Raw genomic sequence first — 95,155 nt, forward strand, 5'->3', positions numbered from 1 at the left:
TGGACGCCTCGCTCAGCGCCGAACAGGTTTGTGATGACCTGGTGGAGCTGGGCTTCATCGGCCGCCCGCTGCGCGGAAACACGATCCAGATCAGCCCGCCGTTCATCATCACCGATGCCGAACTGCACTCACTGATCGACGCCATCGGCCAGGCCGTCACCGGACGGAGCGGCAAATGAGCGAAACCACGGAACTGGCCGCCACCGGCACCGAACGCAGCGCCCAGGCCCTGGTCCCGGCCGACGCCGGGCGGGTGGCCCTGGCCGATGCGGTCATCGAATCCCTGGAACTGGGTGCCGCGGGCATCACGGTGCACGACCCGGCCACCGCCGAGCCGATCGCCGCGGTCCCCGACCGCAGCGTGGATGAGGCGCTGGAGGCGGTGGCCCGCGCCGATGCCGCCGGCGCCGAATGGGCGGCGCGCAGCGCCCGCCAGCGCGCCGAGGTGCTGCACGCCTGGCATGCGCTGCTGGTGGAGAACACCGAGCAGATCGCGCACCTGATCAGCCGGGAGATGGGCAAGACCCTCACCGAGGCCCGCGGGGAGGTGAAGTACGGGGCCGACTTCGTGCGCTGGTATGCCGAGGAGGCGGTCCGCCCGGCCGGCGGCTACCGCCCGACCCCCGATGGCGGGGCGGACCTGCTCACCCGCAGGGCGCCGGTGGGCCTGGCGGTGCTGATCACCCCGTGGAACTTCCCGCTGGCGATGGCCACCCGCAAGATCGCCCCGGCGCTGGCCGCAGGCTGCCCGGTGGTCGTCAAACCCGCTACCGCGACGCCGCTGACCACCTACTATGCGGTGCAGCTGGCGCGGCGCGCCGGGGTGCCCGAGGGGCTGATCGAGGTGATCACCACCGCCGACTCCGCCGCCTTCAGCCAGGCGGTGCTCGCCGATCCGCGGGTGCGCAAGGTCTCCTTCACCGGCTCCACCCCGGTGGGACGCACCCTGCTGGAGCTCGCGGCACGCAACGTGCTGCGCAGCTCCATGGAGCTGGGCGGCAACGCGCCGCTGCTGGTCTTTGACGACGCGGACCTGGAGCGGGCGATCGAGGGGACGCTGGCCGCGAAGCTGCGCAACGGCGGGCAGTCCTGCATTGGGGCCAACCGCATCTACGTGCAGTCCGGGATCGCCGAGGAGTTCACCGCCGAACTCACCCGCCGCTTTGATGAGGTCACCGTCGGTGCGGGACTGGGCGCCGCAGTGCAGCTGGGGGCCATGATCGATGAGCGCGCGGTGCGGCAGATGCATGAGTTCACCCGCGACGCGGTGCAGCGCGGGGCGCAGCTGCGCACCGGCGGCCACGGCTATGGGGGGCCCGGCTCCTTCTTCGCGCCCACCGTGCTGGACGCCGTGGACCGGGACAGCGCGGTGGCGCGTCAGGAGATCTTCGGCCCGATTGCCGCGATCCAGCGTTTTGAGACCGAACAGCAGGCCCTCGCCCTGGCCAATGACACCGAGTACGGACTGGCCGGATACGTGTTCAGCCAGGATCTGGACCGGGCGCTGAATGTCGCGGACCGGCTGCAGACCGGGATCGTGGGCATCAACCAGGGGGTGCCCTCCAACGCCGCGGCCCCCTTCGGCGGGGTGAAGCATTCGGGCCTGGGCCGCGAGGGCGGGGCCGAGGGGTTGGAGGAGTACCAATCCGTGCGCTTCTACAACATCGCCCGGCGCGACACCTAAACCCCGGCCCACGACGGCGCCGGTTTCGGCCAACCCCTGGCCGGAACCGGCGCCGCGTCGCGTCCGCACGAACCCCGGTTCCCGCGGCTGGGCGAAACTCCCAGTCAGCGTGCCGAACGCCACGTCCGATCCGCAAGAAAGCGCAGTAGGATGATAAATAAATTCGGATCCCGGATAACTACCCGGCGCCGGTTTTCCGGCCTCGGGCTACAACGGTGTGGGCAGGAGGCGGGCGTTTGGGCGAAGAACGGCACAGCAGTGGTACGACAAGCGCGGCCGTGCGCACCGAAGTCCATCCGGCGTTCCACCGTTTCCAGCAGATCCACGGCTCAGGCCCCCGGCTGCTGTTCATCACCGCGGCGCCGGGCACCGGGCGCAGGCTGTTCGCCAGGTCCTGGCTGGATGGTGCGCCCGGAGAGATCCACGACCTGTCCGACGGAAGCCCGGAAACCAGTTCCGGGATCTTTGACCAACTGCAGCAGCTGACCGAACGGCTGGACGCCGACCCCCAGCTGCGTCTGGCGGTGCTCCTGCCGGTGGGGCGCTCCACCTGGCTGCTGGCCGCCCGCTACCACTGCAGCGTGGCCCGGCACCGGGACCTGCTGCTCAGCGCGGCCGAGCTGGCCCAGGCACTGGATTGCGAGGCGCATCTGGCCGAGGCGATCCGCGACCAAACCGGCGGCTGGCTGGGTGCCTGCCGGGCGCTCGCGGGCCAGCCGGAATCCCGGGCGGCGGCCTACCAGCTGATCAACGCCGCCCTGCTGCGCTGGCTGCGCCACCACCCGTACGCTGTCGGTCTGCGTCAGTCCGCGTTCCTTCCCGAAATCGAGGAATCGGTGCTGGAGGTCTTTTTCACCAATATTGCCCAGGGTGAAGTCGGCCTGGAGGACCTGGTGGACAGCGGGCTGGTGCAGGGCGAGGGCCAGGGCGGCTGGATGATGCCCTCCCTGATTCGCCGGGCCCTGATGGAGCAGCAGCGGCTGATGTCCCCCGCCGCGGCAACGAGCCTGGAGCGGGCCGGGCTGGAGGCGGTGGCGGTGGCCCAGTCCGTGCAGAAGGCCGCCGAAACCGCCCTGCGCAACCGGCGCTGGGGCGCCCTGTCCGCCCTGTTGATGGACCGCTGGGTGGATTTGTTCGTCAGCAACCCCGCAGCGCTGCGCTCCATGCTGTCCAAGATGCCCGGGGTGCTCACCGACCAGGCCCACTACCTGTGGGTGGGGGCGCGGATCGTGGCGGCGGTGGGCACCGATCGGATGGTGCTGCCCTTCCCCACCGTGGCTCCGGACCCCGAACGCGACCAGAGCGCCCAGCGCCTGCAGATGCAAACCGCCCGACTCTACCAGCGGCCCACCGCCAGGGCGTTGTCCGTTGGCACGCTGCAGATCACCTACCTGCGTCTGGGCGGCATGTACCAGCATTCGGCCGAGGCGGCACTGCGGCTGCGCAGCGCGATCCGGGCCGCCTTCAACGCCCGGCGCACCAGCCGCAAACTCATTTCCATCAGCGAACTGCATGCCGGCATTTCCCTGCAGCTCCAGGGCCTGGACGTGGAGGCCAAGTGGGCCTACCAGGCCGCGTTGAACGCCGGCCTGGAATCCGGCAAGGCCTTCCACATCTGTGACGCCAGCGGACGGCTGGCCCTGCTGTGTGCGATGCAGGGCGATTTCGCGGCCGCCGGGCACTGGGCGTCCTTGCACGCGGAGCAGCTGCAGCAGGTGGGTTGGGGCAAACCGATGGTGGCCCGCGGTGTCATCCTGGCTCGGGCCTGGCAGGCCATGCTGGAAGTGGATCTTCCGGAGCTTCGGTCCCAGTTGCGCCAGCTGCCCGATGAGCCGGACAGCGACGAGTTTTGGGCGGTGCACGCGCTGCTGCTAAGTTTCCACCTGGTCTTCACCCAGCAAACTGGCGGCGCAGCAAGCCTGCTGGAGCGGTTGAACGCCGAACGGGTCCACGCCCGCGCCCTGCTGAGCCGGGAACTGTTGGCGGTGGCGTCCCAGCTGGTTGCCCTGGCCCGCTCCTCCGGCTGCGGCGCCGGTTCGCCCCGCGCGAAGGCGGCCGCCGAGTTCCGGGCGCTGGGCTGCCTGCGTGCCAACCGGCCCGATGAGGCGCTGGCACTTTTGGAGCTGGCGGCGGACAAGCCTCCGTCCCAGCAGTGGCCTCAGCTGGCCGGCCTGCTGGAACTGGCGGCCCGCAACCCGGAAGAACCGGGTGCCGAGGACCTGGAACGGGTCAGGCAGCTGAGCGCCGAGGGTGCTGCGCTGCTGCCGTTGGCGCTGCTGGCCACCGCCCCGGGGTGGGGCGCAATCCCCCGGCTGTTGTCCCTGGATGAGCCCCAAGCACGCCGGCTGGAGCTCATTGGCGGCACCCTGCCCGCGCTCCAGCCCCGACCGGTGCTGACCGAACGCGAACTGGAGCTGCTGCAGCTGCTGCGCACGGGTTTGTCCCGGCGGCAGATGGCCGAGGCGACGTTCCGTTCCCCCAACACCATCAAGTCCCAGTTGCGCGGCCTGTACAAAAAGCTGGGGGCCACCGACGCCGCCACGGCCTTGGAACGGGCGCGCAAGGCCGGGCTGTAGCCGGGATCACGGGGCGTCCCCTCGCCGACAAGTTATCCACAGAACTGTGGACAATGTGGGATTTTTTGACTCCGGGCGTTGTTAAACCCACGGCGATCGATGCCCGTGATCCCGGGCTTCCTGGGGCCGTCTGGTTCGCTGATTTCCGCGGGATCTCGCGCTTTTGCGCCAAGCGCACCAAAGTTCTGCACATCTCATCCCGGCGTTGTGCACAGAGTTATACCCATTTTCCACAGGACCTGTGGATAATGACATGTTTTTCACAGGGCGAACCGTCTGCCGCTAGGATTCCCTTGGCGTCGCCACGCCTTTCCCGCCTTCGGACCCGATCGGAGACCCCATGTCAACGCTGGCCGAGCTCACCCCGCTGCAACGCCAATCGGTGTGGCGAACCCTGCGCTCCCCACGCCTGCTGAAGACCGAGCTGCTGGCCGGGCTGGTGGTCTCCCTGGCGCTGATTCCGGAGGTAATCGCCTTCTCGATCATTGCCGGGGTGGATCCGCGCATCGGCATCTTTGCCTCCTTCACCATGTCCGTGGTCATTGCGTTCACCGGTGGACGCCCGGCCATGATTTCGGCGGCCGCCGGAGCCGTCGCCCTGGTGGTCGCACCGCTGGTGCGCAGCCATGGGGTGGAGTACCTGTTTGCCACGGTGATCCTGGCCGGGGTGATCCAGGTGCTGTTGGCCGTGGCAGGGGTGGCGAAACTGATGCGCTTCATTCCCCGTCAGGTGATGGTCGGCTTCGTCAACGCGCTGGCCATCCTGATCTTCCTCTCCCAGATGCCGGAACTGCAGGCCGTGCCGTGGGCCGTCTACCCGCTGGTGGCCTTGGGACTGGCGGTGGTCTACTTCTTGCCCAAGCTCACCTCCGCCATCCCGGCCCCGCTGGTGGCAATCGTGCTGCTGACCGCGATCACCGTCCTCGCCAGGATCACCGTGCCCACGGTGGGCGACAAGGGCGAGCTGCCCGAGTCGCTGCCGTTCTTCCTCATCCCGGACGTGCCGCTGAACCTGCAGACGCTCAAGATCATCTTCCCCTACGCACTGGCGGTGGCGTTTGTGGGGCTGCTTGAATCCCTGCTGACCGCAAAGCTGGTGGATGACATCACCGACACCCCCTCGAACAAGACCCGCGAATCCTGGGGGCAGGGCACCGCGAACATCGTGACCGGGTTCTTCGGCGGGATCTGCGGCTGCGCGATGATCGGGCAGACCATGATCGGGGTGAAGGCCTCCGGGGGCCGCACCCGGATCTCGACCATGTTCGCCGGGGTGTTCATGCTGCTGCTCACCGTCGTGTTCGGGGACGTGGTGGCCCAGATCCCGATGGCGGCACTGGTGGCGGTGATGATCTTCGTGTCCCTGACCACGTTCAACTGGCACAGCATCCGTCCGGCCACGCTCAAGGCCATGCCCAAGAGCGAGACCGCGGTGATGCTGGTGACCGTGGCGTTCACGGTGGCGACCAACAACCTGGCCATTGGCGTGGGGCTGGGAGTGCTCACCGCGATGGTGCTTTTCGCCAACCGGGTCGCCCACTTCGTCACCGTCAAGCGCAGCGTCACCGGGGACACCGAGGGACAGGTGGCGATCTACACGGTGGACGGCGAGCTGTTCTTCGCCTCCTCCAATGACCTGTACACCCAGTTCAACTACGCCCAAGATCCCGGACGCATCATCATCGACATGTCAGGATCCCACCTGTGGGACGCCTCGACCATCGCGGCCCTGGACTCGGTGACGGACAAGTATGAAAGCTACGGAAAGCAGGTTCAGGTGCACGGCCTCAACGAGGCCAGCCGGGCCATGCGCGAGCGGCTGCGCGGCAAGCTGCGGGACTAGGACCTCGGCCCGCAGCCGCGCACGGCGAGCCTACAGGTCCAAGGTGTCGGCCGCGTCCTGGCGCAGCTGGTTTTTGCGGATCTTGCCGGTAACGGTGGTGGGGAACTCCTCCAGCACCATCAGGTGCTCGGGCACCTTGTAGTGGGCGAGCTTGCCGCGGGCGAACTCGCGTACGGCACCCAGGTCCAGCGGGGCGCGGCCGGCCTTCATCCGCACGCAGGCGCACACCACCTCCCCGTATTTTTCATCGGGCACCCCAATCACCGAGACGTCCTCGATGTCCGGGTGGCGGAAGTAGAAGTCCTCGATTTCCCGGGGGTAGATGTTCTCCCCGCCGCGAATGATCATGTCCTTGATACGCCCAACGATGGTGCAGTAGCCGTCCTCGCGCATCACCGCCAGGTCCCCGGTGTGCATCCAGCCGTCCTCGTCGATGGCCTCGTGGGTCTTTTCCTCATCGTTCCAGTACCCGAGCATGACCGAGTAGCCGCGGGTGCAGTACTCCCCGGGCTCACCGCGCTGCACGGTCTGCCCGGTGGCCGGGTCGATGATCTTGATTTCCAGGTGCGGGTGCACGCGGCCGATGGTGGCGGTGCGCCGCTCCACATCGTCATCGTCGCGCGTTTGGCAGGAGACCGGGCTGGTTTCGGTCATCCCATAGGCGATGGAGATTCCCTCCATGTGCATGTCCTGGATGCTGCGGCGCATGACCTCCACCGGGCAGACCGAACCGGCCATGATCCCGGTGCGCAGGGTGCCCAGGTCGTAGTCGCCAAAGCTGGGGTGGTTCTGCATGGCGATGAACATGGTGGGCACCCCGTAGACTCCGGTGCACCGCTCCTGCGCGATGGCGCGCAGGGTGGCTTCGGGTTCGAAGCTGGGGGCGGGGATGACCATGGTGGTGCCATGCGTGGTGCACCCCAGGTTGCCCATCACCATTCCGAAGCAGTGGTAGAAGGGAACCGGGATGCACAGCCGGTCCTCGGGGCCGAGGCGGATCATCTCGGTGACGAAGTACCCGTTGTTCAGGATGTTGCGGTGGCTGAGGGTCGCGCCCTTGGGGTAGCCGGTGGTGCCCGAGGTGTACTGGATGTTGATCGGCTCCTCCGGGGTGGTGCCGGCCAGATGGCGGTCCACCTCGGCCTGCGGTATCTGTCCGCCCGCCTCCAGCAGTTGCGCCCAGTCATCGGTATCCAGGTAGATCACCCGCTCCAGGTCGGGCGTGTCCACCATGGACCGCTCGATCATCTCCCGGTAGTTGCTGCTCTTGAACTCGGAGACCGCCACGAGCATGCGCATCCCGCTGTGGTTCACCGCGTAGGCGTACTCGTGGGTGCGGTAAGCGGGATTCACGTTGACCAGGATGACCCCGAGCTTGGCGGTGGCGTACTGCACCAGTGTCCATTCGGCGCAATTCGGCGCCCAGATGCCCAGGCGGTCCCCCTTGTTGATGCCGGCGGCCAGCAGTCCGCGGGCCAGCAGGTTCACATCCCGGTCCAGTTCCGACCAGGTCCAGCGCCGGCCCGAAGCCACCTCCACCAGCGCCTCGCGCTGGGAGTAGCGGGCCACGGTGTCCTGCAGTGATCCTCCGATGGTGTCCTGCAGCAGCGCTGGCTCGGTCTCGCCCTTCGCATAGGATTTCATGCCCCGACTCCCCCGACTCGAAGCTCCTGCACCATGGCGGCGGAATTCGCTGTTTGCGGCGTGCGCGCCCGGGCCTGCTGGTTCATGCTTTCTCCATGCTTCTCAGATGGCGTGATGACTGGGTTCCGCGCCGAGAGCACCGGGATTCGGATTATCCAGGACGTGTCGCGGGTCACAATCCTTACAATAGCCGCACACCCGGTTCAAGCCAACTAACCGAGATTCCCCGCCGGGTCGGGCATCAGCCGGGACGCTTGGCCTCGTACATGGACCGGTCCGCCCGCAGCACGAGGGTTCCCAGATTGTCCTCCGGCCCGGCCTGCGCCACCCCGAAGGACCATGCCGCCCGGGAGGTCTCCTGCATCCGACGCATCAGCCCCTGCGCCTGTGGTGCGGTGGTGTCCGGGAAGAGCAGCACGAATTCATCGCCGCCAAGCCGGAAGATCAGATCCGTTCTGCGCGCCGCATCCTGCCAGTGCCGGACCAGCTCCTGCAGGATCCTGTCCCCCGCCCCGTGGCCCTGGGTGTCATTGATGGTCTTGAATCCATCCAGGTCGACCACCGCCACGCTCAAGGGCCCTCCGCGCTTGCGCGAACGCAGCATCGCCTGCTCCCCGTAAACGCTCAGTGCCCGCCGATTCAGTGCCCCGGTGAGCTCATCAACCTCGGTCTGCTCGCGGAACCGGTCCCGCACAAACGAGCCCACGCCGGTGCCCAGAACGGTGAAGAACATCAGGGCAGCGATGTTCAAGATCCCCTGGCTGTGTTCAGTGCCAGCAGCCGGGCCGATGAGCACACCGTAGGGAATGGTGAACAGCAGCGCCGGGTAGATCGTGCACCGCGCCAGCCAGGGCGGGAAAATCCACGAAAGGTAGAGCGCCAGCAGCGGGAACTGCTGCAGGCGGAAGACCACCTGTTCGTGGTTTCGGGTGAACGCCACAAAGTAGATGAACGCGGCGACCTCGGCCAGCGCACCCACGTACATGATCCAGGACGCCAGCTTGTCCCCGGCGCGGTAGATCGCGCCCAGGATGGCGGCGCAGCCCAGGCAATACAGGATGTTGAAACCCTGCAGCACCGGGCTGCGCACCAGAAGGAAAAGCGCAATGAGATAAAAGACCAGCATGAACAGGGCCACCAGCGCGGTGACCATGACGTGCATCTGGGTCAAAGTGCGAAACGGCGCGGGCACAACGTTCTGCCACCACGCCATGGGGGTGTGCTCCCGCCGGTCAGCCGGCATGCGCCCCGCCCCGGGGGCAGAAACTGGGAAAACGCCGCAGAGCGACCCACGTCGTGGTTTCGCCTTCTGGGGCACTGTAAAATCTGCTTCGGGCCCCGGCCCCGCGCCCTGCAGCCACCGTCATCACTTCCCGCCGACCAACCCTTCGCCTATCGTCATTCCGCGCTCAAAGGTATCCCTTGAAATTCGTTTTCCAACCGCTCATCGACGTCGGCTCCTCTTCCCTGCTGGGTTTCGAAGCCCTGACCCGCTTCGCCGACGGGCTTGGCCCCGCACAGCACTTCCAGGCCGCCCGGGATGAGGGTCGGCTGGTCGAGTTGGAGCTGCGCGCCATCCAGGGCATCCTGGAGGCCAGCGCCCTGCTGCCCACCGGCGTGCTGGTGACCCTGAACGCCTCGGGGTCGACGATCGAATCCTTCGCCGGCTCCAGTCTACGGCTCGACCCCCGGCTGGTGTGGGGTCTGGAACTCAATGAGCAAAGCGATCCGGCAGTATGCGCCCGGGCCCGGCAGCTGGCCGACGCCATGGGCTGCCTACTGCTCATTGATGACGCTGGGGTCGCCCACGCCACCCGTGAGCGGATTGTGCAGCTGCACCCGGACATCGTGAAGCTGGACCGCACCATGATCACCGGCTATGAGCAGGACCCGCGGATCCGAACGCTGGTTGATTCGCTGTTGCAGGCTGCCAATTCGATCGGTGCCAAGACGCTGGCCGAGGGCGTGGAAACCATCGGGCAGCTGCAGCTGGTGGAGCGACTGGGGTTCGACTATGCCCAGGGGTTCCACTTCAGCCCCGGGCGGCCGGGCGAGGAGATCGGGGCGATGCTGCAGGATCTGGACCGGCGCCTCGGGATTGGTATTCCGGCCCCCTGACCGGCGTTCGCACTCTTGGAGCGCGAGAACCGGATCACCGACAGTATCCTTAGCAGTCCCAGCACCGGGTAGATCGCCGCGAGGCTGCCCACGAACGCGGCCGGCCCCGAACGCCAGCGCGAATGCAAGGTGCTTTCGGGCAGCAACAGTCCCCGCGTCCCGGGGACGGCGAGCGCGGCAATAGTACTGCATTCCCATTACTGCCCGGCCGGCGCTCCACGTGCTTGCCGGTGGCCACGTTCTTCTGGGAGGCCCAATCCACCAGCACGACACCCGGGGGCCAGCAAACGGATCATCGGTAGTGCGGCCAGGGGAAAAATTTGACAAATCCCCACCGCCAAAAACGGTGACAACCGGGGGTTGAGTCCGTATTGTTTTCAGTACGCTTTTTCGCGCCGCCCCAGTAGCCGAAGGTCGGAAATGTCCGAGCCATCCCCACCCACCAGTACCCCACCACCGGATCCCCAGGTGCTCCGGAAACCGGAACGCGCGATGCGTTCCTTTGGGCACATCCTGGTGAACACGGCGGTGGCGAACCTGACGACCAGCTACCTGTGGTTTGCGCTGGTGTTCTGGATCTACCTGGAAACCCGCAATGTCATGGCCACCGGGTTCATTGGCGGCGCATTCATGCTGCTGATTGCCGTGTTCTCCATGGTCTTTGGCACGATCGTTGACAACCACCGCAAGAAGACGGTGTTCGTCTTCTCCGCCGTCTTCACGGCGGTGGCGTTCTGCCTGGCCGGCCTGCTCTACCTGTGGCTTCCCACCGAGCGGATCCTGTACATCGGCGGATGGGAGTTCTGGCTCTTTTGCGGGGTGATCCTGCTCGGTTCCATTGTCGAGCAGATGCGCTCCATCGCATTGTCCACCACGGTTACGCTGCTGGTCCCGGTCGAACGCCACGCGAACGCCAACGGTCTGGTCGGTACCGTGCAGGGCATCGCCTTCATCATCACCAGCGTCTTTTCCGGGCTGTCCATCGGGCTGCTGGGGATGGGCTGGACGCTCTCGCTGTCGATTGCGCTGGTGGCGGTGAGCATGTTGCACCTGGTGCTGATCCCCATCCCGGAACAGGCCCCCGAGCGGGAGCCGGGACGGAACCGGACGATTGACCTGAAGATGGGGTTCACCACCGTGCTGGCGATCCCCGGACTGTTGTCGCTGATCATCTTCTCGATGTTCAACAACTTCGTCGGCGGGGTCTACATGGCGCTGATGGACCCCTACGGACTGACCATCATGTCCGTTGAAATGTGGGGCATCGTGTTCGGGCTGGCCTCCACCGGCTTCATCATTGGCGGGCTGCTGGTGGCGAAGTTCGGGCTGGGCCGAAACCCGATTCGCACGCTGCTGCTGGCCGTGGCCATGATGGGGCTGCTGGGTGCCGTGTTCACGATCCGGGAATGGACGTGGCTCTACGTGCTGGGGATTTGGCTGTACATGATGCTGATCCCGGCCGCGGAAGCCTCCGAGCAAACGGTAATCCAGAAAGTGGTCCCATTCCGCCGGCAGGGCCGGGTGTTCGGCTTCGCCCAGATGCTCGAGGCGGCAGCGGCCCCCATCACGGCTTTCCTGATTGCCCCGCTGGCCGAATACCTGATCATCCCGTTCATGAAATCGGAGCAGGGTGAATCGGCCCTGGGCTGGCTGCTGGGGGCGGGGCAGGCCCGCGGCATCGCCCTGGTGTTCCTGGTGGCCGGGTTGGTGATGGTGCTCGTCGCCTTGCTGGCCTTGGGTAGCGGCCAGTACCGGAAGCTGTCCAGGATCTTTGCCGCCCAGAAGCAGAATGAGCCGGAGACCAACCAAGCGGTGGCCGACTAGTGTCCCGGGCTGTTGCCAGGGCGACGCGGGCGACGAAGATCGAGGCAAGGGCACCCAGAAAATACTTCCCTCCGACTCGAATATCGCACAGTTCCTCGCCGGACTTACCCCAATGTAACTCAGGCACGATGGCCCTTCTGTATGCGATTTTCCGACATGTCCCCAGCGAGACACAGACGAAGTGGCTGCGGGCGGTACAACGCCGGCTCCCCGGTCAGCCCGCGCACCCAGAGCATCTAGCCGGAGACCAGGTTCGCCCTAATGTAGGTCCTTAATTCGATCGATACGGACTGAAGGACTTTACACGCGCGGCTGCTTTGCAGCCCTCATTGGGCGGACACACCGTGGGCGCTGACAGCGCCCACGTGAAGTACCTGCAGGTCATTGACTTAGAACTGTTGCGTGCGCTGAGCGCCCCGGTCGCTGCCCACCAACACGAGTGGCAGCTGGCTTTATCACCGGCCGGGGCACTCCACTAGACCGCTAGGGCCAGTTTATTGACGATAACCCTCGGGAGGTTATTGCCAATTTGAGTTTTTCTATTGGGCCCTCACGAACCTCTCTGCTCCTGCAACTGCCGAGGAACCCAGATCGCTTTTGGCCAGCATTTGGCCGGTGTCCACTGCCTCTAGCCATTCGTCCGTAGTGGCTACCGCGGCAAAATTCGAATTCAGCACGGTCATGAGGGTTTCGTGCACCAGCTGGGCATCCGCAATGCCAGCGGTATTGGCTAGATGGATCGCTCCACTGGCGTCGGAGAGGATTTCCACATTGATGCCCAGCGGCTCTGCCGCAGCAGCCGTTGCGAAGTCGCAGTTATTGGTCATGTATCCCACCAGGGTCACAGTGTCCGCGCCGTTCTCGCGCAACCACTGTTCAATATCAGTATCAGCGAAGACACTGGCATATTTCTTTTCCACCTGCTTCCAGTCTGGCTGGACGCGGGAGGCGATCTCGGCACGCAATTCGGCTCCAGCTGATCCCCGCGCAAAAACAGGGCTCTCCTCTGGCAGGACGTGTCGGACCATTGCGATCGGCAACCCAGCGAGCTGCGCCTTTTCGGCCACACGAATTATATTGCCCAGGGATTCATCCCGGTCCGGATACTGAATCTCAAGTGGACCGCCGAAGTATTCGTTCTGGATGTCGATCAGGATTACAGCACGGCGTGTGGTGCTCATTCTTTTTCCCTTCTGCGAGGCGACTCGTTGTCCTTAAATGCTTTCAGCAACTACAGTTCGAAGTGAGTGTCATTCACGCATACCTTCGATGGAAATGAGACAAGATGCGTATAGCGGTCCACGCTTTCGACGGCATCAGCATGTTTCATCTGGCTGCTCCTCTCCTGGTCTTTTCGGAGGTCAGCCGATTGGGACTTGCCGAGGACTGGTCTACACAAATCTTTACCGAGGCAGCCGGGGAGGTACGTTCGGCCGAAGGATACTTAATCGGTGGACTGGCTGGCTTGGAGATTCTCAACAGTATTGACCTCCTCGTGCTGGCGTCCTGGAAGCCGGACCTGCCCGAGCCTTCAGAGGAACTCACGCGGGCAATTGGCCAGGTCCACAACGGGGGTAAGCGAGTTGCGGGGCTTTGTCTGGGAGCCTTCCCCGTAGCACGCAGCGGGATTCTCGATGGACGCACCGCGGTAACCCATTGGGAGGCAGTGAACGAGGCCGCTGCACGGCATACGGAGGTTAGCTTCGGAGCCTCGGCCCTCTACATCGACCACGGAGATGTCCTGACTTCTGCAGGAACAGCCTCATCCTTGGACGCCTGCCTTCACATTGTGCGCCGTGAACTTGGAGCGACGGCGGCCGCTACCGTGGCACGACACATCGTGGTTGCGCCGCACAGGGAAGGCGACCAAACTCAGTACATTCAGCGCCCAGTATTGGAACCTGCAACTGACAGTCCTCTTGGCCCCGTCATTGAATGGGCCCTGGCCAACCTTGACAAGAAACTAGGTGTGGAGGAGCTAGCTGCTCGAGCACATATGAGCAGTCGCAATTTCACTCGACGTTTCAAGCAGGCTACAGGAACGACTCCTGCCCGCTGGGTGCTTTCTCGTCGGCTCGACGAGGCCCGCATGTTGTTGGAAACCACGCGATGGAGCGTCGCACGGATCGCCGATACGTGCGGATTTGGTAGCGCCGTCACGCTGCGACAGAACTTTATTTCTGCATTTGCGACAACGCCCACTTCTTACCGACGTCGTTTCTCCAATATCTCCTGAGGTGCATGATCTAACCGGGTTACGGGAAGACCGACTGGCCAAGCTTTCGTCGCCCGGAAACAGAATCAGGATCGGCGCCGGCAAAGAACTGGCCGTGGCGAGTTACTAACTTGCATCGAGCGTGGAAGGATCTCCCAACGCATAACCTTTTCGGGGTTGCTCGGCGGATGGCCATGCCTGTGGTCTTCGGGCAATGCCCGCTTGGAAGAACGTGACAATTTTGCCGCTGCCGCAAAACCGGTCACGGTCGGCAGCAGAATTGCCTAATGTTGAGGGGCAACCGGGTAACAGCCCGGCTCTGGCAAGCAGGTTCAGTGGAGGAAAAGATGACGCAGCATTCCGGGGAAGAACTCGTTGGCAAGGACTTTTGGGAAAGCCACTATGGACGATCCGAGCGGATCTGGTCCGGCAACGTGAACTCCACCCTGGCCGCCGCGCTGAAGGACCTGGCGCCGGGCAGCGCGTTGGACCTGGGCTGCGGTGAGGGCGGGGACGCGCTCTGGCTGGCAGCGCGGGGCTGGCAGGTCACCGGAGTTGATATCTCCGAAACCGCCGTCGCCCGCGCGCGTGAGGCAGCCGCCGAACACGGGATGTCCGAATCCACCGAATTCATCGCCGTGGATCTGGCCGAATGGGATGATCAGCGGGAGTTTGACCTGGTAACCCTCAGTTTCTTCCAAGCACCCTTTGACTTCCAGCGCGCTGAAATCCAGCGCAGGGCCACCGAACGCGTCGCCGTTGGCGGACGCATCGTGGTGCTCTCCCACGGCAGCCACCCCTCCTGGGCCGGACCTGGCGCCGAGGGGCAGGGGCATGCCCATCACCCGGCCATGCCCACGGTCGATGACGAGCTGCGCGCGCTGGGCATGCCAACCGCTGGCTGGGAGGTGCTGCGTGCTGAGCTGGTGCAGCGCGAGGTCACGGGACCCGAAGGGCAGCACGCCACCATTGATGACGTGCTGGTGGTGGCCCGCCGGAGCTAGCCGCCATGCCCTCCTTGCCGGCCCAGGAAACCGGCTGGTGCCTAACGCAGCCGGGAGAGGCGCTGGTTGACCTCGTCCTTGTCGAAGTGCGCGACATCCAGCGCCTCGCCCTCGCCCAGGCCCAGCCACTGGCGGTACTCGTCATGCTCCGGATGCTTCCGGTCCTCGACGGCCGCCTGGATGTTCTCCCAACCCCATACCCCGCCGGAGTCCTCGGCCGGGGCCATCCGCCGCCCACCGGTGCAGCGCGGCACGGTGCCGCGGTCATCAGCCAGAACCTTTTCCAGTTCGATGACGTGTTCCCAGTTGTCCCCGAAATCGTAGATGTAGTCCAGCTTGTCCTTCGGCTCGCTCAGCAGTCCGCCGACCGTCACCGTGGTCTCGTCGATGTCCTCGTCCATGCCCCCGGGTTTGGGCGCATAGGACGCACCATTGCGGCCCCCGTGGGAGAAGCTGTGCAGGTGGCTGTCATCCCATGCGAAACTGCGCTGGATGATCGCATGCAGCTCGTCCAACCGGGTTTCGGGCCGCACCAGTACACGGCGCCAGATCGGCGGCTTGGCAGAGCGCAGGGTGACTTTCAGCTGCAGCACGGTGCCGTCGGCAGGCTGCTGCGGCTGATCTGTGTCAGGCTTGCGGGCCCCGGGCAGGGCAATGACCTCGGCCAGCTCGGTGCCGGGTGTCTCGTTCCCGGCCGTTTCCGCGCCCGTGCCAGGTATGACCTCCAGTTCGGTGACGTTCTCCTGCTCTCCACCGTCCTGTCGGCCTGCGGGCACCGGGCTGGCCTCGGGCGAGTCGTCAAAGGGATCCTCCTCCACGCTGGAGTCAATGAAGCTTTCAACCATCAGCGACAGGCTCACCGTGCTGTGGTAGCCCTCGTCCTTGGCGATCAGACCCAGCCATGCCAGTTCCTCCAGCATCCCCACGGCCAGGTCCCGTTGCTCCTGGCGGACCGTCGGGTCCGTGTCCTGCCCAACCGGCAGTGCTGCACCGTCCAGTCCCTCAAAGATCCACCCCGTGCACAGTTCCCACGCGCCGGTCATCTCCGAATTCGCCGCGGGTGCCAGTTCCAGCAGATCTTCCACGTAGGCCTGGACAAAGTTGAACACCGCGGCGAAGCCGGCTTCCGAGTCAATCTCCTGCGCGAAATCCTCGGCGGCTTCCCCGGCAAGCACATCATGCCGGCGCAGGTCGCACACGCCCGAAACCAGAAGTGAGCGGTAGATCCGCAGAAGCTGGGCCGGGACGTCAAAAGCCCGGGAATCGGGCATCAGGTCCGCCATCTGCCGCTGCGCCTCCGCGAACGCCTCGGCGGTCAGCTCCCCGTTCTCCTGAACCGGCTGACCAGTCCCCAGCCAGCTGGAGAGGCGACGGCCAATGGCCAGCAGGGGCGCCTGACGCAATTCGCCGGTGATGACCGAGCGCATGTGCTCGAACAGGCCCTCGTCCTCCATGTCCGCGAAGCGTGAATCGTCCTCACCTTCAGCGAACTCGAGCAGCCGCTGAAGCTGCTGTTCGGTACCGGCCCAGCGCCCGGTCTCGTCCAGGAAGAGCGCGTAGTCCTGCCAGGAACGCAACAGCATCTGCCCCTGCTGCATCGTAAGATCGCCCTGGACCTGGTCCTCGGCGAAGGCGACGATCGCCGCCAGCACCTCGATCAGCTGCTCAACCCGCAGCTCGGTGGCCGACAGTGCCCCGGTCACCTCGGCGTAGACGCCCAGGGAGTATCTGACGAGTTCGAAGCTGGGCAACGCCAGTTCACCCATCTCCGGATCGTCGTAGGCGCTTTCAAACCAGGCGACGTAATCGGCGGCAAGGCTATCAACCTGACGCTCCATAATGGCGCTATTCGCCGGCTTGCCCCGGTGTTCCTGACGCGCCGGGTGGCCCTGCTTGCGGACTTTCTTCTTCTTTTTCTGTCCCACCGCGCGCTTCCCCTGCTTCCGCTTCGAAATTGTCTTGTATTCAGGCTACTTCCTACCCACCTTTGGACCCGGAAGGCCGTGCCACTATTGCCTGCCCCTGCTGCGATTGAGGGCTCGTGCCCCGCCCTACCCTTTACTGGGAATTACCTGAGAGTCCTCGCGTTCGGATGCGCGTGCAAGCTAGAGTCCGACATACGCATTGCTGTTGCCACTGGGTTTGCCTGATTTGCGTCGCATCACTCGCATCCGGGTCCGCCCAGCCAGACACGGCCAACCGCAGCGCGACTACCGGGGAAATCAATGCCGGTATTTGTCGTGCCCTTTTGGAGGTTGAAGCATGGCGGAGCGATTCGTGAAATCGCACATTGCAGAACGCGTGGCTGAATTTATCGGAGCGCGCGAAACCCGCGCATACCTGGAGTCCCACGGCTGGGTCCAGGGCATGCCCATCATCATGGCCAAGCCCCATGAGCCGCTGGACGACGTGATGGGTCTGGTTGCCATCCAGCAGGGCCCTGCACTGGTTGCCACCGTGGATCCCAGCACCGAGGAGCTTCGCTTCCTCTACGTCTCAACACCTTCGGCCGCGTTGAAGGACGTGCCGCCGTGCCGCCCGGAAACCGATGTCTGCAAGCTCTTCGAGGCCGCGGCCAAAAGCGAAAGCATCACCTTCCGCAGCCGCTACACCCCGCACAGCGCGGTGGCGCACCTGGTTCCGGTCTTTGATGCCGCCGCAGCAGGGGCCATCCCCGCCAGCGAGGGGGAAAGCTCACTCAAGCCCTGACGCATTGTGCGCCGTCCCCCAGCACGACGGGGAACGCTGCCGCGGCGGACCACACAAAGCGGGTCTGCCGCGGCAGCGGTGAGAAGTTGAACGGTGCTGCCGGTCGGGCCAGCCGAGAAAAATTGAAGAACGGCAGCAAAAAACCGCGGGGCGATCATACGGCTCCGCGGCTAGAAGTGCAGGGTTTCCCGGTAGGAAGGAACTTAGTGGGAATGATAACCCCAGATCCATCTGGACGGTGTTACCACTCCACCGGATCACCGCACACCTACCGGGGGGTGAATGCACGAGACCCTTATCCGGTCGCCTTGGACGACCAGACATTATGACTGTAGCACCCGGCGGACCACCCAGACGGCGTTGCGCCGCACGAGGGCGCATGACCTTTCACACCTTGACTCAGCGGCCTTTTCCTGTCCATTTTTCAGCCGCGCCAGCGAACCGCCTGCAGGTGTTGAACCTCGCAGCAGGTCAAACACGCGTCGCGTTAAAAGGAGAACCGGAACCACACCCGGTCACGATGTTCCCGCCCGGCCTGTCCCTGCGAAACATCACTGGAACAAAGAGGTTGGACAAGCTGGGAGGTACGACGTGAACCAGGGCGCGGCTCCGGCCCGGTCTAGGAGTACTGCAGGCAGCGCCTACAGCATGATCTGGCGGTTCTGGTCCTTGTAGAGCAGGTAGCGGAAGTTCGACGGTCCGCCGGCGTAGCAGGCCTGCGGGCAGAAGGCGCGCAGTGCCATGTAGTCCCCGGCCTCGACCTCCACCCAGTCGTCGTTCAGGCGGTAGACGGCCTTGCCCTCCAGGACGTACAGGCCGTGCTCCATCACGTGGGTTTCGGCGAACGGGATCGAGGCGCCCGGTTCGAAGGTCACGATGTTCACCCCGAAGTCGAAGGCCACGTCGTTCGGGTCCAGCATCCGGGTGGTGCGCCACTTGCCGTCGGTGTCGGGCATGGCGCCGGCCTCGATGTCCTGCTCGTTGCCGACCACCGGGCCCGGGGCGGCCACCCCGGCCAGCGGCTCGTAGCGCTTGCGGATCCAGTGGAAGGTGGCGACCTCGGCGGCGTTGTTCTTCGCCGACCACTGAGCACCGGCCGGCAGGTAGGCGAAGCCGCCCTCGGCCAGCACGTGGTTCTCGCCCTCGATGCTCAGGCTCAGTTCCCCGGCCACCACGAACACAAACCCGGAAACCTCGGCCTGCGGCTCGGGCTTCTCGGCGCCGCCGCCCGGACCGACCTCAACGATCGACTGGGCGAAGGTGGTCGGCCCACCGGCCACCGGACGGTTCAGCACCCAGGCGCGGGTGTTGGTCCACTCGGGGAAGACGCTGGTGACGATGTCGCGCAGCACCCCGCGCGGGATCACGGTGTACGCCTCGGTGACCACGGCGCGGTCAGTGAGCAGATCGGTCTGCGGCGGGTGGCCGCCGTAGGTCGTGTAGTAGGGGGTCTTCGCGCCGGCTTGGGCTGTCATGGTCTTCTCCTCAGGCATGGGAACGGTTCAGGGCTAGGGCTTCAAGTTCGGCAACGGAAATCTGGGCCAGTGCAGCCACTTCCTCTTCCTCCACCGCACCGCAGGCCAGGCCGCGGTGGATGTAGCGGGCCAGCGCACGGGCGGTCGCCGGCTCATCCATGATTGCCGATTCGATCTTGTGGACGTAGTTGCGCAGCCGGGTGGCTGCCGCTTCAAGGTTCTCCCGGAAGAAGGAGAAGGTTGCCAGGTAGCGGGTGACCAGCTGGTTCTCGTGCAGGTCCCAGCCCTGGTAGATGCCGCGTTCCAGGTGGCGGCGCACCAGGCGGGCGTGCAGCGCCCAGGCGGCGGCCACGTTCTCTGGGTCCCCGGCGGGCAGGATGTTGGTCGAGCCGTCGGAGAGCTCCACCCCGGTGCCGGCCACCACAACCTGCAGCACGTCCTTGGCGAAGTCCGCCACCGGGTGCTCCATGGACTGGTAGGCGGCGGCCACCCCGAGCGAGGCCGAGTAGTCATAGGTGCCGTAGTGCAGCGAGGAGACCCGCCCCTTGCCGGCGTGGATCAGCTGGGCCACCGGGTGGGTGCCGTCCGCGGCGATGATCACCTGCGGGGTCTCCACCTGCACCTCGAAGCGCAGCGAACCGGCCTCCAGGCGGTGGGCGGCCTCCAGCTTCTCGGCCAGGAACACCATGGCCTCGACCTGGGCCACGGTGGTGACCTTCGGCAGGGTCAGGCGCAGCCCCTGCGGCAGCGGGCCGTGGCTGGCCAGCTGGGAGATGAACACATCCAGGGTGCGCACCGCCCGGGCCCGGGTCTCGGCCTCAAAGCACTTGAAGCGGATCCCGATGAACGCCGGTGCGGTGCCGGCGGCCACCGCACCGGCCACCGCGTCGGCGGCGGCCGCTGCGGCCGCGTCCTCCTCGGCGTCGGTGCGATGGCCGAAGCCGTCCTCAAAATCCAGACGCAGGTCTTCGATCGGCTCCCCGCGCAGCTTCGCGGCCACCAGGGCACCGAGCTTCTGCCCCTCGCGCAGCCCCAGGTTCCCGGCCAGCTCGGCCAGGCCCTCGGCACCGCCGACGGCGGCCAGGGCGTTCGCGCCCCAGCGGGCCGGCAGTTCGGCGGTGTAGCGGTCGGCCGGGACGTACACGGTGTGCACCGGCTGGCGGGCGCCGGTGTCCCCGGCATAGCTGGTGGCCAGCAGCTGGTCGGTGGCGGCCAGCTGGCCCTCCACGGCGGCGAGGGTCGCCTGATCGAAGACTGTGTTCATTACTTGCTCACGTATTCCTTTTCCAGTAGTTCGTAGGCCGGCAGGGTCAGGAAGTCAACGAAGTCCTCGTCCCGGCCGCTGACCAGCTTGCCGATCAGCTCCGCTGCCGGCTGGTAGTAGGCGGCGAAACGCTCTTCGTCGTTCACTTCACCACGCAGCCGCTCAACTTCCTCGGCCAGCAGGGTGGAGACCATCTCGGCGGTAATGGTGTTGCCGGTGTCCTCGGCGACCACCTCGTTGCGGATCTGCTGCCAGATCTGCGAACGGGAGATCTCCGCGGTGGCCGCGTCCTCCATCAGGTTGTGGATCGCCACCGCGCCGTTGCCCGAGAGCCACACGGCGGTGTAGGCCACGGCCACGTACAGGTTGGCGCGCACGCCCGCCTCGGTGACCTTGCCCGGGGCGCTGGCCACGTCCAGCAGCTGCTCGGCGGTGACTTCCACCTCCGGACGCTGTTTGTCGATCTGGTTCGGCTTCTCGCCCAGCACCGAGTCGAACACCTCGCGGCAGATCGGCACCAGGTCCGGGTGGGCGACCCAGGAGCCGTCGAAGCCGTCGGTGGCCTCACGGGTCTTGTCGTCGCGCACCTTGGCGAAGGCGGCCTCGGTGACCTCCGGTTCGCGGCGGTTCGGGATGAAGGCGGCCATGCCGCCCATGGCGAAGGCCCCGCGCTTGTGGCAGGTCTTGACCAGCAGCTCGGTGTAGGCGCGCATCATCGGGGCGGTCATCGCCACGTCCGCGCGGTCGGGCATGATGAAGTCGGCGCCGGCCTCGCGGAAGGTCTTGATGATGGAGAACAGGTAGTCCCAGCGTCCGGCGTTCAGGCCCGAGACGTGGTCGCGCAGCTCATAGAGGAACTCGTCCATCTGGAAGGCGGCCGGGATGGTCTCGATCAGCATGGTCGCTCGCACGGTGCCGTGCTCGATGCCCAGCTCCTGCTGCGCGAAGGTGAAGATCTCATTCCACAGGCGCACCTCCAGGTAGTGCTCCATCTTCGGCAGGTAGTAGAACGGACCCTGCCCGGATTCGGCCAGCACCTTGGCGTTGTGGAAGAAGTGCAGCCCGAAGTCGACCAGCGCGCCCACGGCCGGCTTGCCGTTGACCTGCACGTTGTTCTCATTCAGGTGCCAGCCGCGGGGGCGGACCACCACGACGGCCAGCGGCGCGTCGGTGCGCAGCGAGTAGGTCTTGCCGTCCGGCTGGGAGAAGCTGAGCTCACCGCGGGCGGCGGCGCTCAGGTTCGCGATCGCGTCGATGACATTGTCCCAGCTGGGGGTGGAGGCGTCCTCCAGGTCGGCCAGCCACACCTTGGCGCCGGAGTTCAGCGCGTTGATGGCCATCTTCGCCGGAGAGGCCGGGCCGGTGATTTCCACGCGGCGGTCGCGCAGCGCCTCGGGGGCCTCGGCGACCTTCCAGTCGCCGTTGCGCACGTGCTCGGTTTCCGGGTCGAAGTCGATGCGCTTGGCGGCCGAGTACTCGGCGCGGCGCTCGTCACGGGCGGCGACCAGCTCGTCGCGGGTGCCGGCGAAACGCTCGTGCAGCTTCTCGATGAAGGCCAGCGCCTCATCGGACAGGATGTCCTGGGCCGCGGGCACGTTCGGGATGCGTGAAATGGAGATGGTCATGGTGCTCCTCATACCTCTGTGTTCTTTGTGATTGCTCTCAATGTCAGTTCGCTGCCCGAGCCACGGCGGCGGCCACCTCGGAGGCCACCTGCGGGTCGAACACCGACGGGATGATGAACCCCGGATTGAGTTCCGCTTCGCCCACCCGTGCCGCAATCGCGTCTGCGGCGGCCAGCAGCATGGCGTCGGTGATGTCCGAGACGCCTGCGTCCAGCAGCCCGCGGAAGAAGCCCGGGAAGGCCAAGACGTTGTTGATCTGGTTGGGGAAGTCGCTGCGACCGGTGGCAACCACGGCGGCATGCTTCCCGGCAACCAGCGGATCCACCTCGGGATCCGGGTTTGCCATGGCGAAGACGATTGCGTCCTTGTTCATGGCCGCAATGTCGTCCTCGTCCAGGACGTTCGGGGCCGAGACGCCGATGAACACATCGGATCCGGCGACGGCTTCCTTCAGGGAGCCGGTGAAATTCTCTGGGTTGGTGTTCGCCGCCAACCAGCTGCGGTGCTCGTCCGTGTAGTCCTCGTTGCGGCTGATCGCACCGTTGCGCCCGCAGGCGATGATGTTGGTGGCGCCGCGTGCGGCCAGCAGCTGGATGATCGCGTTGCCCGCGGCTCCCACCCCGGAGACCACGATGCGCACCTCGGAGAGGGACTTGCCGACCACCAGCAGGGCATTTTGCAGGGCCGCGAGGGTCACGATGGCGGTGCCGTGCTGGTCGTCATGGAACACCGGGATGTCCAGCTCCTCGCGCAGGCGCGCCTCGATCTCGAAGCAGCGCGGCGCGGCGATGTCCTCCAGGTTCACACCTCCGTAGACCGGGGCCAGGGCCTTGACGATCTTGACGATCTCGTCGCTGTCCTGCGTATCCAGGCAGACCGGCCAGGCGTCCACGTCGGCGAACTGTTTGAACAGGGCGGCCTTGCCCTCCATGACCGGCAGCGCGGCGGCCGGGCCGATGTTGCCCAGGCCCAGGACGGCCGAACCATCGGTGACCACGGCGATGGTGTTGCGCTTGACCGTCAGGTTGCGGGCGTCGGCCGGATTTTCGGCGATGGCCTTGCAGACGCGGGCCACCCCCGGGGTGTAGGCACGGGAGAGGTCATCGCGGTTGCGCAGGGCCACCTTCGGCACCACTTCGAGCTTGCCGCCCAGGTGCATCAGGAAGGTGCGGTCCGAGACGTTGCGGACGTTGACCCCGTCCAGTTCGTCCAGGGCGTCACGCACGCGCTGGCCGTGTTCGACGTCGGCGGTGTTGCAGCTGACGTCCACCACCATGTACGCGTGATGCGATTCGGTGACGTCCAACGCTGTGATGTCTCCGCCAGCCCGTCCTACCGCCGCAGCCAGTTCGCTGGTGGCGGTGATTGATGCGGGGGTCTGGACCCGCAGGGTGAGGGAATACCCCGGGCTTGGTGCTGCCATGATCACTCCTCGTGATGAAAAAGTTTCCGTATAGTGGATATTAGTATCTGTAAAATGAAAACACAACCCATTTTTGTGGACTGCGACACAAGTTTCAAGCAGATGACTTTTCGGATCGTGGAATTTTCGGCCCAATGTCCGGTATTCTCTTAGTTAACAACCCATGAAAAACAGCCTCCCCAGGGAGTCCTCACCCTTTGGACGCTGTGGCGAGACTGCGTAGAGCAGTCAGGCAAGGAGCGAATTATGACCGAGGTCAAGGCCCGGGCCACCGGCGGAGTGCAATCGGTCGAGCGTGCCTTTGAGCTGCTGGAAGTCATCGCCCGGGCAGGCGGGGAGGCAGCGCTGAGCGAACTGGCCGCCGATACCCCGTTGCCGCTGCCCACCATCCACCGACTGCTGCGCACCCTGGTCGGCGTGGGCTACGTCCGCCAGCTGCCCAACCGCCGATACTCCCTGGGCCCACGGTTGATCCGACTGGGCGAGGTCGCCAACCGCCAGCTCGGCGCCCTGGCCACCCCGCGGCTGAAGGAACTGGTCGATCACCTGGGCGAGAGCGCGAACATCGCGGTGCTCGACGGTGACATGGTCACCTACATCGCCCAGGTGCAGTCCACGCACTCGATGCGCATGATCACCGAAGTGGGCCGCCGCGCCATGCTGCACCACTCGGGGGTGGGCAAGGCGATCCTCTCGGTGCTGGATGATGAACGCATCCAGCGACTGGTCGCCCAGGCCGGCATGCCGGCCAAGACGCCGAAGACCATCACCACCCTGGGCAAGCTGTTCACCGAAATCGAGGCCGTGCGCGAACGCGGCTACGCGGTGGACGAGGAAGAGCAGGAATTGGGCGTGCGCTGTTTTGCGGTGCCGGTCCCCGGGGCCCCGACCCCGATGGCGATCTCCGTCTCCGGGCCGGTCTCCCGGGTGGACGCGGACTTCGCCAAAAAGGCGGTCCCGGAGCTGCAGGCCGCAGCGGCCGAACTCGGGCGCCAGCTGGTGGCCGTCACCGAATAGCCGCGCGGTTCTCGCAGGCGGGCTCCAGGCGTGGGAGGGAACCGATACCGGTCCCTCCCACGCCTCTGCCATGCCCGGCCCCGCCAGCCCCGCGGCCGAAGGACAGACCGCGGGGCATCCCGGCGTCGCCTGCCGGGGAGGGGATTTCCCCCGGGCCACTGGCGTAGAGTCAAAGCAAGGGGCGCACAGCCGCCAACACCGCACCCAGGAGGGCCTACGCATGAAGATCGCCATGGCGCAGGTGCTAAGCACCGCCAACCCACAGCAGAACCTGCAGATCATCCGGGAGACCGCTTCCCGCGCCGCCCAGGAAGGGGCGCGCATCGTGGTGTTCCCCGAGGCCATGCACATCGCCATGGGCAATGACCTGCTCGAAGCGGCCGAACCGCTGGATGGCCCCTGGGCCAACGGTGTGCGGCAGATCGCCGAGGAGCTGGGGGTGCTCATTCTGGCGGGCATGTTCACCCCGGGCGTCGGGAACCGGGTGCGCAACACGTTGCTGATCACCGGTGCGGGGGTCGACACCGCCTACGACAAGCTGCACCTCTTTGACGCGTTCGGCTTCCTGGAGTCGGATTCGGTGACCCCCGGGGAGCAGCCAGTGCAGTTCGAGCTGGACGGCCTGACCTTCGGCGTCGCCACCTGCTATGACCTGCGTTTCCCCCGGCTGTTCACCCACCACGCCCAGCAGGGAGCCGTGGCCACCCTGGTCTCGGCGTCCTGGGGTGCAGGACCGGGGAAGGCCGAACAATGGTCCACGCTGGCCCGCGCCCGCGCCCTGGACACCACGACCTTCATCCTCGCCGTGGACCAGGCGGATCCGCAGAGCGCCGGAATCGCGGTCAGCGGCGCCGCGCCGCGCGGGGTGGGACGCTCGGTGGCCGTTGACCCCCTGGGCCGGGTGCTGGCCGAGGCCGCAGAGGCCATCGAACTGCTCCTGGTGGAGGTGGACCCGGCGCTCATCGACCAGGCCCGGACGGCGTTGCCGGTGCTGGAGAACGCGCGGCAGATCTAGCCTTCCACCCCCAGCGCGCGGCGGTTGCCGGTGGGGAGGGCCCGTTGGCGGGCGAACTTCACAGTGGGCGGACTGGACAGCCCTAGTAGAATTAAGGCTGGAGGTGTTCATGACTCGTCGACCTACTCGCGTGCGCGGCGAACTCGAGCGCGAACTGATGCAGATCCTGTGGGACAGCACTGAACCGTTGGGGATCCGCGAAATTCAGGATGTCTTCACCGGGCATATCCCGGCCTACACCACGTTGATGACTTCCCTGGACCGGCTGGAAAAGAAGGGCCAGGTCATCCGCATCGAGGAAGGCCCGCGCAAGATCCGCTTCCGGCCCACCCATTCCGGCGGGGAGCACACCAGCCTGGCCATGACCGCCGCACTCAATGCCTCGTCGGACAGTGAGGCGGCCCTGCTGCGCTTCGCCGGCAACCTTTCCGATGAGCACCTTGACCTGCTGCGCCAGGCCATCGGCCCCAAGAGCGCGAAGCAGAAGACCCGGTAACCACCATGTTGGTTGCACTCTGCTTCGGCGTCACGGCCATCGCCCTGCTGCTGTTGGCCCCGGTCGCCCTGACCACCGGCCAATGGCAGGTACGCCGGCCCAAATTGGCGTTGGCCGGCTGGTTCGGCTCATTCTTCATCGGCGCGCTGTGCGCCGGCGCCATGGTGGTCAGCCTCGTGGTCGCCGCCGTCACCACAACCGCCTCGACCAGCCTGACCAAGGCCGTGGCGACCGCGGTATTCTCCTGGCTCGCCTTGGCCGTAGCCGGTGCGATCATTGCCCTGGTCTTCGCGTTCACCGAACCGTTGAACGCCTCCCAGCGTGCCACCCTGCGAAAGATGGCGCCCACTGCGGTGTCCCGCGAGAAGCGGGATGAGTTCACCTTCGTGCGCTTCGAGGTCGCCGAACCGGTCGCGTGCGCCGTGCCCGGGCGGCTGCCCCAGATCCTGGTGTCCACCGGGCTTGAGGACCTGCTCAGCGCCCCGCAGCTGCAGGCGGTGCTGGCCCATGAATACGCCCACCTGCGTCACCGCCACGGTTGGGTGGTGCGCATCGCCGAGCTGAACGCCCTGTGCCTGCCGCGCTTCTTCTCCGCCGGACACCGTCTCAAGCAGGCGACCTTGCTGCTGGTGGAATTGGCCGCCGACGACACCGCGGCCAAGCAGGCCGGGGCCGTCAATCTGGCCAACGCCCTCTGGCACATGTCCCAGGAGACCGGGGATGCGGGAATGCTCTTGCGGGCTCAACGGCTGACACTGCGGCGCTGGCCCCTGGCAGCACGCTGCCAGGTGCCCGACGCGATCCGGATTTAGGCCGAGGCGGCCGCCGGGGACTCCAGCTCGGTGGCGCGCTCTTGCTCCTGCAACCAGTTGAGAACCTGGGCCCACACCTGCTCCCCCACTCCGCGGCGCATCAGCCCGTGGTGGCCAATCTTCTTTAGCCCCAGCTCGCTGGGCTTTACCGTGCGGCGCTCAACCTGCGCATTGCCCAGGTGAGCAGTGAGCCGGTCCATCTGTTTGGGCGAGGCCCACAAATCATCGCTGGCCCCCACCGCCAGCACCGGAATCCTGACCCGATCGGAGCGGGCTTCGGCTTCCATGCTCGGGTCGTCAAAGAAGTATTCGCGCTTCTGCGTCCACCTGGACCACTCAAACAGCGCGGCGGCCGGAATATCCTCACCCAGCGTCAGTTTCTTGCCCGGCATGTATCCCAGCAGCCTGGTCAGCAGCGGCCCAAAGACGGTCAGGACCAGGCGCACCCGCAAACGCTCCTGCCATGGGCTGATGGTGCGTATGGCGGCAATATGGCTGGAGACCACGACCGCTGCGCTGAGTTTCTCGGTGCCGTAGTCCAGTACCAGCGCGTGTCCCCCCACGCTGTGCCCGATGGCGTAGTGCGGCAGGTTGGGATAGCGGCCAGCCGCCCAGTCCGCGACGGCCGCCACGTCCTGCTGGATCCAATCCCGCATGCGGATTTGCGGGTGGGCCTTGGCCTCACCCGATAACCCGGTCCCGCGGAAGTCATAGGTGATGGTCAGCAGGCCCGCTGCGGCCGCATATTCGGCAAAGGCCCGGTAGAAGCCCTGCGGCGTCGCGGTCGCCGAGTGAACGAGCATCACGCCCACGGGTTGCTGGCTGGGCTTGTAAATGGTCGCGGCCACCCCGTCACGAACGGTTACGGGTATCCGCACATGCTCACGAATGACTGCTTGTGTGTCCATGATCACCATGGTAGCCATAAGTTACTAGCTAGTAAACAAGTTGCCCCAGACGCCCCCCGGATGCCTGCTGTCCGCCACAGCGGTTCTACCCCTCGCGGGAGACCGGCGAAGGACTTGGCACACCGGACGCTTCCCCACCCTCGCCAGGGATCAGGTCCTCCTGGGAGAACTGGGTCCGGTACAGCTCGGCATAGCGGCCGGCGCGCCGCAGGAGCTCGCCATGCGTTCCACGCTCAACGATGCGGCCACCTTCCACGACCAGGATCTGATCGGCGGAGCGGATGGTGGAGAGCCGGTGGGCAATGACCAGGGCGGTGCGGTTCTCCAGCGCCTCACCGAGCGCCGCCTGCACGGCGGCCTCGTTAGCGGAGTCCAGTGCGGCGGTCGCCTCGTCGAGAATGACCACCTGCGGCGCCGCCAACAGCAGGCGCGCAATGGTCATCCGCTGGCGCTCCCCTCCCGAAAGCCGGTAGCCGCGTTCGCCGACCACGGTTTCCAGCCCATCCGGCAATGCCTGGATCGTGGGCTTCAGGCGGGCCCGCTCCAGCGCCTCCCAGATCTCCTCCTCCGTGGCGTCGGGCTTGGCCAAACGCAGGTTGGCGCCGATGGTCTCGTGGAACAGGTGTCCATCCTGGGTCACCATCGACACAGTGGCACGCAGCGATTCAAGCGTCACCTTCCGCACGTCCACTCCGGCAAGTTCGACACTGCCGCTATCCACGTCGTAGAGCCTCGCCAGCAGGGAGGCGATGGTAGATTTCCCGGCGCCGGAGGAGCCAACCAGCGCCACCGTGGAACCGGCAGGAATTTCAAAGTCGATGTCATGCAGCACCGTCTGCCCACCGCGCGTATCCAGCACCGCGACGTCCTCCAGTGACGCCAATGAGACCTTCTCGGCGCTGGGGTAGGCGAAGGAGACGTGGGAGAACTTCACCGGAACCGGACCGGGGTCCAGGACCCGCGCGTCGGGGGCGTCGGTGATCAGCGGCTTGAGGTCCAGCACCTCAAAGACTCTGTCGAAGCTGACCAAGGCACTGGTGATTTCCACCCGCGCGTTGGCCAGGGCGGTGAGGGGAGTGTAGAGGCGGGTCAGCAACATTCCCAAAACCACCACGTCACCAGGGGCCAACGCCCCACGCACCGCGTACATGCCTCCCAAGCCATATACCAGGGCCAGCGCGAGCGCAGCCACCAGGGTCAGCATCGCAACGAAGAAGAACTGTCGCATCGCGGTCTTCACCCCGATGTCCCGCACCCGGCCGGCGCGCAGCGCAAAGTGTGCTGATTCATCGGCCGGGCGACCGAACAGCTTGATCAGCGTGGCACCCGGCGCGGAGAAGCGTTCGGTCATCTGGTTGCCCATGGCGGCGTTCAGTTCGGCGGATTCCTTGCGCAACACGGCCACGGATTTTCCATAGCGGCGGGCCGGCAGCAGGAAGACCGGCAGCAGCACCAGGGCCACCAGGGTGACCTGCCAGGAGGTGGAGAGCATCACGCCGGCAGTGAGCACCAGCGCCACGCTATTGGACACCAGACCGGACAAGGTCCCGGCGAAGGCAGCCTGCGCGCCGATGACGTCATTGTTCAGGCGGCTGACCAGCGCGCCGGTTCGGGTCCGGGCGAAGAACGCGACCGGCATCTTTTGCACGTGGTCGAAGACCGCGGTGCGCAGGTCATAGATGATTCCCTCACCCAGCCGGGAGGAGAACCAGCGCACCACCACGGAGACCACGGCGTCGAGGACCGCCACCACCGCGATGATCAGGGCAATGGTCAGAATTGTCCTGATGCTGCTCTGGGCGACGATCTCATCGACAATGCGTCCGGCCAGGACAGGGGTAATGACCGCCAGCACCGCCGAGAGCACCGAGAAGAGCACGAATACCAGCAGCCGGCTCTTGTAGCGGGCCGCGAAGGCCAGGACCCGCCGTGGGGTGGTGGGCGCGTAGGCCTTGCCCTTGTCCCCTGACATTCGCCACAGCGAATGCCAGGCAGCGTTTTCCATGCTCATTATCTGTTGCGCTCCAGCTCAGGGTCTTGCCGGGACTCTCCGTCTGCTCATGGCGGGATGTCCCCAGGAAATTCTTGGCCCGCCGGTGCGGGCCTGTCGATGGCATAACGCCTTTGCGGGCCGAACACTTCCCGAACGCCCCACAATCGGCTTCGAGCTTACTCGTTAACGGACCGAAGCCCCGGCCACATTGCTGTGGTCGGGGCTTCGGTCAAGGCCCGGGTATCGGGCTAGTGCCTTGGATGGGGGCCACTGTCCGCGTCACCGGCTTCGGAGGATGAGTCCTCCTCGACCGGTGTTTCAGCGTCCGTCGCGTCAGTGGCCTGAACTTTTGGATTGGCTTAGCTGTTGCAGCTCAATCTGTCCCGTCATCACTTGCTCGAACTCTTCGCTGGTGACGACCGGGATCTCCTGCCCGTCCTTGTCGATCAGCTTGCCGTCCTCGAAGCTGTCGCCTTCCAGCAGTCCGCAGATTTCCTCCTGCTTGACCATGCGGGGCGGAGCGGCGGCAAAGACCGAGCCGTCCTTGCCCATCGAGCCGCGCTTGAACTCGTTGAACAGCAGGTTCAGCAGGACGGCCATGATGGCGGCCGAGGAGATGCCCGAGTGGAAGATGGTTTCGAACCAGGTCGGGAAGTTCTCGTAGAAGTCGCCCTTCACGATCGGCAGGCAGCCGAAGGCGATTGAGGCGGCCACGATGACCAGGTTCGCGCTGTCGTACTTGACCTTCGACAGGGTGCGGATGCCCGAGGCGGCCACGGTGCCGAACAGGACGATGCCTGCGCCACCCAGGACCGGCATCGGAATGGCGGCGACCACGCGGCCCAGGATGGGCAGCAGGCCAAGGACCACCAGGATGCCGCCGCCGGCGGCCACCACGAAGCGGCTGGTGATGCCGGTGATGGCCACCAGGCCGACGTTCTGCGCGAAGGCGGACTGGGTGAAGGTGTTGAAGATCGGGGCCACCACGGAGGAGGCCATGTCGGCGCGCAGGCCGTCGGCGATGCGCTTGGAGTCGACCTTGGTCTTGGCGATCTCGCCCACGGCCAGGATGTCGGCGGTGGTTTCGGTCAGGATCACCAGGACCACGATGGTCATGGAGATGATGCCGCCGATTTCAAAGACCGGCCAGCCGAAGGCCAGCGGCTGCGGGAAGGCGAAGAATGCGCCCTCGCCGACATTGGAGAAGTCAGCCATGCCCAGCATCGCCGCGGCAACGGTGCCGATGACGATGGCCAGCAGGATCGAGAGTCGGGACAGTGCCGCGCTGCCGACCTTGGAAAGCAGCAGCACGATCAGCAGGGTGCCGGCGGCCAGGCCAATGTTGGCCAGGGAGCCGTAGTCCTCAGACTTGGCATCTCCGCCCATGGCCCAGTTCGCGGCGACCGGGGTCAGTGAGACACCGATCATCGTGATCACCACGCCGGTGACCACTGGAGGGAAGAACCTGATGATGCGGGCAAAGAATGGGGCGATTAGGAAGCCAATGAGCGATGCGACCAGCACTGCGCCAAACACGGCCTGGATACCACCACCACCATTGACGATGGCGACCATGGTGGCCACCGAGGCGAAGGAGGTGCCCTGCACCAGCGGCAACTGGGCCCCGAAGAACGGGATGCCCACGGTCTGCAGGATGGTGGCCAGGCCGCCAACGAACAGACAGCTGGCAACCAGCACACCGATTTCGGTGCTGCTCAGGCCAGCGGCGCCGCCGATGATCAAGGGTGGGGCGATGATGCCGCCGTACATGGTCAGCACATGCTGCAGACCGTAGGCAAAAGTCTTGCCCAGAGGTAATTTCTCGTCCTCGGGACGCTGCCTTTTGATAGATTCTGAGTGCGCAGCGCTCATGGCTGACCTCCTTGTAGTCAGTCGCTGCCGGGATGTGCCCGTGTTGCACCACGGGCACATCCCAAGCACGGAGTTGGGTTAGATAAACGCCGGGACGTTGGCCCAGATGGCGTGGTTGGCCGGCACACCTTCACGGGTGACGGTAGCTTCGATCAGACCGTACGGGCGGTCAGCAGCGAAGAACACTTCGTTCGGGTTGTCCTGGCCAAACGGCTCCAGGTCAACCAGGAAGTGGTGCTTGTTCGGCAGGGACATCTTGACCTCTGCGATCTCCGGGTGCGCTTCCAGCACGGCCTTGCCCATTTCGAACATGGTCTGCTGCAGTGCGTAGGAGTGGGTGTCGGCGAACGCGGTCAGCAGAAGCTTGCGGACCGAGTTGTACACCGCGTCGTAGTCGATGCCGGCCTTGATGGCCTCGGCATCGTAGCGCCAGCGGGCGCTGACGTCGGTGGCCAGGATGCGATCGCTGGTTTCCTTCAAGGTGGTGTACTTGTCCACCGGGAAGCCGTGGAACTCGCTGCCGGTCGACTTCAGGACGGTCAGGTCCTCGATGCCGGCGACGATGTTCTTCTCACCGTTTTCGCTGATTTCCAGCACGGCGGTGCGGAACTCGGACTTGTTGCGCGAGAAGGCGTGGTCGTGATCGTTGATGCGATCCCAGAAGTACTCTTCAGCTGCCCAGCGGCCGCCGGTGATCCACTCGAACTCACCGGTGAAGTGCTCACCGAGGTTGATCAGGAATTCCTCTACGGAGCGCACGCCATTGCGCGCCAGGCCGTAAACGGTGTTCTTCTGGGTGTCGGTGGGGACAACGCGGCCGTTGTCGCCATCGATGTGCGCGGCGGTGAAATCGCCGTGCAGCTGGCTGGTGACGTTCAGATCCTGGATCTGGTGACGGTCGGTGTCGCGGGTGATCTTCACCAAACGGACTTCGGCCTTGCCGTACTGGTTCTGGCCCAGGACAATCTTGGTGTCGGTGGCTGCCGGTGCGGTTGCTTCGGTAGTCATTGTTCTAACTCCCTCGGTACGTGGAATATGCAAACGGGCTGATAAGAAGAGGTACGTGGTAATGCTCATCGACGTTGTTTACGTAGAAGTCGATGCTTACCGCGGGGAAGAAGCTTTCCGTTCCCTGCTTCCCGAAGTAGGCGCCGGTCTCGAAGGAGACCCGGTAGTGCCCGGCTTCAACCTGTATCGGTCCCAGGTTCTTGATGCGGCCATCCGCATCGGTTGAACCGGATCCGATTTCTTGCCAGCCGGATGCCGTCTTGGCTTCCAGCGTGGCCTTGACACCGGAGGCAGGCCTCCCGGTCCCGGTGTCGAGTACATGGGTGGTGATGTGACTGCGTTCAGTCGAAACATCTGCCATTGATAACTAACTCCTTGGTTAAGGCGTCTTCTGGTGAGGTCGGTGGCGGTCTAGTTCTGGACCGCGTTGGAAAGACGCAGCACTGCGATGGCCCGCAGCTGCTCGGCGACTTCCCGAAGTTCGGTGTCGTCATCGTTACCCAGGCGGCGTTGGCACTCTGCGAGGATCTCCTCGGTGGTGCGTCCGGCGGCGCGGATCAGGAAAACGCGGGAAAAGCGTTCCTCGTAGGCCCGGTTCGCCTCGATGAGGCGGGCGTTGACGTCTTCGTCCAGGTTCAGGGCGGCCTGTTCGTTGCGCGAGAGCTTGGCTTCGGCGCTTTCGCCGGCCGCACGCTCCCCGATACGGGGGTGGTGGGCCAGGGCTGCTTCGATCTCCTGGGCGGTAAAGGGATTGGCACTGCGTTCTGCGGCCTGCGTGAGGTCGCTGACGTCAGTGAAGGGACGTGCAGCAATCAGCTCGTTAACCCAGCGGTCGATGTCAATGCAGGGGCGCAGGACGTCGGCGGCCTCAGAGTTATCCAGCGAATTGAACACTGCAAGTTCCATGGGTGATCAGCTACTTTCAGAAAAAGTCGAACCTCCACGTTCCGGTCGCTGACACCCTTACCACCGGCTGGCAGTGCCGGCTTCGACTCGATGTTTCTGGATCGTGGAATCTTTGTTCCACTACTGTAAGCCACCTCACAGGTGTTCCGTCAAGTGGTTCAGGTCACGAAGTTTAACAAGTATGACTTAATCGGGTTTCTGCTCGCGTTGACTAACAATTTTGGGTTTACCCCTTGTAATGCCCTCGGAAGCCCGGCATACTGTTTTCACACAATAAAACTTAAGTTCCACATCTTGGAATTTACGATCACCCCAAGGAGGGTCGCATGACCGCTATTTCATCGGCAAATACGAATTGTTCCAAGGAAGAGCCAATGGTCCTCGCGGCCACCGAGGCACTGCGCACCGGCTTGTTCCAGCCTGTTCCGTGCGTGGACCCGGACCTCTCCCCTCGGTTGAAGATCACCGAGGTGACCCCCGGATTCTGGGATCGGCTGTTGCGCCGGTAGGAGTGCGGGCCGCGAGGCATCAAGACCACGTAGAGATCATGTCCCTGAGGCGTCGGGCATGGTCTTTACGTCTTTAACGGGTCATTGCGCACATTCCGCCGACCTGCCACGGACCGAAGCTAAATCCAGCTCGATACTAGAAATCGGCGGTACCGGATCCCAGTTTTCTTCATGGCTGCCGTTGAATGGTATCGACCTATTTCAGGAAGAGCTGCGAGAGCACGGGTAGAACAACGACGGAGAGCACGCACGTAATCACAATGGCCAGGGCCGTGGGTTCCCCGTCCCCGGTATCGGCCTGGGCCATGATGTACGCGGTGGCCGAGGTCGGCATCGCCGCCATTAAGATGGCGGTATTGAACCACAAGGGATCCAGCTCCGGGGCCAGCAGCAGGAGCAGTGCGACCGTCAGCAGTGGAAGCGCCACCAGCTTGCCCAAAACCATCAAGGGCATCATCGCCCGTGATCCTGGTTCGCCGGCGCCGGTCGGTACCCCGCGTTGCCGCAACCGCTGCACAGTGCGACGCAGCGACAACCCAATGGTGAACAATGCGCCGGGAGCGGCCGCGGCGGCCAGCAGGTCGACGGTCTCATCCAATGGCCCCGGAACGGGCAACTGCCAGATGGCAACGGCGCCGCCAAGCAACATGGCCCACGTCACCGGGTTGTAAACCAGCGCCCGGCGGATGGTGCGCAGGATCCGCCCGCCGCTGGGCTTGTGCGGGTGGGCCGTACCAGCCGGCAGCATGAGCTGCGCGAGCACGGGGAACCCCACCATGAAGATGACGTTGTGCACCAGCTGGCCCATTCCGGCGGCAAATCCCGCCGACGGGCCAAGCACCCCAAGGATCACCGGTATCCCCAGGTAGGAGACGTTACCGAAGCTGGTGGTCAGCATCCCGGCCATGGCGCGGGGCGCTGAACAACGCACGAGGTATCGGTAGGTCACCCAACACAGGAGCGCGAATCCCAGGGCAGCGCCGGCACTGATGCCCAAAAAGGCTCCCGGAACGCCCTCGCTGACATTCGCGTGGGCCACCACACGATAGAGCAGCGCGGGCAAGGCAACGTAGAAGACAAAGACGTTCAGGGCTGGCTCGACGCTGGCGGGAAACTTCGGTGAGTAGCTCGCGCCATAACCGACGAGCATCACGAAGAACAGCGGCAATACGCCATAGAGTACGTCGAGGAACACGCCTCTCCTTATTTTTCCTTCTGTGGGCTCTTCAAGGGTAGTAGTCCATGGCCGGGGAATAGGAAACGGTGGCCACACGCGCCTTCACGGGGAAGGGGTGTGGCCACCGTTTGCCGGGAGTCCCGCCGGTTGAACCGTTGGGTGGGTGGTTAGGCGTCGCCGCCAGCGTTGCCCGAACGTCCCGCGTTGGGGTTGTTCAGGTCATACTTCTGATGCGCCTTGATCGGGGTATCAGCCGGGATCTCGCCCCGCTCAGCCAACGCCTGCAGGGTCTTGACGACCAGGGAATGCGCGTCGATCTTGAAGAACCGGCGCGCCGCGGCCCGGGTATCACTAAACCCAAACCCGTCCGCTCCCAGGGTGTGGTACTCACCGGGCACGTAGGGGCGCACCTGTTCAAGCACCGCCCGCTGGTAATCACTGGTCGCGATCACCGGGCCGGTCGCCGATTCCAGCTGACCGGTCAGGTACGGGGTCGGACGCGTAGCACCCGGGTCGTCCATGATGACCTGGTCGCAGTGCTGACCTTCCCGGGCCAGCTCGTTCCACGAGGTCACCGACCACACATCGGCGGACACTCCCCATTCGGTGGCCAGGATATCCTGGGCTTCCAACGCCCACGGCACCGCGACCCCCGAGGCCAGCAGCTGGGCGCGCGGCCCGTCAATCGAGGCTTCCTTGAGCAGGTAAATGCCCTTGATGATCCCCTCAACATCCACGTTTTCCGGCTCGGCCGGCTGGATGATCGGCTCGTTGTACACCGTCAGGTAGTACATCACGTTCGGATCCGGGTGTTCCCCGCCATACATGCGCTCCAGGCCTGAACGCATGATGTGCCCGATCTCGTACCCGTAGGCCGGGTCATAGGCCACCACCGCCGGGTTGGTCAACGCCAGCAGCGGGGAATGCCCATCAGCGTGCTGCAGCCCCTCACCGGTCAGCGTGGTGCGCCCAGCGGTCGCGCCGATCACGAACCCGCGGGTCATCTGATCCGCTGCCGCCCAGAACGCGTCCCCGGTGCGCTGGAACCCGAACATCGAGTAGAACACGTAGATCGGGATCAACGCTTCCCCGTGGGTGGCATACGAGGTCCCGGCCGCGGTGAACGAGGCCACCGCCCCGGCCTCGTTGATCCCGGGATGGATCAACTGCCCCGAGGCCGATTCCTTGTACGCCAGCACCAGGTCACGGTCCACCGACAGGTAGTTCTGCCCGGCCGGGTTGTAGATCTTCTTGGTGGGGAAGAACGAGTCCATCCCGAACGTGCGCGACTCATCGGGCACGATCGGCACGATCCGGTGCCCGAAGTCCTTATCCCGCATCAAGTCCTTCAGCAAACGCACGAACGCCATCGTGGTCGCGGCCATCTGCTTGCCCGACCCGCGCTTGGCGATCTCATAGGACTTCTGCCCGGGCAGGCTGATCCGGGTTTCGTTGTGCGGGCGGCGTTCGGGCAAAAACCCGCCCAGCTCAGCCCGCCGGTCCATCAGGTACTGGTGCTCCTCGGAGTCCTGGGAGGGGCGGTAGTACGGGGGCAGGTACGGGTCGGCTTCCAGCTGTTCATCGGTGATCGGGATCCGCAAATGATCACGGAACCCCTTCAGGTCCTCCAAGGTCAGCTTCTTCATCTGGTGGGTCGCGTTACGGGCCTCGAAATGCGGGCCCAAACCATACCCCTTGACCGTCTTGGCCAGCACCACCGTGGGCTTGCCCTTGAACTCGGTCGCGGCCTTATACGCGGCATACACCTTGTGGTAGTCATGCCCGCCACGCTTCAAATTCCAGATCTCATCATCAGAGAGGTGATTGACCAGTTCCTTGGTTTCCGGGCGCTGACCGAAGAAATGCTCACGCACGAACGCGCCGGACTCGGCCTTGTACGTCTGGTAATCCCCATCCGGGGTCTGGTTCATCACCTCCACCAGCGCACCGGTGTCATCGGCATCCAGCAGGGCATCCCACTCACGGCCCCACACCACCTTGATCACGTTCCAGCCCGCCCCGCGGAAGAACGCCTCCAGCTCCTGCATGATCTTCCCGTTACCCCGCACCGGCCCGTCCAGGCGCTGCAGGTTGCAGTTGATCACGAACGTGAGGTTATCCAACCGCTCATTGGCCGCCAGCTGCAAGAACCCCCGCGATTCAGGCTCATCCATCTCACCATCACCCAAAAACGCCCACACATGCTGATCACTGGTGTCCTTGATGCCCCGGTTGTGCAGGTACCGGTTCAACTGGGCCTGGTAAATCGCGTTGGCCGGACCCAACCCCATCGACACGGTCGGGAACTGCCAAAACTCCGGCATCGAACGCGGGTGCGGGTAGGAGGGCAGGGCATGGCCCTGCTTCGACTTCTCCTGCCGGAACCCGTCCATGTCCTGCTCCGAAAGGCGCCCTTCCAAAAACGCGCGCGCGTACATGCCCGGCGAGGCGTGGCCCTGGAAGAAAATCTGGTCCCCACCCCCGGGATGGTCCTGGCCACGGAAGAAGTGGTTGAACCCGACCTCGTACAACGTTGCCGCCCCGGCATAGGTGGAAATATGCCCGCCCACCCCGATATCCGGGTGCTGGCCACGATGCACCATGATCGCCGCGTTCCAGCGCATATACGCCCGGTACCGGCGCTCGATCGCCTCGTCCCCGGGGAACACCGGCTCCTGATCCACCGGGATCGTGTTCACATAATCAGTGGTCGTGACCATCGGCACGCCCACCGACTTCGCCCCGGCCCGCTGCAACAACGACCGGATAATGAACTGGGCCCGCTCGGTGCCCTGCGACTCGACCAGCTGGTCAAAGGAATCCAACCATTCCTGGGTCTCTTCCGGATCCCGGTCGGATAACTGATACGTCAGACCACTACGGATACCGGTGATCTGCTCGTCCGTGGCCCGGGCGCCCTCGGCGGCAGCCGGATTGCCGGAGTGGCGGTTTGCACCCGTGGTCGGCGCGTCTTCAATGATGGTCATGGATACAGTCCTTCATGGGTCGAAGCGTGGTGGCTTAGGGTAAAACAACACGCTTAAACTTCCGCTTTATGGAAACTCTCTATCGCATACTAAGATTAAGTGAGAGCCCTCACAAGTCTTGGGATGAAACATGCGTCATTCATTCCGCCGGGACCTACGGTTAAAGCCGAAGCCAACACACGTATTGCCAACACCCCAGGGAGCCACAGGTGACAACGAATCCGGTATCCGTTTCGGAAGAATCCCGCCACACCATCATCATCACCGGAGCGGGCTCCGGCATCGGCCGGGCCAGCGCCCGCGTGCTGTTGAGCCAGGGGTGGAACGTGGTGCTGGCCGGACGCACCGAGGAAAAGCTGCGCCAGGCGGCCGACGGAAATCCCCGCGCCCTCGCCGTGGCCGCCGATGTTGCCCAGAGCGCGGACGTCGCAGAACTTTTCGAGAAGGCCAGTGCACGCTTTGGTCGCATCCACGCCCTGTTCAACAATGCCGGGACCTTCGGGCCCGCCGTCCACGTCGGGGATTTGAGCGAAGAGGACTGGGACGAAGTGTGCGCCGTCAACCTCACCGGTGCCATCAACTGCGCCCGGCAGGCCTTTAACCACATGAAGGACCACGGTGGCGGACGCATCATCAACAACGGGTCCATCGCCGCCCAGGTTCCCCGCCCCCAGTCGGTGGCCTACGCGGTCACCAAGCACGCGATCACGGGGTTGACGCGGTCCATGGAATTGGACGGGCGCCCCTGGGGCATCACGGCCTCACAGATCGACATCGGCAACGCGGCCAGCGAGATCATGGATCAGCTGGGCACCTCCACCGGCGCCTTGCAGGCGGACGGCACGCGCAAGGTTGAGCCCACCTTCGCGCTGGAGGAAGCGGCCCGCGCCGTCGCATTTATCGCCAATGCGCCGGCGAGCGCGGCCGTTAACCAGCTGACCATTACCGCAGCGGGAATGCCCTACATCGGGCGGGGTTAAGCAAACCCGTCACAGGCCACTGCCGGGCGGGCGGGGAGCGGGCGTAGAGTGGGAACCTGGCTGCGGCCAGAAGCACTGACGCACAGCACGGCAAGGAGCACTTTTTTGACGTCCGACAACGCGGCTGCCACGCCCCTGGAAATCATTGAACCGGAGAACTGCGGCAATGCCCCGCGCGCCCAGGTCATTCGCGACCTGGTGGTCGCCGTGCAAAGCAAGGATGCCGAACACCTGGCGCAGTGGCTGGCCGATGACGTGCAGTGGGAAATTGTGGGCTTCCAGCGCCTGTCCGGTTTGACCGAGGTGCTCAAGTGGGTGACCAACGCCCGGGACAACACGCAGCTGCGGATCAACAGCATCCTTACCCATGGCCGGGAGGGGAGCGTGGACGGGCGGGTGACCAATGTACAGAACATTTCCGTCGCCTTTTGCTACATGATCCGTTTCACCAGCACCGCGAAAACGGCAAAGATCGCACAGGTGCGCAGCTACCTGGTCTCCCGGCCCATCTAGGCCGGCAGCTGCCGGAGGGACCCTTGGCTTAGAAGAACTGGCCCAGCAGGCCGGTCAGCTTGTCGAACGCCGATTCCCAGGCGGCGGTACTGCTGGCCAGCACCTCACGGGGCAGCGGGCCCTGGGTGAGGGTAACGATGGTTTGCCCGGCGAATTCCTTCAAGTCGATCCGGGTGTGAATTACCAGATCCAGCGTCATTTCATGCGGTCCGTCGGCGCTGACCAGGCAGGTGTACTCATCGAATTCGGTGATCGTGGCCTTCAACGGCACTTCCTGGGTGGGGTCCTGGTGCTGGTACATGACCAGTTCGTGGCGTCCGCCGACCTTGGGTTCCAGGACCACGGAGGATTCCTTGATCCCCCATCCGGCCGGACCCCACCATTGGGCGATAATTTCCGGTTCGCAGAACGCGGCCCACACGGCGGTGCGCGGCGCGGCAAAATGGCGGGTCAGTACCAGTTCGGTCATCTCATCCATGCCTTGAAGATTACCGCGTACTTCACCGCCACAGCGAGGTATCCGGTGTGCCGTTGGCCTCAGCGTCCGGAAGGACCCGGGGACTTAGCGCGGCTGCATGCGCGCCGCGGTCTGCACCGTCTGCGCATCCGCCTGGGTGCCGCGTGCTTCGTGGGCCCGCAGCACCTTGACCGCACGCTCCCATTTCACCCGTTCCCGCGGGCTGGAGTGCACCGAGCGTTCCGCGGGGCCGAAAATCGTCAGGCCAGCGTACTTCAGGCGCCACAGGAAGCGGTATCCCAGGCTTAGTCCGGTGGTATCGGTGATGACGGGCAGTGATGACTCGTCCATGATTTCCCCTTTAGCTCTGCGCCCGATGCGGGCCTTACATCTATTGTAGGCAAATAATTGGGGCACCAACTAATTAGTCGGCGTTATCATCAGCACTTTGTGCCGCGCTGATCAACCGGGTCATCAGCCGCTGGATGTCATGCACATCCTGCTCATCCATCTGCAGCCGGCGCATCATCTGCACCGGGACCTGCAGGGCCTGTTCACGCAGCTGCGCCCCCTTTTCGGTCACCTCGATCAGGATGGCCCGCTCATCCTCCGGATTGCGTCGCCGGGTGACCAGCCCGTGGGCCTCCATGCGCTTGATCAGCGGGCTGAGGGTCCCGGGGTCCAGATGCAGCTGGGCGCTCAGCTCCCGCGCCCCGATCGGGCCCTGTTCCCACAGGGCCAGCATCACCAGGTATTGCGGATGGGTGAGCCCCAGGGGTTCAAGCACCGGACGGTAGGAGGAGATGACCGATCGGGAGGCCACTGCCACCGCGAAACACACCTGGTGCTCCAGCTTCAGCAGATCGTCCTGATTCAACTCCGTCTGTCCCACGTTCGGGCCTACTTCCTTTTTGATGATGCCGCGTGCCTAACCCGGCACCGGGGCTATTGCTCGAGCCGCGCCACCGTTTCAATGGTTTCCCCATCGGGCAGCGTGCCCCGGGCATAGTGCGCATCACGCACCTTGCGGGCCCGTTCCCATTTCATCCGCTCGCGGGGACTGGATCCGACCGAACGCTCGGCCGGGCCGAACACGTACAGTGCGCAGTAGCGGATCCACCACCTGAGCCGGTATCCCAGGCTCAGCCCGGTGGTGTCGTGGACAATCGGCAGTGGTCTGTCATCCATGTGGGGCCATCCAGGGTCCTGTGCGGGCCGGGGCGGCCCTATATCCAGTGTAGGCTCACCGCGCGGTTGTGTGGGTGCAGTAACTTGGAAGATGCACCACTCGACCGCGGGCCGCCCCGCCACTTCACCTAAAGGAGATCCGTGAACGTCACGCCCAGCACCATCCCCGGCGCCGTCACTCACTGGATCGCCCACCAGTCCCCGGCCACCTTCTCCTCGGTGATGGCCACCGGGATCATTGGCTACGGGCTGGGTTTGGCCGGGCACCGCACCGTGGGCCAGCTGTTCTCCTGGACCGCGGTGGGCCTGCTGCTGATCCTGCTGGCCGCCCTGGTGGTGCGGCTGATCACCCACGGCCGGGCGATGCTCGCGGATCTGCTCAACCCCTCGGCCGCGTTCGGGTTCTTCACCATCGTGGCCGCCTGCACCGTGGTCTCCCTGGACCTTGGCGCCCTGGGCCTGACCCGCATCTCGCTGGGGATCGCCACCGCCGGCGGGATCCTGTGGGTGGGGCTGTGCTATGTGATCCCGGCGCTGCTGGTGCTCATTGAGCGTCCCGAACCGGGCATCGCGCACGCCAACGGCTCCTGGTTCCTGTGGGTGGTGGCCACCCAGGCGGTGGCCGGCACCTTCGCCTTCCACCCCTACATCTTCCGGCTGGGCAATATTGCGGCGCTGGCGATCTGGCTGCTGGGCTGCATGCTGTACCTGATGATCGCCACCCTGGTGACCATCCGGATGCTGCGCTACCCCAACCATCCCGAGACGCTCTCCCCCACCTACTGGATCTTCATGGGCGCCACCGCGATCACGGTGATGACCGGCTCCCAGCTGCTGTCCCTGGCCAATGCGGGGGTGCTGGAGCCGTGGCTGCACCCGATGATCGCGTTCACCTGCTTTGCGCTGCTCTCGGTGGGGGTCTGGTTCATCCCACTGCTGGTGCTCTTCGGATACTGGCGCCACGTGGTGCGCCGCCACCCGCTGCGCTATGAGACCAGCCTGTGGGCGATCGTCTTCCCGCTGGGCATGCTGGCCAGCTGCTGCCAGTTCCTGGGACGCGAAACCGATTTCCCGGCGCTGCAGCACTTTGGCCAGGGGTTCATCTGGGTGGCGGTGGCCGCCTGGGTGGGCACCACCGCGTTATGGCTAGGCATGCTGGCCCGGAGATCCTAAGCTGGGTGCATGAGCAACCTTGAGCAGGCCCCGGCGGAGATCGGCTGCACGAATGCCGAGCCGACCGAACAGGTCCAGATCCTGGAACCGCGCCCGGTGCCGCTGGGCGGGCCGCGCGCCATGACGGTCTACCGCACACTGCCGCAGAAGCAGCGCAGCCTGATCGGGGCCTGGTGCTTCCTGGACCACTACGGTCCGGACGATGTCTCCAAGAGCCTGGGGATGGCCGTTCCACGTCACCCGCATACCGGCCTGCAAACGGTGTCCTGGTTGTTCACCGGGGCGATCGACCACATGGACTCGGCAGGTTTCAAGGCCACGGTGCGTCCCGGGGAGCTGAACCTGATGACCGCCGGGTACGGGATCACCCATTCGGAATTCTCCACGAAGGACACCACCGTCCTGCACGGCGCCCAGCTGTGGGTGGCGTTGCCGGAGCATGCCCGCAACATGGAACCGACCTTCGAAAGCTACCGCCCCGAACCGCTGACCGGCCCGGGCTGGAGCCTGTCGGTGTTCCTGGGCACGCTGCGCGCCGAGGGGCAGGAATCCACCTCCCCGGTGAGCGTGTACACGCCGCTGACCGGCGCGGAGCTGACCCTTCAGGCGGGGGCCTCACTGTGCATTGAGGTGCCCGAGGGGCACGAGCACGGGGTCATGGTGGACACCGGCGCCCCCATCGTGAACGGCCAGGAACTGGGCCACCGCGACCTGGGCTATCTGGGGCGGGGCACCGGCGAACTGCGCATCCAGGCCGGGCAGGACCCGGTGCGGGTCATCATCATCGGCGGGGAGCCGCTGAACGAGCAGATCCTGATGTGGTGGAACTTCGTGGGCCGCACCCATGAGGAGGTGGTCGCCTTCCGTCAGCAGTACCAGGCGGAGATCGGCGCCGAGCCCGGGGACGCCTCCGAGGACCGCTTCGGCCCCTTCCCCAAGGACACCCCGGCCGCGCTGCCGGCCCCCACCCTGCCCACCGTGCGGCTGCGTCCGCGCGAAAACCCGCCGGTGTAGCGCCACCGGCCAACCGATTTTCCATCATCCGACAACCCAGCGACACAAGGAGCACCATGAGCCAGATCGTCCCGCAGGCACTGCCCGAACGCGACCGCTACGTCCTTGACGATGCGGGCAAGCACATCGGCGCCGCCCACTACCGCGACTACCAGGGTGAGAACGGGGTGGAGCGGATCTTCTTCCACACCGTGGTCGATGAAGAGTACAGCGGCCAGGGCCTGGCCTCGAAGCTGGCGGCCTTCGCCCTGGATGACACGGTCTCGGCCGGGATGAAGATCGTCCCGGTCTGCCCGTACATCAAGAAGTATGTGGGCAAGCACCAGGAGTTCGAGCCGGACGTGGTCCCGCCGCGCCCGCACCACCTGCAGATCCTGCCCAAGGCCTAACCGGGACGGCGGCCTACCCGCCGAGCGCGTGCAGGGTGAAGGCGCTGAGGAACCCGAGGGTGACCAGCAGCCCGGTGTAGTCGTGGTCCACCGCGTACGCCTCGGGGATCATGGTGTCCGCGATCATGGTCAGGATGCCGCCGGCCGCGACCGCGGTCGCGAACGCCAGCACCTCGGCGGGCATCTGTGCCAGCGCGATGGCCCCGATGAAGGCGGCCAGTCCGCTGGCCACCGCGATTGCGCCCCACAGCGCCAGCACGGCGCGGCCCGGGCGGCGGGCCTGCTTCATGTCCGCGGTGCTGGCCAGTCCCTCGGGGATGTTGGAGATGAAGATGGCCGCGAGCATGGTGGGGTTGATTCCCGCTCCGGCCACGACTCCCAGGCCCAGGGCCACCGATTCGGGAATCCCGTCAATCAGCGCCCCGACGGCGATTGCGGTGCCGGAGGAGTCCTGGGTCCGCGGGGTGCTGGCGTGGCGTCGCGCCGTCAGCCAGGCCAGCAGCCGATTGGCGCCGAAGTAGAGCCCCGCGCCGGCGAGCACCCCGGCGACGCTGGCCGCCAGGCCGCCCTGCTGGTAGGCCTCCAACACCAGCTCAAAGCTCAGCGCACTGATCAGCACCCCTGAGCCGAAGGCCATGATCGCACAAACCCAGATCCGCGGAATGCGCAGCCACCAGGCCGCCCCGGCCCCCAACAGCAGGGCCGAACCGGCCACGGTGCCCCACAGCAGGGCTTGAAGGCTCTGGATCATGGCACCCACTATAGCGGTGCCTGGATGCCCGGGCTGAGCGGGATCAGCCCAAAAACACAGCCCTACATTCAAGGCCCTGACATCACCCCGATCGGGTCTGCCGCATCGTGCTGCCCGTGGATGCAGAAATCGGACTCGCTCCTGCCCAGGTGCCAGTGAGGACCAAGACTCTGGACAATCTCTGCTTCGCCGACTCGCCGCCCCGATAACGGCGTGTAGTAGCTCGATTTAAAGACAACCGTGGTGCTTTTGGCGTTGATCTCTGCCGTTACCTGCGTCTTCACCTGCGGGCTGCCGGCCCTCTGGCTGGAGTCGGATGCGCCTTCGGGATTTGTCCTACCGTGGCTCGGGTCAAGCCAGGGGTTGCCCCTACCCTTCGCTTTGCATGTTGCTGAACCGGGAGTAGTGGCCCTGGAAGGCGACGGTAATGGTCTTGGTGGGACCGTTGCGGTGCTTGGCCACAATCACGTCGGCCTCTCCGGGACGATTTTCCTTGTCGTACACGTCCTCGCGGTGCAGCAGGATCACCATGTCCGCATCCTGCTCAATCGAGCCGGATTCACGCAGGTCCGAGACCATCGGCTTCTTGTCCGTACGCTGTTCCGAACCACGGTTCAGCTGCGAGAGCGCGATGAGCGGGACATCGAGCTCCTTGGCTAGCAGCTTCAGGTTACGGGAGAACTCCGAGACTTCCTGCTGGCGTGATTCAACGCGCTTGCCCGAGCTCATCAGCTGCAGGTAGTCCAGCACGATCATCTTCAGCTCGTTGCGCTGCTTCAGGCGGCGGCACTTGGCGCGGATCTCCATCATCGACATGTTCGGGGAGTCGTCGATGAATAGCGGAGCCTCATTCAACCGTCCCATGGTGGTGGCGATCTTGGTCCACTGGGCATCCTCCACCGACCCCTTGCGCAGGTCCTGCAACTGGATCGAGGCCTCCGCGGAGAGCAGACGCATCGCGATTTCATTGCGCCCCATTTCCAGGGAGAAGAACACGGTGGCCATGTTGTTCTTGATTGCCGCCGAACGCGCAAAGTCCAGGGCGAAGGTCGACTTGCCCACGGCCGGACGCGCGGCGATGATGATCATCTGCCCGCCCTGCAGGCCCTGGGTCAACTCATCAAACTCGTAAAAGCCGGTGGGGACACCGGTAATGCCGTCACCGGCGTTGGCCGCATTTTCGATCTCATCGACGGTGCCCTCGATGATCTCGCTGAGCCGGACATAGTCTTCGCTCGAGCGATTCTCCGCAACCTTGTAGACCTCGGCCTGCGCCTCGTTGACGATGGCGTCCACGTCCCCGTCCGGGGAGTAGCCCATCTGCACGATCCGGGTCCCGGCGTCGACCAGGCGGCGCAGCACGGCGCGTTCGCGCACGATCTCGGCGTAGTAACCGGCGTTCGCGGCGGTGGGCACGGACTGGATGAGGTTGTGCAGGTATGCGGCACCGCCCACCCGGACGATTTCGCCCCGCTTGGTCAGCAGGTCCGAAACGGTGACGGCGTCAGCCGGTTCGCCCCGTCCGTAGAGATCAATGATGGCCTCATAGATCGATTCATGGGCCGGACGGTAGAAGTCGTTGCCGCGGACCACCTCAATGACATCGGCGATCGCGTCCTTGGAGAGCATCATGCCGCCCAGAACCGACATTTCCGCGGCGATGTCCTGCGGCGGCGTACGCCCCGCCTCGGAGTCGCGGTTCTCGTAAGCCTGCTCAGCGCTGGCAATAGACATTCAAATCCCCTTCTACCCACCGGGAACTCGGCGACCGGTTCACCGTCCACCTCGTATCGTTCCATCGGACCCCGACAGTTAGGGGGCGCTGGGAAAACTTGTGGATATTTCAGTTCCAGAGCCAACAGTAGGCCTCTTATGTAAGGGCGTAAACTCGCTTATCCACAGGATCTGTGGACAAGCGGCAGCTATCTGTGGAAGGGGTTGTGCAGGAACTGGGGAGAACGCTGTGGATTTCCCCACTTAAACGCAACTAATACCTGATTGACTTGGTGTTTCAGGTTTTCACACGTGTGGATAAAAATTAAGTTTTCCTCCGCGGCATTGTGGGTTTTGGATCTTTTCCACAGCCGGAAAGCCCACAATTCGGGGGCGTGGAGGCGTCAACCACGGTTATCCACCCCCAATCCACAACGCTGTGGAAAGCTTTGTGGATTACTTCAGATCTAAAAACTCGCTACTCATCGCAGGACCACCCATCACGGTCCCTCGGATGCGGGGCTTCGTCCACAGATCCCCGGCCTGCCTCATCTCGGGACTGTGCACTGCGCCTGACACGCAACCCGGTTTGAAGCGGTTAACGTAATGAATCCCACCGCGACGTACGACGCAGTGGGATTCATCGATGCCGCCCTGCCATTAGACCAGGGCCGGCACCTTGAGGGTGTGGAAGGCGGAATCATGGAAGATCGACGGGGTGTGCGCCGAGGCCTGGTGGCCGTGCACCTGCAGCAGGACGACCCAGTGGTCCCCGGCTTCAACCTCGTTGTAGATGGAGGTATCGAGCCAGAGGGTGGATTCCTCGATGAACAACGCCTGCTGCTCGGTGATGTGGGTGTGCAGCCCGGCGAAGCGGTCACCCTTCTTCGAGGCGATCTGGGCGCAGACCCCCTCGTTGCGGCTGCTGAGCACCGAGACCCCGATACGCTGTGCCCGCCGCAGCTTCGGCCAGGTGTTGGAGGTCTTCTGCACGGCGAACATCACCAGCGCCGGATCCAGGGAGACCCCAACGGTAAACGAGGAGGCAACAATTCCGGTCTTGACGCCATCGATTTCGGCGCACAACGCCGCGACGCCCGAGGGGTGCTGGGCGAAGACCTTGCGCAGGGTCAACGGGTCGAGATCCTGATTCAATGACATGATTCGTATCCTTAGCATCAGGCCCACCGTGGTCGGCGACGGTCGAATGCCCATAGCGCCGCAGGGCCAAGCTGCTGCACTGTGGATTCGAAGGTTTTACGCCTCGGTGTGCGGTACTTGTTCCACGCGGTGGCGCGCGGAACCGAATCCTCACCTGGAGCACCCCACTACCGTTTAGAGGGTTGCCGGCCAGCTAGCCAGGGCTTGTCAGCTGACGCTCTTGATTCTGTCTACGACACTATGGCCCGTCGCGGCGTAACGTCAAACATTTCCTGTCTTATACCGCAATCTTCGACATATTGTTTCGCCCGCCCCCTCCTTCCGCTAGGCTCGCCGCCGATAATTTCGCCCGGCGCAGCTCAGCAACGGACACCGCCTCCTACGCTGGTCGCCCCGCGGGCGCCGTTGAGCGCAATGGCACGCAGTTTCTTTGTCTGGGGTTCAGTTTCATGCCACGATGTCTTGCGAGGTGCCCTGCGTCACAGTGCGGGGCCGGATAGTTACCGACCCCGAGGAGCCCCCATGGCATCGTTGCTGGCCAACCACTCAGAATTGACTCCCCTGCGCTTCCTGGAACGCTCCGTGGAGGTCTACCCGGAGAAAACCGCGGTGATTCACGGTTCGCGCAGCTACACCTGGGCCCAGTTCGAGGAGCGCGTCCAGCGGCTGGCCCAGGTGCTGGCCCAACGCATTTCCCCGGGCGACCGGGTCGCGGTGCTGGCCCCGAACACCCCGGAAATGCTGGCCGCCCACTACGCGGTCCCGCTGGCCGGCGGCATCCTCGTTGCCCTGAACACCCGCCTGGCCGCCCACGAGCTGCAGTACATCTTGTCGCACGCCGAGGCCCGGCTGCTGTTGGCGGACACCGAGCTGCTGGGCAACACCGCACGGCTGCGCCAGGAGGTGGCGAGCCTGGAGGCGCTGATCGAGGTCACCGACGACCAGTACACCGGCCCGCGCCCCCAGGTGCCGGTCGACGCGGTGTTGGAGGACCTGCTGCGCCACGCCCCCGCCGGCCGCCTGCCCTATGCGGTCGGCGACGAGCGGGCCCCGATCTGCCTGAACTACACCTCCGGGACCACCGGCAAGCCCAAGGGGGTGCTGTATTCACACCGCGGCACCTATCTGAACGCGCTGGGTGAGGCGTTCCACCAGCAAATGGACGCGCACACCCGCTACCTGTGGACGCTGCCGATGTTCCACTGCAACGGCTGGTGCACGCCCTGGGCGGTAACCGCCGCCGGCGGCACCCACCTGTGCCTGCGGGCGGTGCGCGAGGACGCCGTCTGGGATGCCATCGACCAGCTGGGCACCACCCACCTGTGCGGGGCACCAACCGTGTGCTCGATCATCGCCGACGCGCCCCGGGCTCACCGTGTGGGCCAGCCGCTGCGCATCACCACCGCCGGCGCTCCCCCGTCACCGGCCATCATTGGCAAGCTGCACCGGCTGGGCATCGAGGTGGTGCACGTCTACGGGTTGACCGAGGTCTACGGCCCGTACACGATCTGCGAGTACCAGCAGCACTGGGATGAGCTGGACGCCGAGCAGCGGGCCGCCAAGCTCTCCCGGCAGGGGGTGGGCATGGTGACCGCGGAGTCCGCCCGCGTAGTGGACCTGGACATGAACGACGTGCCGGCCGACGGACAGAGCATGGGCGAAATCGTGCTGCGCGGCAACAACGTAATGATCGGCTACTACAAGGACGAGCCGGCCACCGAACAGGCCTTCGCCGGGGGCTGGTTCCACACCGGGGACCTGGGCGTGATGCACCCGGACGGCTACATCCAGCTGCGCGACCGGGCCAAGGACATCATCATCTCCGGCGGGGAGAACATTTCCACCGTGGAGGTCGAGCAGGTGCTGGCCAGCCACCCGCAGGTGCTGGATGTGGCGGTGGTGGGCATCGCGGATGAGAAGTGGGGCGAACGCCCCATCGCCTACGTCATCCGGGCCAGCGGCTCACAGGTGGATGAGGCGGCCCTGATCGCCCACGCCCGCGAACAGCTGGCCGGGTTCAAGGTGCCGCGCACCATCGTTTTCCCGCAGGATTTGCCGCGCACCTCCACGGGCAAGGTGCAAAAGAACGTGCTGCGCACCCTGCCGCTGCCCTCCGCGGCCACCACGCGCTAAACCCGGCGCGCGGTGGGCTGACGTGCCGGCGCCTGGCTTGCTACGCTGTTGCTCCCCGGGGTTGAGGAGGGCAGCATGCGAGGCCGACACTGCTGGTACCCGCTGGCCGCCCTTTGCCTGCTGCTGGTCGCCTGCAGCGGGCCGGTGCCAATCCCGCCGGCCGCCCCGCAAAGCGACGCCAGCCCCACCGCCAGCGGGCCCACCGGGCCCTCCCCCGCGCACCGCGCGGAGGTCTCGGTCATCACCCGGAACCTGCAGGCCCCGTGGTCGATCTGCCGGGCCATGGACACGACGCTGGTCAGTGAACGGGACACCGCCCGGATCCTGGAGGTCGACACCGCCGGGCGCCAGCGCACAGTGGGTACCGTGCCGGGGGTGCGCTTGGGCGGTGAGGGCGGGCTGCTGGGGCTCGCGTTCGCCGAACCGGACCAGCTCTACGCCTATTCGACCGGAGCCACCGGCAACCGGATCCAGCGTTTCACGCTGCACGGTAAGCCCGGCTCGCTGCGTCTGGGACAGCAGCGGACGGTCATCGATGAGCTGCCCTCCGCCGGGATCCACAATGGCGGGCGGATCGCCTTCGGGCCGGATGGCAAGCTCTACGCGGGGGTCGGGGACGCCGCGCAGCCGGACGCCGCGCAGGACCCCGAGAGCCTGGGCGGCAAGATCCTGCGCCTGGAACCCGATGGCGGCATCCCTGCGGACAACCCGTTCCCCGGTTCGGCCGTCTACAGCCTGGGCCACCGCAACGTGCAGGGCCTTGCCTGGGACGGGCGGGGCCGGATGTACGCCAGCGAGTTCGGGCAGAACACCTTCGATGAGCTGAACGAGATCCGTGCGGGAGGCAACTACGGCTGGCCGCAGGTGGAGGGCCAGGCCGAACGGCGCGACCGGCGGTTCACCGACCCGATCGCGCAATGGCCCACCGGGCAGGCCAGCCCCAGCGGGATCGCGATCGCCGACGGGTGGGTGTACCTGGCCAACCTGCGCGGGCAGCGGTTGCGCCGCGTGGAGCTGGCCAACCCGCAGCACCAGCAGGAGCTGCTCACCGGCCAGGGGCGATTGCGCGCGGTGCTGGAGGTCGGGCCGGGACAGCTGTGGGTGCTGACGAACAACACCGACGGGCGCGGCACCCCACAGCCCGGGGATGACCGGATCATCCAGCTGCGCCTTCAGGCGCCGCCGGGCAGCTAGTGCCGCGGCCCGTCCAGCATCCGGGCGAGCCTGGCGCGCCAGCGGGCTGGCCGGGCCGGCGCCGGGGCCGGACGCATCAGGTAGAGGGCCCACAGGCACAACCCGCCGGCCACCGGGGCGTGCAGCTGCATCCACTCATACCAGCTGGCGGTGCCCGCCAGCACCCACAAATCCACCCAGCCAAGATCCGCCCCGAAGGCGCCCAGCCAGATCGGCAGCACATAGAGGATCCCGCAGCCCACGAACGCGCCCACATACCGCCATCCGGACGGCAGCCGGGGATCCAGGTGCGCCAGCGCCGCGGCCCACGCCACGGCCAGCAGTGCGCCCACCAGGCGCAGGGGGTTGAGCATCAGCTCCCCCAACCCGGTGCCGGCGGAGAATACGGCTTCACCGGTGGCCGACTGCAGCAGCTGGATCAGGTAGCCGGGCAGCGGGGGAAGCACCAGCAACACCGGCGGCAGGCCGGCCAGGATCAACCCGTTTTTTCGGCTCATTCTCCCAGTATGCCCGGCGTGCTAGCGTGCGTCGGCCAGCAGCCCCGAACGCACCGGCTGCATGTCCCCGGTCTCGATGTAGCGCTGGTGCCAGGACAGCGCCTCATCGAGCAGGTGCGGGGTGTGCTTGCCATAGCTGTTCTTCCGGGCCCGGTCGAAGTAGTCCTGCAGCATCGGGCGGTAGTCCGGGTGCGCGCAGTTATCGATGATCACCTGGGCCCGCTGCTTGGGTGAGAGACCGCGCAGGTCCGCCAGGCCCTGTTCGGTAATCAGGATCATGGTGTCGTGCTCGGTGTGGTCCACGTGGCTGGCCATCGGCACGATCCCGGAGATCTTCCCGCCCTTGGCGATGGAGGGGGACATGAACACCGACAGGTAGCCGTTGCGGGCGAAGTCCCCCGAACCGCCGATGCCGTTCATGACGTGGGAGCCGACCACGTTGGTGGAGTTCACGTTGCCGTAGATGTCCGCCTCGATCATCCCGTTCAGTGCGATGCAGCCCAGCCGGCGGATCACCTCGGGGTGGTTGCTCATCTCCTGCGGGCGCAGCAGGATCCGTTCCCGGTAGTAGTCCACGTTCTGGTTGAACTCGGCGATCCCGGCCTCGGAGAGCGAGAAGCTGGTGGCGGAGGCGAATTCCAGGGTGCCGTCCTTGATCAGGCTGAGCATCCCGTCCTGGATCACCTCGGTGTAGGACTGCAGCCCCTTGTAGCCGCCGCGGGACAGGCCGGCCAGCACCGCGTTGGCGATGTTCCCGACGCCGGACTGGATGGGCAGCAGCTTCTCGGTCAGCCGCCCGGCACGGATCTCATGGTCCAGGAAGTCCAGCAGGTGGTCCGCGATCTTCTCGCTGGTTGCATCCACCGGGGCGAAGGGTGAGAGCCGGTCCGGTGCCTTGGTCTCCACCACGGCGATGACCTTGGAGACGTCCACGTCCAGGTAGGGCTGGCCGATGCGGTCCTTGACCGTGGTGATCGGCACGGGCTGGCGGTGCGGGGGCAGGGCGGTGCCGTAGTAGATGTCGTGCATCCCGTCCATGGCTGCGGACTGTTCCTCGTTGACCTCGATGATCACCTTGTCGGCCATCTCCAGCCAGGTCTTGTTGTTGCCGACCGAGGAGGAGGGGATCAGCTGGCCCTCGGCGGTCACCCCCACGACCTCGACGATCGCCAAGTCGATCTTGCCGTAGAAGCCGAACCAGGCGTGCTGGGCGACGTGGGAGAGGTGGATGTCCATGTATTCCATCTCACCGTCATTGATGCGTCGGCGCAGCTCCGGATCCGACATGTAGGGCAGGCGCAGGTTCATGCCGTCGGCCTTGGCCAGCACCCCGTCCAGTTCCGGGGCGGTGGATGCGCCGGTCAGCACGTTGATCTTGAAGGCCTGGCCCGCATCATGGGCCTGCTGCATGTGTTCGGCCAGCGCGCCGGGCACAGCCTTGGGGTATCCGGCACCGGTGAAGCCGCTCATGGCTACGGTCATGCCCGGCTGGACCAGCCGTGCCGCGTCAGCGGCACTCATCAGGCGGTCGGTGAATGCACGGTGGTGAATTCTGTGGTGCACGGGTGATCCTCTCTGCGATCGATACGTACGACGGTGTGGCGTATCCCAGCGAAACACTCTATCGCCGTCGGCGGGGATGATTCCTCTTTTCGTGCGCCATGGAAGGTGAGGGGGCGAACTGCTCGCTGGAAAGTAGTGAATCTGCGGTAAGAGGACAGTGAATGTGCCGCTCGTTACGCGCCATGTTGCCAGGACATGATCCCGGACACGCGCGCACTTGAAGTGGCCCACAGCCGATGTGGACTCCCCTGTGCTGCAAAAATGCCGTGGTGCGCCGTGCCAGCGCATAGGCTAGCTTCCAGCAAGGGGCCGGCTGTTCAGGGCCGGCCAAAGAATGTGAGCCACCACCATTAGGAGCCTTAGATGGATGACACCGCCTCGGACCCACTGCTTTCGCAGATGCGCCGGAACAGCCGATTCACCGAAGCCACCGGCCTGATCATTGACGAGGTCAGCAGTACCTCAGTCACCGGGCACGCGCAACTGGGCGAGGAGCACCATACCCCGTGGGGCGTGGTGCACGGGGGCGTGTACGCCTCGATGGTGGAAACCGCCGGCAGCGTCGGGGCCAGCTACGCGGTGGCCGACCGGCAGCAGTTCGCCGTAGGGGTGCACAATGCCACGGACTTCCTGCGGCCCACCAGTGCCGCCCAGGTGCGGGTCACGGCCCGGGCCCTCTTCCAGGGCCGGACCCAGCAGTTGTGGGAAGTAATCATCACCGACGTCGACAGCGGCAAGGACCTGGCCCGCGGGCAACTGCGCACCCAGAACATTCCGGCGCCACAGGATTCCGGGCAGTAGTCCTTCCACGAGAATCCCTTGTCACAGGTGATTTAAGATTCCCGCCCTGCCGCTTGTCGGGAGGGCGTTAAACGTCAGCGGGTGGCCTGCCTTCCCGAAGGAAAGCAGGCCACCCGCTGTACAGAAGTGGTCGAGAAGACTTACTTCTTGGCCGCAGCGACGACCTGCAGGCGCAGGTTGGCGCTGACGTCGTCGTGCAGACGAACGGTGGCGGTGTAGTTGCCGGTCGACTTGATCGACTCGGTCAGCTGGATGCTGCGCTTGTCCAGCTTGCCCAGGCCAGCAGCCTCAACGGCGTTGGCGACGTCGGCGGTGCGCACGGTGCCGAACAGGCGACCGGTGGCGCCAGCCTTGACGGTCACCTTGACCGGCTGGGACTTCAGCTTGGCAGCCAGTTCCTGCGCGTCCTCGAGGTTCGCGATGGCGCGAGCGGCACGTGCAGCCTTGATCGACTCCACCTGCTTCTCGCCGCCCTTGGTCCACACGATTGCGTGGCCGCGGGGCAGCAGGTAGTTGCGTGCGTAGCCGTTCTTGACCTCGACGATGTCGCCAGCGGTACCAAGACCGGATACTTCATTAGTCAGAATGATCTTTGCCATGGTGGTATCCCTCTTCCTTAACCGCGGCCAGCGCCGGAGTAAGGCAGCAGGGCCACTTCGCGGGCATTCTTGATAGCCTGAGCGATCTTGCGCTGTTCCTGCACGGACACGCCGGTCACACGACGAGCGCGGATCTTGCCGCGGTCGGAGATGAACTTGCGCAGCAGTGCGGTGTCCTTGTAGTCGATGACGGTGATGTCAGCGGCCTTCAAGGGGTTGGACTTTGGTTTGGGCTTACGGATTTCAGCCTTAGCCATCGTGGAGCTCCTTTAGTTTGGGAGCCCGCAGATTCCTCTGCGGGATGGTGAATAAATAGTGGTTAGAAAGGCGGTTCGTCGCTGCCGGGATTGCCCCAGCCGCCATGGTTGCCGCCGCTTGAGCCGCCGGTGCTCCACGGGTCGTTGGATGGTGCATTCCATCCGCCACCCTGCTGCTGTTGCTGCTGCTGCTGTGGGGCACTTTGCTGCGGGGCGTTGGAGAAGCCTCCACCGCCGCCAAAGCCGCCGCCTCCGCCGCCGGAGCGCTGGGTGCGGGTGACCTTGGCCGAAGCGAAGCGCAGCGAGGGGCCGATCTCGTCGACCTCCAGCTCCATGACGGTGCGGCGTTCGCCTTCCTTGGTGTCGTAAGAACGTGAGCGCAGCCGGCCCTGGGCGATGACGCGCATGCCCTTGGTCAGCGACTCGGCAACGTTCTCTGCGGCTTCACGCCACACCGATGCACGAAGGAACAGGGCTTCGCCGTCCTTCCACTCATTGGTCTGGCGGTCGAAGGTGCGCGGAGTCGAAGCGATCGTGAAGTTCGCGACGGCGGATCCGGAGGGCGTGAAACGCAGTTCCGGGTCGGCGGTCAGGTTTCCGATCACGGTAATTACAGTCTCGCCTGCCATGCTCTCTCCTCAGGTTGTTCGAACGTTGTTCTTACGAAGTGGAAATGCTGCTCGCGTAATTAGACGCGGGCTTCTTCCGGACGAGTGACCTTGTGGCGCAGGATCTGCTCGTTAAGCTTCAGCTGACGCTCGAGTTCCGAGGAAGCGGCCGGCTCCGACTTGTAGTTCACTACAATGTAGATGGCTTCGGACTTCTTCTGAATCTCGTAAGCCATCTTGCGACGGCCCCAGATGTCAACGTTGTCGATCGAGCCGCCGGCGGAGCGGATGACCTCGAGGTACTTCTCGATGGTCGGTTCCACGGTACGGTCGTCGACCTCGGGGTCGATGAGGACCATGAGTTCATAAGCACGCATGTGAACCCACCTCCTTTGGGCTAAACGGTCACGGTATTTCCGCAACAGGAGGTTCTTTGCGTTATCCAATGCCTCCCGTGCCCGCTTTTTGGGCACGATGCAGCACAGACTTTCCAATCCTACCCGATTCCCGGCGGCCGGGGATGCGCGGGTGGCCCAGATCATGTTCGATGATCCGCATGGCGCCCTGGTTCGCGTCTAGCGGCCGTCCAGGGCGGCCTCCAGGCGCTGGCCGAACACCGGTGCCAGGGTGCGCATGTAGGTGTCGGAAATATGGTGCTTGTCCCGGTAGACCAGCACGTTGCCGATCACGGCCGGGCACCGTTGTGCAATGCAGAACTGGTCACTGAAGTCCAGGACCTGCACGCGCGGTTCCCTGGCCGCCGCTTCGCGTGTCACGTCCCCCCGTTCGAAGGCCTTGGAGCGCGCAACGGAGCAGCGCGACAGATCCTGCTGATGCTGCTGCACGCAGTCCCGGGCATACTGCTTTGTTCCCGGGCGCGGGGTGTCCACCACGGCAAAGACATCCAGCCCGGCATCCTCCAGCTCGCCCCAGAGTTGCGCGTACCCCTGTGCCGGGTCACCGACGAACTCGGCCCCCGCCCAGTTCGCGGTGACGACGGCGTCGATGTCCGTGCGGGAGGTGAGCAGTTTCGTGGTCTGTTCGGTGGCCTGCCGGCAGCTGATGCTCCCCTGCCGTTCGGCCGTTCGCTCGCCCGCACTGAAGGGGCAGGAGTTCTTCAAGTAGGTGATTACCCTCCAGCCCCGCTGGGCGGCATGAGCGTGCAAGGCCTCATACCAGTGGGCGGCGTGGGAATCACCGACCAGGGCCACGGTGAAGGTGGCCTGCGGGCTGCCGAATTCACATTCGGTGATCGAGGTTGACTGTGGTTCCTGCACGCAGGACCCCAGTTGTGGCTGGTCCTGCTCGGCCGTGGCCGGGATGGGGACGATCTGGTTTTGGCGGGGCAGCAGCGCCGGGGCGCCGGCGGTGACCGAGGCGGCTCCGAAGCCCTGGGGCGGCGCGTTGAGCAGGGCCGTGACTTCGCGCTGTTCGCGGTCGATGGACTGCTGCTGCAGCAGCACCGGGGTCAGCGCCAACAATGCCACCAGCCCCATGGCTACCGCCCCCGCCACTAGGGCGCGGGGCGGCGAACCTGCCAGTGGACGGTAATTCCGGGCCGGGTTTTCCACCAGATACAGGCTGGCGGCCGCCAGCGCCAGACTGATCCCCAGCAGCACCAGTGACTCCACCGGCGAGCGGTTGGCCCCGGTGAACTGTTCGGCAAAGACGATCAGCGGCCAATGCCACAGGTACAGCGAATAGGAAGCCAACCCCACCCACTGCACCCACCGCCAATGGACCACAGGCCGCAGCGATCCGGGGCCGCTGGTGTCCCCGGCCGCAATGATCGCTGCGCAGGCAAGCACCGGCAGCGCCGCGGCAATCCCGGGGAAGACCGTGGCCGCATCATAGTTCCCGGCCGCCCAGAGAATCAGGGCCAGCCCCAGCAGCACGGCGGCGTTGCGCACAGACCAGGCGCTCACCCAGCGTGGAAGGCGCAGCCTGCCAGCGGCGTGGGCGTGCACGGTCAGCGCGAGAAGCCCGCCGGCGGCCAGCTCCCAGATGCGGGTGGTGGTGATGAAGTAGCCAGCCGCGTTGCCGCGGTACCCAGTGAGGACCGAATAGCTCAGGGAAAGCCCGGCCGCGACGCTGAACCCCACCCACAGGACGCGTTCCAGGCGCGTCGGCGTGCCGGCCCCGCGCCCGGTGCGGGCGCTCAGCCAGCAGGCGCCGAGCACCAGCAGCGGCCAGAACAGGTAGAACTGTTCCTCAACGCCCAGCGACCAAAAATGCTGCAGCGGCCCCGGCGCCTGGTCGGCGGCCAGGTAGTCGACCGAGTCGGCCGCCAGCACCCAGTTCTGCACCGAGAACGTGGAGGCGAGCGCCTGGATCCCCAGCTCCTGCCATTGGGTGCGCGGCAGCAGCAGGAGGGATCCACCAACCACCGCCGCGATGACCACCAGGGCCGCGGGCAGGATCCGGCGGGCGCGGGCGGCAAAGAACGCGGGCAGGTTCACCGTGGCGGTGCGCTGCGCCTCGCGCAGCAGGTGCCCGGTAATCAAGAAGCCGGAGATCACAAAGAAGATGTCCACTCCGATGTACCCGCCGGGCAGCAGCCCCGGTTCCAGGTGGTAGGCGACCACCAGCAGCACCGCCAGGGCGCGCAGGGCCTGGATTTCGGGCCGGAAATTCTTTGCGGGCACGGAATTCGAGCTCATGGTCTTCGATCTGAGCATGTCCGGGTTAACTCCCGGTGACCAGATGATGACCAGTTGCGCGCCGCCCTGGCGGCGGGAATTATGCCGCGAAGAATTCCTTGGAGACCCTGCTCAGGTACCAGGGATCATCCACGCCGCACATTTCGCGGGCCGAATGCATCGACAGCAGGGGGATGCCCACGTCGATGGTGCGGATGCCGATCCGGGTGGCGGTCAGCGGCCCGATGGTGGAACCGCACGGCACCTGGTTGTTCGAGACGAACTCCTGGTACGGGACCTGCGCGGCCTGGCACCAGCCGGCGAAGGCCGCGGCGCCCACCGCGTCGGTGGCATAGCGCTGGTTGGCGTTGATCTTCAGCAGCGGCCCGGCGTTCAGCTGCGGACGGTTGGCCGGGTCATGGCGTTCGGGATAGTTCGGGTGCACGGCGTGCCCGGCATCGGCCGAGAGGCACACCGAGTTGGCCAGGGCCCGGGCGGTGTGTTCGGCCCCGGCCTGGAAGGAGGCCTGGATCCGGGAGATCAGTTCCTCCAGGAACGGTCCGGCGGCCCCGGAGCGGGAGGCCGAACCCAGCTCCTCGTGGTCGAACGCCGCCAGCATCGCAATGTGGTTGCCGCTGGGCTTGCGGAAGTGCTCAATTAGGGCGATCAGTCCGGCATGCACGCTGGAGAGGTTGTCCAGCCGCCCGGAGGCGAAGAAGTCCTTGCCGTGCCCGAACACTTCCCCGCGCTGGGCGGCGGCGGTGAGCACGTCATAGCCGGCGATCTGCTCGGCCTGCACCCCTGCCGCGGCGGCCAGTTCACCCAGGATGTCGGCCTCGGCCAGGTCTCCGGCCCCGAACACCGGGTTGGTGTGGGTCTGCTTGTCCAGCTTCAGGCCCTCATTGACCTGGCGGTCCAGGTGGATGGCCAGTTGCGGGATGCGCAGCAGTGGTTCGGTATGGGCCAGGTGCACCGAGCCGTCGCGCAGCACCAGCCGTCCGGCCAGCACCAGCTCGCGGTCCAGCCAGGAGTTCAGCAGCGGCCCGCCGTAGACTTCCACCCCGGCCTGCCACCAGCCGTTGGAACCGGTGGTCGGCTTCGGCTTGAGCTTGAATCCGGGGGAGTCGGTGTGCGCCCCGAGGATGTGGAAACCAGTGGTGGCCGTGGCGGCCTCGGGCTGCACCCAGGCGATGACCGCCCCGTCGCGCACCACGTAGTAGCCGCCGGCGCCCAGTTCCCAACCCTGGGTTTCATCCAGTGCGGTGAACCCGGCCGCGTCCAGGCGCCGGGCGGCGGTGGCGGCGGCGTGGTAGCTGGAGGGCGAGGTGGCGACATACTCGGCGAGGTCGGCAATATGGGCCATAGCAGCGGCGTGTGCCATTACTGGATGCTCACTTCCTTCATGGGGTTGCTCGGCCCGTCGGCGTTGGCGGGGCCTTCTCTAGCTTAGCCCTCCGCCGCCTGGCTCACAGCTGCCCTCCGGGGCACGGCAAGGGCCGGGGCGCTTCAGCGCCCCGGCCCCCTTGTCCGGCTACTGGCCCTCGTCCTGCTGCTGGGCGTCGCCGCGGGCGTTTTGCTCGGCGACCGGTTCGACAGCGTCCTGGACCTCCTGGGGATCGGTGTCATCCGGGAAGGGTTCGGTTTGCCGGTGGGCTTCGACGTGGTCCGGCTGCTTGCCCTTGACCATCCCCTCGGTCTCCTGCTTCATCTGGTCATCGAGATTTGATCCGTGTTTGGTGTTGCCGCGTTCGGCCATGACGTTCTCCTCCCTACGTGGCTGCGCCACGCTCGTGCCGGTTGGGTGCCTCACGCTAGCACCGCACCGGAGGTGACAGAAGGCATTGCGGGTGATCCCCAAGAAACGTTCAGGCTGCCGGGCCACGCCGGTGGCGCGGCACGCGTTCGTTGGCGCTGACTGGGAATCCGCACCGTGCTACCCCGCCGCGGCGGCAGCCGGGAGATGATGTGCCCATGTGGATTGGATGGATCGAGTTTGACCTGCTGCTCGGCGACGTGCACTCGCTGAAGCAGAAGCGTTCGGTGGTGCGCCCGGTCATTGCCGAGATCAAGCGGAAGTTCGAGGTTTCCGTGGTGGAAAGCTCCCACCAGCAGCTGCACCGCCGCGCCGGGATCGGGGTGGCGGTGGCCGCCGCCGACGCCGCCCGCATGGTGGAGGTGCTGGACGCGGTGGAGCGGCTGGTCGCTTCCCGGCCCGAGGTGGATTTGCTCAGCGCCCGACGCGGGACGCATTCCTCCACGGACGACTAGATTTCCCGGGCCGGCGGGGGTGCGCTTAGTAGTCCAGGCCCTGGGAGGGGATCACCAGCCCGGTCTCATAGGCGTAGACCACCGCCTGCACGCGGTCACGCAGGTGCAGTTTTGTCAGGATGCGACGCACATGGGTTTTCACGGTCGCCTCGGAGAGGAAGAACCGGTGGGCGATCTCCGCATTGGACAGCCCCTCGGCGAGCGCGCGCAGCACCTCCTGCTCGCGCGGGGTCAGGTCATCGAGCAGCGGGTCGCGTTCCGGGGTCCCTGCCGGGCGGGCCGGGGAACCCCCCGCGGCGGTGCGCACATAGGTTTCCAGCAGCCGGGCTGTCACCCGCGGGGCGACGACCGCGTCCCCGCTGGCGACCAGGCGGACCGCGGAAACCAGCTCCTCGGGGGCCACGTCCTTGAGCAGGAAGGCGCTGGCCCCGGCCTGCAGCCCGGAGAATGCGTACTCGTCGAGGTCGAAGGTGGTCAGGATGATGATCTTGGTTTCCGGGTGGGCCTTGGCCAGCCGCTCGGTGGCCTCGATGCCGTCCATCCGGGGCATGCGCACGTCCATGAGCACCACGTCGGGGGCCAGGGTTTCGGCCTGGGTCAGCGCCTCGAGCCCGTCGGCGGCCTCCCCCACGATCCGCATGTCCTGCTCCCCCTCCAGGATGAGCCGGAAGCCCATGCGCAGCAGCGGCTGGTCATCGACCAGCATCACCTTGATCATTTGTTCCATTGGGACTCCTCCTTGGGTGTGGTGCGCTGGGGCGCGTCGGTGTCGGGCAGCTGCAGGCAGGCCTTGACGATCCACCCGCCGTGGGCGCCGGGTCCGGCGTTGACGCCCCCGCCGAACAGTGCGGCCCGTTCGCGCATGCCACGCAGCCCCTGCCCGGAGCCGGCGCTGGGCCCGCCGCTTCCCTGTCCGTTGTCCACCACCTCGATGCGCAGTGCCTGCCGGTCCCGGTCCAGGCGCACCGAGACGGCGGTGACGTTTCGAGCGTAGCGCAGCGCGTTGGTCAGCGACTCCTGCACAATGCGGTGCACGGTGAGCTGGAAGGCGGCGTCCTCCGGCAGCGGCTCACCGGTGTAGGTGTAGGTCAACGGCAGGCCGGCGACCCGGAAGCCCTCCAGCATCTGGGCCATGGACCCCTCGGTGGGCTGCGGGGCCAGCTCCCCGCCCTCGGTGTTGCGCAGCACCCCCAGCATCCGGCGCATGTCGGCCAGGGCGGCCCGCCCGGTGCCGGAGAGTTCGCTGAGCACCGATTCGGCGCGGGCCGCGTCCTTGCGCCCCACCACCCGGGCTCCGTCGGACAGGGCGATCATCACCGACAGCGAGTGGGCGACGACATCATGCATCTCCCGGGCGATGCGGTTGCGTTCCTGCACCTGGGCCAGACGGGAGACCTGGGAGGCCCAGTGGTTCAGCTCGGCCTCGTGGATCCGCGAGTTGCGCACGTTCAGCCCGATGATGGCGGCGGTGAGGTACACGGTGGCCAGCAGCCCGCCGGCCACCCCCAGGAACAGTGCCTGTCCGCCGTAGTCATCCACGGTGGTGCCGTCCTCGAAGACCAGTCCGCTGGTGCCGGGGTAGCCAATGACCAGCAGCAACAGCAGCTGGAACGCGGCGGCCAGCACCGCCAGCGGGATGGAGCGCTTGCCCGAATAGTTCGTTCCCACGCTGTACAGGGCGATGATCATTCCCGCCCCGGAGTAGCTGGCGTCGTTGCCGGCCAGCACCATCCCGGCGCAGTCCAGCACGAATACGATCACCAGCACGCTCATCGGCGCCCGATTGCGCCACAACAGGGCCACACCGACCGCGAGCATCAGCAGCAGCACCCCGACCGGGTTGAAGTCGCTGATGTAGGCGGCCGGTACGAAGGAGAGCAGGCTCAGGAACAGGTACACCGCCGAGGTGCCCACGGCGACGAACACCGGGTGCTGGCGCAGGTAGCGGCGGATCCAGCCCACCCGCTTGGCGGTGATCGCGTCGAAGGAGACCACCGGGTCGGCGGTATCGGACTGGCTCATGATCCCCAATATAGTCCCTGGTCAGTGCGTCCGCTCCGGGTGCCGCGGGCGGTCACCTAGATGTCCCGGGCCTTGAGCAGGATCCCGGCCAGCACCAGCGGGATCAGCATCCAGCCGCCCACCACCAGCAGCTGCTGCCAGGTTTCCCAGTCCGAGGGGTAGCTCAACGGCAGGGCCAGGGACATGCCGGCCTGGTCGGGCAGGAACGGGGCGACCTTCTGGAACCAGTCCACCAGCGAGGCAATGATGCTGGTGGCGATCGGCACCACGAAGAACAGGGCCACCAGCACCGTGATGCCCCCGGCCGAGTTGCGCAGCATGGTGCCCAGCGCCAACCCGATCATCGTCACCATCACCAGGTACAGGGTGCCGAACCACATGGCGCGCTGGAACGGTTCGGAGGTGAAGTTCAGCGGCATCGAATACATCTGGGCCAGCGGCTTGCACACCAGGTAGGACAGGGCGAAGGAAGCCAGGCCCACCACGACGGTCACCCCGGTCATCAGCAGCGCCTTGGCCGTGAGCACCCGCAGACGCTGCGGGCTGGCCAGGAAGGTGCTCACCGCGGAACCGGTGGTGAACTCCCCGCTCATCAACAGCACCGCCAACGCGCCGATGATCAGCTGGGCGAAGGAAAGCCCGGAACCGATCATTTCGGCCACGAACCCCTCCGAGGCCATGTCCGGCATGCCCGGGGTGCCGGCGGCCGGGGTGCCGGCGACCATCCCCACGCTCCACAGCACCAGGGCCGCGAAGCCGACCATCACCAGGATGGAGACGGCCACCAGGATCCGGGTGGAGGTCAGGGCGAAGAACTTGATCGCCTCCCCGCGCAACACGCCCCAGAGGCTGACGTTGCCGCCCAGAACGGGCACTGCGTGCTTGCTCATCGATGGTCCCTTCGTGCTGCCAGTTCCTGCTCGGACTGGGTCTGGTATTCAATTGCGTCGCGGGTCAGCTCCATGTAGGCGTCCTCCAGGGTGCGCTGCAGCGGACGCAGTTCGCTAAGCACCACCCCGGTTTCCAGGGCGCGGCGCCCAATGTCCTGGGAGCTGGGCCCGTAGACCTTCAGCGTGGTGGCGTCCTCGCGCACCAGCTGGACCCCCTCGGCCGCCAGCGCGTTCATCAGCACCTCCAGCTGCTCGGACTTCACCAGGGTCTGGCGCACCCCGGCCTCCAGGAACTGGCTGATCGGGGCGTCGGCCATGATCCGTCCGCGCCCAATCACAATCAGGTGGTCGGCGGTCTGCGCCATCTCGCTCATCAGGTGGGAGGAGATGAACACGGTCTTGCCCTCGGAGGCCTGGTGGCGGGCCAGGGTGCGCACCCAGGCCACCCCTTCCGGGTCCAGGCCGTTGACCGGCTCATCCAGGATCAGCACCCGCGGGTCCCCCAGCAGGGCGGTGGCGATCCCCAGCCGCTGGCCCATGCCCAGGGAGAAGCCGCCGACCTTCTTGCGCGCCACCTGGCGCAGCCCGGTCAGCTCCAGCACCTCATCCACCCGGGAAAAGCTGATCCCGTGGGTGGCGGCCATGGCGCGCAGGTGGGAGCGCGGGGTCAGTGACTTGTGCACGCTCTTGGCCTCCAGCAGCGTGCCCACCTCGGTCAGCGGGTGGCGGGATTCGCCCAGGCGGCGGCCGTTGACCGTCACCTGCCCGGCACTGGGGCGGGCCAGTCCCACCGCCATGCGCATGGTGGTGGACTTGCCGGCGCCGTTGGGGCCGAGGAACCCGGTGACCATCCCGGGCTGGACCGTGAAGGAGACGTTGTCCACCGCGGTCTTCGCGCCATATCTCTTGGTTAGCTGCTGGGCCTGAATCATGCTTCCAGCCTAGGCTCTGCCCGTCGGGCGGTCACCGCCCGCAATGTTGATTTTGCTGATCCCCCATAAGGATGAGTTCACCCGCCCCGGCCGGGGACCGGGCCTAGCTCAGCGACTGGTTCAGCGAAAAGACCAGCCCGAAGATCAGCACCGCGGCAAAGGGCAGGGCCAGCACCACGAAGGTCTTCCACTGGTCGCGGGCGATGGCGATGAATTCGCGCAAAAATGCGCTGGGCCGGTAGTAGGCGGCGGTCTTGCCGCCGAAGGAGGCGGCGTCGTAGCCCAGCTGGCGGGAGGCCAGGGCGGCACGCAGGCTGTGGTAGTCGCTGGTGACGATCCACAGGCACTCTTCCCGGCCCTGCTCCCGGAGCAGCTGGTGGGAGTACTTCAGGTTCTCCACCGTGTCCCGGGCCCGGTCCTCCACCAGGATCCGCTGCCGGTCAATCCCCTGCTCCTGCAGGTAGCGGGCCATGCTCACGCCCTCCGGCTCCGCTTCGTCACCCCCCTTGCCGCCGCTGGGCACAATCCAGGAGCTTTCCGGCGGCAGGCGGCGGAAGAGCTCAATCCCCTTGTCCAGCCGTCCGCGCAGCAGCGCCGGCACCTTGCCGTCGATTGTTCGCGAACCGAGCACCACAATCCCCGAGGGGTCCTGGTAGACCGGGAACTTGGCGTACACCCAGGCGTAGAGCAGCACCATGGCGAACATCATGGCGGTGAACACCGAGCCCATGAACAGCACGAACGCGCTGACCAGCCCCAGCCAGTGGTGGGAGAGCACCAGCAGCACCGCCAGCGCCGGAAGCCCCAGCACCAGCAGCCCGGCGATCAGCGAGAGCAGGTTGCCCAGCCGGGCCCCCTCCCGGCGCCACATCAGCACCCCGTTGTAGATCAGCACCCCGGCGAAGATCAGGACCATCAGCGGCAGCGAGAACAGCAGCAGCGCCAGCACGAATCCGGCCCCGGGCACCGTGCTGGACAGTGCCTCGGTGATGCTGCTCAGCGTCAGCAGCACCGCTGGCAGCAGGACGGCGGCGTTGATCAGGCGGCGCGGTTCGGAGCGGTACATCCAGATGAAGACGATCCACAAGGTGGCAAGGGTGATCAGTGTGGCCATGCCTCGATCCTATTTCATCACCGGTTTCCGCGGCCGGACATGGCGCTGCCGGGGCTCAGCGGATCCCGAACTCATGGGACAGCATGGCCTTGGCCCCCAGGTAACCGCCCATACCGTGCACCGACGGGCCCGGCGGGGTGGCCGAGGAGACCAGGTACAGTCCCTTGGACTGCAGCCACCACGGATTGGTGCTGACCCGGGGGCGCCGGACACTGCCCAGCAGATCCATGGTGCCCCCGGACAGGTCGCCGCCCACCAGGGCAGGGTTTTGCCGCTGCAGTCCGCGCGCGGTGCGCACATGCTGTTCGAGCACCACGTCCCGGAAGCCGGGGGCGGCAGCTTCAAGCTGGGCTGTGATGCGCGGTGCCATGTTGGCATCGGAGCCCAGCGGGACATGGCAGTAGGCCCACAGCACCTGCTGCCCGCCGGGGGCCCGAGTGGGGTCAAACTGTGAGGGCTGGGAGACCAGCACGAACGGATGATCGGCGGGACGGCGGCGACTTTCCCGTTCGGTGCGCAGCACCTGCCGGGCGGTACCGGCCAGGTGGATGGTGCCAGCCTGGGCCAGCAGCGGATCCCTCCAGGACACCGGTTCACGCAGCACATAGTGCACTACGCAACTGCCTGGGGAACGCCGGGGATTCGCCAGCCGCTGTGCCAGGGCATGCGGAATCCGACCTCGCCCGAGCCGGGCGGCGGTTTCCGGGGAGGTATCCAGCAAGATGGTCTGCGCGTCCAGTTCCCCGAGTTCTTCGATGCGGCGCCCGATTTCAATCCGTCCTCCGTGGGCCCTCAACTCGGTGGCCAGCGCCTGGCTGATCGCCTGGGAGCCGCCCCGGGGTATCGGCCACCCGCCCGCGTGGGCAGCAGCCGCCAGAAACAATCCGGCTCCGGCACCGGCCGGTCCGCGCGAACCACCGGCCACATGGGCGGCGCAGCCGGCCAGCAGCGCGGCCGCCTTCGGGTAGCGCCGGCTCAATGTCTGTTGCAGACCCATCCCGCCCAGGGTCGCGGCCCCAAACGCGGCCAGCGTTCCAGGATGGGCAGGTAGTCGCAGCAACGGATTCAGCAGGGTGTCCCCCAGCTGGTTAATCCGCTGCACGAGCGGGCCCAGGAGTCCGGCGAAGACCGCGCCCTGACCAGGGGCCAGGTTCGAGCCCGAGGCCAGGTGCTCTACGGTCCGGTCCAGATCCTGCCAGGCGTAGGCGGTGCGCTGGTCGAGCACGTGGGCGTAGGACATCTGGGGCACAAGGAAGTCCACTCGTTCGCGGACCTTCAGGTCGGCGAACGCCGGGGAGAGCAAAGCCATGGGGTGCACCGCGCTACCCACATCGAAGACCGCCTCGGACCCGTCCAGGGGGATGGTGCGCGCGGCGCCGCCGATGGTGGTGTTGGCCTCGTAAACCGTGACATCCAGGCCTGCCCGTGCCGCCACACACCCCGCCGCCAGCCCGTTGGGTCCGGCCCCGACCACGGCGACCCGGCTCATTCAGCGCTCCTGCCGCCGGCGGAGGTGGTGGCTTCGGAAGCGGTGCTCCCACGCCGACTTCGCACAATGCTCCAATTGATCCGGTCATCCGCCCCGGCGAACGGGCCCGCTTGCGGATCCTCCTGACCCACCGCTCTGACTGGGTCATATTCCGGGTTTAGAATACTTTGAACGACACGGAACATAAGGTATCCGAGCATGAACATATGGGCCAGGACCAACACGACGTAACCCGACTCGGGGAACGCGTGATTGGCCTCCACCTCCGAGGAGTAGCTGTGGATGTAGAACCACAACCCATAAAAGTGCAGCACCTCCACCGCCATCCACACAGTGAATTCCTTCCACCGCGGCAACGCCAGGGCAAAGAGCGGAATAAGCCACACGATGAACTGCGGCGAATACACCTTGTTCACCAGCACGAACGATCCCACAATCAAGAACACCAGGCTCGCCACTCGCGGACGCTGCCGGGCGAAGAAGGTCAACAACACCACCGCCACGCAGGCCAGGAAGAACAGAACCAGCCCCAACCGGGAGATGGCATGGGCCTCCAAATGCGCCATCCCCGGCACCTTGGCGGCGACAATGTTCCACACGTGCCAGAAACTGGATAGTCCGGCACCGCGTTCGGAAGTGAACTTGAAGAAGTGGGCGAAGGACTCCGGGAAGGCCACGGCGTAGGGGATGTTGACCGCCAGCCACGCCGCCAATGCCGACCCGCCGGTCACGGCAAAAACCCGAAGCTTGCCGGTGCGCAGCGCAAGGACAAGCACGGCGCCCAGGAACAGGACCGGGTACAGTTTTGTGGCGGTCCCCAAACCAATGAGCACCCCCGCCAACACCAGGTGCCGACGTGCAAAGCTGAGCATCCCCAGCGCAAGCAGGGCCACTGCCCACATGTCCCAGTTGATGCTTGCCGTCAAGATCATCCCGGGGGCAATGGCGACCATGGCCGCATCCCACGGACGACGCCCGGCCATGCGGGCAGTGCACAGTACGGTCACCAGCCAGAGCACCGAAACCAGGACCAGGTTGAAGTCAAAGTACAACAAGGCGCGGTTCACTGCCGTCTCCGGAACCAGGGCAGCCACCCCGGAAGCGGCCGCGCTCATCAGCACCGGGTACTCGAATTCGGCTCCCGCGCTGAAAGGGGCCCACGGATTTTCGGCAAAGCCCCGCGCCCCGAAGAGCGGAACCCAGTCGGTGTAGCAGGCCATGAGGTAGGGATTCTGCCCCGTCCAGCCGTTGACGCGGCAGGGGTTCTTGGCCAGTAGCATCAAAAGCGAACCGATGACGGTGAGGATGATCAGCACCCGTTCGACCGTAAAAATCCCCGGGCTCACCCGCCCGGGATCGCTGCGCCGTCCCAATGGACCACCAATAACGCGAGTGAACTGACGCAGGAAGGCGTCACTGCGCGAGGGCACGGTGATCCGCCACGGCTGGCGGGTCTGCTGTCGCTTTCTTGGCTCACCCATGATCCCCACCCTAGTTGTTGGAAATGGCGAAGACCCGCATCAGGCCCGCTTGTCCTGCATGTGTTAACCCATGACCCCCGCGTCCCACCGCTTCCTGGGCGTCGCTACCTTCCGCCTGTACCGCCGACCGGCGGAAGGTAAAGCGGACGCCGACTCAAGCATTGCCAGCGACCCACCCGCCAATCCCCGGGCTTCCAGCTTGTCTTGGGCCGCAAGGACTGTGGATGGCTTTCTGAACCAAATGGACGGGGCATTTCCAGCCAGCGTTGAATTCCCTGCCCGGCGAAACCCTGTCACCAGCAAAGAACCAGGCGCTCGAGCAGCATTTGCGCCGCCCGTCAGGGACACTTGCGCAAATGCAGGACATGCAATCTGCTGTCGGCGCGTTGGCCAACTTCCGACCCGCCTATAGTGAGGGCATGGAAACGGGGCAGCAGCGGGCCATGGACGCGGCCATTGAACTGGTGGGGACCCAGGGGCTGCGTGCCCTGACCCATCGTCGGGTGGATGAACATGCCGGTCTGCCCGCGGGTTCCACCTCCAACTATGCCCGCACCCGGGCGGCCCTGGTACATGCGGTCATGGATCGGATCATCGAGCTGGAAGCCCGGGCCACCGAGGCGGCCACGATGCCGGCAACGGCCGCACAGCTGCTGGAGTCCATGGCCCGGCTGATCGATGCGACCACCGGCGAGCGCCGGGTGCTGAGCACCGCGCGGCTGATCCTGTTCATGGAGGCCAGCCACGATGAGCGGTTGCGGGAACGGGTCATGGCCGGCCGGGTGATCCTCGAGCGTTTTGTCACAGCAGCCCTGCAGCGCCTGGGCGCCGGGGACCCCCGGTCCGGGGCCAGCGCCCTGATGGCGTGTGCGGAGGGCATCATCCTGCACCGCATCGTGCGCCAGGACCGCTCGGATGCCCGGCCCGCGCTGCGCCTGGTGCTTTCCGGCATCCTTCCTATCGACCCGGTCGGTGCGTAGGCGGGTAATTACACCTGCACTTCACCCCGCGTTTACCCAAAGGGGGCGCAACGGTCAACTCCGGCTCCTAGCGTCAAGGACGTGAGCAATACCAACCAGCCCAGCGTCTTGGCGATCATCCCGGCCCGCGGAGGATCCAAGGCGGTACGGCTCAAGAACCTGCGCAAGGTCGGCGGCCAGAGCCTGCTGGGCCGTGCGATCCAATCGGCCCAGGCCGCGGCCTCAGTCAGCGAAGTCGTGGTCAGCACCGATCATGAACAGATCCGGCAGGAGGCCCTGGCCTACGGCGCCAGCGTTGTCGACCGCCCGGCCGAAATCGCCGGGGACACGGCCAGCAGCGAATCGGTGCTCCTGCACGTGCTCGCCCAGCGCGAGGAGCACCCGCAGATCACCCTGTTCATCCAATGCACCTCCCCCTTCATCGACCCGGCGGACCTGGATGCCGCAGTGCAGCAGGTGGCCTCCGGCAAGGCCGATGTCAGCTTCGCCGCGGTCCCTGATCACGGCTTCCACTGGGGCCTGTCCCCGGAGGGCGCCGCGGTGGCCGTTGGCCACGACGCCGCCCACCGCCCACGCCGCCAGGACCGGGAACCCCGGTTTCGGGAAACCGGCGCCTTTTACGCCATGCACACCCCCGGCCTGCTGGCCAGCGGACACCGGTTCTTCGGGACCCTGGCGATCCAGCAGGTGCCGGTGGAGCACGGCATCGACATTGATTCGGAAGCCGACCTGCACTGGGCGGACCAGCAGGCGACCGGTGCCGCCGGACACATCGAGGTGGATGCGGTGGTCACCGACTTCGACGGGGTGCACACCCCGGACACCGCCTATCTGGATGAGCAGGGCACCGAATCGGTGCGGGTTTCGCGTTCGGACGGGATGGGGGTCGAACGGCTGCGGGCGGCCGGGGTGAAGTTCTTGATCCTGTCCAAGGAACGCAACCGGATCGTTTCCGCCCGCGCCGCGAAGCTGCAGGTGGAAGTCGCCCAGGGCATTGAGTCCAAGGCCGAATACCTCTCACGCTGGATGGCCGATGAGTCCATCAATCCCGCCCGGGTGGCCTATCTGGGCAATGACATCAATGACGTGCCCGCCATGGAACTGGTGGGTTGGCCGGTCACCGTGGCCGATGCCCGTCCCGAGGCCCACCGTGTGGCCCGACACCGACTTACCCGTGCCGGAGGGTCCGGCGCGGTGCGTGAACTGGCCGAACTCGTGTTGGCCGCGCGCAGCAGGTAAAGACCGTCCGGGGCTGGTCCGCAGCCCCACGACCACAGACTTTCCACCACTACGAAAGGCAGTATCCATGACCACCGTGAACACCGAAATCAAGCCCGTTGCCATCGGCGAGCACCTGCTCGGTGCCGGCCAGCAGGTGTACGTGATCGGCGAAATCGGAATCAACCACAACGGTGACATCGAGATCGCCAAGCAGCTGATCGACGTGTCGGCGGCCGCCGGGGCGAACGCCGTGAAGTTCCAGAAGCGCACCCCGGAGATCTCCACCCCGATGGACATGCGCGACAAGATCCGCTCCACCCCGTGGGGCGAGATGACCTACCTGGACTACCGCTACCGGGTCGAGTTCGACCAGGCCCAGTACAAGGAGCTGATCTCCTACGCCGCCTCCAAGGGCATGCACGCCTTCGCCTCCCCCTGGGACGTTCCCTCGGTGGAGTTCATGGAGGCCCAGGGCGCGGTGACCCACAAGGTCGCCTCCGCCTCGGTCACCGACCTGGAGCTGCTGCGGGCGCTGGCCGAGACCGGCAAGCCGATCATCCTGTCCACCGGGATGTCCACCATCGAGCAGATCGACAAGGCCGTGGAAACCCTGGGCACCGACAAGCTGGTGCTGATGCACGCCACCTCCACCTACCCGCTGCCCCCGGAGGAGGCGAACCTGCGCACCATCGAGACCCTGCGCGATCGCTACCAGGTGCCGGTGGGCTACTCCGGGCACGAACGCGGCCTGCAGATCTCCCTGGCCGCCGTCGCCCTGGGCGCGGTCACCGTGGAACGCCACATCACGCTGGACCGCACCATGTGGGGCTCGGACCAGGCCTCCTCGCTGGAGCCCAAGGGCTTCGAGGCGCTGATCCGTGACATCCGCATCCTGGAGCAGGCCATGGGCGACGGGGTGAAGAAGGTCTTCCCCGGTGAGCTGGCCCCGCTCTCGCGCCTGCGCCGCGTCGACGGCTAACCCGGTCCCGCCCGGGAACCACCCCTGATTCCGGGGCCCGCCACGGGCCCCGGAATTCGCGCTTTGCCCGGCCTGGCCCGCCGCAGCCCCTCGCCCCGCCACCTGCCCCCGCATGAAAGATCCGCAGTGACCGCAACGCACACCCCCACCGGAACCGCACGGGTTCCGGGATTGATCAGCGTCATCATCCCGGCCTACAACCAGGAGCCCTACATCAACGACGCCCTGGACTCGCTGGCCGCCCAGCGCCTGGGCCGCCATCGCCTGCAGGTCATCGTGGTCGATGACCACTCCAGCGACCTGACGCCCACCCTGGTGCAGGACTACCGGGACCGCTTCGAGGACCTGCGGCTGATCACCCACCCGGAAAACCGCGGGGTGTCCGCGGCCCGCAACACCGGGTTGGCGGCGGCCACCGGCAGCTACGTCACGTTCCTGGACCCGGATGACTGGTTTTCCCGCGACCACCTGGCCTCCCTGGCCGACGGGCTGGAACGGCTCGAGGTGGACTTTGTGCGCTGCGACCAGGTGCGGGTGCGCGGCACCAGCCGCAGCATCCACCGTGCCCCGCAGGCACTGCACAATGTGGTCCTGGACCCGCGGGAGGACATCCTGCCGGTGGATGCGGCCAGCATGATCGACTACCCGTATGTGTTCACCGGCATGTACCGCCACGACGTGCTGGGCGACACCCAGTGGTTCGACCCGGCGCTGGCCACCTGCGAGGACCGGCCCTGGCTGTGGCGGCTGTACCTGTCCAGCACCAGCTACGCGGTGGTGGGTGAGGCCAGCCAGTTCTACCGGCGCAACCTGCCCGGCTCCCTGACCCAGGTGTTCGACGAACGCCAGCTGCACTTCATCCCGGCCTTCGGCCAGATCGTGCAGCTGGTCAGCCAGGACCGGGAGGCCGACCGCTTCCTGCCCAAGGCGCTGCGCCAGTTCTTCGCGATCGCCTGCCACCACCTGGACCGCATCGGACAGTTCCCCGCCGCGCTGGCCGCCGAGCTGCGCCGCCAGCTGGGGGCCGCCCTGGCCCAGCTGCCGCCCGGGCCGATGGCCCAGGCGCTGGAACAGCTGGACCCGCGCCGGCGCAAGCTGCTGCGCACCGTGTACACCCCGGCCCCGGTGGGGGTGGGAGCATGATCCAGCTGCTTGCCGCCTCCACCAGCTTCCAGGTCATGTGCCTGGCGGCGATGCTTGACACCGGACTGCTGCCCCCGGCCGAGCGCCGCATCCTGGTGCTGGCCAACGGCTCAATGGCCCCGGAGCTGACGGTGCCGCTCGATGAGGTGCCCGGCTTCCCGGCCCTGGCCGAGCGTTTCGATGCGGTCGTGGACTTCGGGGCGCTGATCGCCCCGCGCCGGGTCGGGGCCTTCAACCCGCGCACCGAGGAACTGGTGACCTTCGAGCGCCTGCTGCGCACCGCCTGGGGCCTGGGCCGCGAACCGGTGCACCTGGTGCTCGAGTCGATCCAGGTCAATCCGGCCCAGGCGCTGGCCCGGATCTTCCACGACGCACCCATCACCGTGCATTCCGATGGCCTGATGTCCTACGGGCCCACCCGCAGCAGGCTGCCGCTCCCGATCGCCCAGCGGATCGCCGGCACCTGCCATGTGGATCTGGTGCCGGGGCTGCGCCCGCTGCTGCTGCACGAGCTGTGTCCACGGCGCACCGTGGTGCCGCTGCCGGCGCTGCGCCGGGTCTTCGACGAGGTGGCCTGCGACCCGCAGGTCACCGGGCTGCTGCCGCGGGTGCCGGCCGACCATGCCCTGGTGCTCGGCCAGTACCTGGGGGCGCTGGGACTGCTGGATGATGAGCAGGAACTGGAACTGCACCGTCAGATGCTGCAGGAGGCCGCTGACTGCGGCGCCGGGCACGTGGTGTTCAAGCCGCACCCCAGTTCCTCCCCCGCCTCGGCACGCAGGCTCGCCGTCCTCGCCGCACAGCAGGGCCTGGGGTTCACGCTGCTGCGCACCCCGCTGCTGGCCGAGACCGTGATCGGGGCGCTGCGCCCGCAGCGCGTCATTTCCTGCTTTTCCACCGCACTGGTCACCGCCCACTACATGCTCGACATACCGGTCAGCGCGGTGGGCACCGACGCGCTGCTGCAGCACCTGGCCCCGTACCAGAACTCGAACCGGATCCCGCTGACCCTGATCCACGCGCTGTTCCGCCAACAGCTGCCGGCCCCCTCCCGGGTGCGGTCGGGTTCGGTGGATGAGCTCAGCGCCCTGGTGCGCGCCGTGTCGTACTGCATGCAGTCCGGGCAGCTCGAATCCCTGCGCGCCCAGACCGAAGAGTACCTGGAAGCCAACTATGCGGCCCACCCGGAGTACTTCAAGCGCCGCCGGCTGGCCAAGCTGGACCTGCCCCCGCGCTGGGCCCACCCCAACTCGCAGCGCAGCCCCGTGCTCCGGTTGCGTCGCGCCGCCGGCCGCTCGGTGCGCGGCATGCAGCGCCGCGGGGCGCGGGCCTTTAGCAGCATGGCCCGTCGCCTGGAGTCGGGAGCGCGTGGGTGAAAAAGATCGTGTACCGCCCGCAGGCGGAGGTCAGCCGACCGCGCTTCGGCCACTGCCGAGTCTGGGTCGAATCCCCACTGCAGCTGCTCTCTGCGGTGGAAACCCATGCAGCGGGGCTGCTGGGCAGCAACACCCGAATCGTGCCACGGCAGAACATGCCGCTGGAGGCCACCACCAAAGCACTGCTGCAGGCCGCCCCCCGCGGGCTGGCGATTGCCGAGCCCTCCCGCAACCCACCGGCACCGCTGTCCACCGATGAACGCTGGGTCACCGGGGACGCCTACTCGGGAAGGGTGCAGCGTGCCCTGCTGGGGCCGGTGCAATCCCGTGAAGTGGTCATCATCGACGACGGGCTCGCCACCTTGGCGCTGATCCGCCAGCTGACCAGCCAAGATCCGGTACCACTGGTGCGGGAGCGGGTGGAGAACTCCGCGGGCCGCAGGGCACTGGGACTGGCGCTGTGGTACCGGCTGCGTTTCATGGCGCGCGATCAGCGCCTGCTGATCGTCTCCGCCCTGGACGTGGATGAGCCCACGCGGGAACGCATGGAGCAACTGGGCATCAAGTTTGCCCAGCACCGCTTCGAATGGCTCGCCGCCCAACCCGTGGCCGAGAGCTTCGCCGAACCCACCTTGGTCATCGGCTCGGCGATGAGCACCGACGGGCTGATCCATCCCGACCCGTATCTGGAATGGCTGCGTGATGTGGCCCAGGACGGGCCGCTGGCGTATTTTCCGCACCGCCGCGAAACCCCGCACCTGCTCGAGCTGATTGACCGGATCCCCAATGTCCGGCTCAAGGAGCACACCATTCCCATTGAAATGCGCCTGCGCCGGTTGCGTTCCGGGCAGCTAATCCGCTCCTTGCCCTCCACAGTGGTGCCCTCGCTGCGCCTGCTGCTGGGTACGCAACGCCACCAGGTCATTCCCCAAGCGGTGCCCGAACACTGGTGGACCGCCGCGACATCCCGGCAGCTGCGCGAGCACCTGTCCAATTCCCTGAAGGTGTGATGCCCGGTGACTCCCTCCATCTTGGCCGTGGCCGACTCCGACTCGTACCTGAAGTTGGCCGCCCATCTGCTGCACCAGCTCGGCGACGGATGGCGGCGGCGGGTCGTGGTGGTCCGCACCCCCACAACCCCCACCGACGAGCAGATCCTGGCGGCGTTCAGCGGCACGGATTTGGACCCGCAGCACGTCCAAATTCTGCCGCTAAGTCACCTCACCGCCGGTACCGTCACCGAAGATGTGCTGTTCGCTTCGGCCACCGGGCCGATTGTCTCGGAAATATATGCCAGGGTCCTGCGCAGCGAACCGGTCGATGCACGCCGCACGGCGCTGGTTTCGGCGCTGCCGGGCGTAGCTTTCCCCGCGACGGCGAAAGGCTGGAACTATCGTCGGGCCGGGGATGCCTTCATCTGCCATTCGCACGCCGAGGTGCGGGATTTCTCCTTCCTGGCCGACTCCGAACCCGGCCACCAGCCCACCCTGTTGCTGGGCAAGTTGCCTTTTTTGACCAGTCCTGGCTTCCCCGCCACTTGTAGCCAGCCGATTAACCGAGTCGTGTTTGCCGCCCAGGCCAAGGTTCCGAGCGCACGTGATGAGCGTGAACAGATCCTGCTGGCCCTGGAAGGCGCGGCCCGGATGAACCCGGGTACCGAGGTCATCATCAAATTGCGCGCCCGGGCCGGAGAACCGCAAACACATCTGGAGCAATACCCTTATGACGCGCTGTTGGAGCAGATGGTCCAGGACGGACGGCTCTCCCGGACCAGCCACATCCGTTTTGCCACGGGGGCGTTGCACGAATTTCTGGTTCCGGGAACGGCGTTGGCCACGGTTTCTTCAACCGCGGCACTCGAGGCCCTGGACCACGGGTTGCCGACCCTGGTCATCAACGACTTTGGCGTTGACGTTGCACTGATTAATACGGTGTTCGTCGGCTCCGGGATTCAAGGCAGCCTGCAGCAACTGCAGATGCTCGGATTCAGTAATCCGAACCGCGCATGGTTGAGGGAAAATTACTTTCATCGCAATACCCGCGATCTGCATGACGCACTGCAACTCCTGGCATCTAGAGCGCAGACTGGAACGCTGCAGACAGACGAGCAAATGCTGGCACGTTTGAAGAACTTTCCTCTGCGGCAGCGCGTACGCACCGTAATGCCCCGGCCAATGCTGGAAATTGCCCGAAAGTTGCGGCGGATTCTTGGACAGGCGTGAAATGAGAGCTACCAGACACCTCATGAGCATCTGAAACTTTGCTAATGACATAATATTTCATGATTTTCCACTCCTAATAACTTGGTCTACGTTCGCCGAGCGCGGTCGTTCACGCCCAATACAAGTTTTGGTACTGACTTTGTTTTCAGTCATTACCGACCGAACTCAGAGGACTTTCCGTCCACATGAGGTCGGGTGGTAACAGTAACGAGCCTCGGTTCCCAATCTCTTCGCCGAAGCGGGAATGAAAGTGCATAGTAAGGGACTTAAGATCTATGGGGGAGCCTGTTTGCGGATAACTCTTATCTCTTGGATCCGCTCCCCAAAGCTTTCATCGTTTTCCAAAGGAGTTCATGTGTCGGCGAACCCGATCAGAGTTGCCATCGTCGGTGTGGGTAACTGTGCCACGTCACTTATCCAAGGCGTCGAGTACTACCGCGATGCGGCAGCTGATTCCACCATTCCGGGTCTGATGCACGTTCAGTTCGGCGACTACCACGTCAGCGACGTACAGTTCGTCGCCGCTTACGACGTCGATGCCAAGAAGGTTGGACTGGATCTTGCTGACGCAATCCTGGCCAGCGAGAACAACACCATTAAGATCGCGGATGTGCCGCAGACCGGAATCACCGTCCAGCGGGGACATACCCTGGATGGCCTTGGCAAGTACTACCGCGAAACCATCGAGGAGTCCTCGGCCGAACCGGTGGACATGGTTCAGTCCCTGAAGGACGCCCAGGTCGATGTACTGGTCTGCTACCTTCCGGTGGGTTCGGAAGAAGCGGCCAAGTTCTACGCACAGGCTGCGATTGACGCTGGCGTTGCCTTCGTCAACGCACTGCCGGTCTTCATTGCGGGCACCCCGGAATGGGCGCAGAAGTTCACAGATGCTGGTGTTCCGATCGTCGGCGACGACATCAAGAGCCAAATCGGCGCCACCATCACCCACCGCGTCATGGCAAAGCTCTTCGAAGACCGTGGGGTAGTCCTGGACCGCACCTACCAGCTGAATGTGGGAGGCAACATGGACTTCAAGAACATGCTCGAGCGCGAGCGTCTGGAATCCAAGAAGATCTCCAAGACCCAGGCGGTCACTTCCAACACCTCAGCCGCCCTGGGTGCCGATGACGTACACATCGGCCCGAGCGACTTCGTGTCATGGCTGGACGACCGCAAATGGGCTTTCGTGCGCCTCGAGGGACGCAACTTCGGTGATGCGCCGGTCAATCTCGAATACAAGCTGGAGGTTTGGGATTCCCCGAACTCCGCGGGCGTCATCATCGACGCGGTGCGCGCCGCGAAGATCGCCCAGGACCGCGGCATTGGCGGTCCCATCCTCTCCGCTTCCAGCTACTTCATGAAGTCACCGCCGGAGCAGTACGACGACGAAACCGCGCGTCAGAAGGTAGAGGCCTTTATTCGCGGCGAGATCGAGCGTTAACGGTCCACTCCGCTCGGAGTCTTCAGGTGCCCACCGTGTCCACAAGGCGGTGGGCACCTGCATTTAAGAGCTCTCGTGGTCGGACTGTGAAACTCCTGCATTGTTCCAAGGCCTTCGTCATCTGGGTGCGGCAAGGCCCGCCGGGCCACAGGCCGGCGGGCCTCGTCTGGATATTCGGTTGCGGTTCCATCATGTATCCCCCTTGGTCTGGCACTGACGGTAATGGCGTCAGCCGACCCCTAGCGGATACGGAAGTACATTTCCGGTGGAACGTGATTCTTCATTTCACGTTCGCGACGTGCCTGATGGAATCGCGTTTCCTTGAAGCGATCACTCTGATCGCCGCGGTAGCGCTTTTTCACTAGCCTCCCCTCCTTTCCGTTTGCGTCGAAAGGACGGGGACAACTTGAGGGTTCGAAAGCGAACTACGCGCTTTCAGGCTCTCCGGTCCGGCGAAGATCAATTCCGCGGCGCGGATAGCACGGGTTGGAGTAGTGCAAAGAGGGGCAGACATGAGAAAAGTTCCTAGAGGTTTCGGTCGAATACTGACTATTCAGCCTCAGGAACTTTTTGATGAGTTAGTGTGAGAGAACTAGATCGTCATCTGTCCGGAGGCTGGGGAAACTCGCCGCACGCGGGCGTAAAAGCCGGCAAATCCGCCGCCATTAGTCCAAGAAATCTGGATCATATTCATGTTTCCCACCTCCTTAGGTCTGCTCGAGTCGATCGCACCTCAGGTGCGAGACTGCAACGTTTATTGTCTCTTCGATCTCGTTAGTCTCATTGAGACTTCCCAATCACGATACCCAGCATAACTGAACTCTGCGCGGAATATCCAGCCACAAGGGAAAATACTTTAAAGATTCTTCGGCTTCACGGGCCACGCGGTGCCGCCGGACGTGTGAAGGCTGCTGTCCCAGAAGCAGAAGGCGGCTGCAGCTACCAATACATAGCCACGGCAGTCACCCGGGAAGCCTTCGGGCAAGTCCTACCGTCACGGAAAGCACAAACAGCCGCCGTCCTGCAATCACCACACGGCAGCGCGCAGGAGGGCGGCAAACCCGCAATGTGCGCGGCTTAGTCCCGCGACTCGGGCTGCTCGGCCCACCACTGCAGGAGGCGTTCTCCGGCCTTGTCCTCCCCCAAGGGGCCTTCGTCAAGGCGCATGTTCAACAGGAACTTATACGCACGTCCCACTACGGGCCCCGGAGAGATCCCCAGTAGCTTCATGATCTGCTCGCCGTCAAGGTCGGGCCGAATGGAATTCAGCTCCTCCTGCTCAGCAATCTGCTGGATCCGGGTTTCCAGGTCGTCGTAGGCGAACGATAGGCGATCGGCCTTGCGGCGGTTGCGCGTCGTAACGTCCGAGCGGGTCAGGCGGTGCAGACGCTCGAGCTGGGGACCTGCATCTGTCACGTACCTACGTACCGCGGAATCTGTCCAGCCGGCTTCCCCGTAACCGTAGAAACGCATATGCAGTTCAACCAGACGGGCAACGGCCTTGATCGTTTCCTTGTCGAAACGCAGGGCACGCATCCGCTGCTTGACCAACTTGGAGCCCACCACGTCATGGTGACGGAAACTGACCGAGCCGTTGCTCTCGAATTTCCGTGTCGCCGGCTTGCCAATGTCGTGCATCAGGGCAGCGAAGCGCAGCACAAAATCGGGTTTCGGAACCGCTCCGTCGGCATCGGTCTCGTGATCAATCGCCTGCTCCAGCACGGTCAGTGAATGCTGGTAGACATCCTTGTGCCGGTGGTGCTCGTCGATCTCCAGACGTAACGCCGGAACCTCGGGCAGCATGATGTCGGCCAGCCCGGTTTGCACCAGCAAATCGATACCCGATCGCGGGTCCGCGCCATTGATGAGTTTGACCAGCTCATCGCGGATTCGCTCAGCCGAAATGATCTCGAGCCGGTCAGCCATGTGCCGCATGGCCTTGCGAACCTCCGGTGCAACGTTCATTCGCAGCTGCGAGGTGAAGCGCGCAGCCCGCATCATCCGCAGTGGATCATCGGAAAAAGAGACTTCCGGAGATCCAGGCGTACGAATCAGCCCCTCATTCAGGGAGGCGACTCCGTCAAAGGGATCGATGAGTTCCAGCTGCGGCAAACGCAGTGCCATGGCATTCATGGTGAAATCGCGCCGGAACAGATCGTCTCGCAGATTATCGCCAAAGGCCACGACCGGCTTGCGAGAATCCTTGTCATAGGCATCCGCGCGGTAAGTCGTGACTTCAATGGTGTCCCTGCCCTTACGCAGCGCGATGGTTCCGAAGTCACGGCCCACATCCCACGTTGCGTCCGCCCAACCCTCAATGACGCTCAGGGTCTGATCCGGCAGCGCGTTGGTCGTGAAATCCAGGTCAGGTGAGACGCGTCCAAGGTAGAGATCACGGACCGGTCCACCGACCAGCGACAGCTCGAATCCAGCTGCGACGAAGCGGTCAGCCAACTCGAAAATGACCGCGGGAAGAATCTGGCGCAGCACTGCGTGGGAAGGAAGTTCGTACATAGTCCTTTAAGGGTGCCAGATTTCCCGGCCCCGTGTGCACGTACTCGGTGGTATTCACTGCGACAAAACTCTCCGCGTCACGTTGTTAACGGAATGTTAGGCGTTTTGTCGATACAGTGGTTTCATGAACCGTCCGATCCCGTCCGCACCTAAGCGCACGCCATTGACAGCGTCAATGGCGCATGCGCACGCGGCTGGAGGGCACCAACAGCTGCCCACCGTCGAGGAGGTTTCCTCCGGCGGTATCGTGATCGATTTCGATGATTCCTCCTTCCCCGTAGCAATCATCGCCCGGTACAACCGAGGCGGGCGGCTCGAGTGGTGTCTTCCCAAGGGCCACCCGGAGGGCGAAGAGACCAATGAGGAAGCCGCGATCCGGGAGATCGAGGAAGAGACCGGAATTGCCGGTCGGATTCTCGCGCCCCTGGGATCCGTGGACTACTGGTTTACCGTCACCAACTACCGGGTCCACAAAACGGTGCACCACTTCCTGCTCGAGGCCACAGGTGGCGAGTTGACCATCGAAAACGATCCGGACCATGAAGCCGTGGACGTCGATTGGGTTCCCCTGAACGCATTGGGCAAGAGGCTGTCTTTTCCCAACGAGCGGCGCATTGCCGACCTCGCGCGCGAGGTGCTGACCCGCTATGTCACCGGTGGTTAGCCAACAGGGTTCACAGGTGAATCGCCCCGGAGAACGCCGGCACGGAATCTACAGAAAAACAGCGTCTTCGACGGCCACGTGACTCTAGCCAAATCACCCACATATCCCGTCGTATCGCAGGTAACATGAGGGATGGCGGGGAATCCGCCTGAATGCTCAACCAACCCTTGGAGATGCACGTGTCGCAGTCCATCGATGTCGGGTCCGTCCTCGGCGGTCGCTACCAGGTCACCGAATTTGTCTTGACCTCCGCCGAAGGAGACCTTGTCCTCGAAGGCATTGACCAGGTGCTGAACAGATCCGTCAGTATTCTCGTTGCGTCGACGGACAATTCCTCACAGCTGGCCAGCAGCGCGCGCGAAATCGCGATGGACGAGCGTTCCGCTGAGGTCCAGGTCCTCGACCTTGGCGTTACGGACGCCAATCAAACTTATCTCGTAGCCAATCTGGCTAATTCGGCGGACTTGCTCGACTTGGTGGTTGAGCGCGACGCTCCTTATGTCGAGCCGTTTTTCACAGATACTCTGGGCACCGAAATTTTCGGTGAATCTCGTCAGGCAGTACCGCAGACCTACGAGGATGACGACGCCTACTACGAGCACCTCCGCTATGAGGAGGAGCCGGAAGAGCAGGGCCGTATCGGAAACGCTCTCAGCAGTGGATTCAGCGGTCTGAAGAACCGGTTCGGGCGCAAGAATGCGTCCCCTGAGGGTGATGAGCAATCACTGCCTGCTGCAGAGGGTGATGATGTCGACCCGAAGACGGCTCCGCAGGAGACGTCTTCTCCAAGCACCACACCGGTTGCGCCGATTAAGGGCTCGGAAGGGGGCGCCAAGCCTGCCGACAAGGCAAAAGTCACCCGTCTTGAGGACGACGAGCCGAATGTCACCGCCACGGCGGCGTTGTCTTCGGCCGAGCTTTCCAAGGGCAAGGAACCAAAGTCTTCCAAGGACAAAAAGAAGCCTGCTGCCGCAGGGGCGACGTCAGCGGCAGCTGCAGCATCCGAGTCTCCTAAGAAAGAACCCCGCGGGGATAAGCCAACTGGCTCTCAAAAGGCCAGTGGGGCTGCGGGGGCCGCCGGTGCCGGCGGGGTTGCTGCTGCCGCAGCAGCCGCATCCGGCAATGGCTCGAAGGCCAAAACCTTCCCCGCCGCAGCCAAGAACGTTCCTGCCTCCAACGCAGATTACGAAAATCCGGAAGAGAACAACGAAAACAGCAGCAAGGGAGCTCGCCTGTTGGTGGGCGCCGTGCTGATCGCTGTACTCGTCATTGGGGTAGTTTTCGCGTTTAACTTCCTCGGCCGCGGTGGAGGCGATGAGCCCGTAGCTCAGACGCCGCCGAACGAAACTCAGGAGCAGCCCGCCGAGCCGAATGAGGAGTCCCCTTCGGACACCGAGTCCCCGTTGCCTGCCCCGGAAATTGCTGATGTTTCCCGGCTGGTGCCAGGGAACCAGAAGCTGAACGCTGAAACCGATGACACTCTGTCCAAGATGATCGACGGTAATCCTGCCAGTGTTTACAACACCTACTCGTATACCACCGCGAACTTCGGCGGTTTTGCCTCCAACATGGTGTTTATCCTCGAGCTGGAAGATGAGTCGAAGATCAGCGAAGTTCAGCTTGACGGCCTCAACGCCTCTGGAGGCAGCTACCAGATTCTGATTGGTGACAGCGAAGACCTGGGCGAAGCAAACTCCGTGGCCAACGGCTCATTCACGGGCCCGTCGCTGACTGTTCCAGTGAATGAAGAGCAAGCCACGGGCCAATACGTCTTCTTGAACGTTACTGAACTGCCGCGTCGCGCTTCTGGCGCGAATGCATCTCGTCCCTTTGGGCTGCAGATTGGTGAGTTCTCGGCCAAGTAACACTGACGGAATTTTTCACCGTTATCAAACGTTGAGGTGCATAGTGAGGTCTAACCGCACTATGCACTTCGCATTTACATGAAATGAAAGGGTCCCTCCCCCGTGGCTTCAACACAGAATGATGAAATCCGCGATGTCATCATCGTCGGTTCCGGTCCAGCGGGCTACACGTCAGCAATTTACACTGCGCGCGCGAACCTGAATCCACTGGTCATTGCCGGTTCCGTAACCGCTGGTGGAGAACTGATGAACACCACCGACGTGGAAAACTTTCCTGGTTTCCCACAGGGCATCATGGGACCCGACCTTATGGACAATCTGCAGCAGCAAGCCGAGCGCTTTGGCGCTGAAGTACTCTTCGATGACGTGACGCATGTGGATCTCACCGGAGACATCAAGAAGGTCACCGTCAACGACGGCACCGTCTTCACCGCGCACTCCGTTATTGTTTCGACCGGGTCAGCGTACCGCGAGCTTGGCCTGGAAGATGAGAAGCGTCTGTCCGGCAAGGGTGTCTCCTGGTGTGCAACCTGTGATGGGTTCTTCTTCCGTGATCAGCAAATTGCAGTTGTTGGCGGCGGAGATTCGGCGATGGAAGAAGCACTCTTCCTGACCAAGTTTGCCTCGAAGGTGTACGTGGTGCACCGGAGAAACGAACTACGGGCCTCGAAAATTATGGCAGACCGCGCCATGGCCCACGAGAAGATCGAGTTCGTTTGGGACTCTGAGGTTGTCGGGATCGAGGGTGCTGAAAAGGTCGCCGGCCTGCGCGTAAAGAACCGTAGCACCGGTGAAGAGAAGACTCTGCCCGTCACGGGCGTTTTCGTCGCTATCGGCAACGATCCACGCACCGAGCTGGTAAAGAATCAGCTCGAGCTGACTGCAGAGGGCACTATCGCTGTTGACGGACGCACTTCTCAAACCTCGTTGAAGGGCGTATTTGCCGCCGGCGATGTCATCGACGCTCGGTACCGGCAAGCGATCACCGCCGCAGGTTCTGGATGCGCAGCCGCAATCGACGTTGAACACTTCCTGGCGGATCTAAAAACCCCCGTACAGGCGACGAATTAAGCTCTACAGAAAGGTGGTTGTCTCTCATGAGCAACGCAAAGGATGTCACCGAAGCAAGCTTCCAGGCGGACGTGCTGGAAGCAAGTAAGCCGGTAATCGTTGATTTCTGGGCAGAATGGTGTGGCCCCTGCCGACAGCTGAGCCCCATTCTTGATCAGATTGCCGTCGAGCACGCCGACAAGGTAGACGTCGTCAAGATCAACGTCGACGAAAACCAGGGCATCGCAGCAAAGTACGGAATCACCAGTATTCCTGCTGTCTACGTTTTCAAGGACGGTGAACACGTCGCTACGTCGATTGGCGCCAAGCCGAAGCCTGTTCTCGAGAAGGAATTCGCTGCCTACCTCTAGGTAGTGAAGAACGAAGTATCGACCACTAAGGGTGGCGGATCAGTGATCCGCCACCCTTAGTGGTCTTTTTCTACCGGAGAATAACCCCTGTCGTCGGACGATTAGCGGATCAAAGGCTCTGGAATAATCGACGTTTGAAATCAAATATCTTGTGTTGTTTTTTCTGTTACCAGTCCTCGACTGATAATCCCGAAGGATCATGCCCGAGATGCACGCCGCATTCGGCTGATGGCACTGTGAAGAATGATTGCTGTCTTTCCTTCGCTTTCTGCGCGCCGCGTGCTTCTTCGCAAATCTAGCAATGACGTCTCCCGCCACCGTTCAATACGAGTGACGTCCACGAGCCATGATGGAAATAGCTATCAGAGCTGGTCCATCACTTGACGGCTACTGGGTACTCCTACTCAATGACCACTATGCTGTCGCCAGAATTTTGCGTTTCGTGCAATTTTGCTGTTCTACCGCACACGGTGCGATTTCAAAGAGTCTGCGTAGTGGGGTCAAGAGGGATGATCCCGCGATCATCAAGCTTCCGGAAAGCAGCCTTCTAAACGTAGCCCCGGGCTAGAGCGCTTCCCGTTCCCCCCATCATCCTCAACGCAATCGCGGCCGGAGTTCTTGGATACTCGTACTGTAATTGACGGCATTAAGCGGCTCTTCACAATCCAGGGTGTAAAACGGGTCTGAACCCGCCGGATTCCAAAAGTGAACGAGCAATATAATTCGCTAGGCTCCGGAACCCCAGAGCACTACCGCGCAGGTGTTCCAACCTGCCGTTGATCGCTTCGGTGGGCCCGTTCGAGGTGCCTGCCCGGTCAAAGTAAGCCAGGATATCCCCGGCCCGGCGTTTCAGGGTGCGGCCCAGGGACGCCAGTTCGGGCAGCCCGGTAGGAATTTTTGCTTTGATCAGCTCTATGACCTGCTCCATCGACCACTTGCCGATACTCTTCTCCTTTTGCCGGTACGCGTCCACGATGCGCTGATAGATGTTCCAGGTGAATTGCACTGGCTCATGCTGCTGATCATCAAATAAGGCATCAAGCCGTTCAATCTGCTTCTCAGTAAGCAAACCATCCCCGGTCAATAGCGTGCGACGCGCCGCATAGAGCGGATCACCCTTGCGGCCGCGGTGACCACGGGTGTCTTGCTGCACCCGTTGACGGCACTTATCCAACGCTTCGGCAGCAAGGCGCACCACATGGAAGGGATCCATCACTTCTACCGCGTCCGGGAGTTCCTCGGCAGCTGCGGTTTTGAAGCCACTGAACCCGTCCATGGCCACCACTTCAATCCCGTCCCGCCATTCTTGGGGCCGGTTCGCGAGCCAGGACTTGAACACGGCCTTGGAGCGGCCTTGCACCATATCCAACAGCCGGGCCGGGCCAGCACCTTCGGTGACCGGAGTCAGGTCAATAATCACGGTGACGTACTTGCCTCCAGCACGGGTGTGGCGCCATACGTGCTCATCCACCCCAATGACTTTCACCCCGTTGAACCGTTCAGGCTTGTTGATCAGCACCCGTTGCCCCTGACCCAACACCGCGTCATTAGCGGTATTCCAGGACACGCCCAACCCCTCAGCAACCCGGGCCATGGACAAGTGCTGACACACGATCCCGGCCAGCGCCCAACCCAACCCGCCACGAGAAATCTTCGCCCGGGGCTCGGCAGCCTGGCTAGTGTCCTGACGCCACACAGTACCGCAGTCAGCACACCGGTACCGGCGCACCCGGATCACCAGCGTGGTCGGCCGCCAGCCGACTGGCTCATGCGCCAGCCGGCGCACCACGGTGCCACGAGACGTTCCCGGCTGCCCGCAGTTACGGCACCACGGATCCGCCTCGGTGACCTTGCACAGGATCTCGGCACGTTCAGGCAACAACCGCTGACCGCAGGCTGTCAGGCCCAGCTCGTCCAGGCGGCAGAACGTGGTCAGATCCGGGGCGGTAAAGGTAGTATGGGACAACGTCGAGGTCTTTCAAGAAGGTTGTGTAGGAACTTCCATTCTTGTGAAGACCTCGACTTTTTACTGCCCTGCGACACGCCCAGAAATCAGATCAACGGCAATGCTGCCCTACACCCTCGATTGCGAAGAGCCCATTAAGCCGCGAGGTGCGTTCAACCGTTGTTGTGGCCAGCTGGAACACGGGTACACCTATCCACAAGCTATAGTCGCAGCGGGCTCAATGCTCCGTTCGTTTGCTAACGGACATGTGGTACCGGCCATCTGGAGCTAATAGAACCGCGGGGAAACACGTAATGCGTAATGCGCAGGATCATCAGGTAGGACAATGGTGGTTCCGGTGACAAAAAAGGCGCGGGGCCAAAGACTGGAAAGTCGATTCCAGTGACACGGGCTCGCCTTACTGCGGCTACACTCTTTCGAGCCTTTTGGTTGCTCTATCTCAAGAGAAGACACTCAAAGTCGCAGCCACTTCTGCGATTGCGTGCAATGTTGTGAGAGCATCCTGCACGCGTATTCGAAAAGTTCGACTATTGAGGATTTACATTCTCTGAACCTTGCCACGCGCCGGTCCTCCGTGGAGTTCCACCGGTCCTGAAAACCCAGGTATGTCACAAAAATAGCGTGTTTTCGATAGCGGACCCAACGTCGATAATGTTTCCTCTGTTCCAAATGGAGGAGCAAAATCACCGACCGGGAAAGTTGCCGGTCTTCATGACCCAGCTGCCCCCGAAGAGAAGGTCTATCCCTGAATTTCGAATACCTTCGATACCGATCTGCGACTAGTCTCATCCCGGTTTTTCAATGCTTCTACCCACAAGCATCCCGCAGTAGTGCCGCGAATTGGGTAATGACTACTTCAACGCCCACCGATCCCTACTCCCCTACTTTAGGAAATGCCTACACTTTCTGTGTTGCTAGTGCTTCGTCCGCAACACGCACAGCTGCCCGAACGCTTTACTCGATGAGCCCGGCAAAGCGAACGACACGAGAAAGCTAGAGTCACCTCTGGCGTTGGTGTCTCTCGAAGGGAATTGCCTAAGGTGTATTCAGGCCTCCAGCTCTGAGACAGCTCAAAGCTCATAGCGGTTAGGCGATATTAGCTATGCCGCCAGAAAGGATCGCCAACCGTTTCACGTGAAACTTTGCGATTTACTGTTTGTACAAAGTTTGAACTTAGAGCTGTAGTATCAAAACCTCGCGTGCCCTCTTCGCTGCACCCCTCTATTTTCCACACGAACGGTTTCGCTAGGTACAGGTCAGGTTTGCGAGCCCAAAACTCCACGCTGAATCGAACTTCCGGCGTTGGAGTCAGTGGCCTTAGACGCCCTGTTAGGGGGCTTAGAGTGCCCCTACATCAGTAACCATGATCCCGGTTCCCGCCGGTCTTCAAGAGGAGACAACGGCGTCGCGAAACTCATTGTCGTTGGACGTACTCCGGTGCGTCACTATCCACTACAAGCCCCTTGCGAGGTCATTGCGTGGCTGGCAGCCAGAGGACGCAGCAAATGCTTCTAGTGCAACCACAACCTAGGATCCGGCCCCTCCCCTTCGAATAATTAGAAACATAACCCCTCGCGACTTGCCGAGTTGTCAATGAGCCCTTCCGTAGGTGCTGCTTGGCCTGCTCCGAAGATTATGCTCAGCATTGGGCTGCAATACTCTAGGTCAGCGGCCACAGGAACCTCGCTGAGGGCCGTACAGCTCTCCTCAGGGGGTTGGGTGTGCCGAGTAGATCTGAAGCCTCAGAAACGAACAGAGGCCCTCGAGGATCCGACGGCTGAAGCTCCTCCATCGTATCTACACTTCGTTTACGGAGAACGCTGCACGTGGAACAATGGTCGGGGATGCATCTTATGCGCCTGGAAAGACGGCCGGTCGGTGGATCCGGAAGATGCCCGGGCCGGTCGACAGCGGAACCACAATATCTAGGGCGTTTGCTGCCGAGGCAAGCATCCTTGCAGAAGTAGCCCGAATAGCTGCAGGATCGCCGCAGGACGCAGATTGGACTGCATGAATATAGGCCGCAGGTTCTATCTCGGCTCCACATATTCTCCTTTCTACCGCAAGTTGGGAGTTCCATTCTCCGTTTCACGTGAAACCGTCGAAAACTACAATCTTCCGCTGAAGCGCGGAGCCGGCCACTCCTCGGTTGAGTAGGCGACCTTCATCAGCGAACAAATCGAATTTCGGCTACGAGCCCTATTGGGAAACTGAAGTCCATAAGGAGCAAACTTCGCACCGTTGCCTACGCTATTCGTGGTGGGCAGTCACTGTACGATCTTCCGGATCCCAGAGGAATCGAGAGTAGCGCGAACGGTACACGTGTAGGGGTTTCAGAGCATGGAGAGAGGTGGCCTGCCATCGATATCAGCGTCGTTATCAAAGGTTCATTCCCTCGCGCGTACAGGCCTCGTCGGCACTGGCCGCGTAGTCAGCAAGAAGTGCTACGCTCGCGCGTTCAAGTGACTAGTGGGTATGCCCCACGAATCCATACGTTCTTGCTACCGATAGCGCCGGATCGTACTCGTGGAACAGCCAGACAAATATGCAGCGGCACAGCGGGTTGTCCGAGATTGGAATCTGGCTAGGCTGAGTTCTCCTGCGTTATAGTGCACCGGTTGATGGAAATTCCCCATGCTTGTAGATAAACCCCTGAGAAGTACGCTTCGCACTCGGGCAACGGAAGATGTACTAGCGATGTTTGGACTTATTGCGCTGATGTCTCAATTCCTGGTGCCCAACTACGCGCCGGACTGCTATGGATACCCATCACTAGGCGAAAAACGTACTAACGTCAGTTCCCTGGCTTATCTACTCCTGCATTACCGGGAACCCGCCAAACGCCAGCGGTTCCAAGAGCCGAAGAACGCGAAATCGGTAGGAGTCTATAATCGTGAAGTTGAGAGGATGAAGATGCGTTATCCACAACGCACCTCCATGACTTGACACTGTTCACCGTGATTGGGGTAGGTACAACCGGCCTTGGATGTCGGGTAGCAATGGACGAAGTTTCACGTGAAACAGAAATCAACGCACCATTAAACCAATTCGTGAGTACGGTAGATGTTCCGGAGCGACCTACTTCTCTCCAGCCAGCAGTAGAGCGGCGATCAGCGCTATTCTTGGAAATTCTTCACCCTCATTCTGTCATGCTGCTACCTCTCAGTTTGAGAACTTGGGGATCAACACGTTTACGCTCCTCGTTTCGTGGAGCGAGATGCTCGCTATCTTTAGGATCTCAAGGACAGGAACACCCCGCGTTCATCTCCGGCGCATTAGAAGCTTATGGCGAATACAACGTCGGCCCGCATTTGTCGGGTAAGCCGGAAAGTCGTCCGGCCTATACAGTCTTGCTCCCCTGCAGACGAGAAAGGACGGGTGGTTTCACGTGAAACCACCCGTCCTTTGCTTGTCCTATTAGTCCTTGATCTCCGGTGCAAGTACTGTCATGATGCGATTCAAGTCTTCCACGGAGGCGAATTCGATGCTGACCTTTCCCTTTCGGGCGCCTAAGGCAATCTTCACGTTAGTATCAAGGCGGTCCGCCAGTGATGAAGCTATGAAATCAAGTCTTTCATTCCTAGCGGTTTCACGGGGCTTGGAAGGCCTCTTGGAGGTCGGCTTGTCATCGCTAAGCGCCACGGCTTCTTCAGTGGCGCGTACGGAAAGACCTTCACTAATCACCCGTTGTGCCAGCTGCTCAATCGCCTCACTATTGGACAGTCCCAGAAGGGCACGAGCATGCCCCGCTGACAGTACTCCAGCTGCTACACGACGCTGGACGAGTGGAGGCAACTTCATAAGGCGGATCGTATTCGAGATTTGTGAGCGAGAACGACCGATGCGTGACGAAAGAACCTCTTGAGTGCAATCGAATTCCTGGAGAAGCTGTTGGTAGGCAGCTGCTTCTTCCAAGGGATTCAGCTCAGACCGGTGGAGATTCTCAAGCAGAGCATCCCGAAGTAAGTCCGTATCCTGGGTATCTCGAATGATCGCCGGGATCTTGTTCAGTCCCGCCGCTTGGGTAGCGCGCCAACGGCGTTCACCCATGACAAGCTCGTAGGGTTCACGTCCATCTTCGCGTGAAGGCCTAATGACAATTGGCTGAAGGAGCCCAATCTCGCGAATGGAATGTATCAGCTCATCCATCTGCTCTTCGTCAAAATTAGATCGCGGTTGCTTGCGGTTCGGATGGATATCCTTAACGTCAACTTCCGCAAACCGTGCGCCTGGAACTTCTACCAGTTGCTCTGAATCCACCTCAATAGTAGGCTCGCTGAGCTGAGGCTCTGGCTTGGACGGCTTCGACGGCTTTGACGCATCCTCCGAAGACGATCTCGGCTTCACGCTGGAGGATAGATCCGGCATCGTTGCACGACCACGTTTGATCGGCTTTTTGGTACCTGGTACTCCGGCGTCGCCCGTATTGGTCTTTCGCCCGGGCTCAAAGAACATATCTACGGGACGTCCGGATTTAGACTTAGCGTTGTCGGCAGCAATAGTTTCGTGCGTGGTTGTTTCACGTGAAACAGAGTCGTTCTCCTCAGCCGCAACGGCCGGGGAACTGGAGATCAACGCACCAAGACCCCGTCCCAATCCCCGTTTTTTCTCAGCCATTGATGGCCCGCCCTTTCATCAAGACACTCAACCCATACCTAGTCTAATGCTGAATGTGCATCAAAACGCTTAGAAACTTCCTGCAACGTACCTCTGCCGGTGAGCCTGCGGTCATGCCTTAGAACCTGCAGGTCGCACTATGATCGGTACTCCAGAGCCAACTGACAGAGGTTGTTCTTATGATTCGCGTCAGAGTTGGAACCCATTATTTAGGTTCGCCCCGTTCCGCAATTTCCACCGCTGCTTCCAGATACGAGAGAGCGCCTGTGGAATTTGGATCGTAAGTAATGACGGTCTGCTGGTAGCTTGGAGCCTCCGAGATTCGCACGCTTCTTGGAATAACAGCCTTCAGGACTTGCTCAGGGAAGTGCTCCCGGACCTCGGTGGCCACTTGGGCGGCGAGGTTGGTTCGTCCGTCGTACATGGTCAGCAGGATTGTCGACACCGAAAGCTTCGAATTGAGATGCGTCTGAATCATCTCGATGTTCTTCAATAGCTGGCTTAGACCTTCCAAAGCGTAGTACTCACACTGGATCGGGATTAGGACCTCTCGAGCGGCTACAAAGGCATTGACTGTCAGCAGACCCAAACTTGGCGGACAGTCGATAAACACATAGTCCAGTCGAGGAAGGCCCTCACGTTGACGCCATCGTGCGTAGGCGTCCAAAGCCTTCTGTAGCCGCTGCTCTCTGGCGACAACCGAGACAAGTTCTATTTCTGCGCCGGCCAAGTGAATCGTTGCAGGAGCAACTTGAAGCGACGGCAGATCCGGGCAGGTCGCCACGACTTCATTCAACGGAAGATCGTTGATCAGAACGTCGTAAATGCTGTCGACTTCGGAATGATGCTCGATCCCTAGAGCCGTCGATGCGTTGCCCTGTGGATCAATATCGATCACCAGCACGTTAAGCCCGCTCTTGGCCAGGGCAGCGGCGAGATTGACGGTAGTGGTCGTCTTGCCTACGCCGCCCTTCTGATTGGAAATCGTGAAGTATCGAGTCTTCTCGGGCATAGGTACCACCTTCTCCGATAGCGCTTCGCGTCGACGATGTTCGCTGGCCAATTGACTCGCAAGTGGGGAAGACGCATCGTTGATGTCGAAGACGTTACTCGACGAATTCTTTCCCTTGGTCAAGGGCGGCACTCCTTACCGTGAATCAGCGCAGTTGTTGCCACTCCGCCGCACGTGTTTCACGTGAAACAAATTAAACAAATTAAGAACGTTGTTTTAGCTCGATGGTTTCGATGATACGAGCAAAACCCTCGCCTACACATCTAGGTTAGCCCGTATGGGCTAGCCAACCTTGATTCGAACCACCGTAGTCGGGTCCTCCAGTAGGCGCTCACCGACGGTGAGGACCTCCGTGTGAGTTCCACCCAGCTTGCGAATGACCTTCGCGGCCTTTGCGACCTCTTCGGCAGCAGACCGTCCCTTAATGGCTAGCAGCTCCCCCTTGCCGTGCAGCAGAGGAATAGTTAGTCCTGCCAAGTTACTCAGAGCGGATACAGCCCGCGCAGTAACATAGTCCGCATCTACGGCATCCAACATCTGTTCCGCGCGCCCGCGCATCACTACTACGTTCTCAAGGCCCAGATCGTCAATAACCTCAGTCAGCCAGATGCAACGACGCTCTAAGGGTTCAATAAGGGTTAGTTGGAGATCTGAACGTGCAATAGCCAGACAAAGGCCGGGAAGGCCGGCACCGCTGCCTACGTCAGCCACCTGCGCGTCAGAGAGCATCAGGGACTCAATAACGGCACAATTCAACACGTGTCGAGACCAAAGACGTGGCACCTCACGCGGACCTAAAAGGCCCCGCTCGATGCCTGAAGTGGCCAGGTGTTCCACGTAGCGCCGAGCCAGTTCCAGTCGGTCGCCGAAGATCGCTTCCGCGGCTGCATTCTCTTCCGCCGTCATGCTGAGGTCTTGGGTCATTTCGGTATTCTCCCTGAGACAAAAGAGCCCACCCGAAGGTGGGCTCTCATTTACTAGAGTGTGGTGACAACGATGTGTCGACGCGAGGCTTCACCTTCGGACTCTGAATGTAGCCCAGCATCCGCGATGATGTCGTGCACGAGTTTACGCTCATACGCGCTCATCGGTTCCAGATGGAACGGCTCACCCGATTCCTGTACCCGCTCGATCGCTTCCTCGGCGATCTGACGCAGTTTCTCAGTACGCGCCGCGCGGTGGCCGGCAATATCCAATACCAGCCGAGAACGCTCCCCTGTGACGTTCAGGACCGCAAGCCGGGTTAGCTCTTGTAACGCGTCGAGCACCTCGCCGTCCTTGCCGATCAGCCCGGCCAGATCAGAACTCTGTTCGTCAGCGACCACGGAAATGTAGGTACGGCCGCCACGAACTTCAATGTCAATATCGCCGTCAAGGTCTGCAATGTCCAGCAGTTCCTCGAGGTAATCGGCTGCGACATCGCCTTCATCGGCAACATCTACAACATGCTCTTCTACGGCTTCTTCGCCCTGTGACACTTCAGGATTCTCGGTTGCAGTCATGCCTACTTCTTCTTCCTACGATTCTTGCGCTGGGGCTGCACGCGCTGGCCCTTGGGCTCCACCACGGGCTCTGCCTCTTCGGTCTTCTTCTGCCCCACTGGAGGCAGCCCCTTGGCAGCGCGACGGGCGTTCAGCTCACGTTCTGCTTCCGAACCCGGGGTGGGGTTGTTGCGGATGACCCAGAATTGCTGGCCCAGGGTCCAAAGGTTGGAGGCGGTCCAGTAGATCAGTACACCGATGGGGAAGTTGATGCCACCAATGCCGAAGACCAGCGGAAGAATGTACAGCATCATCTTCTGCTGCTGCATGAATGGGCCCTCGAGGGCTTCCTTCGTCATGTTCTTAGTCATCAGCTGACGCTGGGTAATGAACTGGGAAGCGGTCATGGCCAGGATCATGATGATCGCGACCACGATAACAGCGGGGTTCACCGCACCGGAATTGATGGTCCCGAGGAACGTTTCCGACAACGGAGCACCGAAGATGGTGGACTGGTCGAAGCTGCGGATGTGGTCGGCGTTTAGCGCGCCCACCGAACGTCCTTCGCTGCTGGCCCGTGAAGCGGTATTGAGCACGCGGAACAGGGCGAAGAAGAACGGCATCTGCACCAGTAGCGGCAGACAAGATGAAAGTGGGTTGGTCTTGTGCTTCTTGAACAGCGCCTGCTGTTCCTGAACCATAGCCTGACGCGACATCTGGTCCGTCTTGCCCTTGTACTTCGCCTGAAGCTTGCGTAGGTCCGGCTGCAGGGCTTGCATGGCGCGTTGCGCCTTGATCTGCTTGACGAAAACAGGAATTAGCGCGCTACGAATCAACAGCACCAGGAACATGATCGACAGTGTCCAGGTGACACCGGAGTCCGGATTCATGCCTATGCGCGTAAAGAGCTCGTGGAAAGCCCACAGAATCCACGAGACCACGTATGTGAACGGAGTCAGTATCGTGTCTAAGAAGTTCATTACCGGTCAGGCTCCTTGTGTCCGCGCGGTGCGGCATCATCTTCATCGTCGGGAATCACCGGGTGATTCAAAACTATGATCTTCGGCAGTTTACCGTCGGGCCAAATTCTTCGGCTCTCAGGTACATGGTCGACTCCGCCATGGCTAAAAGGATTGCATCGCAATATGCGCCAGGCCGTTAGCCCTGTCCCTTTGACTGCCCCATGTTTGGTCACGGCTTCCAAGCCGTAGGCAGAGCAGCTGGGGAAATATCGGCACACATCCCCATATAGCGGAGAAATCAGCTTTCGATAGGCGATCAGCAACCCGATCAAGATATTTCGAGGAATATCGATGATGAACCAAACAGGACCGGTGCGGGCCTTGCTTTCCTTGCGCATCATCGGTCCACGAGTTTGTGCTCGATCGCGGACCAACCGCTCGCTACCTGCTGGCGCAATTCATCCCACGACAGCTCCGCGGCGCCTGGAAGGGCCCGTACGACGATGTCAAGGTTTCCCTCGTCGCTACGCAGCTCACGGGCTATCGCTCGTAAACGGCGTTTAGCCAAGTTCCTCTTCACGGCGACGCCAACAGCCTTTGAAACGATAAATCCTATGCGATCCCCACTTACTGGGTCCGCTTGGCGGCGTGCATATAGCACGACGTTCCGGCGCCCGCTTCGGACACCGGAACGTACTGTGGCTGTAAGGTCCTGCGATAGTCGCAGTCGCTGATTCTTTGGCAACATGGCTAGCTACACGGAACGTATGATTTTCCGTGCCCGCCTTGTGTCCAAAAGCTGTGCCGCAAATTTATGCGGACAGCGAGCTGCGGCCCTTGGAACGGCGTGCCGACAGGATGGCACGACCCGCGCGGGTACGCATACGAAGACGGAAACCGTGCTTCTTGGCACGACGACGGTTGTTGGGCTGGTAAGTCCGCTTGCTCACGGTATTTCTCCAAGACGATCTAGGGATGCGACTTGCCCGTTACTACCGGTTAGCAAACAACAGGCTGACGCTCGTACTTATTGCATGCGAGGTTCAGTGGGCTCTTCTAATGATCTGAGCAGGGCACAAAACACACGCATAGGACTGAATAACGATAGAAAAATCTGCACGGCACGTCAAATTGCCGCGATTCCGCCTTCTGGGGGTCCGCCCCGAGCTGAAGGCCTGTGAATAATCTATCCCATATCTGTGGATTACGGGCCCGGAGAGAAAGAAATTTCACACATTTTCCGATCCGTGCACGTCATCCAGACGTTGGAAACGCCTTGACATCCCGCGAAAAGCAGGTTTCCACACCTCTGAGGACAAGTTTTTCCCCAGATCTGTGCATAACGTTGTGGATGGGGGCTA

General features: G+C 63.9%; 86 protein-coding genes and 1 riboswitch (1 of these 87 only partly in view). Of the genes, 36 read left to right on the plus strand and 50 right to left on the minus strand.

Annotated elements, in window-relative coordinates:
- The 4 genes from AC6I21_RS14940 to AC6I21_RS14955 form a co-directional block, all read left to right on the plus strand.
- On the plus strand, window positions 1-179 hold the final stretch of the coding sequence (locus AC6I21_RS14940) for an aminotransferase family protein (RefSeq protein ID WP_138176232.1). The gene continues 1,123 nt to the left of window position 1, outside the view; only the last 179 of its 1,302 coding nucleotides appear in the window; the start codon falls outside the window, past its left edge; the stop codon is at window positions 177-179.
- Window positions 176-1,684 carry an NAD-dependent succinate-semialdehyde dehydrogenase gene (locus AC6I21_RS14945; RefSeq protein WP_497762795.1) on the plus strand — a complete coding sequence of 503 codons (1,509 nt, stop codon included), beginning with the start codon at window positions 176-178 and terminating at the stop codon, window positions 1,682-1,684. Before AC6I21_RS14940 ends, AC6I21_RS14945 begins: the two co-directional genes overlap by 4 nt.
- 278 nt (window positions 1,685-1,962) lie before the next feature.
- Window positions 1,963-4,260, plus strand: a complete 2,298-nt coding sequence (locus tag AC6I21_RS14950; protein WP_497762796.1) for a helix-turn-helix transcriptional regulator — start codon at window positions 1,963-1,965, stop codon at window positions 4,258-4,260.
- 340 nt (window positions 4,261-4,600) lie between these two features.
- Window positions 4,601-6,103 carry a SulP family inorganic anion transporter gene (locus AC6I21_RS14955; RefSeq protein ID WP_497762797.1) on the plus strand — a complete coding sequence of 501 codons (1,503 nt, stop codon included), beginning with the start codon at window positions 4,601-4,603 and terminating at the stop codon, window positions 6,101-6,103.
- 30 nt (window positions 6,104-6,133) lie between these two features.
- Here AC6I21_RS14955 and AC6I21_RS14960 read toward each other — a convergent pair whose 3' ends face one another.
- Together AC6I21_RS14960 and AC6I21_RS14965 are read right to left on the minus strand one after the other, a co-directional pair.
- A complete protein-coding gene (locus tag AC6I21_RS14960; RefSeq protein WP_497762798.1) occupies window positions 6,134-7,747 on the minus strand; it encodes an AMP-binding protein in 1,614 nt (537 codons plus the stop codon).
- Between the two features lie 241 nt (window positions 7,748-7,988).
- Window positions 7,989-8,990 carry a GGDEF domain-containing protein gene (locus AC6I21_RS14965; protein ID WP_497762799.1) on the minus strand — a complete coding sequence of 334 codons (1,002 nt, stop codon included), beginning with the start codon at window positions 8,988-8,990 and terminating at the stop codon, window positions 7,989-7,991.
- 179 nt (window positions 8,991-9,169) lie between these two features.
- On the opposite strand from AC6I21_RS14965, the gene AC6I21_RS14970 reads away from it, so the two are divergent.
- The 3 genes from AC6I21_RS14970 (at window position 9,170) to AC6I21_RS14980 (ending at window position 12,168) form a co-directional block, all read left to right on the plus strand.
- Window positions 9,170-9,865 (plus strand): EAL domain-containing protein, encoded by a 696-nt coding sequence (locus AC6I21_RS14970; RefSeq protein ID WP_054820760.1) that lies wholly within the window; start codon window positions 9,170-9,172, stop codon window positions 9,863-9,865.
- A gap of 420 nt (window positions 9,866-10,285) precedes the next feature.
- Window positions 10,286-11,689, plus strand: a complete 1,404-nt coding sequence (locus tag AC6I21_RS14975) for an MFS transporter (RefSeq protein ID WP_497762800.1) — start codon at window positions 10,286-10,288, stop codon at window positions 11,687-11,689.
- A 344-nt stretch (window positions 11,690-12,033) separates the two neighbouring features.
- Entirely contained in the window at window positions 12,034-12,168 is a 135-nt protein-coding gene (locus tag AC6I21_RS14980) for a hypothetical protein (protein WP_497762801.1), read from the plus strand.
- 60 nt (window positions 12,169-12,228) lie between these two features.
- Here AC6I21_RS14980 and AC6I21_RS14985 read toward each other — a convergent pair whose 3' ends face one another.
- On the minus strand, window positions 12,229-12,870 hold the full coding sequence (locus AC6I21_RS14985) for an isochorismatase family protein (RefSeq protein WP_497762802.1): 642 nt from the start codon (window positions 12,868-12,870) through the stop codon (window positions 12,229-12,231).
- Window positions 12,871-12,974: 104 nt separating this feature from the next.
- Between AC6I21_RS14985 and AC6I21_RS14990 the strand changes: the two genes are divergently transcribed.
- Both AC6I21_RS14990 and AC6I21_RS14995 read left to right on the plus strand, forming a co-directional pair.
- Window positions 12,975-13,925, plus strand: coding sequence for a GlxA family transcriptional regulator (locus AC6I21_RS14990; protein ID WP_497762803.1), 951 nt, complete (start codon window positions 12,975-12,977; stop codon window positions 13,923-13,925).
- Between the two features lie 326 nt (window positions 13,926-14,251).
- Window positions 14,252-14,908 (plus strand): class I SAM-dependent methyltransferase, encoded by a 657-nt coding sequence (locus tag AC6I21_RS14995; protein WP_497762804.1) that lies wholly within the window; start codon window positions 14,252-14,254, stop codon window positions 14,906-14,908.
- A 41-nt stretch (window positions 14,909-14,949) separates the two neighbouring features.
- Here the strand turns inward: AC6I21_RS14995 and AC6I21_RS15000 are convergent, their stop codons facing one another.
- Entirely contained in the window at window positions 14,950-16,833 is a 1,884-nt protein-coding gene (locus AC6I21_RS15000; protein ID WP_497762805.1) for a plasmid pRiA4b ORF-3 family protein, read from the minus strand.
- Window positions 16,834-17,209: 376 nt separating this feature from the next.
- Here AC6I21_RS15000 and AC6I21_RS15005 point away from each other — a divergent pair, with 376 nt between their 5' ends.
- A complete protein-coding gene (locus tag AC6I21_RS15005) occupies window positions 17,210-17,617 on the plus strand; it encodes a hypothetical protein (RefSeq protein ID WP_343830222.1) in 408 nt (135 codons plus the stop codon).
- Between the two features lie 641 nt (window positions 17,618-18,258).
- On the opposite strand, the gene AC6I21_RS15010 is transcribed toward AC6I21_RS15005, so the two are convergent.
- Genes AC6I21_RS15010 through AC6I21_RS15025 form a run of 4 tightly spaced genes read right to left on the minus strand, consistent with a single transcriptional unit; the run spans window position 18,259 to window position 23,404 of the window.
- On the minus strand, window positions 18,259-19,092 hold the full coding sequence (locus AC6I21_RS15010; RefSeq protein WP_138176212.1) for a bifunctional allantoicase/(S)-ureidoglycine aminohydrolase: 834 nt from the start codon (window positions 19,090-19,092) through the stop codon (window positions 18,259-18,261).
- Window positions 19,093-19,102: 10 nt separating this feature from the next.
- Window positions 19,103-20,356 carry a DUF6986 family protein gene (locus tag AC6I21_RS15015; RefSeq protein WP_138927024.1) on the minus strand — a complete coding sequence of 418 codons (1,254 nt, stop codon included), beginning with the start codon at window positions 20,354-20,356 and terminating at the stop codon, window positions 19,103-19,105.
- Window positions 20,356-21,981 carry a malate synthase A gene (gene aceB, locus AC6I21_RS15020; RefSeq protein ID WP_138927023.1) on the minus strand — a complete coding sequence of 542 codons (1,626 nt, stop codon included), beginning with the start codon at window positions 21,979-21,981 and terminating at the stop codon, window positions 20,356-20,358. Before aceB ends, AC6I21_RS15015 begins: the two co-directional genes overlap by 1 nt.
- 43 nt (window positions 21,982-22,024) lie before the next feature.
- Window positions 22,025-23,404 (minus strand): NAD-dependent malic enzyme, encoded by a 1,380-nt coding sequence (locus tag AC6I21_RS15025; RefSeq protein WP_138176206.1) that lies wholly within the window; start codon window positions 23,402-23,404, stop codon window positions 22,025-22,027.
- 246 nt (window positions 23,405-23,650) lie between these two features.
- Between AC6I21_RS15025 and AC6I21_RS15030 the strand changes: the two genes are divergently transcribed.
- From AC6I21_RS15030 to AC6I21_RS15045, 4 genes are all read left to right on the plus strand, one after another.
- On the plus strand, window positions 23,651-24,421 hold the full coding sequence (locus AC6I21_RS15030; protein WP_054821505.1) for an IclR family transcriptional regulator: 771 nt from the start codon (window positions 23,651-23,653) through the stop codon (window positions 24,419-24,421).
- A gap of 220 nt (window positions 24,422-24,641) precedes the next feature.
- Window positions 24,642-25,436: a carbon-nitrogen hydrolase family protein gene (locus tag AC6I21_RS15035; protein WP_138176204.1), complete on the plus strand. Its 795-nt coding sequence runs from the start codon at window positions 24,642-24,644 to the stop codon at window positions 25,434-25,436.
- A 109-nt stretch (window positions 25,437-25,545) separates the two neighbouring features.
- Window positions 25,546-25,932 carry a BlaI/MecI/CopY family transcriptional regulator gene (locus AC6I21_RS15040; protein WP_054820938.1) on the plus strand — a complete coding sequence of 129 codons (387 nt, stop codon included), beginning with the start codon at window positions 25,546-25,548 and terminating at the stop codon, window positions 25,930-25,932.
- A gap of 5 nt (window positions 25,933-25,937) precedes the next feature.
- Window positions 25,938-26,744 carry a M56 family metallopeptidase gene (locus tag AC6I21_RS15045; protein ID WP_138927022.1) on the plus strand — a complete coding sequence of 269 codons (807 nt, stop codon included), beginning with the start codon at window positions 25,938-25,940 and terminating at the stop codon, window positions 26,742-26,744.
- Here the strand turns inward: AC6I21_RS15045 and AC6I21_RS15050 are convergent.
- From AC6I21_RS15050 to uraD, 6 genes are all read right to left on the minus strand, one after another.
- Window positions 26,741-27,652 (minus strand): alpha/beta hydrolase family protein, encoded by a 912-nt coding sequence (locus tag AC6I21_RS15050; RefSeq protein ID WP_138176200.1) that lies wholly within the window; start codon window positions 27,650-27,652, stop codon window positions 26,741-26,743. The genes AC6I21_RS15045 and AC6I21_RS15050 overlap by 4 nt on opposite strands.
- Before the next feature lie 85 nt (window positions 27,653-27,737).
- A complete protein-coding gene (locus AC6I21_RS15055; RefSeq protein WP_497762806.1) occupies window positions 27,738-29,663 on the minus strand; it encodes an ABC transporter ATP-binding protein in 1,926 nt (641 codons plus the stop codon).
- A gap of 315 nt (window positions 29,664-29,978) precedes the next feature.
- Complete coding sequence (locus AC6I21_RS15060; protein WP_138176196.1) at window positions 29,979-31,517, minus strand: nucleobase:cation symporter-2 family protein; 1,539 nt, start codon at window positions 31,515-31,517, stop codon at window positions 29,979-29,981.
- Between the two features lie 78 nt (window positions 31,518-31,595).
- Window positions 31,596-32,525, minus strand: a complete 930-nt coding sequence (pucL, locus tag AC6I21_RS15065; RefSeq protein WP_054820934.1) for a factor-independent urate hydroxylase — start codon at window positions 32,523-32,525, stop codon at window positions 31,596-31,598.
- Window positions 32,526-32,529: 4 nt separating this feature from the next.
- Window positions 32,530-32,886, minus strand: a complete 357-nt coding sequence (gene uraH, locus AC6I21_RS15070) for a hydroxyisourate hydrolase (RefSeq protein ID WP_054820935.1) — start codon at window positions 32,884-32,886, stop codon at window positions 32,530-32,532.
- Window positions 32,887-32,936: 50 nt separating this feature from the next.
- A complete protein-coding gene (uraD, locus tag AC6I21_RS15075; protein WP_138176194.1) occupies window positions 32,937-33,431 on the minus strand; it encodes a 2-oxo-4-hydroxy-4-carboxy-5-ureidoimidazoline decarboxylase in 495 nt (164 codons plus the stop codon).
- Between the two features lie 326 nt (window positions 33,432-33,757).
- Here uraD and AC6I21_RS15080 point away from each other — a divergent pair, with 326 nt between their 5' ends.
- On the plus strand, window positions 33,758-33,940 hold the full coding sequence (locus tag AC6I21_RS15080) for a hypothetical protein (RefSeq protein WP_138176192.1): 183 nt from the start codon (window positions 33,758-33,760) through the stop codon (window positions 33,938-33,940).
- Between the two features lie 196 nt (window positions 33,941-34,136).
- Here AC6I21_RS15080 and AC6I21_RS15085 read toward each other — a convergent pair whose 3' ends face one another.
- A complete protein-coding gene (locus tag AC6I21_RS15085; RefSeq protein ID WP_497762807.1) occupies window positions 34,137-35,135 on the minus strand; it encodes an AEC family transporter in 999 nt (332 codons plus the stop codon).
- Between the two features lie 149 nt (window positions 35,136-35,284).
- Window positions 35,285-38,104 carry a pyruvate dehydrogenase (acetyl-transferring), homodimeric type gene (aceE, locus tag AC6I21_RS15090; protein WP_497762808.1) on the minus strand — a complete coding sequence of 940 codons (2,820 nt, stop codon included), beginning with the start codon at window positions 38,102-38,104 and terminating at the stop codon, window positions 35,285-35,287.
- 209 nt (window positions 38,105-38,313) lie between these two features.
- On the opposite strand from aceE, the gene AC6I21_RS15095 reads away from it, so the two are divergent.
- Together AC6I21_RS15095 and AC6I21_RS15100 are read left to right on the plus strand one after the other, a co-directional pair.
- A complete protein-coding gene (locus tag AC6I21_RS15095; RefSeq protein ID WP_497762809.1) occupies window positions 38,314-39,084 on the plus strand; it encodes an SDR family oxidoreductase in 771 nt (256 codons plus the stop codon).
- Window positions 39,085-39,189: 105 nt separating this feature from the next.
- Window positions 39,190-39,597: a nuclear transport factor 2 family protein gene (locus AC6I21_RS15100; protein WP_171021204.1), complete on the plus strand. Its 408-nt coding sequence runs from the start codon at window positions 39,190-39,192 to the stop codon at window positions 39,595-39,597.
- A 28-nt stretch (window positions 39,598-39,625) separates the two neighbouring features.
- Here the strand turns inward: AC6I21_RS15100 and AC6I21_RS15105 are convergent, their stop codons facing one another.
- The 4 genes from AC6I21_RS15105 to AC6I21_RS15120 form a co-directional block, all read right to left on the minus strand.
- The gene (locus AC6I21_RS15105; RefSeq protein WP_497762810.1) at window positions 39,626-40,066 is read right to left on the minus strand and encodes an SRPBCC family protein; all 441 of its coding nucleotides are present in this window, start codon (window positions 40,064-40,066) and stop codon (window positions 39,626-39,628) included.
- Window positions 40,067-40,159: 93 nt separating this feature from the next.
- Window positions 40,160-40,405, minus strand: a complete 246-nt coding sequence (locus tag AC6I21_RS15110; RefSeq protein ID WP_054821247.1) for a hypothetical protein — start codon at window positions 40,403-40,405, stop codon at window positions 40,160-40,162.
- 73 nt (window positions 40,406-40,478) lie between these two features.
- Window positions 40,479-40,946, minus strand: a complete 468-nt coding sequence (locus tag AC6I21_RS15115; protein ID WP_497762811.1) for a MarR family winged helix-turn-helix transcriptional regulator — start codon at window positions 40,944-40,946, stop codon at window positions 40,479-40,481.
- 53 nt (window positions 40,947-40,999) lie between these two features.
- A complete protein-coding gene (locus AC6I21_RS15120; protein WP_054821246.1) occupies window positions 41,000-41,242 on the minus strand; it encodes a hypothetical protein in 243 nt (80 codons plus the stop codon).
- 141 nt (window positions 41,243-41,383) lie between these two features.
- Here AC6I21_RS15120 and AC6I21_RS15125 point away from each other — a divergent pair, with 141 nt between their 5' ends.
- The 3 genes from AC6I21_RS15125 to AC6I21_RS15135 are packed head-to-tail and all read left to right on the plus strand — an operon-like array spanning window position 41,384 to window position 43,818.
- Window positions 41,384-42,415, plus strand: coding sequence for a tellurite resistance/C4-dicarboxylate transporter family protein (locus tag AC6I21_RS15125; protein WP_138176512.1), 1,032 nt, complete (start codon window positions 41,384-41,386; stop codon window positions 42,413-42,415).
- Window positions 42,416-42,424: 9 nt separating this feature from the next.
- Entirely contained in the window at window positions 42,425-43,429 is a 1,005-nt protein-coding gene (locus AC6I21_RS15130; protein ID WP_497762812.1) for a pirin family protein, read from the plus strand.
- Between the two features lie 56 nt (window positions 43,430-43,485).
- Window positions 43,486-43,818 (plus strand): GNAT family N-acetyltransferase, encoded by a 333-nt coding sequence (locus AC6I21_RS15135; protein WP_054821244.1) that lies wholly within the window; start codon window positions 43,486-43,488, stop codon window positions 43,816-43,818.
- 13 nt (window positions 43,819-43,831) lie between these two features.
- Here AC6I21_RS15135 and AC6I21_RS15140 read toward each other — a convergent pair whose 3' ends face one another.
- From AC6I21_RS15140 to AC6I21_RS15150, 3 genes are all read right to left on the minus strand, one after another.
- Entirely contained in the window at window positions 43,832-44,569 is a 738-nt protein-coding gene (locus AC6I21_RS15140) for a ZIP family metal transporter (protein ID WP_138927100.1), read from the minus strand.
- Between the two features lie 369 nt (window positions 44,570-44,938).
- Window positions 44,939-46,303, minus strand: coding sequence for a replicative DNA helicase (gene dnaB, locus AC6I21_RS15145; protein ID WP_054821444.1), 1,365 nt, complete (start codon window positions 46,301-46,303; stop codon window positions 44,939-44,941).
- Window positions 46,304-46,942: 639 nt separating this feature from the next.
- Entirely contained in the window at window positions 46,943-47,443 is a 501-nt protein-coding gene (locus tag AC6I21_RS15150) for a flavin reductase family protein (protein ID WP_138176505.1), read from the minus strand.
- A 108-nt stretch (window positions 47,444-47,551) separates the two neighbouring features.
- Window positions 47,552-47,669, minus strand: a riboswitch (SAM riboswitch).
- Between the two features lie 296 nt (window positions 47,670-47,965).
- Here AC6I21_RS15150 and AC6I21_RS15155 point away from each other — a divergent pair.
- Both AC6I21_RS15155 and AC6I21_RS15160 read left to right on the plus strand, forming a co-directional pair.
- Complete coding sequence (locus AC6I21_RS15155) at window positions 47,966-49,576, plus strand: acyl--CoA ligase family protein (RefSeq protein WP_497762813.1); 1,611 nt, start codon at window positions 47,966-47,968, stop codon at window positions 49,574-49,576.
- A 75-nt stretch (window positions 49,577-49,651) separates the two neighbouring features.
- Window positions 49,652-50,770 (plus strand): PQQ-dependent sugar dehydrogenase, encoded by a 1,119-nt coding sequence (locus AC6I21_RS15160; protein WP_497762814.1) that lies wholly within the window; start codon window positions 49,652-49,654, stop codon window positions 50,768-50,770.
- Here AC6I21_RS15160 and AC6I21_RS15165 read toward each other — a convergent pair.
- Window positions 50,767-51,267 (minus strand): hypothetical protein, encoded by a 501-nt coding sequence (locus tag AC6I21_RS15165; protein WP_497762815.1) that lies wholly within the window; start codon window positions 51,265-51,267, stop codon window positions 50,767-50,769. The genes AC6I21_RS15160 and AC6I21_RS15165 overlap by 4 nt on opposite strands.
- A gap of 21 nt (window positions 51,268-51,288) precedes the next feature.
- Window positions 51,289-52,830, minus strand: coding sequence for a succinyl-CoA:acetate CoA-transferase ScpC (gene scpC / locus AC6I21_RS15170; protein ID WP_281283953.1), 1,542 nt, complete (start codon window positions 52,828-52,830; stop codon window positions 51,289-51,291).
- 363 nt (window positions 52,831-53,193) lie between these two features.
- On the opposite strand from scpC, the gene AC6I21_RS15175 reads away from it, so the two are divergent.
- Entirely contained in the window at window positions 53,194-53,631 is a 438-nt protein-coding gene (locus AC6I21_RS15175; protein ID WP_054821277.1) for a PaaI family thioesterase, read from the plus strand.
- 140 nt (window positions 53,632-53,771) lie between these two features.
- Here AC6I21_RS15175 and rplI read toward each other — a convergent pair whose 3' ends face one another.
- The 7 genes from rplI to AC6I21_RS15210 all read right to left on the minus strand — a co-directional run bounded on the left by rplI (window position 53,772) and on the right by AC6I21_RS15210 (window position 59,520).
- Window positions 53,772-54,230, minus strand: coding sequence for a 50S ribosomal protein L9 (gene rplI, locus AC6I21_RS15180; protein ID WP_138176495.1), 459 nt, complete (start codon window positions 54,228-54,230; stop codon window positions 53,772-53,774).
- Window positions 54,231-54,247: 17 nt separating this feature from the next.
- Complete coding sequence (rpsR, locus tag AC6I21_RS15185) at window positions 54,248-54,487, minus strand: 30S ribosomal protein S18 (protein WP_013350683.1); 240 nt, start codon at window positions 54,485-54,487, stop codon at window positions 54,248-54,250.
- Window positions 54,488-54,549: 62 nt separating this feature from the next.
- Window positions 54,550-55,116 (minus strand): single-stranded DNA-binding protein, encoded by a 567-nt coding sequence (locus tag AC6I21_RS15190; RefSeq protein ID WP_360028980.1) that lies wholly within the window; start codon window positions 55,114-55,116, stop codon window positions 54,550-54,552.
- A 59-nt stretch (window positions 55,117-55,175) separates the two neighbouring features.
- The gene (rpsF, locus tag AC6I21_RS15195) at window positions 55,176-55,472 is read right to left on the minus strand and encodes a 30S ribosomal protein S6 (RefSeq protein ID WP_054821275.1); all 297 of its coding nucleotides are present in this window, start codon (window positions 55,470-55,472) and stop codon (window positions 55,176-55,178) included.
- 198 nt (window positions 55,473-55,670) lie between these two features.
- The gene (locus AC6I21_RS15200) at window positions 55,671-57,755 is read right to left on the minus strand and encodes an acyltransferase family protein (RefSeq protein WP_497762816.1); all 2,085 of its coding nucleotides are present in this window, start codon (window positions 57,753-57,755) and stop codon (window positions 55,671-55,673) included.
- 79 nt (window positions 57,756-57,834) lie between these two features.
- A complete protein-coding gene (locus tag AC6I21_RS15205; protein WP_054821657.1) occupies window positions 57,835-59,115 on the minus strand; it encodes a M18 family aminopeptidase in 1,281 nt (426 codons plus the stop codon).
- A 150-nt stretch (window positions 59,116-59,265) separates the two neighbouring features.
- Window positions 59,266-59,520, minus strand: coding sequence for a hypothetical protein (locus AC6I21_RS15210; RefSeq protein ID WP_249354486.1), 255 nt, complete (start codon window positions 59,518-59,520; stop codon window positions 59,266-59,268).
- Between the two features lie 185 nt (window positions 59,521-59,705).
- Here AC6I21_RS15210 and AC6I21_RS15215 point away from each other — a divergent pair, with 185 nt between their 5' ends.
- Window positions 59,706-60,002 (plus strand): DUF503 domain-containing protein, encoded by a 297-nt coding sequence (locus AC6I21_RS15215; protein WP_497762817.1) that lies wholly within the window; start codon window positions 59,706-59,708, stop codon window positions 60,000-60,002.
- A gap of 25 nt (window positions 60,003-60,027) precedes the next feature.
- On the opposite strand, the gene AC6I21_RS15220 is transcribed toward AC6I21_RS15215, so the two are convergent.
- From AC6I21_RS15220 to AC6I21_RS15250, 7 genes are all read right to left on the minus strand, one after another.
- Window positions 60,028-60,729, minus strand: a complete 702-nt coding sequence (locus AC6I21_RS15220; RefSeq protein ID WP_138927109.1) for a response regulator — start codon at window positions 60,727-60,729, stop codon at window positions 60,028-60,030.
- Window positions 60,717-62,024 (minus strand): sensor histidine kinase, encoded by a 1,308-nt coding sequence (locus tag AC6I21_RS15225; protein WP_497762818.1) that lies wholly within the window; start codon window positions 62,022-62,024, stop codon window positions 60,717-60,719. Before AC6I21_RS15225 ends, AC6I21_RS15220 begins: the two co-directional genes overlap by 13 nt.
- Window positions 62,025-62,080: 56 nt before the next feature.
- Complete coding sequence (locus AC6I21_RS15230; protein ID WP_054821362.1) at window positions 62,081-62,914, minus strand: ABC transporter permease; 834 nt, start codon at window positions 62,912-62,914, stop codon at window positions 62,081-62,083.
- Entirely contained in the window at window positions 62,911-63,846 is a 936-nt protein-coding gene (locus AC6I21_RS15235) for an ABC transporter ATP-binding protein (RefSeq protein WP_497762819.1), read from the minus strand. Before AC6I21_RS15235 ends, AC6I21_RS15230 begins: the two co-directional genes overlap by 4 nt.
- Window positions 63,847-63,949: 103 nt before the next feature.
- Complete coding sequence (locus AC6I21_RS15240; RefSeq protein ID WP_138927111.1) at window positions 63,950-64,960, minus strand: YdcF family protein; 1,011 nt, start codon at window positions 64,958-64,960, stop codon at window positions 63,950-63,952.
- A 55-nt stretch (window positions 64,961-65,015) separates the two neighbouring features.
- Window positions 65,016-66,449 carry a phytoene desaturase family protein gene (locus AC6I21_RS15245; protein WP_497762820.1) on the minus strand — a complete coding sequence of 478 codons (1,434 nt, stop codon included), beginning with the start codon at window positions 66,447-66,449 and terminating at the stop codon, window positions 65,016-65,018.
- Entirely contained in the window at window positions 66,446-67,930 is a 1,485-nt protein-coding gene (locus tag AC6I21_RS15250; protein ID WP_497762821.1) for a glycosyltransferase family 87 protein, read from the minus strand. The genes AC6I21_RS15245 and AC6I21_RS15250 overlap by 4 nt, the downstream gene beginning before the upstream one ends.
- 365 nt (window positions 67,931-68,295) lie before the next feature.
- Between AC6I21_RS15250 and AC6I21_RS15255 the strand changes: the two genes are divergently transcribed.
- From AC6I21_RS15255 to AC6I21_RS15290, 8 genes are all read left to right on the plus strand, one after another.
- Complete coding sequence (locus tag AC6I21_RS15255) at window positions 68,296-68,910, plus strand: TetR/AcrR family transcriptional regulator (RefSeq protein ID WP_497762822.1); 615 nt, start codon at window positions 68,296-68,298, stop codon at window positions 68,908-68,910.
- An 81-nt stretch (window positions 68,911-68,991) separates the two neighbouring features.
- Window positions 68,992-70,149 carry a cytidylyltransferase domain-containing protein gene (locus tag AC6I21_RS15260; protein WP_497762823.1) on the plus strand — a complete coding sequence of 386 codons (1,158 nt, stop codon included), beginning with the start codon at window positions 68,992-68,994 and terminating at the stop codon, window positions 70,147-70,149.
- A 67-nt stretch (window positions 70,150-70,216) separates the two neighbouring features.
- On the plus strand, window positions 70,217-71,110 hold the full coding sequence (locus tag AC6I21_RS15265) for an N-acetylneuraminate synthase family protein (RefSeq protein WP_054821843.1): 894 nt from the start codon (window positions 70,217-70,219) through the stop codon (window positions 71,108-71,110).
- A 126-nt stretch (window positions 71,111-71,236) separates the two neighbouring features.
- Window positions 71,237-72,253, plus strand: coding sequence for a glycosyltransferase family 2 protein (locus tag AC6I21_RS15270; RefSeq protein WP_138927116.1), 1,017 nt, complete (start codon window positions 71,237-71,239; stop codon window positions 72,251-72,253).
- Complete coding sequence (locus AC6I21_RS15275) at window positions 72,250-73,629, plus strand: polysialyltransferase family glycosyltransferase (RefSeq protein ID WP_497762824.1); 1,380 nt, start codon at window positions 72,250-72,252, stop codon at window positions 73,627-73,629. The genes AC6I21_RS15270 and AC6I21_RS15275 overlap by 4 nt, the downstream gene beginning before the upstream one ends.
- Entirely contained in the window at window positions 73,626-74,639 is a 1,014-nt protein-coding gene (locus AC6I21_RS15280; RefSeq protein WP_446754704.1) for a hypothetical protein, read from the plus strand. The genes AC6I21_RS15275 and AC6I21_RS15280 overlap by 4 nt, the downstream gene beginning before the upstream one ends.
- Window positions 74,640-74,645: 6 nt before the next feature.
- Window positions 74,646-75,851 carry a DUF6716 putative glycosyltransferase gene (locus AC6I21_RS15285; RefSeq protein ID WP_497762825.1) on the plus strand — a complete coding sequence of 402 codons (1,206 nt, stop codon included), beginning with the start codon at window positions 74,646-74,648 and terminating at the stop codon, window positions 75,849-75,851.
- Between the two features lie 355 nt (window positions 75,852-76,206).
- On the plus strand, window positions 76,207-77,292 hold the full coding sequence (locus tag AC6I21_RS15290) for an inositol-3-phosphate synthase (protein WP_054820501.1): 1,086 nt from the start codon (window positions 76,207-76,209) through the stop codon (window positions 77,290-77,292).
- Window positions 77,293-77,531: 239 nt separating this feature from the next.
- Here AC6I21_RS15290 and AC6I21_RS15295 read toward each other — a convergent pair whose 3' ends face one another.
- Together AC6I21_RS15295 and AC6I21_RS15300 are read right to left on the minus strand one after the other, a co-directional pair.
- Entirely contained in the window at window positions 77,532-77,654 is a 123-nt protein-coding gene (locus AC6I21_RS15295) for a hypothetical protein (protein WP_446754702.1), read from the minus strand.
- Between the two features lie 715 nt (window positions 77,655-78,369).
- Complete coding sequence (locus AC6I21_RS15300; protein ID WP_446754701.1) at window positions 78,370-79,806, minus strand: CCA tRNA nucleotidyltransferase; 1,437 nt, start codon at window positions 79,804-79,806, stop codon at window positions 78,370-78,372.
- A gap of 124 nt (window positions 79,807-79,930) precedes the next feature.
- Here AC6I21_RS15300 and AC6I21_RS15305 point away from each other — a divergent pair, with 124 nt between their 5' ends.
- The 4 genes from AC6I21_RS15305 to trxA all read left to right on the plus strand — a co-directional run bounded on the left by AC6I21_RS15305 (window position 79,931) and on the right by trxA (window position 83,756).
- On the plus strand, window positions 79,931-80,470 hold the full coding sequence (locus AC6I21_RS15305; protein WP_138176463.1) for an NUDIX domain-containing protein: 540 nt from the start codon (window positions 79,931-79,933) through the stop codon (window positions 80,468-80,470).
- Between the two features lie 179 nt (window positions 80,471-80,649).
- Window positions 80,650-82,335: a hypothetical protein gene (locus AC6I21_RS15310; RefSeq protein WP_497762826.1), complete on the plus strand. Its 1,686-nt coding sequence runs from the start codon at window positions 80,650-80,652 to the stop codon at window positions 82,333-82,335.
- A gap of 102 nt (window positions 82,336-82,437) precedes the next feature.
- Entirely contained in the window at window positions 82,438-83,406 is a 969-nt protein-coding gene (gene trxB / locus AC6I21_RS15315) for a thioredoxin-disulfide reductase (protein ID WP_446754699.1), read from the plus strand.
- A 26-nt stretch (window positions 83,407-83,432) separates the two neighbouring features.
- Complete coding sequence (gene trxA, locus AC6I21_RS15320) at window positions 83,433-83,756, plus strand: thioredoxin (RefSeq protein WP_138176459.1); 324 nt, start codon at window positions 83,433-83,435, stop codon at window positions 83,754-83,756.
- Window positions 83,757-84,414: 658 nt separating this feature from the next.
- Here trxA and AC6I21_RS15325 read toward each other — a convergent pair.
- The 9 genes from AC6I21_RS15325 to rpmH all read right to left on the minus strand — a co-directional run bounded on the left by AC6I21_RS15325 (window position 84,415) and on the right by rpmH (window position 94,744).
- Window positions 84,415-85,722: an ISL3 family transposase gene (locus AC6I21_RS15325; protein ID WP_497762827.1), complete on the minus strand. Its 1,308-nt coding sequence runs from the start codon at window positions 85,720-85,722 to the stop codon at window positions 84,415-84,417.
- Between the two features lie 3,417 nt (window positions 85,723-89,139).
- A complete protein-coding gene (locus AC6I21_RS15330) occupies window positions 89,140-90,339 on the minus strand; it encodes a ParB/RepB/Spo0J family partition protein (protein WP_446754465.1) in 1,200 nt (399 codons plus the stop codon).
- A gap of 205 nt (window positions 90,340-90,544) precedes the next feature.
- Window positions 90,545-91,474 (minus strand): ParA family protein, encoded by a 930-nt coding sequence (locus AC6I21_RS15335; protein ID WP_138176455.1) that lies wholly within the window; start codon window positions 91,472-91,474, stop codon window positions 90,545-90,547.
- Between the two features lie 159 nt (window positions 91,475-91,633).
- Window positions 91,634-92,275: a 16S rRNA (guanine(527)-N(7))-methyltransferase RsmG gene (gene rsmG / locus AC6I21_RS15340; protein ID WP_171021202.1), complete on the minus strand. Its 642-nt coding sequence runs from the start codon at window positions 92,273-92,275 to the stop codon at window positions 91,634-91,636.
- Window positions 92,276-92,328: 53 nt separating this feature from the next.
- The gene (locus AC6I21_RS15345; protein ID WP_343832211.1) at window positions 92,329-92,853 is read right to left on the minus strand and encodes a Jag family protein; all 525 of its coding nucleotides are present in this window, start codon (window positions 92,851-92,853) and stop codon (window positions 92,329-92,331) included.
- A 2-nt stretch (window positions 92,854-92,855) separates the two neighbouring features.
- Window positions 92,856-93,812 carry a membrane protein insertase YidC gene (gene yidC / locus AC6I21_RS15350; protein ID WP_138176451.1) on the minus strand — a complete coding sequence of 319 codons (957 nt, stop codon included), beginning with the start codon at window positions 93,810-93,812 and terminating at the stop codon, window positions 92,856-92,858.
- Window positions 93,812-94,192, minus strand: a complete 381-nt coding sequence (yidD, locus tag AC6I21_RS15355; protein ID WP_138176520.1) for a membrane protein insertion efficiency factor YidD — start codon at window positions 94,190-94,192, stop codon at window positions 93,812-93,814. Before yidD ends, yidC begins: the two co-directional genes overlap by 1 nt.
- Entirely contained in the window at window positions 94,192-94,542 is a 351-nt protein-coding gene (rnpA, locus tag AC6I21_RS15360) for a ribonuclease P protein component (RefSeq protein ID WP_446754464.1), read from the minus strand. Before rnpA ends, yidD begins: the two co-directional genes overlap by 1 nt.
- Window positions 94,543-94,606: 64 nt before the next feature.
- Complete coding sequence (rpmH, locus tag AC6I21_RS15365) at window positions 94,607-94,744, minus strand: 50S ribosomal protein L34 (RefSeq protein WP_138176447.1); 138 nt, start codon at window positions 94,742-94,744, stop codon at window positions 94,607-94,609.
- Window positions 94,745-95,155 lie beyond the last annotated feature (411 nt).

The sequence above is a fragment of the Glutamicibacter sp. St.4D3 genome (genome assembly GCF_059728615.1).

What these genes read in the sequence shown, in the direction of transcription:
- AC6I21_RS15120 (WP_054821246.1), bottom strand. Translation starts at nt 41,242, where the DNA reads ATGGATGACAGACCACTGCCGATTGTCCACGACACCACCGGGCTGAGC.
- AC6I21_RS15215 (WP_497762817.1), top strand. Translation starts at nt 59,706, where the DNA reads ATGTGGATTGGATGGATCGAGTTTGACCTGCTGCTCGGCGACGTGCAC.
- AC6I21_RS15275 (WP_497762824.1), top strand. Translation starts at nt 72,250, where the DNA reads ATGATCCAGCTGCTTGCCGCCTCCACCAGCTTCCAGGTCATGTGCCTG.
- AC6I21_RS15345 (WP_343832211.1), bottom strand. Translation starts at nt 92,853, where the DNA reads ATGACTGCAACCGAGAATCCTGAAGTGTCACAGGGCGAAGAAGCCGTA.
- AC6I21_RS14955 (WP_497762797.1), top strand. Translation starts at nt 4,601, where the DNA reads ATGTCAACGCTGGCCGAGCTCACCCCGCTGCAACGCCAATCGGTGTGG.
- AC6I21_RS14990 (WP_497762803.1), top strand. Translation starts at nt 12,975, where the DNA reads ATGCGTATAGCGGTCCACGCTTTCGACGGCATCAGCATGTTTCATCTG.
- AC6I21_RS15140 (WP_138927100.1), bottom strand. Translation starts at nt 44,569, where the DNA reads ATGATCCAGAGCCTTCAAGCCCTGCTGTGGGGCACCGTGGCCGGTTCG.
- uraD (WP_138176194.1), bottom strand. Translation starts at nt 33,431, where the DNA reads ATGGAACTTGCAGTGTTCAATTCGCTGGATAACTCTGAGGCCGCCGAC.
- AC6I21_RS15165 (WP_497762815.1), bottom strand. Translation starts at nt 51,267, where the DNA reads ATGAGCCGAAAAAACGGGTTGATCCTGGCCGGCCTGCCGCCGGTGTTG.
- AC6I21_RS15255 (WP_497762822.1), top strand. Translation starts at nt 68,296, where the DNA reads ATGCAATCTGCTGTCGGCGCGTTGGCCAACTTCCGACCCGCCTATAGT.
- yidC (WP_138176451.1), bottom strand. Translation starts at nt 93,812, where the DNA reads ATGAACTTCTTAGACACGATACTGACTCCGTTCACATACGTGGTCTCG.
- AC6I21_RS15030 (WP_054821505.1), top strand. Translation starts at nt 23,651, where the DNA reads ATGACCGAGGTCAAGGCCCGGGCCACCGGCGGAGTGCAATCGGTCGAG.
- AC6I21_RS15060 (WP_138176196.1), bottom strand. Translation starts at nt 31,517, where the DNA reads ATGAGCGCTGCGCACTCAGAATCTATCAAAAGGCAGCGTCCCGAGGAC.
- AC6I21_RS15175 (WP_054821277.1), top strand. Translation starts at nt 53,194, where the DNA reads ATGGATGACACCGCCTCGGACCCACTGCTTTCGCAGATGCGCCGGAAC.
- AC6I21_RS14985 (WP_497762802.1), bottom strand. Translation starts at nt 12,870, where the DNA reads ATGAGCACCACACGCCGTGCTGTAATCCTGATCGACATCCAGAACGAA.
- AC6I21_RS15130 (WP_497762812.1), top strand. Translation starts at nt 42,425, where the DNA reads ATGAGCAACCTTGAGCAGGCCCCGGCGGAGATCGGCTGCACGAATGCC.
- dnaB (WP_054821444.1), bottom strand. Translation starts at nt 46,303, where the DNA reads ATGTCTATTGCCAGCGCTGAGCAGGCTTACGAGAACCGCGACTCCGAG.
- AC6I21_RS14965 (WP_497762799.1), bottom strand. Translation starts at nt 8,990, where the DNA reads ATGCCGGCTGACCGGCGGGAGCACACCCCCATGGCGTGGTGGCAGAAC.
- AC6I21_RS15160 (WP_497762814.1), top strand. Translation starts at nt 49,652, where the DNA reads ATGCGAGGCCGACACTGCTGGTACCCGCTGGCCGCCCTTTGCCTGCTG.
- AC6I21_RS15110 (WP_054821247.1), bottom strand. Translation starts at nt 40,405, where the DNA reads ATGGACGAGTCATCACTGCCCGTCATCACCGATACCACCGGACTAAGC.
- AC6I21_RS15225 (WP_497762818.1), bottom strand. Translation starts at nt 62,024, where the DNA reads ATGAGCCAGTCCGATACCGCCGACCCGGTGGTCTCCTTCGACGCGATC.
- pucL (WP_054820934.1), bottom strand. Translation starts at nt 32,525, where the DNA reads ATGACTACCGAAGCAACCGCACCGGCAGCCACCGACACCAAGATTGTC.
- AC6I21_RS15330 (WP_446754465.1), bottom strand. Translation starts at nt 90,339, where the DNA reads ATGGCTGAGAAAAAACGGGGATTGGGACGGGGTCTTGGTGCGTTGATC.
- AC6I21_RS14975 (WP_497762800.1), top strand. Translation starts at nt 10,286, where the DNA reads ATGTCCGAGCCATCCCCACCCACCAGTACCCCACCACCGGATCCCCAG.
- AC6I21_RS15045 (WP_138927022.1), top strand. Translation starts at nt 25,938, where the DNA reads ATGTTGGTTGCACTCTGCTTCGGCGTCACGGCCATCGCCCTGCTGCTG.
- AC6I21_RS15135 (WP_054821244.1), top strand. Translation starts at nt 43,486, where the DNA reads ATGAGCCAGATCGTCCCGCAGGCACTGCCCGAACGCGACCGCTACGTC.
- AC6I21_RS15220 (WP_138927109.1), bottom strand. Translation starts at nt 60,729, where the DNA reads ATGGAACAAATGATCAAGGTGATGCTGGTCGATGACCAGCCGCTGCTG.
- AC6I21_RS15015 (WP_138927024.1), bottom strand. Translation starts at nt 20,356, where the DNA reads ATGAACACAGTCTTCGATCAGGCGACCCTCGCCGCCGTGGAGGGCCAG.
- AC6I21_RS15040 (WP_054820938.1), top strand. Translation starts at nt 25,546, where the DNA reads ATGACTCGTCGACCTACTCGCGTGCGCGGCGAACTCGAGCGCGAACTG.
- AC6I21_RS15200 (WP_497762816.1), bottom strand. Translation starts at nt 57,755, where the DNA reads ATGAGCTCGAATTCCGTGCCCGCAAAGAATTTCCGGCCCGAAATCCAG.
- AC6I21_RS15250 (WP_497762821.1), bottom strand. Translation starts at nt 67,930, where the DNA reads ATGGGTGAGCCAAGAAAGCGACAGCAGACCCGCCAGCCGTGGCGGATC.
- AC6I21_RS15050 (WP_138176200.1), bottom strand. Translation starts at nt 27,652, where the DNA reads ATGGACACACAAGCAGTCATTCGTGAGCATGTGCGGATACCCGTAACC.
- AC6I21_RS15055 (WP_497762806.1), bottom strand. Translation starts at nt 29,663, where the DNA reads ATGAGCATGGAAAACGCTGCCTGGCATTCGCTGTGGCGAATGTCAGGG.
- yidD (WP_138176520.1), bottom strand. Translation starts at nt 94,192, where the DNA reads ATGCGCAAGGAAAGCAAGGCCCGCACCGGTCCTGTTTGGTTCATCATC.
- AC6I21_RS15150 (WP_138176505.1), bottom strand. Translation starts at nt 47,443, where the DNA reads ATGTCATTGAATCAGGATCTCGACCCGTTGACCCTGCGCAAGGTCTTC.
- AC6I21_RS15235 (WP_497762819.1), bottom strand. Translation starts at nt 63,846, where the DNA reads ATGATTCAGGCCCAGCAGCTAACCAAGAGATATGGCGCGAAGACCGCG.
- AC6I21_RS15080 (WP_138176192.1), top strand. Translation starts at nt 33,758, where the DNA reads ATGACCGCTATTTCATCGGCAAATACGAATTGTTCCAAGGAAGAGCCA.
- AC6I21_RS15025 (WP_138176206.1), bottom strand. Translation starts at nt 23,404, where the DNA reads ATGGCAGCACCAAGCCCGGGGTATTCCCTCACCCTGCGGGTCCAGACC.
- AC6I21_RS15300 (WP_446754701.1), bottom strand. Translation starts at nt 79,806, where the DNA reads ATGTACGAACTTCCTTCCCACGCAGTGCTGCGCCAGATTCTTCCCGCG.
- AC6I21_RS15190 (WP_360028980.1), bottom strand. Translation starts at nt 55,116, where the DNA reads ATGGCAGGCGAGACTGTAATTACCGTGATCGGAAACCTGACCGCCGAC.
- AC6I21_RS15240 (WP_138927111.1), bottom strand. Translation starts at nt 64,960, where the DNA reads ATGGCCACACTGATCACCCTTGCCACCTTGTGGATCGTCTTCATCTGG.
- AC6I21_RS15010 (WP_138176212.1), bottom strand. Translation starts at nt 19,092, where the DNA reads ATGACAGCCCAAGCCGGCGCGAAGACCCCCTACTACACGACCTACGGC.
- uraH (WP_054820935.1), bottom strand. Translation starts at nt 32,886, where the DNA reads ATGGCAGATGTTTCGACTGAACGCAGTCACATCACCACCCATGTACTC.
- rnpA (WP_446754464.1), bottom strand. Translation starts at nt 94,542, where the DNA reads ATGTTGCCAAAGAATCAGCGACTGCGACTATCGCAGGACCTTACAGCC.
- rsmG (WP_171021202.1), bottom strand. Translation starts at nt 92,275, where the DNA reads ATGACCCAAGACCTCAGCATGACGGCGGAAGAGAATGCAGCCGCGGAA.
- aceB (WP_138927023.1), bottom strand. Translation starts at nt 21,981, where the DNA reads ATGACCATCTCCATTTCACGCATCCCGAACGTGCCCGCGGCCCAGGAC.
- AC6I21_RS15205 (WP_054821657.1), bottom strand. Translation starts at nt 59,115, where the DNA reads ATGGCACACGCCGCTGCTATGGCCCATATTGCCGACCTCGCCGAGTAT.
- AC6I21_RS14995 (WP_497762804.1), top strand. Translation starts at nt 14,252, where the DNA reads ATGACGCAGCATTCCGGGGAAGAACTCGTTGGCAAGGACTTTTGGGAA.
- rpsR (WP_013350683.1), bottom strand. Translation starts at nt 54,487, where the DNA reads ATGGCTAAGGCTGAAATCCGTAAGCCCAAACCAAAGTCCAACCCCTTG.
- AC6I21_RS15105 (WP_497762810.1), bottom strand. Translation starts at nt 40,066, where the DNA reads ATGACCGAACTGGTACTGACCCGCCATTTTGCCGCGCCGCGCACCGCC.
- rpsF (WP_054821275.1), bottom strand. Translation starts at nt 55,472, where the DNA reads ATGCGTGCTTATGAACTCATGGTCCTCATCGACCCCGAGGTCGACGAC.
- AC6I21_RS15265 (WP_054821843.1), top strand. Translation starts at nt 70,217, where the DNA reads ATGACCACCGTGAACACCGAAATCAAGCCCGTTGCCATCGGCGAGCAC.
- AC6I21_RS15245 (WP_497762820.1), bottom strand. Translation starts at nt 66,449, where the DNA reads ATGAGCCGGGTCGCCGTGGTCGGGGCCGGACCCAACGGGCTGGCGGCG.
- AC6I21_RS15155 (WP_497762813.1), top strand. Translation starts at nt 47,966, where the DNA reads ATGGCATCGTTGCTGGCCAACCACTCAGAATTGACTCCCCTGCGCTTC.
- AC6I21_RS15035 (WP_138176204.1), top strand. Translation starts at nt 24,642, where the DNA reads ATGAAGATCGCCATGGCGCAGGTGCTAAGCACCGCCAACCCACAGCAG.
- trxA (WP_138176459.1), top strand. Translation starts at nt 83,433, where the DNA reads ATGAGCAACGCAAAGGATGTCACCGAAGCAAGCTTCCAGGCGGACGTG.
- AC6I21_RS15230 (WP_054821362.1), bottom strand. Translation starts at nt 62,914, where the DNA reads ATGAGCAAGCACGCAGTGCCCGTTCTGGGCGGCAACGTCAGCCTCTGG.
- AC6I21_RS14960 (WP_497762798.1), bottom strand. Translation starts at nt 7,747, where the DNA reads ATGAAATCCTATGCGAAGGGCGAGACCGAGCCAGCGCTGCTGCAGGAC.
- AC6I21_RS14945 (WP_497762795.1), top strand. Translation starts at nt 176, where the DNA reads ATGAGCGAAACCACGGAACTGGCCGCCACCGGCACCGAACGCAGCGCC.
- AC6I21_RS15305 (WP_138176463.1), top strand. Translation starts at nt 79,931, where the DNA reads ATGAACCGTCCGATCCCGTCCGCACCTAAGCGCACGCCATTGACAGCG.
- aceE (WP_497762808.1), bottom strand. Translation starts at nt 38,104, where the DNA reads ATGACCATCATTGAAGACGCGCCGACCACGGGTGCAAACCGCCACTCC.
- rplI (WP_138176495.1), bottom strand. Translation starts at nt 54,230, where the DNA reads ATGGCAAAGATCATTCTGACTAATGAAGTATCCGGTCTTGGTACCGCT.